Raw genomic sequence first — 114931 nt, 5'->3', positions numbered from 1 at the left:
GGATCGGGTTGGAGGATTTGCCGTTGATGATTCGACAGGCCCGGCCGGCGGTAGCGCAAGCTATCGAGGAGCCAGCGGAGCATCCGCTGGAGGATGCCGAGCGTCTGGCGCTGTTGAATGCACTGGAGCAGACGCGGTGGCACATGACTCATACGGCTGAGCATTTGGGTGTTAGCCGAAATACCCTCTATCGCAAGCTGCGAAAACACGGCATCGCCCGCTCCGCATAGCTGATCGTTCCCACGCTCCGCGTGGGAATGCCTCCCTGGACGCTCTGCGTCCGCTTTTGGGACGCAGAGCGTCCCTTGCTGCATTCCCACGCGGAGCGTGGGAGCGAACATCAGTGCGTCCGAGAAGTGGAAACACAAGGTGCGAATTTTCCCACCCTAAGCTAACCTGCGGCCATGTTTTACGAGGTCGACTATGCACATTCATATTCTTGGTATCTGCGGCACTTTCATGGGTTCGATGGCGGTTCTGGCCAAAGAGCTGGGCCATCACGTGACCGGCTCCGATGCCAACGTCTACCCGCCGATGAGCACGCAACTCGAGGCGCAAGGCATTGAACTGACCCAAGGCTACGACCCGGCGCAGCTCGATCCGGCACCGGATCTGGTGGTGATCGGCAACGCCATGTCCCGTGGCAATCCGGCGGTCGAGTACGTGCTGAACAAAGGCCTGCCTTACGTCTCCGGCCCGCAATGGCTGGCCGATCACGTGCTGCAAGGTCGCTGGGTGCTCGCGGTTGCCGGCACGCACGGTAAAACCACCACCAGCAGCATGCTTGCCTGGGTGTTGGAACACGCGGGCATGAGCCCGGGTTTCCTGATCGGTGGCGTGCCGCAGAACTTCTCGGTCTCGGCGCGTCTGGGCGATACACCGTTTTTTGTCATTGAAGCGGATGAATACGACAGTGCGTTCTTCGACAAGCGCTCCAAGTTCGTTCACTACCGTCCACGCACGGCCATCCTGAACAACCTGGAATTCGACCACGCCGATATTTTCCCGGACCTACCGGCCATCGAACGCCAGTTCCATCATTTGGTGCGGACCATCCCGAGCGAAGGCCTGGTGATCCATCCCACCACTGAGCCTGCCTTGCAGCGGGTCATTGAGATGGGCTGCTGGACCCCGGTGCAAACCACCGGTGCCGGTGGACAGTGGCAGGTCAAGTTGTTGAGCGAAGACGGTTCGGCCTTCGAAGTGATGTTCGAAGGCGTTTCCCAGGGCGTGGTGGAATGGGACATGACCGGCCAGCACAACGTCGCCAACGCGCTGGCCACATTGGCCGCCGCGCGCCACGTCGGTGTGGTGCCGTCCATGGGCATCGCGGCGCTGAGTGTCTTCAAAAGCGTGAAGCGGCGCATGGAAAAAGTCGCAGAAGTCCGTGGCATTACCATTTATGACGACTTTGCTCATCACCCGACCGCCATCGCCACCACCCTCGACGGCTTGCGCAAACGCATTGGCGACGCGCCATTGATCGCGATCATCGAGCCACGCTCCAACTCCATGAAACTCGGCGCACACCGTGACGGTTTGCCGGAAAGCGTGGTCGATGCCGATCAGGTGATCTGGTATGCGCCGGGCAATCTCGGCTGGGATCTGGCAGCCACTGCAGCGCTGTGCACCGTGCCGTCGATTGTCAGCGATTCGCTGGAAGGCATCATCGAGCGCGTGAAGAGCCAGGCGCAGCCGGGCACTCACGTGGTGATCATGAGCAACGGCGGTTTCGGTGGCCTGCACGGCAAACTCGCCGAGGCGCTGCAATGAACAACGGTCCGGACCGCATCACGCTGGCGATGACCGGTGCTTCCGGCGCGCAGTACGGCTTGCGCCTGCTCGATTGCCTGGTGCGCGAAGATCGCGAAGTGCACTTCCTGATTTCCAAGGCCGCGCAATTGGTGATGGCCACCGAAACCGACGTCACCTTGCCGGCCAAGCCACAGATGATGCAGGCCTTCCTCACCGAATACACCGGCGCCGCTGCCGGGCAGATCCGCGTGTATGGCAAGGAGGACTGGATGTCGCCGGTGGCTTCGGGCTCCGGCTCACCGGCGGCGATGGTGGTGGTGCCATGCTCGACCGGCACCTTGTCGGCCATCGCCAACGGTGCCTGCAACAACCTGATCGAGCGTGCCGCCGACGTCACGCTCAAGGAGCGTCGCCAGTTGATTCTGGTGCCGCGCGAGGCGCCGTATTCGAGCATTCATCTGGAGAACATGCTCAAGCTGTCGAACATGGGCGTGACGATATTACCGGCCTCGCCGGGTTTTTATCATCAGCCGCAAACCATCGACGACCTGATCGATTTTGTCGTGGCGCGAATCCTCAATTTGCTGAACATTCCCCAGGACATGCTGCCGCGTTGGGGCGAGCACCATCTGACCAGCGATGAATAAGTTACTGACGATTGTCCTGGCGCTGCAATTGGCTGGCTGTGCCACGGCGCGAACGCTGGATGCCGCCAAGCCTGGAGCGCCGGTGGTATACGCCGGAACGCGGCTGGATCTGTATGCGATGAATGGCGGCTGTTGCGCCATGGACCGTTTCGGCGCCGAAGCCCCGAGCTATCCCGGCGTCGATCTGCCGGCCAGTGCCTTGCTCGACACGCTGCTGTTGCCGTTGTCGTTATTGACGGTGATTGGCGTGAGTTTTCAGGCGACCGGAGGGTTGTAGGAAAGCGTTGCGCGCAGTGGCCTGAAAGATGACCGGCTCCCGGAAGTCGAGGGCCGGTCTTGTTTAACACTGATCAGAGCGGACCTTAAGGAAACGCGATGTCGTTTGAGTATATTTCCCCGTCAGGAAGTTCGATGACAGGTTTGCCCAGGGTTGCGGCCTGATCAATCAAGTCGTCATATTCCCACTCGTTGTCGTCACCGCTCCATGTTCTTTCTTCAATGGGGCCCGCACTGGGTCTGTGCCTGGCGGACTCGGGCTGACTCAGGTACAGGGCGCAGATGTCATTGACCTTCGCTGCACGTGTCCCGTTCGAGTTGATCAGCCAGATCCGGTCAGCACTCAAGCCGCGTGCAGACATTGAAATATGGCCTTCATATGAATCGTCGGGAAACCAGATCTTTTCACCGGGCTTTTTTTCGGTTCGCGCATAGGCATTGAAAGCCAGGTTTTCTTCGCCAGGCACAACTTCAATATTGCGGGTGTCGAGCAAATAGGTAAACCCGATGCGCTGATTTTGCCTTTTTGCGATGTAGTGTTTGTCATGGAAACGCAAGAGCGGGATACCTGAGCTGTCCTCGTCGCTGCTGGATGAACTGTCGTCGCTACTGGATGAACTATCGTCACTGCTGGATGAACTGTCGTCACTGCTACTTTTGCCTCTTTCTTCGTATCTGCCGGCTCCGCTGTAGTCGATTAATTCCCCTGGGTATTTGTGATGCTGAGTGTCATACAGCAACGCTTCCACGTCTGGAGCGCTGCGAGCATGTACATATGCCTCCGACAGACTGAACGTTGCGCTCACGGCTTTTTGTGTGGTTGATCCAATACCGTGTTTCTGGCGTGGGCGCATGTGATCCTCGAAAAACTCGAAGGGGTTGCGGTCGTCCCCCCTGAACATGGCCGGAATATCGGTTCTGTATAAACAGTTGTATTTGTTGCGCTGGTAACCGGCCTTTGTGAGCAGGGCGTTGAGAAATGGACGGGTGAAGTTGTCGGAGAAGGCTATGTTGCCGGTTGACTGGTTTCTGAGGTGCAGTATCTCGGGCAGCAGTTCTTCGTAGACTTCATCGAACCGATGAGGGTTGGTTTCGTCCATGGAAGAATGTCTGAGGTCCTCAGCCCACTGGGGAATGCGCCCTTGGGCCTGCATGTCACTGACCAGTCGTGAGAGCTGTCGTGTCGACAGGTTGTAGGGTTGAATCTGGCGGGTAATCTCCTCCCGCGATTTCGCGGCGGGTCCCGTACTTGTCAGGGATCGAAGTTGTTCGATCAGTTGGTCTCTCAATGCTCCGTACTCAACGGACTTCGTAATGTAGTCGGGCACTGCGGGACTATCCGCTTTGGGGTATTGCTCGTCCGCCAGGCGTGGGCGTTGTGCCTCGGCTCCGGTTTGCGCTTGCGGGTTGTCCAGCTTGCGTTTGTGTACTTCACGTTGGCGCCTGGCGACCGAATCGAGACTGACCCTGTCGAGTTGCGCCGCCCATTGCTCGACCGAATAGTTCAGAGGCTCCATTCGCCGGTTAAATTCATCCCGGCTCATATGTGGCGCCAACCAGCGGCGAAGTTCATCGAGAAGATACGATTTCTGAAGCCGCTCCTGTCGAATGGAGGCCCATCGCGGCTTCATCCCGGTGACCGTGACTTCGTCGCGGAAACGGGTGATATCACTACCGGAAAGATCGTACATATCCCACAGTTCACGGTCGGTCCACGCCGCTAGCTTGGCCGCCGGCTGGTCGATCGGAGTCGAGCCCGGTTCGACTTTGACGAACGAACCGTTGTCATCCTGAAAAGCTATATGGGTTTCGGGTCCTACGTGTGCGTCCAGGCCTCTTTTTCGATGCAGAACGACGTATCCCTGAAGGTTTGTTGCGTCCGGGTTCCAGACATAGTGTGTGCTATCAAGGTAGATGCGTGGGGCGATAGCAGTCGTTGACATGTTTACCGGCGGCGGGGCGGGGGGATCGAGGCTCCATTTTTTTCCATCGTTGTTCAGGTGCAATACCGGTCCGCTGGGAGTTACTTCGAAGCGACGTTGTGCCCGGTATGTGTTCGTGCCGGCGTCATAGCTGACTTGGACAGTACCGTTGCCCGGGATGTCGGCGTACAGGCGTTGGGCATGGATTCGCAAGCCAGCGTCGTTTGGCGGGGGCAACGTGTTTGCCGAGTAGACCGACACTCGAAACCCATTCAACGGATCATTGCCGAGAGGACGTGTCGGCACCGTGGACCCAGCGAGTGCCTGTGTTTGTATCGGCTGCGGGACATCGGGCAACAGGCCGGGTGTCAGCCCAGGCGCATGGGGTGTGCCATCAGCCCATCCCGCAGCAGGTTGCATCGCCTCCAGCCCTGTGTTCACACGGGGAGGCGGCAGCGACGCATCCGTTTGCAGTCGCGGCGGGGTCGTCGTCGGCAGCTCAGGCAGGTTGATTTTGGGTATCGAAGTTATCGGTGGTTTGGGTGCCATGTTGGAATCCTTTCCAGTGTGGAAGCGGCAGCCGCTTCGTTGTTTGAATGAGATCAGGTGTGGCGCAATTCGATCATTGATCCATTGGGGTTTCATTCACGGGGGCGCGCGCGATGTGCATGTCCTCATGTTGCAGCTTGCGCGACCAGTCACCTTCGAGCGTCCAGTCCTCGGCGACGCTGTCGTAGTAAATGGCTTTGCGGTCATCGTCACGCAATTGCAGATGGCGGATGAGCACCAGGTCGGTCATCGGTTCGTTGCCTTGGCGATGCAGGCTGATCTCTGCCTGGATCGCGTCGATGCTGGAATAGGCCTGGGCATTGATTTCTGCCAGAAGCACCACGGCAAATTCCTGTTCGACGTCGTATCGGTGACCGGATGAGGTGAACACACGCACCGTTTCCATCAGCGCTTCACCGGTCTCGTCATTGGGCAGCAGAACAAGGATGTGACCGACCCATAGTTGTGCGCCGCTCAGGTGGATGTGCTCGCGGCCGATCGTCTCACTCAGGTGCTGTGTATGAATATTCCATGTTGAGGTACCGATGGCAGTGGCTATCGAGACCGAAGTCGACAGCCTGAGGATGGTGTCGGCCGCCGGATGAATGTCGTAGGTCGCGGCCTGTCCCTCCAGCACGAGAATGCCGGCCTGCGGCGCGGCTTGGATGTCCACACGCAGGTCCTGCGGTTTAAGCACGGTGGGCGGGTGGGCAGCGGGTTGCTGGATCAGGTAGTGACCGCTGCGCTCAACCAGCGAGCCGGGCGTCAATACAGTCCTGTGACCCTGTTGGAGTTGGTCTTCAAGATAGGAATGGTGCGGCAGTCCTACCCGATAGGAGATTGCGTCGCGCATGATGAGCACAAAGTTGTGTGTGGGCATCAGCCCCGACGCGATCAGGTTGCCCATGACATTGCTACCAACCCCAGGGCGATTACGGGCCATGTCTTTGAGCGTCAGGCGCTTTTGATCCGTGAAACGCAAGGTCAAGTTGACGTCTTGGTAGCGCAGGTAGTCGGAGTTGATGTTGCGGGTTGACCTGATCGTGTAGTCAGCCTCTACGGCTTCTATTTCATGACTGTCGTAGTCCAGGAAAAGTGTGCTGAGCGTTGTTTCGCTCACGTGCCGGACAGCCAGTACGGTCGACGCCAAATGTCGATGGACGAAGTAGCTTGAGTGCGGTGCGCTGGAGGCGACATAGTCTCCTCCCTTCAACAGTTGCGGCGGGGTTGCAGGCTTGCCCCGCGCCAGGATGATTGCGTTGACGTCGACGCTGACGTCGCCATCGAGCTGTTGCGGCAAGTCAGGTTTGAGTGAGTAGAGATCCCTGGTGCGCACTATCAGTTTGTCGTTCTGCAGCAGGCGTTTGTCCGCTTCCTGGCGATACACGCCTTTGACCTTGACGGTGATCTGCGGCAGTTCTCCATCGATGCCGTCAAGGGCGGACAGCACCAGTGAAGTCCCTTCGACCCGCCAGCCTTGAATGCGTTCGAGCGTCCAGTCGAGGTCTATGAGGCTGGGGTCCTGGCCATCTTCGATCAGTGTGGTGGCACCGGTTTTGTCGGCGATGATGTAGTGATCTTCGCCAGGGCCGCCGTTGACCTGGCTGTTTGGCCCTTTGATCACAATCGTGTCGACACCCGCGCCGGTGTCGGCAATGTCCGCGTTTCCGCGCAGGACGATTCGGTCCGCCTGCGAACTGCCGGTGATGCTATTCGGGACGTCCGCCAGTGTTTCCAGAGCCTCTATTGATTCAAAGCGTAGCGGCGGAGTATCGGGGCTGGCGCGCAGGTTCAGTTGCCCTGTCTGCAGGTTGATGTGCACGCCCTGATGCGGCTTGTCCCGCGAGATCCTACCCTCCAGTTGCAACGTGTCATTGCCCTCGCCACCGCGCAGCCGACTGCCTGACAGATCGCTAGGCCGGAGCGTGTCGTCGGCTATCCGAAAACTGAAAAAATCGTCCTTGTCGCCACCGGTTAGAGTCTTTTTCCCCGCGCCGTAGCTGAACTGGTTGGGTTTGTCCCTGACTCCCACAACCGTGTCATTGCCGCCTCCCAGTTGCCAGAGGATCGCCTTGTGTTCGCCCGCGCTGCCGAGGATTGCGCCCGGAATGTGGCTGATACCTTCACTGGCATCGAACGCGTCGTCGGTTTCTTTGATGACCGCTTCCTTTTCCTCGATGTAGGGACTTTCGCCGCCGGCTTCGTCCCACTGGTATTTCCAATGTCTGACGGACTGCAATTCGACTTGATAGCTGCCTAACACGACCGCTTCGACCGTGTCTTTCAATTCGCTATCCAGCCAGCCTCGGGCCGTCTTTCTCAGCAACTCGCCATAGTTGCTGTCGGTTTTGGCGACGAGGTAGCGGTCGAGGATGTCTTGATCCATGGTTTGCCCGGTGAATGCAAACCAACCCGAGCGCAAGCGTTCGTGAGTGCTCAACGTAATGTAATCGTCGATGTCATCAACCTGGCGGGCGGCGCCGTAGATCCTTGCGCCGAGAATAAGCACGGCACCTGCGGCAATGCCTATCGGACCCGCAGCACTGAAACCGGCAAGTGCTGCGATGCCCAGAACAATGCTCAGCCCGGCGCTGGTCAGGCTGAGCGCTGCATTGAAGTAGTGATCCCGAGCCTCTTTGCCGGTGGCGCTGGCGGCGTCATTGAACGCTTTGATGGCGGTGTAGATATCGAACGGAAGCGTCAGGATGCTGGCAAGCAGGCCGGCTCCGCGTGCCAGATACTTGCCGGCACTGGTTGTGCTGAACCCTGTGAATACCTTGCCGCCACTGAGCATCATGTTTCTGCCAATGTTTTCCAGCCCCCGCTCGAGGAACAAAGAACCCATCTCGGCAGTGATCCCGCCGACGTTGATGCCCGCTTCACCCAGGTCACCTTTCTTCAATGCCTCTGCGGTGCCCATGATCCCGCTGTAGATACCGTAGCCCTGTAGCCCGACACCCATGCTGGTCATGCCGCGGCTTTTGACCTTGTCGGCCCAGCTCGGCAGATTCTCCGGCAGTGATGGGGTATTTAATGTGAGTTGCTGGGCGGAGCCCAAGAGTTTGCCAAGGTTCTGCATGGACGCTGACAAGTTGGAGGAGGATGCTGAAAGCAAAGATGGGGCGCTGGCCGAGCGCAGAACGCCAAGTTCAAACAACAGCCCCGCGCAAGTGTCGCTGTGTTGAGGGGATTGCAGCCTGCTTTCGATCTTGACCGGATCAAATTGCACGGCGTTTATGAACGTCTGGTCGGGCTCGAGTTGAATCGGATGACTTGCGTCGATCACCTGTCCATTGAGTCTGGCGCCCATTTCATACAGGTCCTGGCGACTAATGGTGAACTCGCCAATGCGCACAGGGCCATGTTGTTGATCCTGAAGGGTCAGCCTCCGCCGACGCTGCTGATCTACGGTGTTGTATAAGCCGACTTCTGCCGCAGGTAATGGATAAGTTTCGGTGATGCGAATGTTTGTTGGCTGTGTTAGATCATTCTCGATAGGTATGAAGTGTATTGACATGGTTTGAGTGCCGCTTTTTTAGTTTGTGCGTTGGTTTTAGAGTGGGTTGTCATGGTGGTTCTCCATAAGTTTTATTGAGGGAGGAAGAGTGTGTGCGGTATATATTTGTGGCATTCGTTAGATGATGTATCCAGACCCAGTCGCCCACGTGGTGTGTGCGCGACTGCAATATTGAGCCGGAACTAATGCAACGACGAATCAGCAGGCAAACCGCGACAGCGCGCGGAGGCGATGCTAAAGAGAAGACATTGAATTGCCTTGGGGCCGCAAGGCCGCAAAGCCAGTCACCACTGAACTATTTGCCGAGTTTTCGCAGTTCATCCGACTCGACAATCCGCACCCCATCCTGCTCCTCCAGAGCCAGGCGCCACATGGCGCGGGCCAGTTGGCAGGCTTCGATGCCATGGTATTTGCCGGGAATCAGCCGAGACAGTGGACCGGCGACTTTCTCGGCAAAGCGCGGCTCGATGCGCTCGCCCAGCAGCAGCGATGGCCGGCAAATCGTCAATTGCGGCCAGTTTTGCGCGCGTAATGCGTGCTCCATTTCGCCCTTGACCTTGTTGTAGAAAATCGAGGATCTGCGATCGGCTCCCAAGGCGCTGATCACGATCAGGTGTCGCGCTCCCATTTCCCGGGCTCGTTTGGCGAACGCCACGACCATGTCCAGATCCACCGCGCGGAACGCCTCTTCGGAACCGGCTTTTTTGATGGTCGTGCCGAGGCAGCAATAGGCGATGTCGACACGGCCATTGAGTTGCGGCAGAAACTCCGCAGGGTCGCCTACCGGGTTTTCAAGGTGAGGATGTTCGGCCAATGGCCGGCGTGAGGGGGCCAAAACCCGCGTAATCGTTGGCTCATTGAGCAAGCGATCAAGCAAATGTTCACCGGTCAGGCCGGTGGCTCCGGCAAGCAGCACATGCTGAGGCGTCAAGTACATAGTGTTTCTCCCTTGATACTGTCAGCTTAGTTGCTCTTTGCGTCCTTGCTGTCGATCGAGACACTTTGCAGTGCTTTTCTTGCCTGTTGTTTACGAAGCAACTGCCAGTGCGAAAGGACGGTTTTTGGCGCCCAGATCTGCGGTTCGGAGGCTTCGAAGTTGTCGGCCAGCTCCCGCTCGGCGACGGTGGCCCTGGCCAGTTTGAAGGCTTGTTCCAGATCGTCGGTCTGGTTCAGCGCCTGGGCGAACAAGGCATCGCCGAAGTAGGTGAAGTTGGCTTCCTCCGAACAGCCGAACGACACGCGGTCGGCCCGCGAAGCAGTCATGATCAGGGTGCGCTCGTCCTTGAGGGCTGGGATGAAACCGCCGGAGTAGCAGGACGAAATCACGATGACCTTGTCGCGGTTCTTCAGCGGAGCGAGGACGGCCGCCAGTTCATCGGCCGGCAGATCGGCCAGCTCCATGCGCGGCTGGTCGAGTACCAGCTCGTGTTCGCTGGTGCCATGGCTGGTCAGGTAAATGAATATCAGGTCTTCGGGACCGCTGCGTTCGGCCAGGGTCAGCGCAGCGCGGCGCAGGTTCTCCCGGGTGGCCATCGGGCGGTCGCCGAGGTGGTCGCGATGGTTGACCAGGCGGATCTGGCCAAAGGCGCCGAAACGACTGTTGAGCATATTGGCGACATAGTCGGATTCACGCAGGAACACACTCTGTTTGCCATCGCCGCCGAGGGTCAGGGTGTACAGTTCCACCGCTGGCGTCGAGGCCGGCACACCGCCCAGCGCTTCTTCGAGCAGACGCCCCTGGGCCAGCAAACCGAGTTCGAGCGTGTCCGGCAGCAGCTTGCCATCGGCATCGCGCACTCGCTGGCCGTTGACCCAGATACCGCTGAGCACCGAACCATCGGTCAGCACCAGAGTGCCGCGGCCCTGATAGGTGTCGTTGTCGAACTGGCCGATGTAGAAACTGCCGTCGGCCAGGTTCAGTCGCCCCTGACCGCTGAAGCGCCAGTCGTTGAAATGGCCGATGTAGTGACTGCCGTCTGCACCGATCAACTCGCCTTTGCCGTTGAGCGAACCTTCCTTGAACAGACCCAGCCAGACGTCGCCGTCGGCGTTTTCGTAGCGACCTTTCCCGTCCAGTTGATTGTTCTTGAAACCGCCGACGTAGATATCGCCGTCGGCACTGTTGAAGGTTCCCTTGCCTTCCAGCTGACCGTCGACGAAGTGCCCGCTGTACTGGTTGCCGCTGGCGTCGCCGCGCTGGCCCTCGCCATTGGGTTTGCCGTGGGCGAACTGGCCCTGGTAGGCGCTGCCGTCTTCGAGTTCGAGGCGGCCGAGCCCGGAAAACTGATCGGCCTTGAACTCGCCGCGGTAGGTCATGCCGTTTTCTTTGAGGGTGCCTTCACCGTTGCGCCGGCCCAGTTTGAAACCGCCGTTGTAACGGCTGCCGTTGGTGCTCAAGGCGCCTTGGCCGTCGAACAACCCTTGATTGAATTGCCCGCGATAGACCTCGCCATTGCTGCCGTGCCATTCACCCTGGCCGTGCCATTGGCCTTTATCGAACTCACCGGCGTACCAGCTGCCATTCGGGTAGTCGATCCGGCCCTGGCCTTGCAGCAAGCCATTGACCATGTCGCCACGATAGCGTCCGCCGTCCGGCAGCCGCGCATCAGGGGGCAACAGCGATTCGCCGTCTCCGCAAGCGGTGAGCATCAGGGTCAAGGCAATGAGTGCAAGTGAGCGCATAGCGGGTTCCGGGCAATTAGGCGACCGAGTATGCCGCAGCTATGTGTCCATATACAGTCGATAGAATGGCTGGGGGCGCGAAACAGCGGGCGCTGCTTCGCATTCCGGAAGGTTTACACGAAGCAGAGTGACAACGGTTCGGCGATATACGCCGGTTTCTCCGAGCCTTCGATTTCCAGGGTGGCGGTGGCCTTGAGCAACCATTGGCCAGGCTTTTTCTCGGTGACTTCGGTCAGGTCGACCTTGAGGCGCACTTTCGAATCGACCTTGACCGGCTGAATGAAGCGCACGCTGTCCAGGCCGTAGTTGACCACCATTTTCAGGCCTTGCGGCATGACGAGAATGTCTTCCATCAGTTTTGGAATCAGTGACAGCGACAGGAAGCCGTGGGCAATGGTGCTGCCAAATGGCGTTTGTGCGGCTTTGACCGGGTCGACATGGATGAACTGATAATCCCCAGTGGCTTCGGCGAACAGGTTGATTCGCGCCTGATCGATGGTGAGCCATTCGGAACGTCCAAGTTCCTTCCCGACATAATCTTTGAGCTCTGCAACTGGAACATAGGGCATTGAGACTCTCCTTGGGTTCATCGCTTTTATAGTTTTGAGTGGGGGGGATTTGACCTCCCGGATTACCACTTTAGATCAACATGGCAATTTGCTCCGGTCAACCGACCATGCTTTTGGCGAATGCCGTTGTATAGGGCAGGCATGCTTATAATGCCCAGGCCAATGCGGATGACGGATTTTGCGGGAGATGAAAGATGTTGTTACGTGGCCTGACCTGGCTGGTGCTGTTCCAATTGCTCGGCACCGCGATCAACCATTTGCTGCTGCCGTTCCTGCCAGGTCCAATCATCGGCCTGTTGCTGTTGCTGGTGTTTCTGATCAGTCGCGGCCAGGTCGGTGAGCCGCTGAACCTGGCGGCCAGCAGTCTGTTGCGTTATCTGCCCTTGTTGCTGGTGCCCCCGGCGGTGGGTGTGATGGTGTATGCCGCCGACATCGCCGCGGATTTCTGGGCCATTGTCGGTGCACTGTTTTTGTCGCTGTTGCTGTCGATGGCTTTCGCCGGTGTGTTGATGCAGCGACTGGTCAAACGTCATGTTCACCCAGAGGACAACCAATGATCTTCGACTGGCATGGCGCCTGGGCGTCGGTGATCCACCATCCCCTGTTCGGCATTGGCATCACCCTCGGCGCCTATCAACTGGTACTGGCGGCCTACGAGAAAACCCGCTGGATCTTTTTGCAGCCGGTGCTGGTCTCCATGTTGCTGGTGATCGGTGTGCTGGTGGGCTGCGGCCTGACTTATGTCGAGTACCGCAAGAGCACCGAGATCCTCAGCATCCTGCTCGGCCCGGCGACGGTCGCGCTGGCGGTGCCGCTTTACCTTAATCTGCGGCGGATTCGGCAGTTGTTCTGGCCGATTTTTACTACGCTGGTGATAGGCGGAGTGGTTGCCACAGCCCTTGGCGTGCTTCTGGGTTGGTGGTTCGGTGCTGAACACATGATCCTGATGACCATGGCACCGAAGTCGGTCACTTCGCCGATTGCGATGTTGGTGGCCGAACAGATCGGTGGCGTCGCGGCATTGGCTGCGGTGTTCGTGTTGATTACCGGTGTGATCGGCGCGATCTTTGGTCCGAGTCTGTTGACCCGGCTCGGCGTCCACAGCCCCGAGGCTCGGGGTATGGCGCTGGGCATGACCGCCCATGCTGTCGGCACGGCGGTGGCAATGCAGGAAAGTGAAGAATGTGGCGCCTTCGCGGCGCTGGCGATGAGTCTGATGGGCGTGGCCACGGCGGTGTTGCTGCCGTTGGCGGTGTCGATGGTGGTGTAAGGAAATGTCTATGAGTCTGCCGCTTTTCCCACTCAATACAGTGTTGTTTCCCGGCTGCATCCTCGACTTGCAGATTTTCGAGGCGCGCTACCTGGACATGATCGGTCGCTGCATGAAACAGGGCGGCGGCTTCGGCGTGGTCTGCATCCTGGAGGGCGAAGAAGTCGGCATCGCTCCGGCGGGGTACGCGCTGGTGGGGTGTGAGGCGCTGATCACCGATTTCAAGACACAGGACAATGGTCTGTTGGGGATTCGGGTTCAGGGTGGCCGGCGCTTCAACATTCTGCGCACCGAACTGCAACGTGATCAGTTGATCGTGGCAGAGGTCGAGTGGCTCGACGAGGAGCCGGAACAGCCGCTGCAGGACGAGGATGCCGATCTGGTGGCATTGCTCAAGGCCTTGGCTGAACACCCGATGGTCGAAGCGCTGAACATGGGAACCGAAGCGACCGGTCAGCAATCGCTGGCCAATCAGCTGGCTTACCTGTTGCCGTTCGCCGAACTGGACAAGATCGACCTGCTGCAACTCGATGATCCGCAACAGCGGCTGGATGCGATCCAGGCGCTGCTGGACGAGTTGCAGGGCGAGCTGTTTGCCTGAGGCTGGTTAATAGGCGTACCGCAGCATCGTATGCGGCAAATGCCGCAACACAAAGAACCCGAACAGAGCCACCAGCGACGGCAAGATCAGCCACCAGACCTTCGGTGGCATGGAATTGAGCTGAACCTTGCGCTGGCTCAGCCACAGGCTGGCCGCGCAGACGCAGGCCGCCAGCATCGCACCGGCCAATACATCGGTTGGCCAGTGCGCGCCGAGATAAACCCGCGACAGGGCAATTGCCAGTGCTGGCAAACAAGCCACCAGCAACCAGGTCAGACGCATCCGCGGCGGTTGTCCGCGTCCCGCCAGCACGGCCAGAGTCAGGAACAGCGCAAATGCGCCGGATGCATGACCGCTGGGCATGCTGTAGCTGGTCAGGGGATCGCTCAGCACTTCCGGCCGCACGCGGGCGAAAAAGCCTTTGGTCACGGTATTGGCCAGCGCAGTGCACAGCAACGTGCCGCAAGCGAAGATCGCCTGGCGCCATTGTCGGGTGATCAGCAGAAGCGCCACCAGCAAGGCACTGAACAGCAGCATGATGTGGAATTCGCCGATCAGCGTGAGGACGACGGCCACTTCATCGAGTGCGGGTTTGCGATGCTCCTGCACCAGGGCCATCACGCCTTGATCCAGCGCGGTCAGGTGTGGATAACCGACGAACAGCCCGGCGAGAATCAGCAGGCTCATCCCGGTAATGAAAACGGTGGCGTTGCGATGTCGGCGCAAACTGCTGGTTGCACTCAATCCGACCATCACGGCGATGGCGCCGGCGACGATCCCGGCCTCAGGCCAGAAACCTTCAGGCAGCGGCAGGCGGATCGCTGCCCCGGTGGCCCAACCCGGCAGCAGATAGGCCACCGACCAACCCGCGCCAGCCAACAGGCTGACGGCGAAGAAACGCGGGAAGGGCATGTCGAACATGCCGGCCACCATCGGCAGCATCGGGCGCAACGGGCCGATAAAGCGTCCGACCAACAGGCTGGCGATGCCGTAGCGCTGGAAGTATGACTCCGCCCCGGCGATCCACTCGGGGTGATGACGCAAGCCTGGCAGGCGCCGGATGTTCTGGTGGAAGTGGCGCCCCAGGAAATACGACACCACATCGCCCAACACGCCGGCGAGGAAGCCCAGCAATAGCGTTTCACTCAGCGACAACGCCCCACTGCCTGCCAGTACCGCGACGGCAAACAGCAACACCGTGCCGGGCACGATCAGGCCGGCAATCGCCAGGCATTCGACAAAGGCCACGATGAAAACCGCTGCCGCCAGCCATTGCGGGTTGACCGTCAGCCAACCGGTCACGCTATCGAGCCATTGGCCCATAAAGACAACTCCATTGAATGTTCAGTTGATCCTGTTGAGAACACATCACTCTGAATACACCCGCTCCCACAGGAGTCAGTGTTGGTCAGCATTCAGCCCAGCATAAAATAGTCGCGCCCTTCGACCTGACCCCGTCGCAGCGGGTTCCGTGTGCACCAGGCAGCGTAGGCCGAGTCGACAAAGCGGTACATCAGATGTTCATCTCGTCCATGGGGGATGCCCAGGCGCGTGGTCTGGATAACGTGGGCAGGGGACTGGCCGACATCTTCAACCAGCAGCACCTCGTGGTCGAAGCGCTTGGCATCCCAGACCGGTACCTTCAGCCCCAACGACTTGCACAGCAGGGTTTGCCCGGCGCAGAGCTTTTGCGGTGGGCGAGGGCGGCCCCGGGCGTCGGGGTTGTTCAACAGCATCTGCGCCAGGCTCGCCGGGCCGCTCACGTCGTCGACCCACGGGTAAGCCGATTTGATCAGCACTGCGTTGCCCGGACCTTGGGCGCTGAAGTTCAGGGAGTCGCCACCCCGGGCGTAATACATATAAATGTGACCGCCATCCAGAAACAAAGCCTTACGTTTTTCTGTGTAGCCGAGCGACGCATGACTGCCTTTTTCGGCGCAGTAATAGGCTTCGGTTTCAATGATCCTTGCGCTGAGCCACAGTCCGTCGACCCGATGCCGAATGACTTTCCCGAGCAGGTCCCGGGCAAGAATTTGCGCGTCGCGGTCGAAAAATGCGTCCGCAAGGCCCGTGGGCAGGCTCATGGCGGACGTTCGGACAGTCAGATTGGACATGATGAACAGTGTTTATCAGGGCTGATTGAGTGGTGATGATAACAATTTGCAGCTTAATCCCGGCTGAACGTCGGCAATTTGCTCTCCATTTCGACCATCCGCCCGTCACCGCTGTTAGTCAGGAGGCACGACAGCTATAATCTGCCGCTTTACTCTTTACCAAGACCTTAGAAAAGACCACGCCCAGACCATGACTGAGTCCGTTCTTGACTACATGACCCGCTTGGGTCGCGCCGCCCGCGAAGCTTCCCGCGTGATTGGCCGCGCCAGCACTGCGCAGAAAAACCGCGCCTTGCAGGCCGCCGCCAACGCACTGGACGCCGCCCGCGCCGAGTTGACCGCAGCCAATGAGCTGGACTTGGCAGCCGGCCGCGCCAACGGTCTTGAACCGGCTTTGCTTGAACGCCTGGCGCTGACGCCGGCGCGTATTGACAGCATGATCGTCGGTTTGCGCCAGGTGGCCGCGCTGCCGGACCCGGTCGGAGCGATCCGTGACATGAGTTTCCGTCCGTCCGGTATCCAGGTCGGCAAGATGCGCGTGCCCTTGGGCGTCATCGGGATCATTTACGAATCCCGTCCGAACGTCACCATCGATGCCGCCAGCCTGTGCCTGAAATCCGGCAACGCGACCATTCTGCGTGGCGGGTCGGAGGCCATTCATTCCAATCGTGCCATCGCTGCCTGCATCCAGCGCGGACTGGCAGAGGCCGAATTGCCGGCCGCGGTGGTGCAAGTGGTCGAAACCACTGACCGTGCCGCCGTCGGCGCGCTGATCACCATGCCTGAATACGTCGATGTCATCGTGCCTCGCGGCGGTCGCGGCCTGATCGAGCGCGTCAGTCGAGATGCTCGCGTGCCAGTGATCAAACACCTGGACGGCATTTGCCACGTTTACGTCAGCGAACACGCCGACCTGGCGAAGGCCCAGCGCATCGCGTTCAACGCCAAAACCTACCGTTACGGCATCTGCGGTGCCATGGAAACGCTGCTCGTCGACCAAACCGTCGCCAAAGATTTTCTGCCGGTGATGGCGGCCCAGTTCCGCGAGAAAGGCGTCGAGCTGCGTGGCTGTGAACGCACCCGGGCAATCATCGATGCCGTGCCGGCCACCCTCGATGACTGGAGTACCGAGTACCTCGACGCGATTCTGTCGATCCGCGTGGTCGACGGGCTGGAACAGGCTATAGAGCACATCAACCATTACGGCTCGCACCACACCGATTCGATTGTCAGCGAACACCAGGGCGACACCCGGCGTTTCGTGGCTGAAGTCGATTCGTCGTCGGTGATGATCAACACCCCGACCTGCTTTGCCGATGGCTTCGAATACGGATTGGGTGCCGAGATCGGCATTTCTACTGATAAGCTGCACGCCCGCGGCCCGGTCGGCCTCGAAGGACTGACCTGCGAGAAGTACATCGTGGTCGGTGATGGCCAGTTGCGCGGACAGGAGCCGGTCTGACTTGGGCGACTTCGACCCGTCAGCCCCGTCGACCGTCAGCGAGCCAGTGCCTCGCCGTATTGGCGTGCTGGGTGGAACGTTCGACCCGGTGCACATCGGTCATTTGCGCGGTGCGCTGGAAGTTGCCGAGACCCTGGGCCTCGATGAGCTGCGCCTGACACCGAGTGCCAGGCCGCCCCATCGGAATACGCCGCAGGTGTCGGCGAAGGACCGTCTGGCGATGGTCGAGTGCGCGGTGGCCGGTGTGGCACCGTTGGTGGTGGACGCCCGCGAATTGCAGCGGGACAAACCGTCCTACACCATTGATACCCTGGAGTTGATGCGTGCCGAAATGGCCGCCGAGACCCAGGTTTTTCTGCTTTTGGGCTGGGACGCATTTTGCGGCCTGCCCACTTGGCACCGCTGGGAAGAGTTGCTCCAGCATTGCCATATCCTGGTGTTGCAACGCCCGGATGCCGACAGCGAACCGCCGGATGCCTTGCGCAACCTGCTGGCAGCGCGCTCGGTGAGCGACCCGCTGGCCCTCAAAGGGCCGAGCGGACAGATTGCATTCGTCTGGCAGACACCGCTCGCGGTATCCGCCACCCAGATCCGTCAACTGCTGGCCAGCGGTAAGTCGGTACGTTTCCTGGTGCCCGACGCGGTCCTGGCCTACATCGATGCGCACGGACTCTACCGTGCGTCGAACTGAATAGGAGTGCCTCAAGGCACGTGGCAACAACGTGTATTGAAGCGCCCGAACAAACGAGCAAAACGAGTTTTTTATGACGAACAACGAAGTAAACAAAGTTAAGCGCAAAGGCACGTTCAAGAGTGCCCCGCTGCCTGAAAAAGTCCTGGCTGCCGAGCCGCCTAAAGGCGACGAACTGGTCAAGATCGCGGTAGCGGCCCTGGAAGACGTCAAGGCCCAGGACGTTCTGGTCATCGACGTTCGCGACAAGCAGAGCATCACCGACTACATGATCATCGCCACCGGTACTTCCAACCGCCAGATCGGCGCGATGCTGGACAAGGTTCGCGAAGCCGTCAAAGCCCTGGGCATCAAGCCGCTGGGTGAAGAAGGCAAGGGCGACAGCGACTGGGTGCTGCTGGACATGGACGACGTGATCGTCCACATGATGACCTCCAACGCCCGTCAGTTCTACGACCTGGAGCGCCTGTGGAAAGGCGCCGAGCAGAGCCGTGCCGCCGACGGCAAACACCACAGTCCTGAAGTTGGTCACGAGCATTTCAACAAGCTCAACAAAGACCAGGAATAAGGAACGGCTGTGCGACTGCGACTGATCGCCGTCGGTTCCCGCATGCCCAAGTGGGTGGAAGAAGGCTGGCATGAATATGCCAAGCGTCTTCCGTCCGAGCTGGCGCTGGAACTGGTGGAAATACCGCTCAATACCCGGGGCAAGAATGCCGACGTGGCGCGCTTTATCCGTCAGGAAGGCGAAGCCATGCTGGCCAAGGTCGGGCCGAACGAGCGTATTGTCACCCTCGAAGTCCACGGCAAGCCCTGGAGTACCGAGCAACTGGCGGTGGAACTCGATCGCTGGCGGCTGGACTCGCGCACTGTCAATTTCATGGTCGGTGGCCCCGAGGGGCTGGCGCCGGAAGTCTGTGCCCGCGCCGATCAGCGTTGGTCGCTCTCGCCGTTGACGTTGCCGCATCCGTTGGTGCGCATCCTCATCGGCGAACAGCTGTATCGTGCCTGGACAGTTCTGTCCGGCCACCCTTACCACAAGTAGTTCTGCCCTCATGCCTCAGCCGATCCGCATCAAGGACCACGAAAAAGACGCCCGTCTGGTGCGTGGCCGCGTCGTGTTCGGGGCAATTGCCGTGGTGGTGCTGATTGGCGTGCTGATCGCGCGTCTGTATTTCCTTCAGGTGATCCAGTACGACTACCACTCGACCCTGTCGGAAAACAACCGCGTCCACGTACAACCGATTCCGCCGACTCGCGGCTTGATTTTCGACCGCAACGGCGTGGTGATCGCCGACAACCGGCCGAGTTTCAGCCTGAGCATGACCCGCGAGCGGTCCGGCGACTGGCAGCAAGTGCTCGACGTCATCGTCGAAGTATTGGAGATGACGCCCGAGGACCGGGTGATTTTCGAAAAGCGCATGCGTCAGGGACGTCGGCCGTTCGAGCCGGTGCCGATCCTGTTTGAGCTGACCGAAGAACAGATTGCCCGGATCGCCGTCAACCAGTTCCGCCTACCGGGCGTGGAAGTGGTGGCGCAACTGGTTCGCCACTATCCGCAGGGCGCGCACTTTGCGCACTCGGTGGGTTACATGGGGCGGATCAACGAGAAAGAGCTTAAGACCCTCGACCCGGTCAATTACAGCGGCACCCATCACATCGGCAAAACCGGTATCGAACGCTTTTACGAGCCCGAACTGCACGGCCAGGTGGGTTACGAAGAAGTCGAAACCAACGCTCGGGGCCGCGTTTTACGGGTACTCAAGCGTACCGATCCGATTCCCGGCAAGGACATCGTGCTGAGCCTGGACATCAAGTTGCAGGAAGCCGCTGAAGCCGCACTTGGCGGGCGGCGCGGCGCTGTCGTGGCGCTGGACCCGAAAACCGGTGAAGTGCTGGCGATGGTCAGCCAACCGAGTTTCGATCCGAACCTGTTCGTCACCGGCATCAGCTTCAAGGCCTATTCCGAACTGCGCGATTCCATCGACCGGCCGTTGTTCAACCGCGTCCTGCGCGGCCTGTATCCACCGGGATCGACGATCAAGCCAGCGGTGGCGATTGCCGGTCTTGACGCGGGCGTGGTGACAGCGTCGAGCCGGGTATTCGATCCGGGCTACTACATGCTGCCCAACTACGACCACAAGTATCGCAACTGGAACCGCACCGGCGACGGCTTCGTCGACCTCGATACGGCGATCATGCGTTCCAACGACACCTACTTCTATGACCTGGCGCACAAGCTGGGGATCGATCGGCTGTCGGCCTACATGACCAAGTTCGGCATCGGCCAGAAAGTCTCTCTGGACATGTTCGAAGAGTCGCCTGGCTTGATGCCGTCCCGCGAGTGGAAGCGTGCGACCCGCCGTCAGGCATGGTATCCGGGCGAAACGCTGATTCTCGGGATCGGTCAGGGCTATATGCAATCGACTCCGTTGCAGTTGGCCCAGGCCACCGCGCTGGTGGCCAACAAAGGCATCTGGAATCGCCCGCATCTGGCCAAGACCATCGAAGGCGCGAAGCCGGTGGATGAAAATCCCATGCCGGACATTATCCTGCGCGACCCGTCGGACTGGACCAAGGTCAACCACGGCATGCAGCAGGTCATGCATGGCGCCCGGGGCACCGCGCGCAAGGCTTCGATCGGTGCGCAGTACCGGATCGCCGGCAAGAGCGGTACGGCTCAGGTGGTGGCGATCAAGCAGGGCGAGAAGTACGACCGCTCCAAGGTTCAGGAGCGCCACCGTGACCACGCTTTGTTCGTCGGCTTTGCGCCGGCCGACGACCCGAAAATCGTGGTGTCGGTGATGGTGGAGAACGGCGAGTCCGGCTCCGGCGTGGCAGCGCCCGTGGTGCGTCAAGTCATGGACGCCTGGTTGCTCGATGAGAGCGGTCATCTGAAAGCCGAATACGCCAGTCCTATCAGCGCGGAGGCTACGGCCCGTGAAGAATAATTTCGATCGCATGCTTTCCAGCGAGGATGTGATGCGTCGCCGGGCGACGTTGTTGCAACGCATGCACATCGACGGCCCTTTGCTGATCCTGCTGTTGACCCTCGCCGCCGGCAGCCTGTTCGTGTTGTATTCGGCCAGTGGCAAAAGTTGGGATCTGCTGGGCAAACAAGCCACCTCGTTCGGTATTGGCCTGGTGGCGATGATCGTCATCGCCCAATTCGAACCGCGATTCATGGCGCGTTGGGTGCCGCTGGGCTACGTGGTCGGCGTGATGCTGTTGCTGGTGGTGGACATCATGGGCCACAACGCCATGGGCGCGACACGCTGGATCAATATTCCCGGGGTGATCCGCTTCCAGCCCTCGGAGTTCATGAAAATCCTGATGCCGGCGACTATCGCCTGGTATCTGTCCAAACGCAGTCTGCCACCGCAGCTTAAACACGTGGGCGTCAGCCTGATGCTGATCGGCGTGCCGTTCATTTTGATTGTGCGGCAACCGGACCTCGGCACCTCGCTGCTGATCCTGGCCGGTGGTGCATTCGTGCTGTTCATGGGTGGCCTGCGCTGGCGCTGGATTCTCAGCGTACTGGCCGCAACGGTGCCCGTGGCCATCGCCATGTGGTTCTTCGTCATGCACGATTACCAGAAGCAGCGGGTCCTGACGTTCCTCGACCCTGAGAGTGATCCGCTGGGCACTGGCTGGAACATCATTCAGTCGAAGGCCGCCATCGGTTCCGGCGGCGTGTTCGGCAAGGGGTGGCTATTGGGCACCCAGTCGCACCTGGACTTTCTCCCGGAAAGCCATACCGACTTCATCATTGCGGTCATGGGCGAAGAGTTCGGTCTGGTGGGCATTTGCGCGCTGTTGTTGATCTACCTGCTGTTGATCGGGCGCGGGCTGGTGATTACCGCCCAGGCCCAGACATTGTTCGGCAAGTTGCTGGCCGGCGCGCTGACCATGACGTTTTTTGTTTATGTTTTCGTCAATATCGGTATGGTCAGCGGCCTGTTGCCGGTCGTGGGGGTGCCGTTGCCGTTCATTAGCTACGGAGGAACTTCGCTGGTGACGCTGCTGTCAGCGTTTGGGGTTTTGATGTCGATCCATACCCATCGTAAGTGGATCGCACAGGTTTGAATAAGGTGAAGAGTTCAATGCAAGTAATGCGTGGCTGGGCGACTCGATACGCGCCGTGGGTCGGCCTGGTAAGCATCCTTGGCACTGCGCAGGAAGCGTTGGCCGGCGATTACGAAGGCACACCGCAAGTGGCCGAATTCGTCGGTGAAATGACCCGCGACTACGGTTTCGCCGGTGAACAGTTGATGGGCGTGTTTCGCGAAGCCGAGCGCAAACAGTCGATCCTGGACGCTATTTCGAAACCCGCCGAGCGGGTCAAGCAGTGGAACGAATATCGCCCGATGTTCATCACCGACGCGCGTATCGCCCGTGGCGTGGATTTCTGGCGCCAGCACGAAGCGGTGCTGGCCCGGGCTGAACAGGAATACGGCGTGCCGGCTCAGGTGATCGTCTCGATCATCGGCGTCGAAACCTTTTTCGGTCGCAATACCGGCAATTTCCGGGTAATCGATGCGTTGTCGACCCTGGGTTTCGACTATCCTCCCCGTGCCGAATTTTTCCGCAAGGAATTGCGTGAGTTCCTGCTGCTGGCGCGTGAAGAGCAGGTCGACCCGTTGACCCTCAAAGGCTCCTACGCCGGGGCCATGGGGCTGCCGCAGTTCATGCCCAGCAGCTTTCGCGCCTATGCGGTGGACTTCGACGGTGACGGCCACATCAATATCTGGAACAACCCGGACGATGCCATCGGCAGCGTCGCCAGCTACTTCAAGCGCCATGGCTGGGTCGCCGGCGAACCGGTGGTCAGCCGCGCCGATGTGCGGGGCGAACAGGTCGATGCAGGTTTGACCACCGGCATCGAGCCGACTAAAACCGTTGGAGAGTTGCGGGCCTTGGGCTGGTCAAGTCATGATGCGCTGCGCGATGATATGCCGGTTACCGCTTTCCGGCTGGAAGGCGACAAGGGGCCTGAATACTGGATGGGCCTGAAGAATTTTTACGCGATCACGCGATATAACCGCAGCGTGATGTACGCCATGGCCGTACATCAACTGTCTGAACAGCTGGTCCAAGCACGGGGCGTCAAGTAATGCGGGCATTGCCTATGAATAAACCCCTGAAGCTGATGGCACTTGCCGCGTTGGCAGTGCTGGTCGCCAGTTGTTCGACCAGCCGCCCGCCGGCCCAGAAGTCTCCCACGACCGTGCGCTCGACGCCGGGGCTGGACATCAACCGGGCACACAAGGATGGCGCACCGTGGTGGGATGTCGACGTTACGCGCATCCCGGATGCCACGCCGACCCTGCACACCGGTCCATACAAGGCCAACCCTTACACGGTGCTGGGCAAAACCTATTTCCCGATTCAAGAATCCAAGACCTACGTACAGTCCGGTACGGCGTCCTGGTACGGCACCAAGTTCCACGGTCAGAACACCGCCAACGGCGAAGTGTATGACCTGTACGGCATGAGTGCTGCACACAAGACCTTGCCATTGCCAAGTTACGTTCGGGTGACCAACCTGGACAACAACAAGACCGTGATCCTGCGCGTCAACGACCGCGGGCCGTTCTATTCGGACCGCATCATCGATTTGTCCTACGCGGCCGCCAAGAAACTCGGTTATGCCGAAACCGGCACTGCGCGGGTCAAGGTCGAAGGCATCGATCCGCAGCAATGGTGGGCCGCCAAGGGCCGTCCGGCGCCTTTAATGCTCAACGAGCCGCAAGTCGCGCAGAATAGCGCGCCGGTCATCACGGCTTCGGCCGGTACAGTCGAACAATGGACTCCGCCGCCGCAGCAACACGCCGCCGCGGTCGTTCCAGTACAAATCGATGCAAAAAAAAACGCTTCTGCACCAGCGTCTGGCCAGTATCTGCAGGTGGGCGCCTTCGCCAACCCGGACGCTGCCGAGCTGCTGAGGTCGAAGCTCAGCGGGATGGTGAGCGCTCCGGTGTTCATCAGCTCGATCGTGCGCAATCAGCAGACCCTGCATCGGGTGCGCCTGGGGCCAATCGGTTCACCGGGTGAAATCCAGCAAGTGCAGAACAGCGTGCGCCTGGCCAACCTCGGTTCGCCTAGCGTCGTGACCGAGTAAGCCACTGAGTAACACGTAGAACTTGATTGACGGTTCATCTGCGGTTTTGGGGGGTGAACCAGGTTGTTGGCTCGTCGAAGAACAAAAGCCCGGCAAAGGGTGGCTGGAGTGAGCAACTGAACACGCGATAACCCGTTAGAAGGTTATTTGATTAGTTTTGCCTTCGGGCAGTTTCCATTAGCGATTTCGAGAGACGGATGAACATCACCACCTTTGCCAAACGCCTGTGCCTTCTAGTCCCGCTGCTCCTCTCGCCAGCCGCTTTCGCGGTCGAGATGATGCCGTCCCCACCGCAACTGGCCGCCAAGGCCTACGTGCTCATGGACGCCAGCAGCGGCAACGTGCTGGTCGAAAACAATGGTGACCAGCGTCTGCCGCCAGCCAGCCTGACCAAGCTGATGACCGCGTACATCGCGACGCTGGAAATCCGTCGTGGCCAGATCGGTGAAAACGATCCGGTCACCGTCAGCGAAAACGCCTGGCGTACCGGTGGTTCGCGGATGTTCATCAAGGTCGGCTCGCAAGTCACTGTCAGCGACCTGTTGCACGGCATCATCATTCAGTCGGGCAACGACGCCAGTGTTGCGCTCGCCGAGCACATCGCCGGCAGCGAAGACGCGTTCGCCGACATGATGAACAAAACCGTTGGCGACCTGGGCATGACCAACAGCCACTTCATGAACCCGACCGGTCTGCCGAACCCTGAGCACTACTCGTCGGCTCACGACATGGCCGTGCTGGCTCGCGCAATCATCCACGAAGACCCGGCTCACTACGCGATCTACTCGCAGAAAGAGTTCTTCTGGAACGGCATCAAACAGCCGAACCGTAACCTGCTGCTGTGGCGCGACAAGACGGTCGACGGTCTGAAAACCGGTCACACCGACGAAGCAGGCTACTGCATGGTGTCCTCGGCCGTGCGTGATGGCATGCGTCTGATCGCCGTGGTGTTCGGCACCAACAGCGAAGTGGCTCGCGCCGCCGAGACCCAGAAGCTGCTGACCTACGGGTTCCGCTTCTTCGAAACCCAGACCTTCTATCAGAAAGGCGCCGAGCTGGCTCAGGCTCCTGTCTGGAAAGGCGCCACCAATCAAGTCAAGGCCGGCCTGGCCCAAGACCTGACCATGACCCTGCCCAAAGGCCAGCTGAAAAAGCTCGCTGCCAGCATGACCATGAACCCGCAACTGGTTGCACCAATCGCCAAGGGCGACGTGATCGGTAAAGTCGAAGTCAAACTGGACGAAAAAGTCGTGCACAGCGCCGACCTGATCGCTCTGGACGGCGTCGAAGAGGGTGGTATCTTCCGCCGCATGTGGGATAGCATCCGTCTATTCTTCTACGGCTTGTTCAACTGATAGTGTGCACCTGCAAAGCCCTGCGCTGATCCGGCGCGGGGCTTTGCCGTCGCCACGGCTTACGCTTACGAGGCCGTTACGCCATGACCGATACCGAAGTAAAGGCGCCCAAGATCGAATTCCCTGCCACTGATTACCCGGTTAAGGTGATTAGCGACACGGGTGTGGGCAACAAGGACAAGATCATCGACATCGTCCGCAAACACGCCAAGATCAATGATGAGCGTGTTGACGAGCGTCAAAGCAGCAACGGTAAATACACCACCATCCAGTTGCACATCGTCGCGACCGACCAGGACCAGCTGTACAACATCAACAGCGAACTGCGGGCCACCGGTTTCGTGCACATGGTGCTGTGATGTCCGGCACGCTGGGCTTTCGCGAGCTCGGCCAGATGGCTTACGAGCCGGTCTGGCATGCCATGCAACGCTTCACCAACGAACGCGGCAGCAGTGCGCCCGACGAGATCTGGCTGGTCGAGCACCCGCCGGTGTTCACGCAGGGCCAGGCCGGCAAGGCCGAGCATTTGCTGTTGCCGGGAGATATTCCGGTGGTGCAGGTCGACCGGGGTGGGCAAGTCACGTACCACGGCCCCGGGCAACTGGTGGCTTACCTGTTGCTCGACGTGCGCAAGCTGGGTTTTGGTGTACGTGACCTGGTGAGCCGCATGGAGTCATGCCTGATCGAGCTGCTTGCCAGCTACGGCGTGACCGCGGTGGCCAAACCGGACGCGCCGGGTGTTTATGTCGACGGTGCGAAAATCGCTTCCCTGGGTCTGCGGATCCGCCACGGTTGTTCCTTTCATGGCCTGGCCTTGAATGTGGACATGAACCTGGAGCCGTTTCGACGGATTAATCCCTGCGGCTACGCCGGGCTGGCGATGACCCAGCTGAGCGATCACGCAGGATCGATTGAATTTGCCGAGGTAAGTGCCCGGCTGCGCGCGCAGCTCGTCAAACACCTCGACTATGCTGAGCAGACGACCCTAACGGGCGGAATCGACTGATATGACTACTGATGCAGTGCAAACCATGATCCCGACGCAGGATGTTACCGAGCGTCCGGCCCCGCGTGCCAAGGTTGAAGCCGGCGTTAAGCTGCGCGGCGCCGAGAAGGTTGCACGCATTCCGGTGAAGATCATTCCGACCACCGAACTGCCGAAAAAGCCTGACTGGATCCGCGTGCGCATCCCGGTATCCCCGGAAGTCGACCGCATCAAGGCGCTGTTGCGCAAGCACAAGCTGCACAGCGTGTGCGAAGAAGCGTCCTGCCCGAACCTGGGCGAGTGCTTCTCCGGTGGCACCGCAACGTTCATGATCATGGGCGACATCTGCACCCGTCGCTGCCCGTTCTGCGACGTCGGCCACGGCCGTCCGAAGCCACTGGACGTCAACGAGCCGCAAAGCCTGGCCATTGCCATCGCCGACTTGCGCCTGAAATACGTGGTGATCACTTCGGTAGACCGCGACGACCTGCGTGACGGTGGTGCCCAGCACTTCGCCGACTGCATCCGTGAAATCCGCAAGCTGTCGCCAAACGTGCAGCTGGAGACTTTGGTTCCGGACTACCGTGGCCGCATGGACATCGCCCTGCAGATCACCGCCGCCGAGCCGCCGGATGTGTTCAACCACAACCTGGAAACCGTGCCGCGCCTGTACAAGGCTGCGCGTCCGGGTTCGGACTATCAGTGGTCGCTGACCCTGCTGCAACGTTTCAAGCAGATGATGCCGCACATTCCGACCAAGTCCGGTCTGATGCTGGGCCTGGGTGAAACCGACGAAGAAGTCATCGAAGTCATGAAGCGAATGCGCGAGCACGACATCGACATGCTGACCCTGGGCCAGTACCTGCAACCGTCGCGCAGTCACTTGCCGGTCCAACGTTTCGTGCACCCGGACACCTTCGCCTGGTTCGCCGAGGAAGGTTACAAGATGGGCTTCAAGAACGTCGCTTCTGGTCCGCTGGTACGCTCGTCGTACCACGCCGATGAGCAGGCGAAGCTGGTCAAGGCCGAGCTGATGTCGTCCTGATCTGCTGAAAAGAAACAAAATCCGCCCGCAAGGCATCAAGGCTTGCGGGCGTTTTTTTTGGCATGCCCACGGCCACTGGCGTTTTTTCCTGCAACCTGCGGGGCGACGATCCCTCTTCTGTTTGTCCCCGTTCCTGACTACTGTGTGCTCAAGTGTTCACGCAGGGAGATTCACGGATGACCGTTCGACCGACTCACACGCTTTGTCCTCACACCCCGGTTCCGGCCTTGCCGTCGGAAGGGGTGATCGCTGTCATTGCGCCTGCCGGGCCGGCACCGCTGGACACGGACAAAGCCGTGCAATGGATGCGCGCCCGCGGCTATACGCTAAAGGTGTTTCCGGGCGTCTATGAGCGGGACGGCTACCTCGCCGGGAGCGATGATGTGCGCCTCAATGACTTGCACGCGGCGTTCGCCGACAGCGAAGTCGACGCCATCATTTGCTTGCGCGGTGGTTATGGCACGCCGAGGTTGCTCGATCGCATCGATTTCCAGCTGCTGCGCAGTAACGCCAAGCCCTTCATCGGCTACAGCGACATTACCGCTTTGCACCTGGCTATCAGTCGCTACGCGGGATTTGTGACATTTCACGGCCCGTTGCTCAACGCCGATCTGCTGGGTGGCCGGCAAAAGCCGACCGAGCCTTCTTTTTTCAACATGCTGCGAGGGCAGGTCAAGGCGGGTAGCTTATTGGCCCATCCGGCGGCCTATCCCTTGACCACGATTGAACCAGGCATCGCCCATGGGCGTTTACTGGGGGGCAATCTGTCGATGATCGCCGCGACCATGGGCACGCCCTACGAAATGGATGCCGAGGGCGTCATTCTGTTCATTGAAGACATCAACGAGCCGCTGTATCGCGTCGACCGTCTACTGACTCACCTGCGACTGGCCGGCACGCTGGGCAAGTTGCGTGGGGTGTTGGTGGGTGATGTGGCGGGGGTTGAGGTGCCGGCGCTGGAGCAGTTGCTCAAGCAAATGTTCGGGCCTTTGCGGATTCCGGTGTTGTCCGGATGGCGCAGCGGTCATTGCGATCCGAACCTGACGCTGCCGATGGGGGCGCTGGTCAGGCTGGATGCAGGGAACAAGGAGTTGGTGGTGGAGCAGGATGTGGTGATCAAGCCTTAGGTGCTTGTCGCCTGATAGACAGCTTTCGCGGGCAAGCCTCGCTCCTACAGGTTGCGAAAACCCTTTAGGAACGAGGCTTGCCCGCGTTGCTTTCAGCGGTTGCGCAAACCTTCCAGCAACTTGTGCGTCGGGTATCCGTCCGCCGGCCAGCCAAACGACTGCTGGGCACTGCGAATCGCTTTGCGGGTGTTGGCGCCGATTATGCCGTCGGCGGTACCCGCATCGTAATTCTGTGCGCTCAGCAGGTTTTGCAGCTCGATCCGCTCAGTTCGGCTCAGCGGCAAATCATCCTTTGGCCAAGTACCGCTGATCAGGCCCGCGCCATTGAATCGCTCGGACAACAGGCTGACGCCCAAGGCGTAGGACGATGAGTTGTTGTATTTGAGAATGGCGCGGAAGTTGTCCAGCACCAGGAAGGCCGGGCCACGGTAGCCCGCTGGTAGCAGCAGCGCTGCGGACAAGTGTTCGGAACCTGCCGGGACCTGGCGGCCGTTGGGCAGCGAGACGCCCAGTTGCTGCCATTCGGCGACGCTCTTGCGGATTGTGCCGTCGGCCAGCACGTAGTTGAAGCTGCCCGGCAATTGCACTTCAAAGCCCCACGGTTGGCCTCTCTGCCATCCGGAGCTTTGCAGATAGTGCGCGGTCGAGGCCAGGGCGTCGGTGGCGCTGCCCCAGATGTCGCGTCGGCCGTCGCCATCGAAATCCACGGCGTGAGTGTTGTAGGTGGTCGGGATGAACTGGGTCTGGCCCATGGCGCCAGCCCAGGAGCCGAGCATTTTTTCTGGCTCGATATCACCCTGTTGCAGAATTTGCAGCGCAGCAATCAATTGCGCGTGGGCGAATCCTGGGCGACGACCTTCGTAAGCCAGGGTTGCCAACGAATTGATCACTGACTTGCTGCCCTGGAACTGGCCGAAGTTGCTTTCCATGCCCCACACGGCAACGAGGGCCTGACGATCAACGCCATAACGCTGTTCGATGCTCTGCAGGATGTCGGCGTACTGTTCGACCAGTGCCTGGCCTTTGCGAACCCGCAGCGGCGACACGGCGCCATCGAGGTATTCCCACACCGGTTTCGCGAATTCCGGCTGGCTGCGATCGGCACGGATCACGCTGGGGTCGAGGCTGACATTGGCAAAGGCACGGTCGAACAGGTCGGCACGAATGCCGGCGGCCAGGGCATCCTTGCGGAAACCGGCCTGCCATTCGGCGAAGGTCTGGGTCGGCTGGATGTCGAGGTTTTCACCGTTCGGTACCACCGGCGGTACAACCGCGGGGGCGGTGGCGACTGGCAGGGTCTTCAATGGCTGGGCGTCGGCGGCGGTGGGTTTTTCCGCGCAGGCGACTAGCAAAACGAGGCTGGAGGCAGCAATCAATTGGCGCAGGTGCCAACGACGGGAAAGACAAAGGGGCATGCACGGGTCCAGGGAAAACGGATCAGGTGCAGACCTTAACATGTTGAGCGGATGCATGCCTTTCAGGCTGCCAGAAAGTAAGAAGCCTCCCAGTTGTCAGACTGGAAGGCTTCGCGGCGGTAGCTGCCTTTGCCCTTGCCGGCTCGTTCCTGACGGCTGCGGAACAATGGCTGGGCGATGATGGATTTGGCCTTGTTGGGGCCGCGTTTGGACGGCTTTTTGCTCATGATGGACTCTCGCAAGTAAAGGTTTTTTGCGGGGCAAATCATCGGCTCAAGCGAGGCTTCTGTCTAGTCCCTAGGTTGTGCAGGAAATGTGAATCGTGGCGAGGGAGCTTGCTCCCGCTCGGCTGCGCAGCAGTCGCAAATGGGCAAGCGGGGCTTTTCTGAAGAAACGCGATGTGTGGACTGGGGTCGCTTCGCAACCCGGCGGGAGCAAGCTCCCTCGCCACAAAAGCGTTACTCGGCAGGCAACGTCAAACGCTGGCCAGCCATCAACAGCGTCAACCGACTCAAGCTCATCCACGGCGAACCCGCCGCCTGGCCCTTGATCTGCGCGTCGATGCGTTGCGCTTCCAACAGCAACTGCGCCCAACGTGGCGCCGAGTAGCGTTGCAAGGCTTTGCTCATCAGCGGTTTACGTTTGTCCCAAACCGGTGGTTTGGCCTGGCTGAAGGCTTTGTCCAGCGGCGTACCCTGGCTGTATTGCAACGAAATGTTGGCCAGCAGTCGCAGCTCGCGAGCCAAAGCCCAGAGGATCACCGGCGGCTCGACACCTTCACCGCGCAATCCTTCGAGCATGCGCAGGGCGTGGGCGGCCTCGCCGTTGAGGATCGCATCGGTCAACCCGAAGACATCGAATCGCGCACTGTCGGCTACCGCAGCCTGCACGGTTTCGACCGTGATCTGACCGCCCTCGGCCATCAGCTTGAGTTTTTCGATTTCCTGGGCCGCCGCCAGCAAATTGCCTTCGACCCGTGCGGCAATCAGTTCAACGGCGTCCTGGCTGGCAGACAAGCCAGCCTGGGACAAGCGCTGACGGATCCAGCTCGGCAACTGGCTGACATCCACCGGCCAGATTTGCACGAACTGGGTCTGCGCGCCTTCGACCAGTGCCTTGCCCCACTTGGTTTTCTGCGCACTGCCGTCGAGCTTGGGCAGGCTGATCAACAGCAGCGTGTCTTCGGCCGGCCGTGAGCAGTACTCGATGAGTGCGGCAGCGCCTTTATCACCGGGCTTGCCTGAGGGCAGGCGCAGCTCCAGCAGGCGCTTTTCGGCGAACAGCGACATGCTCGCACCGGCTTGCAGCAACGTGCCCCAGTCGAAACTGGCGTCGGCGGCGAACACCTGGCGTTCATCGAAACCCTGTTGACGGGCGGCGGTGCGGATGGCGTCGGCGGCTTCCTGGCACAGCAAGGGGTCATCGCCGCTGATCACATAGACCGGCGCGAGGGCACCTTGCAGGTGTTTGGCGAGTTGGGCGGGTGCGAGTTTCATAAGAGAGGGCGAACGGGGCGCCTGAGCGCCCCGCAAGTCTTACTGCTGCGGCAGTTCGATAGGCGACTGACGCGGGGTTTCCGCTTCAGCCTTCTGCGCCGCTTCCAGCGCGGCGGCTTCGGCCTTGGCCTTGGCTTCGGCAGTCTGTTGCAGTTGGGCCAACTGGGTCGGCGTGATCTGCTGCAAGCGCAGCATCATGCGTTGCACCAGCTCGCGACGCATTTCCTTGCGCGCATCGGCGGCTTCCTGGTCAGACCCCACCAGGTTGTTGCCGTCGTGGATGAAGACCTTCTGTACTTCGAGCTTGTCGTCGATCAGCGACAGGTTGCCCTGGCTGAGGATCCTGTAGCTGAGCACGGTGTTCAACTGATACTCGCCCGTCCGACCGGCGCCGGCATAGCTGAGGATGCGCTGGGATTCCTGTTCGTCGGCCAGGAACAGCTTGTAAGGCGCGCCGCTGTAGACCTTGACGCCGCTGCTTTGCAGAACCTGGCGCAGTTGGGTGACGGTGTCGCCGTAAGCGTTACGGGCGCTCAGGTCGAGTTCCGTGATCGCCAGTTCGGTGGTGCCGGTGCCGCGCAGCTGGAAACCGCAGGCGCTCAACAGGACCGCGAGGCCCATCACCAGCAAGTTGCGTTTGATCATTGTGTTGCTCCCCTTGAAACCATGTGGGCCGATCATGCGGCCCGAAAGGTTTTACTTGGCGCCAGGCAGGGCCTGGCGCCCGATCCAATTAGCTGGCGACGATGTTGACCAGTTTCCCGGGCACCACAATCACTTTACGAATGGTCAGACCATCGACAAAGCGCAGCACGTTTTCGTTGGCGCGTGCGGCGGCTTCGACTTCTTCACGGGTCGCGGTGGCCGGCATTTCGATCTGGCCCCGCAGCTTGCCGTTGACCTGAATGACCAGCGTCAGGCTGTCCTGCACCAGTGCGCTGTCGTCCTGTACCGGCCAACCGGCGTCGATCACAGGATCAGCGTGACCCAGCTGATTCCACAGCTCGTGGCTGATGTGCGGTGTGATCGGTGCCAGCAACAGCGTCACGGTTTCCAGGCCTTCGTGAATCAGTGCCCGATCCTGTTCGGTGGCTTGTGCGGCTTTTTCCAGAACGTTCATCAGCGTCATCACCTGGGCGATGGCGGTGTTGAATTTGTGGTTCTGGCCGACGTCCTGGCTGGCTTGCTTGATGGCCAGGTGGATCGAGCGACGCACGGCTTTCTGTTCGTCATTCAGGCTGGCAACGTCGAGTTTGCCCGGCAGGCCCTGGCTGACATGTGCCTGAGCCAGACGCCAGACGCGCTTGAGGAAACGGTGCGAACCTTCCACGCCGGAGTCGGACCATTCCGCGCTCATGTCGGGTGGCGAAGCGAACATCATGAACAGGCGGCAGGTGTCTGCGCCGAACTGGTCGATCATCGACTGTGGGTCGACGCCGTTGTTCTTTGACTTGGCCATCTTCTCGGTGCCGCCGATTTCCACCGGCAAACCGTCGGATTTCAATTTGGCGCTGATGACCTTGGCTTTGCTGTCGCGTTCGAGTTCAACGTCCGCCGGGTTGAACCAGGTGTAAGCACCGTTGGCTTCGCGGCGATAGTACGTCTCGGCGATCACCATGCCCTGGGTCAGCAGGTTCTTGAACGGCTCGTTGGAGCTCACCAGGCCTTCGTCGCGCATCAGCTTGTGGAAGAAGCGTGCGTAGAGCAGGTGAAGAATCGCGTGCTCGATACCGCCGATGTACTGATCCACCGGCAACCAGTGGTCGGCCGCCGATTTTTCCACCAGGCCACCTTCAAAGTGCGGCGAGGCGTAGCGCGCGTAGTACCACGAGGACTCGACGAAGGTGTCCATGGTGTCGGTTTCACGCTTGGCAGGCTGGCCGCATTTCGGGCAGCTGCATTCGTAGAACTCGGGCATGCGCGCCAGTGGCGAACCGGCGCCGTCCGGTACGACATCTTCCGGCAGCACGACGGGCAGTTGATCTTCCGGTACCGGAACGTCGCCGCAGGCCGCGCAGTGAATGATCGGGATCGGGCAGCCCCAGTAGCGCTGACGGCTGATGCCCCAGTCGCGCAGGCGGAATTGGGTGCGCGAGGCGCCCAGTGATTTCTTGATCAACGCCACTTCAATCGCGTCGAAAGCGCCGGCGAAGTCCAGGCCGTCAAACTCGCCGGAATTGATCAGCGTGCCGTGTTCGCCATAGGCGTCTTGCCATGGCGCCGGGTTGGTGTCGCCAGCGCTGGTGCGCACCACCGATTTGACCGGCAGGTTGTACTTGTGGGCGAATTCGAAATCGCGCTCGTCGTGGGCCGGAACCGCCATGACCGCACCATCGCCGTAGTGCATCAGTACGTAGTTGGCGACCCACACCGGCAGTTTTTCGCCCGTCAGCGGGTGCTCGACGAACAGGCCGGTCGGCAGGCCTTTCTTCTCTTGAGTGGCAACGTCGGCTTCAGCCACGCTGCCGCCCTTGCATTCAGCGATGAACGCTTGCAGCTCAGGGTTGTTCTGTGCGGCCAGGGTAGCCAGGTGGTGCTCGGCAGCCACAGCGACGTAAGTCGCGCCCATCAAGGTGTCCGGACGGGTGGTGAATACCTTGAGTGTGCCGGCTTCGCCGATGGAATCGACGTTGTACGGGAACTGCACTTCCATGCCGCGGGACTTGCCGATCCAGTTGCGCTGCATGGTCTTGACCTGTTCAGGCCAGCCCGGCAGATCATCGAGACTCTCCAGCAGTTCATCCGCGTAGGCGGTGATCTTGAAGTAGTACATCGGGATTTCGCGCTTTTCGATCAGCGCGCCGGAGCGCCAGCCGCGACCGTCGATTACCTGTTCGTTGGCCAGTACCGTCTGGTCGACCGGGTCCCAGTTCACGGTGCCGCTTTTCTTGTAGATCACGCCTTTTTCGAACAGGCGAGTGAACAGCCATTGTTCCCAGCGGTAGTAATCGGGCTTGCAAGTGGTCACTTCACGCGACCAGTCCACCGCCAGGCCCAGGCTGCGCAGCTGGTTTTTCATGTAGGCGATGTTTTCGTAGGTCCACTTGGCGGGCGCTACGTTGTTCTTCATCGCGGCGTTCTCCGCCGGCATGCCGAAGGCGTCCCAACCCATCGGTTGCAGAACGTTCTTGCCTTGCATGCGCTGGTAGCGGGAGATCACGTCGCCGATGGTGTAGTTGCGCACGTGCCCCATGTGTAGCTTGCCGCTGGGGTAAGGGAACATCGACAGGCAGTAGTAAGTCTCCTTGCCTGGCTGTTCACTGACTTCAAAGGACTTTTGCTCGTCCCAGAACGACTGGGCGGCGGCTTCGATTTCACGGGGCTGATATTGTTCGTGCATGGCTACTTTTTGAACTGAATAGGGGTGGCCTAATCCTCTTCAATGCGACGCTGGACGGTAAGGGCGCCAATTCGGCGTTTCCGTGCCCAGACGAGCTGGAAGTGGAGTTACAGGAAGCGCCGTAGCATACATGACCGTGCTCTATCGAGGGAAACCCTGATTGCTGCCACGCGTCTTGCGAAAAACGCCGCGAGGGCCGTTGGTCGCGGCGCTCAGCCGGTTTGTTCATGGAAGCTAAGCTCTAACTGGGGAGTAGGTCTTATCTTCCAATGAGGTGAGGGATGGTTGAGTCACGACGCAAAGCTACAAAACCGGAGTTGTACGAAAGACTGATTGATCGTCTTGGATTGGCCCTGGAAGCGGCGAAAACCGCAGGCCGGTTGCGTGATGAACGTCCGCTGGAGCTGGAATTGCGTGGTTTGAGCCCCGCTGAGTTTGCTTTGGTCAAGGCGTATCTGGATCGCAGTGAGCGTGAGACACACGGATGCTTGTCCGAGGCAGTAAAGCAACTCGACGCACCACGCTCAGCCAAGATTATCTGGCTCAAGGACAAGGTACCTGGCAGAGACGCGGTAAAGGTCCGGTCTATGCAGTTCAAGTAGGTATCGAGCCATGCTCCAGGGTTTTTTGAAGCATAGTCCTTGCGTATTCATTGTCGCACTGCATCAACCCACTTAGGCTTCGGGCATCTTTATGGAGATGCTCGATGCCTTTTCGTTATTTCGTGAAACAACTTCTCTTGCCGCCGGGCCTTCTGTTGCTGCTGCTGGCGCTTGCCTGGTGGTGGCGCCGCTCCAGACCAAAGTTGGCTGCCGTGTGTTTTGCCTTGGGTTTTGGCGGCTTTTGGCTGATGAGCTTGCCGATTTTCGTGCAATGGAGCGCGGCACTGCTGGAGCGAGAGCCGCCGCTGGCGCTCAGCGAATGGGCAACACTGGCGCAACACGCTGATGCGATTGTGGTGCTGGGCTCGGGGCGCGAGCGCGGTGATTCGGCTTGGGGCGCCGATCAGCCGACCGGGGTGGGCCTGGAACGTCAACGCTATGCCGCGCGGCTGGCCAAAGCTTCAGGCCTGCCGATCTTGACCAGCGGCGGTTTGCATTACGGTACGCCACCCACCGAGGCCCAATTGATGGCTGACTCCTTGCGCGATGATTTCGGCGTGTCGGTGCGCTGGCAGGAAGGTCGCAGCCGCACGACCTGGGAAAACGCGCAGTTCAGTGCCCAGGTGCTGTTACCCGTAGGGGTCAAGCGCGTGGTGCTGGTGACTCACGCCTGGCACATGCCGCGAGCAGCCTGGAGTTTCCGCAAGGCCGGGTTTGAGGTGGTGCCGGCACCGACGGGCTTTTTGGGAACGGACAACGCCCGACCGCTGGGTGGCTGGTTGCCGGAGTTCAAGTCGATCTGGCAGAGCGGGCAGATGATGAACGAGGCGGTGGGGCAGGTGGGGTATTCGTTGTTTTATCGATAGGTCTATCGATTGACAACCTGTGGCGAGGGAGCAAGCTCCCCTGCCACAAAAGCCCTTTCGCCACAAAAGGCCCGCTCATCACATAGGCAGGTCAGGTTTAAACGGTCTTGGCCATCCGGTTAGCGACCAATGCCCAGGCAAACAGCAACACGCAGGTGATGATCAGCGGCCAGGAGCGCCATTGCAGGTAAGGCGTCAGGTTGTGCATCGGCACCACTTCGCCATACAAAATGCCGCGCTCGAACTGCGGAATCTGTTCGGTGATCTGCCCAAACGGGTTGATCAGCCCGGTGACGCCGTTGTTGGTAGCGCGGATCATCCAGCGTCCGGCCTCCAGTGCGCGCATCTGCGCCATCTGCAAGTGTTGCAGCGGGCCGATGGAGGTGCCGAACCAGGTGTCGTTGCTGATCGTCAGCAGCAGGTCGCTTTGGGCGGCCAGGCCAGCGGCGAACTCCGGGTAGACCACTTCGTAGCAGATGTATGGCGCAATCTGATACCCCTTGGCTTGCAGCATCGGCTGATCGGCCGGGCCGCGGGCAAAGTCCGACATTGGCAGGTCAAAGAACGCAATCAGCCCGCGCAACACGTCCTGCAACGGCACGTATTCGCCAAACGGCACCAGTTTTTGCTTGAGGTAGGTGCCATCACCTTCACCGACGACGGTAATGCCGTTGAAATAGCGCTTCTGCTGATGGACCACTTCACGAATCGGCACACCGGTAATCAGGGCCGAATCCCGATTTGCCGCGAACTCACCCATCATGTCCAGGTAGCCCTGGGCGGACTCCTTGAGCACAGGGACTGCGGTCTCCGGCCAGATCAACAGGTCGACGCGCTTGGAACTCATGCTCATGTCACGGTACAGCGCGAGCTGCGCATTGAGCTGGGCCGGGTCCCACTTCATGCTCTGTTCGATGTTGCCCTGGATCGCCGCGACACTCAGGGGGGCGCCCGACGGGCTGGTCCAGGCGTGGTGCTTCAAGGCCATGCCGGCGATCCACGGAGCGACCAGCAACAATGCACCGATCACGATGAAGCCTTTACGCCCGGCGCGGATCAGACGCACGCCGTTGTAGATCAGGGCCGCGGTCAGGGCCAGGGAGAAAGAAATCAGCCACATCCCGCCGACGGGGGCGAGCCCGGCCAGCGGGCCATCGAGCTGGCTGTAACCGGAATACAGCCAGGGGAAACCGGTCAGGAACCAGCCGCGAAAGGCTTCCTGGCCGACCCAGAGCGCCGCAAACGCCAGGGCATCCGCCAGCGGAGCTTCGTTGCGTCGCAGCCAGCGCGCCCAAAGCCAGGCCGGCAGGGCGAAGAACCAGGCAATCGCCGCCGTGAAAATCAGCATCAGGAAACCGGCCAGCAGCACCGATGCGCCACCGAAGTGGTGAATGCTGTAGTAGATCCAGCTGGTGCCGGCACCGAACAGGCCGAAGCCGAAGCACCAGCCACGGCCCAGGGCCTGGCGTGGAGTCAGCTCGCGCAGGCCGGCATAGAAAAGCCCGACGGCCAGCAATGCCAGTGGCCAGATATCGAATGGCGCCAGCGCCAGGGTGGTGATTGCACCGGCCGCCACGGCCAGCAGGTTACCGGGCCAGCCGGGGCGGGTTGTCCAGCGCATTTCAATCCTTAGCGAGCAATGGGCGTCAGGCGCAGCAAGTGAATCCGACGGCTGTCGGCATTCAGGATACGGAAACGGTAGGTGCCGATTTCGGTGATTTCGTTGCGTTTGGGCAGGTGCCCGAACGCGCTCATCACCAGGCCACCGACGGTGTCGAATTCATCATTGGAGAATTCGCTGTCGAAGAACTCGTTGAAGTTCTCGATCGGCGTCAGGGCCTTGATCAGGAAGTCACCGCTAGGCAGCGGCTTGATGTAGCTGTCTTCTTCGACGTCGTGCTCGTCCTCGATATCGCCGACGATCTGTTCCAGCACGTCTTCGATCGTCACCAGACCGGCCACGCCGCCGTATTCGTCAATGACGATGGCCATGTGGTTGTGGTTGGCGCGGAACTCGCGCAGCAACACGTTCAGGCGCTTGGACTCCGGCACGAAGGTGGCCGGGCGCAGCAGATCCTTGATGTTGAAGCTGTCGCCGTTCTCCTTGAGGATCAACGGCAGCAAGTCCTTGGCCAACAACACGCCCATTACGTCATCGTGGCTTTCGCCGATGACCGGGTAACGGGAGTGAGCCGAGTCGACGACGGCCGGGAGGAACTCGCGGGGTGTCTGGGTCGCCTTGATGCTGATCATCTGCGAACGCGGGACCATGATGTCCCGTACTTGCAGGTCTGCAACCTGGATGGCGCCTTCGACGATGGCCAGCGCTTCGCTGTCCAACAGTTTGTTCTGGTGTGCATCGCGCAGAAGCTCCAGCAGCTCCTGGCGGTTTTTCGGCTCGTGGGCAAAAGCCTGGGTGAGCTTACCCAGCCATGACTTCTGCCCGTTGCTCGATCGATCTTCGCTCATAGCGATTACTCTGAATCCTTTGTTGTTTCGGTAGGGAATGCGTCGGTTTCGTCGTCCGCGTACGGATCGGGAAAGCCCAGTTCAGCAAGCAACGTTCGTTCCAGTGCTTCCATTTCTTCGGCTTCCTCGTCATCTATATGGTCGTAACCCAACAGATGCAAGCAGCCATGAATCACCAGATGTGCCCAATGGGCCTTGAGTTCCTTGCCTTGTTCAGCAGCTTCGCGTTCAACCACGGCCACGCAGATCACCAGATCGCCCAGTAGCGGGATGTCGAGAAACTCGTCCGGCACGTCCGCCGGGAACGACAGGACGTTGGTCGCGTAATCCTTTTGCCGCCAGGTGTGGTTCAGCTCGCGGCCTTCGGCTTCGTCGACCAGGCGAATGGTCATTTCCGAATCCGCCGTACGCTGGCGCAGGGCCAGTTCGCACCACTGGCGGAACTCGGCTTCGCTAGGGGCGCTGGCTTCGGTGGCGATTTGCAGGTCAAGCTCAAGCATCGCGGCGGCTTTCCCTGGCGGCTGCATCGTCGGCCGCTTTGGTTTCGAAACGCTCGTAGGCTTCGACAATCCGCTGCACCAGCGGATGGCGCACGACGTCCTTGGGCTGGAAGTGGGTGAAGCTGATGCCCGGCACATCCTTGAGCACTTCAATCACGTGGTGCAGACCGGACTTGGTGCCGCGGGGCAGGTCGACCTGAGTGATGTCGCCGGTGATGACCGCGGTGGAGCCGAATCCGATCCGGGTCAGGAACATTTTCATCTGCTCGACCGTGGTGTTCTGGCTCTCGTCGAGAATGATGAAGCTGTTGTTCAGCGTACGACCACGCATGTAAGCCAGCGGCGCGACTTCAATGACCTGGCGCTCGATCAGCTTGGCCACGTATTCGAAGCCGAGCATTTCGTACAGCGCGTCGTAGAGCGGGCGCAGGTACGGGTCGATCTTCTGTGACAGATCGCCTGGCAGGAAACCGAGTTTTTCACCCGCCTCAACCGCCGGACGCACCAGCAGGATGCGGCGAATCTGTTCGCGTTCCAGCGCATCGACTGCGCAGGCAACGGCCAGGTAGGTCTTGCCGGTACCGGCCGGACCAATGCCGAAGTTGATGTCGTTGCCGAGGATTTCCTTCACATAGCGCAGCTGATTCAAGCCGCGGGGGCGAATCATGCCTTTCTTGGTGCGCAGGGCGACGGAGGCTTCGGCGGGCGAGTGGTTGTCCAGCTCTTCGACGGCGGACTCCTGCAGGAACAGGTGAACCATGTCCGGCGACAGCTCGGTACCCTTGGTTTCCCGGTACAGGCGGCGCAGAAGGTTTTCCGCGGAGGTGGTGTGCTTTGGCTCGCCGATCAGCTCGAACTGGTTTCCGCGGTTGCGGATCTCGATGGTCAGGCGCTGTTCGATGAGACGCAAATGCTCGTCGAATTGCCCGCACAGATTGGCGAAGCGGCGAGCCTCAAAAGGCTCGAGGATGAAACGATGTGGTTCGATGGGTGCGTTCAAGGTCGTATTTAGCCGCCCTGGGGCAATAGTGATGAGTTCAAGGATAGCGCCAGAGGCGTGGGTGTGAAAGCTCTTAAATGGATGAGCCCATTCTCAGGATCAACGCAGTCCACTGTGGGAGCTGGCTTGCCAGCGATGAGGCAATCAGCCTCGACTGAGCTGTTGCCTGTTGCACCGCCATCGCTGGCAAGCCAGCTCCCACAGGATCCTCAATGTTTCCAAAAAACCGTTATTGCAGCAGCGAACCCCGCAGTGAGTGCGGCTGCGCCGCATCGATGCGCACATCGGCGAACTGGCCGATCAGGGTCGGATTGTCGCAGCGGAAGTTGACGATACGGTTATTCTCGGTCCGGCCCTGCAGTTCGCCAGGGTCTTTTTTCGAATAATCGGTTACCAGAATGCGCTGGATCGAGCCGACCATTTGTCGGCTGATTTCGAAACCCTGCTGGTTCAGGCGATGTTGCAGGGCGTTCAGGCGTTCTTTCTTCAGCTCTTCCGGCGTGTCGTCGGCCAGATCGGCGGCGGGTGTGCCCGGGCGCTGGCTGTAGACAAACGAGTAGGAAAAGTCGAAACCCACGTCCTGAATCAGCTTCATGGTTTGTTCGAAATCTTTCTCGGTTTCACCGGGGAAGCCAACGATAAAGTCCGAACTGATGCAGATGCCCGGCACGGCGGCGCGCAGCTTGCGCAGTTTGGACTTGTATTCCAGCGCGGTGTGGTTGCGCTTCATCGCAGCAAGGATACGGTCCGAACCCGATTGCACCGGCAAGTGCAGGTGTTTGACCAGTTCCGGCACGTCGGCGTGGGCCTGGATCAGGCTGTCGGAGAATTCCAGCGGATGCGAGGTGGTGTAGCGGATGCGGTCGATGCCATCGACCGCGGCGACCACGCGGATCAGCTCCGCCAGATCGGCCAGGCGACCATCATGGGTCGCACCGCGATAACCATTGACGTTCTGCCCCAGCAACGTCACTTCACGCACGCCGTTTTCGGCCAGGTGAATGATCTCGGCGATCACGTCATCGAACGGCCGGCTGACTTCTTCACCGCGGGTGTAGGGCACCACGCAGAACGTGCAGTACTTGCTGCAACCTTCCATCACCGACACGTAGGCGCTTGGCCCATCGATGCGCGGCTCGGGCAGGTGGTCGAATTTTTCGATTTCCGGAAACGAGACGTCGACTTGCGGCAGTTTGCTGCTGCGCGCGGCGTCGATCATTTCCGGCAGGCGGTGCAGGGTTTGCGGGCCGAACACCACGTCGACGTACGGTGCGCGATCGCGAATCGCCGCGCCTTCCTGGCTGGCCACGCAACCGCCGACGGCGATCACCATGTCCGGGTTGGCCAGTTTCAGTTCGCGCCAACGGCCGAGCTGCGAATAAACGCGGTCCTGGGCACGCTCGCGGATCGAGCAGGTGTTTAGCAGGATCACGTCCGCGTCTTCAGCGCGAGCGGTGACTTCCAGGGCCTGGTGTTCGCCCAGCAGATCCACCATGCGCGAGCTGTCGTACTCGTTCATCTGGCAACCGTGGGTTTCGATGTAAAGCTTCTTGGCCATGGAATAGAGTCATCACGTGATTCAAAGAACCGCGCATTATAGGGAACATGTACCCAGGTTCCTACCGCTACGCGTCCGATGGCTATGCTATAGTTTGCGCCCTCATTTTTATCCCCCGATGTGTTGCTCGCCCACCATGACCAAACGTGAAGCTCCAATCTACAAGGTGATTTTCCTTAACCAGGGCCAGGTGTTCGAAATGTACGCCAAGCAGATCTATCAAAGTGATCTGTGGGGCTTTCTGGAAGTGGAAGAATTCGTCTTTGGCGAGCGCACGCAAGTGGTCGTCGATCCGAGCGAAGAAAAGCTCAAGGCTCAGTTCGAAGGTGTGGTGCGCAGCTTTGTGCCGATGCATTCGATCGTGCGTATCGATGAGGTCGAGCGCCTGGGCACGCCGAAAATCAGCGAAGCCCGCGGCGCGGTCGGCAATGTCATGCCGTTTCCGATGCCGATGCCTGAGAAGTAGGCAGCAGCAGCTAGCGAGGCTTGTTGTGGCGAGGGAGCTTGCTCCCGCTCGGCTGCGCAGCAGTCGCAAGGCCGAAACTCGCGGTGTGCGCGATGTGTCAGACGGTGTGTGATTGCAGGATTAGGGCCGCTTCGCGCCCCAGCGGGAGCAAGCTCCCTCGCCACAACAAGCTCCCTCGCCACAACAAGCTCCCTGGCCACAACAAGCTACCTTGCAGTCAGCAGTGCTCAGGGCAGTGGCGCGAACGGTGTACGCCCGTCGGCGCTCTGCAATTCCATCAAGTATTTACGGAATATTTGCCCAAGCACCTGGGTCGCGACTTCCAGTTCTTCGCGGGGCATTTTTTCGGTGACTTCGTCAGCGGTGTCCAGAGCCTCTTCAGCGCCGTTGACCGCCGCCATTTTCAGCAGGATGTAGGCCTGGACGTTGTTGGCCGGTACGCCTTCGCCATGGAAGAACATGCTGCCAAGTTTGAATTGCGCCTGAGCGTGGCCTTGCAATGAGGCCTTTTCGAAATAGCTCAGGGCTTGGTTGAGGTCGCGCGGCGCGGTTTTGCCTTCGTAATAGAATTCACCCAACTCGTATTGCGCTTGCGCATCCCCTTCATCCGACGCCTTTTGGCAGGCAGCGAGTGCCTGTGCCAGGTCTTGCGGCTGGGTATTGAGGGTGCAGCGACCCATCGCTGGGATTAACAACGAGTTACCGCCTGCTTGTGCGAGCGCGAGCAGGGGCTGAAGGAGCAACAGGCAGCCCAGTGAAAGGGCGCGGCCGGTGCGGTTCATGGGAATCGACTTACCTCTGAAGGGCGCGCGGACCCATCGAGGGGATCCAATAAGCGCGCATTATGAAATAAGCAGGGCCAACCTTACAAAGTCTTTACTCGTTTTTCTGCTGCGCGGGGAATATATCGCCCACTTGCGGGGGATTATTAGCAGATGAGCAGGCAAAAGGGCAGGAGTGCAGGTGAAAGCTGACGCCGGCATTGGCCGGCGTCAGTACGACAATGTTACTTCAACGCAGCAAATGCGCGCTCGGCGGCATCCAGTGTCAGCTTCAATTCGGTTTCGCCGTGGGCGATCGAGGTGAAGCCTGCTTCGAAGGCGCTCGGCGCCAGGTACACGCCACCTTCGAGCATCAGATGGAAGAAGCGGCCGAACAGGGCGGCGTCGCTGGCCATCACGTCATCGAAGGTCACGATGTCGTCGGCGCCGCTGAAGTACAGACCGAACATGCCACCGGCCTGGGTGGTCACGAACGGAATCCCCGCGGCATCGGCGCGCACTTGCAGGCCATCGAGCAGGCGCGTGGTGTAATCGGTCAGCTCGGCGTGGAAGCCCGGGCGGCTGATCAGGCGCAGGGTCGTCAGACCTGCCGCCATCGCCAGCGGGTTACCCGACAGCGTGCCTGCCTGGTAAACCGGGCCGAGCGGAGCAATGCGCGACATGATCTCGCGCTTGCCGCCAAAGCAACCCACGGGCATGCCGCCACCGATGATCTTGCCGAAGGTGGTCAGGTCCGGCGTCACGCCGTAGTAAGCCTGGGCACCCCCGAGGGCGACGCGGAAACCGGTCATCACTTCGTCGAAGATCAGCACTACGCCGTGCTTGTCGCACAGGCTGCGCAGGCCTTCGAGGAAGCCCGGAGCCGGAGGCACGCAATTCATGTTGCCGGCCACAGGCTCGACGATGATGCACGCCACGTCCTGGCCGACTTCGGCGAGCATGGCCTCAACGGCATCGATGTCGTTGAACGGCAGGGTCAGGGTGTGTTTGGCGAACGCTGCCGGCACACCGGCCGAGCTCGGCACGCCTTGAGTCAATGCGCCGGAACCGGCCTTGACCAGCAGGCTGTCGGAGTGGCCGTGGTAGCAGCCTTCGAATTTGATGATGCTGTCACGACCGGTAAAACCACGGGCCAGACGAATCGCACTCATGGTCGCTTCGGTGCCGGAGCTGACCATGCGCACCATTTCCATCGACGGCACAAGGGAGCAGACCAGATCAGCCATCTGGGTTTCCATCTCGGTCGGCGCGCCATAGGACAAGCCGTGCTCCAGTTGCTTGCGCACTGCGTCGAGCACGTCCGGGTGGCTGTGGCCGAGAATCATCGGCCCCCAGGAACCAACGTAATCGACATAACGCTTGTCGTCTTCATCCGTGACGTAGGCACCTTCGGCGTGTTTGAAGAACAGCGGCGTGCCGCCGACGCTCTTGAACGCGCGAACCGGCGAGTTCACGCCACCGGGAATGTGTTTCTGGGCATTGGCAAACAGGGTTTCGGAACGAGACATGTGTGGACTCTCAAATCAGATTTTCAGTAATTCATTGAATGCGCGGGCGCGGCGGGTCACTTCAGCCGTGCTTGCCGCGCCGAACAGGCCATGCACTACGGCCAGCAGATCAGCCCCGTGGGCCACCAGCGGAGCAGCGTTTTCCAGGGTGATCCCGCCGATCGCGCAGATCGGCAGATGCAGTTGCTTGCGGGCCTGGTCGAGCAGGTCGAGGCTGCAGGTCGGTGCGCCGGGTTTGGTGTTGGAGTTGAAGAAGCGGCCGAAGGCGACGTAACTGGCGCCCTCTTTTGTGGCTTGCTCGGCCAATTCGATTTGCGCGTGACAGGTCGAGCCGATGATCGCTTTGGAGCCGAGCAATGCGCGGGTCGGCGACAACGGGCCATCGGTCTGGCCCAGATGCACGCCGACGTTCAGGCGAGCGGCCAGTTCGGCATCGTCATTGATGATCAGCCGGGTCTTGTAGCGTTCGCACAGGCTGCGCAAGGCTTCAGCCTCGCGCAGGCGGCGGGCCTCGTCGTTGCTCTTGTCGCGGTACTGCAGCAAGGTGACGCCGCCTTCCAGCGCCGCCTCCACGTACTCAAGCAATTTACCGCGCAGAAGATCGCTGTCGGTAATGGCGTACAGGCCACGTAGTTTCATCAGGCAAGCCTCAGCGCAGTACTCATTGAAAGTTACGAACAAAAATCCAGGGGCAAGCGACGCGGCACAAACTGTCCTTTGCCCAACTGCTCGGCATCACGCAGGGTGCGCCATGTGTAGTTAAGCGCGGTCTGTACGGCACTCGCGAGGTTTTCGCCCTGCGCCAGACGACCGGCAAGGGCGCTGGCCAGGGTGCAGCCGGAACCGTGATAACTGCCCGGCAGACGCTGGCAGGTGTAGGTTTCGCGCAGACCGTCGCGGGTGTACAGGCGATTGTGGATTTCAGTTTCGTCGCCATGACCGCCGGTGATCAGCAGGTGTTTGACGAACGGCAGCAATTTCTCAGCGCACTGGTCCGCGGTGCCTTCAGGCAGTTCGGCGAGGATGCGGGCTTCGGGAAGGTTAGGGGTGGCGATGATCGACAGCGGCAGCAGGCGTTCGCGCATGGCGTAGCCGACTTCATCCTTGCCCAGTCGTCCGCCGCCGCCGGCGCGCAACACCGGGTCGCAGACCACTGGCAGGTGCGGGTGCGCTGAAAGCAGTTCGACCACGGTGTCGACCATTTCCAGGGAACCGAGCATGCCCAGTTTGACGGCCGCCACTTCGGAGTCGTTGAGCACGGCATTGGCCTGGGCCAATACCCACTCACGGTCGAGGACGCGGAAATCAGTGACATTGACGGTGTCTTGCACGGTCAGGGCGGTGACGGCCGGAGCCGCATGGCAACCCTGAGCGAGCAGGGCTTCGATATCTGCCTGCAAGCCGGCGCCACCACTTGGGTCGTGGCCGGAGAGACAGAGGACAACGGGGCGAGAGCTGTAGATATTCATGGTGCGCGAGCTTACCACCAAACATCTTTTTTCGGGTGTGGCGACATAATCTGCCGAGAGCGCTTGCTCTCGCTCGGCTGCGCAGCCGTCGTAGTGTTGTGCGATAGGGTGTCGCTGGCAGAATATTTCAGGGCTGCTTCGCAGCCCAGCGGGAGCAAGCTCCCTAGTCACAAATAGGTATCTGACCAAGTCAACAGCTCTATCTCAACAATCTTCGCTGGAACGCCCGTTCTAGAGCCTTTGCAGGAAATATTTCTGTAGTGCTCAAAGGCCATCAGCGGCTATGCTAGAGTGGATCCAAACAAATAACAGGCAACACCGGTTTTACGTCTACTCAAAAGGAATGGGGGGCTTCCTGACAGAACCGGACAGGCCACGCTGGGGCATAAATGCGCTATTTGCTGATGTTGCTGTTGTGTTTGCCCATTTTGGCGAACGCCGTCGAATTCGATGAGTTCACTCAAAGCCTTCCCCTGGGCCAATCCCTGCAAGTGTTTGAAGACGCGGACGGTCAGGCGAGCATTGCCCAGGTGCGCGCGCAAGCGGCGGCCGGCCACTTCCAGCCTCATGACAAAACTACGCTCAATGCCGGTTATTCGCGCTCGGTGTTCTGGCTGAAGATCGACCTGCAATACCGTCCGAGCAACCCGTCGGCGCAACGTACCTGGCTGCTGGAACTGGCCTATCCACCCCTCGATCACCTCGATCTGTATTTGCCCGATGCTGCCGGCGACTATCAGTTGGTCAGGCAGACGGGCGATGCCTTGCCGTTCTCCACTCGTGAGGTTCGCCAGAACAACTACCTGTTCAACCTGGACTTCACTCCCGGCCAGACGCAAACCGTTTACCTGCGCCTGCAAAGCCAGGGTTCGATCCAGGCGCCGGTCACGTTGTGGTCGAGCACCGCCTACCTCGAAGAGCAGCCTGTGCGACTTTATGTGCTGGGGCTGATTTACGGCGTGTTGCTGGGCATGCTGGTCTACAACCTGTTCATTTACCTCAGCGTGCGTGACACCAGTTACCTCTACTACATCTTCTATATCGCTTCGTTCGGCCTCTATCAGTTGTCGGTGAATGGCGCGGCTGTGCAGTATTTCTGGCCAGACAATCCCTGGTGGGCGAATGCCGCGACGCCGTTTTTCATTGGCTGCGCGGGGTTGTTCGGCAGTCAATTCGCGCGCAGTTTCCTGCAGACAGCCACCCACAGCCGCTGGCTTGACCGCATGCTGCTGGCGTTGGTGGCGTTCAGTGCGCTGGTGGTCGGGTTGTCGCTGATGACCAGTTACGCCCTGGCCCTGCGTCTGGCCACAGCGCTGGCATTGACCTTCACCGTCGTCATCTTCGCCGCAGGAATATTTGCCTGGCTGCGCGGGTTGCGGGTGGCGCGGTACTTCATCATTGCCTGGTCGGCATTTTTGCTCGGCGGTATCGTCAATACGATGATGGTGCTGGGGTATCTGCCGAACGTGTTCCTGACCATGTATTCCAGCCAGATCGGCTCTGCCATCGAGGTGGCGCTTTTGTCTCTGGCCCTGGCAGACCGCATCAACGCCATGCGCGAACAGCAGGCGCAAACCCTGTTAGACGCGGGGCAAAAGCTTGAAGTGCTCAACCAGCAATTGGCTCACAGCAACAAGCTCAAGGACGAATTCCTCGCGACCTTGACCCACGAGTTGCGCACGCCGATGAATGGCGTGATCGGTTCGCTGGAGTTGATGCAAACCGTCGAGATGGACCCGGAGCTGGAGCAGTATCAGCAAACCGCTTCCGGGTCGGCGCGCGAAATGATGCGCATGGTCAACGGCATCCTGACCCTGACCGAGTTGCAGGCCGGCAAGCTCAAGGCGACGCCGTCGACCTTCAGTTTGCGCGGCGTGGTCGAGGCGTTGCGTGTGCAGTTCGAGGGCAACGCGTCGAGCAAGTCGCTGGACTTCAAGGTCGATGTGGCGCCCGGTGTGCCTGATCGTTTGCACGGTGACAGCGCCAAGCTGGCGCAATGCCTGGAATGCCTGCTGGATAACGCCATCAAGTTCACCCGGGTGGGCGGGCTGGCATTGCGGGTATCCGGGAAGACGGTCAAGCCCGAACGGTTGGCGTTGTCGTTTGCGGTGATCGACACCGGTATCGGTTTCACCGATCTGGGTGAGGCGACGATGTACCAGCGCTTTTTCCAGCTCGACGGATCGATGACCCGTGAATACGGTGGTCTCGGGGTCGGCCTGGCGATCTGTCGGCAACTGGTCGAATTGCTTGGCGGTCGACTGACTCACCGTTCGGAGCCGGGGCGTGGCAGTCGCTTCCAGCTCGATGTCGAGTTCGAAGTGCCGGCGACAGAGCGTCCTTCAACACCTGCCAAGGCCCCGGATCTTGCGCGTCTGCGGCTGCCGCAGGACTGCACGGTGCTGTTGGTCGATCACAACCACGTCAATCAACTGGTGATGCGTGGCATGTTGCTCAAGCTCGGATTTCGGGTGCGCACCGCAGACAGCGGCAGCTCCGCGCTGGATTTTCTGCAACGAGAAACCGTTGATGCCGTGTTGCTCGATCATGAGTTGCAGCCGATGGACGGCGTATCTGTCTGCTGCCAGATCCGCGCTTTGCCGGGTTGCTCGCAGTTGCCGGTTTTCCTGATTGCCCAAGGTGTGGATCGCGAGCGTTGCCCGACCGGTGCGTTGATTGATTACCTGAGCAAACCGGTGAAATTCGAAGACTTGCAGGTGGCGCTCTACCGCCGGGTGCTCTGTTCGCAACAGGGCGAAAGCGCCGACAGTTAGGCAGATATGACACTTTTTTCAGCCGGGGGGCGGTGCTTAACTGAAATCCCTTGGCTGACCAAAAGAGCCCTGTCATGAACCTGCATCAGTTCGCCGAAACCCACGAAGTCACCAACCAGCCGCCGTCATTGGACGGTGCCAATCTGTATCGCATCGACTTGCCGTTACAGGAGTGGTCGCGGCGTTTCGGTGCCGGTTGGGCCGAGTCGCGTATCGATGCGTACGGTGCACTGGCCGGTGGACCATTGATGGAAGCGGGGTTCCTGGCGAATCAGAACAAGCCACTGTTCAACAGTCATGATCGATACGGGCACCGCATCGATCTGGTGGAGTTCCACCCGGCTTACCACCAACTGATGCGCACGGCTGTCGAGCATGGCTTGACCTCATTGCCTTGGGCGCATCCACAGTCCGGCGCCCATGTGGCCCGCGCTTCCATGACGTATCTGCACAGTCAGGCCGAAGCCGGCAGCGGCTGCCCGCTGACCATGACATTCGCCAGTGTTCCGGCGCTGCGCCTACAGCCGGACTTGGCGGAAAAATGGCTGCCCAAGGTTCTGGCCACCGAATACGATCCGCGCAACGTCGGCATGGCCCACAAGGCCGGTGTCACCATCGGCATGGCCATGACCGAGAAACAGGGTGGCACCGATGTGCGCGCCAACACCACCAAAGCCTATCCGGTGGGCGCCAGTGGCCCGGGGCAGGCTTACGAACTGGTGGGGCACAAGTGGTTTTGCTCGGCGCCAATGTGCGATGCCTTCCTGACCCTGGCACAAACGGACAAGGGCCTGACCTGTTTCCTGCTGCCGCGCCATCGCCCGGACGACACGCGCAATCAGTTCTACATCCAGCGTTTGAAAAACAAGCTCGGCAACTGCTCCAACGCGTCCAGCGAGGTGGAATTCCGTGGCGCCCTGGCGTGGATGGTCGGCGAAGAGGGCCGTGGCGTGCCGACGATCATCGAAATGGTTGCCATGACCCGGTTCGATTGCATGGTCGGTTCCAGCGCCTTGATGCGCCAGGCACTGACCCAGGCCAGTCATCACTGCGCTCACCGCTCGGTGGGCGGCAAGCTGCTCAGTGAGCAGCCGTTGATGCAAAACGTGCTGGCCGATTTGGCGCTGGAGAGCGAAGCGGCGCTGGCGTTGAGTTTGCGCATGGGCCGGGCGCTGGATCATCTGAATGATTCCCGGGAAGCCAAATTCGCTCGGCTGGTGACGGCCGTGGGCAAGTACTGGATCTGCAAGCGCGCGCCGGCCATGATCAACGAAGCCGCCGAATGCATGGGCGGTGCCGGTTATGTCGAGGACAGTATCTTGCCGCGCCTCTACCGCGAGGCGCCGGTCAATTCGACGTGGGAAGGCTCCGGTAACGTGCAGTGCCTTGACGTTTTGCGGGCGTTGTCGAAAGAGCCGGGTGTGCTGGATGCGTTGTTCAGCGAATTGGGCGATGGGCATGGTGACAAGCGTCTGGCTGCACACATTGATCAATTGCAGACGGCGTTCAAGGACACCAGCGACATTCAGTATCGTGCCCGGCAGTTGACCGAGGACATCGCGCTGGGATTACAGGCCAAATTGTTGCTGGAGGCGGGGAATTCGGCGGTCAGTGATGCGTTCATCGCCAGTCGCCTGAGTGGCGGTGGTCGGGTGTACGGCGCGCTGCCGCGAGGTCTGGATGTGGAGGCCATTGTCGCCCGCTCGACTCCACAGAATTACTAATCCCAACACCCCTCCTGTGGGAGCGGGCTTGCCCGCGATAGCGGTCTATCAGCCAACATTCCTGTTGAATGATAAATAGCAATCGCGGGCAAGCCCGCTCCCACAGGTTTTTTGTGTCTTTGGAAATTGTTGTGCAGCCAACACGCCACTGTTCCCGTGAAGCGACGATGCAGGCAAGATGAAGGTCTGCAAGTCAGAACACAGGATGCTGATCGTGACCGAAGCTTTTATTGTCGTTCAAACCGCCGAGCAAGCCGTGGATCGGCTTGCGCTTTTGCACAATCGTGCAACCACCGCGCTGAACCAGGCGCTCAAGCGTTATCTCAAGGATCGCGTCGAGCCCGATGCCGAGCAGCGTGCCCTGTTCCGTTATCCCGAATTACGCCTGACCTACCATTGCCAGGGCGAAGTCCCGCAGACCACCCGCGCCTACGCCAAGGTGCAATTGCCAGGCACCTACAGCGTTACCGTCACCCATCCGTCGGCGTTCCGAAAGTACCTGCTGGAACAACTGGTCCCGTTGATGCACGACTTCACCGTGACCGTCGAAGTCGGGGTCAGCGAGCAGAACATTCCTTATCCGTACGTGGTCGAGCAGGGCGATGAGCTGGCCGGTTCCGGCGTGACCGCTGCCGTGCTGGCGCGAGTGTTCCCAAGCACCGATCTGTCGGCCGCCACTGATGGCATTGCCGACGGCCTGTACGACTGGGAAAACACCCATCCGCTGCCGCTGGCCCTGTTCGACGCGGCGCGGGTGGATTTTTCCTTGCGCCGCCTGGTGCATTACACCGGCAGCGACTGGCGTCATGTGCAGCCGTGGATCCTGCTGACCAACTACCACCGTTATGTCGACCAGTTCATCGTCCATGGCCTGGAGCAGTTGCGCAACGATCCGCGTTTTGTGCGCATGGTATTGCCGGGCAACGTGATCATCGAAAAAAGCATGGACCACGGTGAAGCCTCGGCGATTGCTGCCGGCGTGGTCTGGCACCGTTACCAGATGCCGGCCTATCACCTGATCGCCAGCGACGGCCACGGCGTGACGCTGGTGAATATCGGTGTCGGCCCGTCCAACGCCAAGAACATCACCGACCACCTGGCCGTGCTGCGTCCGCATTGCTGGCTGATGATCGGCCATTGCGGCGGCTTGCGTCAGTCGCAGACGATCGGCGATTACGTGCTGGCCCACGCTTACATGCGCCGCGACGGGATTCTCGATCGCGTCGTGCCGCCGAACATTCCGATCCCGGCCCTGGCGGAAGTACAGATGGCCTTGCAACAAGCGGCGGCGAACATCACCGGCGAGAAGGGTGACGAGCTGAAAAAACGCCTGCGCACCGGCACCGTGTTGACCTACGACGACCGCAACTGGGAGTTGCGCTGGGCGCAGGAGCGGCCGCTGATCAACTTGTCCCGCGCCGTGGCGGTGGACATGGAAAGCGGCACCATCGCCGCTCAGGGTTATCGCTTGCGGGTGCCTTATGGCACGTTGCTCTGCGTCTCGGACAAACCCCTGCATAGCGAGATCAAGTTGCCAGGCTCGGCCAACGCCTTCTATGAACGCGCAGTCAGCCAGCACTTGAAGATCGGCATTGAAGCAGTCGATCTATTACGCACCGAACTCAACTCGCTGCACTCGCGCAAACTGCGCAGCTTCGACGAGCCGCCGTTCCGCTAACGGTTGGTCATGGTCATTTGGCGGTCAGGCCACTAGCATAGTGGGCCCTGACCGTTAGATGTTCTCTTCGCCATGTCTCGTCCACCACGCCCCGTTTCCCGCCGCCCTGGCGCGCAGCCTTCGTCTTCAGCCCCGCGCCGTGTCGCCAAGGCGCCACCCGCCGAACCGAAGCTGATCCTGTTCAACAAACCGTTCGATGTGCTGACGCAATTCAGCGACGGCGAAGGGCGCGCGACACTCAAGGATTACATCGATATCCCCGGGATTTACCCGGCAGGGCGACTCGACCGCGACAGCGAAGGGTTGTTGCTGTTGACCAATGACGGCCAGCTTCAGGCACGGATCGCCGACCCGAAACACAAACTGGCCAAGACTTACTGGGTGCAGGTCGAGGGCGAGCCGAGCGCCGAGCAGTTGCAGCGCTTGCGTGACGGCGTTGAATTGAACGACGGCATGACCTTGCCCGCCGAGGCGCGGCAACTGGATGAGCCTGAGCTGTGGCCGCGCAACCCGCCGGTACGCTTTCGCAAAAGCGTGCCGACCCATTGGCTGGAGTTGGTGATTCGCGAAGGTCGCAACCGTCAGGTGAGGCGCATGACGGCAGCGGTCGGCTTGCCGACGTTGCGGCTGGTTCGGGTCAGGATCGGTGACTGGACGATCCAGGGGCTCGATCAGGGCCAGTGGAAGGAAGTGCCGGCGCGTTTATAAGGTGCCGGATTCGATCATGCCGATCACTACACTCTTGATCACGAACGCGGCCACGCCCAGGCCCAGCACGAAGAACAGGATGAACGAGCCGAAACGCCCGGCCTTGGATTTCTTCGCCAGATCCCAGACGATGAAACCCATGAAAATGATCAGGATGCTGACCAGTCCGGTCATCATCCACTCTTCGAATACTGCAGGATCCATCGAACTTCTCCAGCGCGGGCGAGGCTAAAAGGGCGCGGGGAGTATACGCCCGGCAGGCGGCGTGCAGTATGGGCCTGCGGCGGTGTGTCGCAGCTATTCATCGCCCGGCCCGGCCCCATCGCTGGCGAGCCAGCTCCCACAGTGCTTTGTGTTGATCACAATATTTTGTCCAACACAAAACCTGTGGGAGCTGGCTTGCCAGCGATTGCGTAATTAGCTACGCAGATGAGTCAAAGGCAGTTCAGTGCTGTTCAACACCTGATTCAGCACGAAACTCGAGCGCACACTGGTCACGCCTTCAATCCGGGTCAAGTGACCGAGCAGCAGTTTCTGATAGTGATCCATGTCCGGCACTACCACCTTGAGCTGATAGTCGGCATCCATACCGGTCACCAGGCTGCATTCCAGCACCTGGGGCAAGGTGCGAATGGCCTGTTCGAAATTTTCGAAGCGCTCCGGCGTATGGCGGTCCATGCCGATCAGCACGTATGCCGTCAGGCTCAGGCCGAGCATCTTGCGGTCGAGCAGGGCGACCTGGCGGGAGATGTAGCCGTCGTCTTCCAGTTGCTTGACCCGACGCGAGCAGGGTGAAGGTGACAGGCCGATGCGTTCGGCCAGCTCCTGATTGGAGATGCGCGCATCGCGCTGCAATTCAGCCAAAATGCTCAGGTCGTAACGGTCGAGTTTGCTCATCAAACGATCCCTTGTCGTATCTATTGCGGCAGATTATCTATCCAGGGTTAAAAATTGCGCAAGTGATGTTTATTTCAGCAATCTTCGCAATCCTCTGCCGGCGCCACGAGCCTATTCTTATCACCAGAATCACTGCTCGGACAAACAGTCCAGTGCGACTCGCCCAATCAGGCCAGTCGCGGCCGCCACCCCCCACCGGGGATGCGCAGGCCTCCGAGCTACACACTGTCCAGAAGACGGCGTGAGGTGAGCCGACGTCAAAAGCGTCGAGCACGGACAAAGTTCTCAAGGGGAGGCCGACGGGTCTCCCCTTTTTCTTGCCTGAAATTTGCCGCCCGGGCCTCAATAAATAAGTTTCGCGACTGATAACCTGTTGCAGAACCGGCCTGTGCATTTCCAGTCTTACGTGCAGGAGCGAGCAGACTCGCTCCTGCAGAATCCGTCCCCGACAGCCATTATCTGCAGTGAGGAATAGCATGAAGTCGCGCATCTGGCGTTTGGCCGGTGTTGGTTTGCTGTGTGTCAGTGTCACTGCGCAATCGCTGGCCGATGAGCCGCAGAACCGTGGCCCCGACGGCGGGCAACGCGGCGACGGCGGTCGTCAGGGCAACAATAATCCGGGACATGGCGCTAGCAATCAGCCGCGCCCGCAGAATAACGAGATCATTCGTGGCGACAACAGTCGCCAGTTCGAGCCTAACGGCCAGAATCAACCTCAGAACAACGGCCAATGGCAGAACCGTCCACCACCTGACTACAACAGCCGTGTGCGCTCGCCGCCGCCACCGCCGCAACTGCCGGCCAACGACTTGCCGATTCAGCCTCGGCCCGACACCGTGCAGCAAACCCAGGAACCGCGCCGTGGATACTACAAGGATGAACCGCGGCGCAATGACCCGAACCCGCATTGGAATGGCTACATCGGCGCACCGTCCAATGGCAGCAGCCAGTGGCAAGGTCGTCCGAGCGGTCACGGCAATGGCTGGGGACCTGGCCCGCAGTATCGGCCGGGGCATGTGATCGACCGCTTCCCGGATCGTGACTACCGGGTGCCCTATGGCGGTCGTGATTATTTCTATTCCGGCGGCTACTGGTATCGCCCGCAAGGCCCGCGCTATGTGGTGGTCCAGCCGCCACGCGGGATACGCATCCAGTATTTACCCGACTATGCCCGTGAAGTCTGGATCGGCGGTTCGCTGTTGTTCCTGGCGGCTGGCTCTTACTACGCCTATCAGGAAAGCACGCGGGATTACGTGGTGGTCGAGCCGCCCGGACAACCGCTGGCGACCGGCAATGGCTATGACGTGGAGGCTTACCCGGCCAACGGTCAGTCGCCGGAGCAGGTCAATCAGGACGGCTACGACTGCTATCGCTGGGCGGTGGAACAAAGTGGTTTCGACCCGCGCGTCGACACCTATCAACCGGACCCGACCGTGGTGCAAACGTACCGGCAGGCCCAGGGCGGGTGTCTGAGCAGTCGCGGTTATCGAGTGACGTTCTGAGCCCGGGCGGCATTGACCACTTCCTGCGGGTCGGCGTGCACCAGCACTTCGGCTCGAGGATAAGCGGCGTGAATCGCATCAGCGGCCTGATCGCTGATGCCATGGGCAACTGACAGGGTCAGTTCTCCCGGCAATTCCAGATGCAGTTGCACAAACCATTGGTTGCCGGAAATCCGTGTGCGCAGGTCATGGGCGCCCAACACCCCGGGCACGCTGCAGGCCAGTTCGAGCATGTGCTGGCTGACATCCGGCGGCAGTTCTTCATCCATCAATACCGCAAAACTTTCCCGGGCGATCTGCACCGCGCTCCAGAAGATGTACGCGGCAATTCCCAGGCCGAACCAGGGGTCGACCTGATGCCAGCCAAACCCGGCCAGCATCAGTGCGACCAGAATGCTGCCGTTGAGCAACAAATCCGAACGGTAGTGCAAAGAATCGGCGCGCACCGCGTTGGAGCCGGTGGCCTTGACCACCCGATGCTGCAACATCAACAGCGCCAGGGTCATCACAAGCGAAAAGACAATCACACCAATGCTGATCCACGGTGCGCCCACCGGTTCCGGATGCTTGAGCCGCTCGAACGCCTGCAACGCAATCAGCACCGCGCTACCGCCAATGAACAACGCCTGCGCCATACCCGCCAGCGACTCGGCCTTGCCATGCCCGTAGCGATGATCGTCGTCGGCCGGGCGCAAGGCGTAGTGCACGGCCAGCAGGTTGAGCAGCGAAGTCACGCCGTCGAGTGCCGAGTCGGTGAGCCCGGCGAGCATGCTCACCGAGCCGCTCAACCACCAGGCGATGGCTTTGGCGATGATCAGCGAGCAGGCCACCGCCACCGAGGCACGGGTCGCCAGCCGCAGCAGGCGGGCGTGTTCGGAGCTGGAGATCATGAGTGCGGCTATTCCTTCATGGGCACCGCTTACGCGGCGGGTTGCAGACCGAGCAGTGCCAATTGCTGAGTGCTGCCCTTGTGCTGGATCAGGCGTGGATCGTCCAGCGGGAAATGGCGGCCGGTTTCACGTTCCAGAATAGTCTGCAACTTGAGGTTATCGACCTTGCCGTCGGCGCCGATGGCTTCCTTGAGTTTTTCCGGGGCGACTTGCGCGGTTTCTCCCGGTGCGTAGTAAATCGCGCCGGTGGCGAAGTCCACGGCAAACGCGATCAGGCCAGGCACGATGTAGAACAGCAGGCCCACGGCATCAAGCACGGCAATGGCCGGGTCGATCTTGCCGTCGATCTGGCCACGGCGGTCCGGGTAGAAAATCGAACCGCAAGCGGTGACTTGAGTCAGTAGCGTCGCGACCAGAACACCGCCGATCAGGCGAAAGGGAACACGCATATGAAATCTCCTGAGTTATCTCAAAACGAAACGTCGTCGATATGAATTAGGACCCTGACAAACGCCCGGCAGTTCGCCGTTATACTCGTGCCTCTGTTTTGGAGCCAGCATGATTTCTTTGCCGATTGATGAAGTTTTACCCGCCCTGCGTGAAGCCTTGGCCAAGCGCCACGAAGCCGTGCTCGAAGCACCGCCCGGCGCCGGTAAAACCACCCGCGTGCCTTTGGCCTTGCTCAATGAACCGTGGCTGGCGGGGCAGACCATCCTGATGCTTGAGCCACGTCGACTGGCGGCGCGGGCGGCGGCGGAGCGGTTGGCCAGTGAGCTGGGTGAGAAGGTCGGCGAAACCGTGGGTTATCGCATTCGGCTCGACAGCAAGGTGGGCCCGAAGACCCGCATCGAAGTGGTCACCGAAGGCATCCTCACCCGGCGCTTGCAGGATGATCCGGCGTTGGAAGGCGTGGGCTTGCTGATCTTCGATGAATTTCACGTTTTGCCATTTACACAAAAATAACCTGGAATCTTGTCAATCTGAGGTCTGCTTGCCCCCTATCATCCAGATCCGTAGCTCAATGCTCCTGGCACCCTCTTCCCTTTTCTTGTGACGCCCTATCCAGCTACAGCTGCGCCTTCCCATGGGGAGTGAGGAGGCGTGGTTGATACCTCGCCCCACCAAACCCGTCCTCCCAAAACCTCAGATACCCAGATCATCAGTAACGGGAGAAATAGACTTGTCTCCGAGCTGTATAAGCTTGAACTGGACGTTGGAAGTTGCCTCTTTGTAGGTCGCTTCGCTGTCATCAAAAGAGGCTGCCACGATGCTCTGTAGCCCCGTCTCCGATGAAAGCAATTGGAACAACGCCTGTTGGCTTTTGGTGGCCATCGAATGCTGTCCAGGCTCGTCCAGCAGCAGTATTCCTAGGTGATTACCGTTGACTGTTGGGTGAGCAGATGTCTGATAGATGGAGAGCAAATAGCTCCATATGAGCCGCACAAAGTCACTAGCACTGGACTCCCGAGCGATATTGCCTTTCCCTTTGGGCGCGTCATCACTTCTGGCAACTACTGGAGTAGTTGAGGCTACAGATGCAGACGTTACACTCCGCTCGTTGATCTCTCTGAGCTCGATCTTGGCCAAGTACGGCAGTAGGTTTTCCTTATTGAACTCGATGTCTTCGATCGCCGCGCTGTGGTAATCGAAGGCACTAATATTGGCGCGAAACATTTTTTCGAACAGCCGATATTTGGCGAAGTCGGAGTCTGAGTAATGGGTGCGAGGCATCTGCGCGCGGCTTTTCTGGTTCTCGTGGAATCGGTTTGCTAGCTGTTCGAAGGCGTCCAGTACCTGATCCGAGTACGCTTCGAATTTGGACAGCTCTTCGAGCTCCATCTCGATCTGCAGTTGCAGTCTGATGCCTGATTTTGATACGGAGGAGTTGGAGGTCAGATCTGAGCGCAAAGCTCTCAGTGCAGACTTGGTGGCTGCAATGTTTTTAGCCAACTGATCTTTAAGTGCCTCAGCTTCCTTGATCGACTGATCGATACCGCCTCGCTCGCGTTCGAGCATTCTGAGTTGAGCGCTCAGATAGTCAATGTTGGTGCCGATGTCCATGTGAGGTGTGCTCTCATGCAGATCGACAAGAGAGTGTCCTATTGCTTGATGGCATGCAGGGCAAGAGTTTTCTGCGGTGGACAAACTGAGCGAAGCGCCGAACTTGATGAGCTTCTGCGCGGCCTGGTTTTTAGTCAACTCGTCTCGGGCTTGCTTTGTGTTTAACCTATTGCTGGTAGTGTTTACACGCAGCAATGCAAGGTTGCCTAAACAGGTCTCGTAAGCGACCGTGAAGCGTTCGAGTTCGCTAGTGTGTTTGTCTATGGATTGTGTTAATTCTTGGGTTGGCGCTTCACCCTGTTGGGTCAATTTCAGTCCGATGATTTCATGCTCGCCGACCTTGCGTGCTCGATACTCCGATATGCTTTCAGTTATGCCTTCAGTCGTTTTGTGGAAGGCAACAAGTTCGGCCTTAAAGTCGGGATTTGGGTTTTTTGAAATGTCGGAGAACTGTAAACCTTGCTTTAGTGTTTCGGTGACAAGCGTTCGATAAGAAATTTGCCATTCTTCGTGGATCGACTTCGCCTCTTGATCCAGGATGTCACGCTTTGCATCTGTTTCGAAGACGTCAGTGCCTACGAGGAAGTCGACAATTTTAATCCGTGCATCTCGTATCCCAAAGTAGGGCAGGTTGGCAATGTAGTCCGTCCACCCACGTTTTTGCTCTACCATCATTGCAGCAAAGACGTACTGTAAATAAAGCTTTTCGGGTTTGCCATTGGTTTTAGGTACTAATGGCAGCGTCAAACCTAGGAATTTTTCGAAGTAGGTGTAGAAGCCTTCCTCAATTTTCGCGCTGCCACCATCATGAAGAAACTTGTAGAGAGTGGGAGCGGTCTGTCTCTCAGTCAGGCCTGAGCATTCCTGTATTTGTATAAGCTTTGTGCTAAGTCCGTCTTCTTTGACACTTCGAGTGGCAGTAATTGTTTTGCCTTTGTTCTCAATTTCAATTGTTACTTTGGATGAGCGGATAGCATGTTTGATGTTCTCATGCTCAAGGTGATCTTTTAGGGCGTAAGTCAGCGCATTTTCATTCTGGGCACCTAATAATTCTTCCATGCCGATAGCATACATGATCGCATGTACAATTGTACTTTTACCGGCGGAATTACGGCCCCTAATAATATTAAGGTTTCGATTAAAAGTAGTGAAAAATCCAAACGGGCCGCTAGTTGTCTGGATATCAATCTTGATCGCCTTGATGTACATAATTATTCCCATCCCCTGGAAACGGAATCTACCAAGTCTTCCGTAATTTTTTTTCCGATTGATTTTAGGGCGGCTTTTTCCTCACTGAGTACACTTTCGTCAGCAAGTATCAGGTTCACGTAGGCTTTTCCTTTGGGGCTGAGCTCAAAGCCGTTCGTTGTGGGTGTAAGCAGGGAATCCTTGAATGCAAGGTTCAATGCAATTGCCATGGCCGGATCAAACCCCCAAATGGGGAGGTGCAGTTGACCGTGTTCTGCTCCAATTGCAAGACCCTTTATACGCTCGGGAGTCTTGAGCGCCCAGTTTAAAAGGTGGATTTTTGGAAGGCTGCCTTTTGCACCACGGCACGACAGATGAAGTATAAGAAGTGCTTGCGATATTTTGTATAGTGGGCGAAGTTCTGAAAGAACTGGGATGGGCCGCCTTGTGAATTTAAGCTGAGCCATAGTTTACTCGTTGAAGTCCAGTTCACAGATCGCAAGCCAACGAGCAATGGTTCTTCGCACCACCTCGCTTGCCGTAGACTTGTCAATGTTCAGATTGCGGTCGGTGACCAAAAAATCCATCAGCCTGGTCTTTACCAGTTCTGTTAGTTGCTCAGGTGTTGCATCTGACGTGAGCCCCCATTCTTGAACTTCTAACTCGAAGGCGTTTACGATGCGAGCAATATTTACATAAGTCTGAGGCGAACGGTCGTACAGCGACTGAAAGTAAGTATCGTGATCTAGAAAAGATTTTGTGGTGAGAGCTACTAAGCTTTCCACCTGTCTGGCAGGTTTTCCGGGCATCCGTAAACTACATTTTCTGGCCAGGTTTTCGTCAAATGGCTCAAGAGTCATGCTCACTTTCGGCAACGATTCTGTTGGCGAGCCCAGGCATGGAGGTAAGCCTGCTGATATTCTCAGTGTGTTGAACTCCTGCACGTAGAATTCATGATCGTGCAGTAGGATGGTGAAATTTTTGTTTAAATGCGGTAAATCCCAGGCCCTTACTTCTGCTTGCTTGGTCTGAGCATAAGAGAGCAATTTGTTTCTGTTGATTTCGGGCGTGACGAAACACCAAGTTGAAATTTTGGTGTCACCGAGAATTTTCTGCAATTCTGCGGTGTTTTTCTTTAGTTTGCCGAGATCTTTATTGATTTTGTCTCTCTGGTTTTCATATAGCTCATCTTGATGGTACTGCTTTTCAGGGCAGTAACATTGAAAGGCATAACCAGTGCGCTTAGTAAAGCCTTCGATGCCATAATCACCCGGAGACGCGGGAACTTGCTGATATCCATCTGCTCCGTGCTTGAATTTGAACACGAGCTGACATTCTGCTTCCCAGGTTATCCCTGTATATTTACCGAGTGGTGTCGTAATCAATGCATGCCTGCCTTTTTGAAACTCGTCAGGAGGCGATGCTGATCGTTACCCTCCGAAAGTACCCTGATGCGGGGCATCAGTCGCCTGTTTTCATCCAGTAGCCTTGGATTAACTTGGAAATTAGCAAAGGGCCATTAGCAGGTCTAGCTGGATCTGACATATTTAGCGAGCAGTAATTTAAGAGCTGTGTTTATGTACAGTTCTTCACGGGCGTGCCTCATTAAAGGTGCCATTTCGCGAATTGTATTTCTCCAGAGGTGAGCTTAGAGGGCGGCAGCGTGCGTCGGAAAGGGAACGACTAATTCGGCATTGATTGAGCGTGAAATTTAAAGCCAAAAAACCACAGTTTTCACTAGGCTCAGTCTCTCCAATTTGCAAATTGGGCCTTGATTGAAGCTGGCTTCTAGATCGCCGAAGCTCTTAAAATTGCGACGGCTTTTGTCCGAGGGCGTAACTAGGCTGAACGGTACCGTGCACCGACTCATTCTGCTATTTGCAGTGTCACGGAATCGCTGCTTATCACCAGATCGAATGCCGGACGGCTGTAAGCTGATCGCACGCGCTCGGCATTGTCTTTAGCGAACAGCGCGTAGTTGATCCCGCCGGGATGCTGCACAGAGCGAAAACTGATGCCATCAAACTGATGCGGCGCGTAGCAACGAATGTATTCGGCAAACGCTTGAGTCATCACGTAGTCGGTTTCAGGGCGTTCGATAGGCTGAGCAATCTCGTCGTGCAGATACCTCAACAGCTGTCGGTGGTTGCTGCGCTGTTCATAGTCAGGGCTAAACAAGCTTAATGGCGCATGCTTCAGTCGAAGACTCAGCGCATTGAGATCAAAGACCCTCAGCGGTGTAGTGGACACAAACTCTCCCACCACGACCATGTCTCCCTGATTGGGTAACACCTCACGAACGCAAGTAGTGGTGTCCTGTGACACGTACATCCATGAAAAGCCTGCGGCGCTCATCCGATTGTTTTTTGCGCGATCCATTGGCGGTGCACCCAACTCTGCCAGAGGGTTGCTTTTGAAATGCTGAACCTCAGTTGGATTGGCTGCGATTCGAGCACGATAAAGCTCGGTACCTGAAAGTAGCGTTGTGATAACCGCTGGTGTTCCAGGGCTGCAAGGTTTTTCTGCACTCAAAGCCTCGTGAAGGAGTGACTCAAAGAACTTGCGTGCTTTGTCGCTGAAGAACCGGCGTTCATGGCTCAGTTCATAAGCAATGTCGTGCCAGTCACCGACAATCCACCAGCGCTCATGTTCTGCATCGTCAAAGGGATTGCGTTTCACGCAATACACCTGACCTTGCCAGTAGAAGTCGTCTTCATGCGCGCGGGGGCTGACCATTTTATGCGCGATGGCTTTGCAGGCGAGTAAGTTGTCGCATCGAATGGCCCTACTCACCACCTCTGCCAGCGACATCTCACAACCATCGTAGAGCCCATCGTCGACAGAAAAGTGTGTCGGTAGGTGCTTGCGTATGAAACGCGCAATGCGTGCGGGAGTAACAGCTTGCCGAGTTAAGCAATTGCACGCGGTACAGGTGACCTCGAACTCGGGCAGTGATTTGAATCCCTTGAGCATAGGATCCCCTATGCATTCGAGGCAAATGAACATCGTGTTGCCATCGTCAGTATCGAAAGGGATTTGTTCCATAGGATCGTTCACTAGAAAACGCTGTCGTCACTATCAAGGCTGAAATTTACTGGCTTGGGAGATAGAACTCAGTTCATGAAAGGGAGGGGCAAGGAGAATGTTATCCGCCCCGAAATGTTAGTTCATATACCTGCTGCACTCTTCGGCGCAAGTCATGATCGCTGGCTCACCCATGCATCGTATTCCCTGACCACCTTATACTGACTCCCTACAGTTTGGAGTCCACATGAGTACTTTGCCAATCGATGCTGCCCTACCGGCCCTTTTGAACGCTTTGAATGATCGTAATGAGGTCGTTCTGCAAGCGCCTCCTGGAGCAGGTAAAACCACGCGAGTGCCCCTTGCTCTCCTTGGTGAGGAATGGCTGAAAGAGCAGACAATCGTCATGCTAGAACCACGACGTCTCGCTGCCCGTGCAGCAGCGGAACGTATGGCGAGTGAGCTTGGTGAAAGAGTCGGTGAGACCGTAGGCTACCGCATCCGCCTGGACAGCAAAGTAGGGCCGAAAACGCGTATCGAGGTCGTGACCGAAGGGATTCTTGCTCGCAGGTTACAAGAGGATCCGTCACTTGAAAGCGTGGGTCTGGTCATCTTCGACGAGTTCCATATTCGCAATCTTGATGCGGATTTGGCCTTGGCACTGACGCTCAATGGCCGCGAGATGCTGCGAGACGATGTCCCCCTTAAGGTGTTGCTAATGTCCGCAACGCTGGAGGGAGAGCGACTCTCTCGATTACTCGACGATGCCCCTATCGTCACCAGTGAAGGCCGTATGTACCCGGTTACGACGATCTGGGGAGCTCCGTATCAATCAGGCGATTATCTTGATCAGCGTGTAGTCTCGACATGCTTGGATGCTTTGGAGGAACAAGGTGGAAGTCTCTTGGTGTTTCTACCTGGGCAGGCCGAAATACGACGAGTACACCAGTCTCTGAAAGATCGCCTGGGAGATCGAGAAGACGTTTTGCTGTGTCCTTTGCATGGAGAGCTCGAGCTGACTGCACAACGAGCTGCGATTGATCCACCTCCTGCAGGGAAGCGAAAGGTTGTGCTGGCTACCAATATCGCTGAGACCAGCGTGACTATCGAGGGTGTTCGAGTAGTTATCGACTCGGGACTCGAACGCGTGCCTCGATTCGACCCGCGTAGCGGAATGACCAGATTGGACACGCAGCGGATATCGAAAGCGAGCGCGACTCAACGAGCGGGACGTGCGGGTCGTCTTGAACCTGGTGTTTGTTATCGGCTTTGGTCGGAGGTTCAGCACGATCAACTGCCAGCCTACGGTACTCCTGAATTACAGCAGGCTGACCTCGCTGGACTAGCTCTGCAACTATCCAGATGGGGTGTCCTTCCTACTGATCTGAAATGGTTGGATGTTCCGCCTGCAGCTGCCTATTCCCAAGCCTGTGACCTACTCGTTCGCTTGGGGGCTCTGGGTGAGGATCGGAAGCTTACAAAGCATGGACAAGCTATGGCGGAGTTGCCGGCGCATCCGCGCATAGCCCACCTGCTTCTCCGAGGTCATGCTTTGGGCCTTGGACAGCTTGCGTGTGATATTGCCGCGCTACTGGGGGAACGTGATATTCAGCGTGGTGCCGGTGCAGATATCCACAATCGCCTTGCAATTGTCTCTGGAGAGCAGCGTGCCGAGCGTTCCGAGCAAGGCGGTGCGCAACGTGCTAGGCAGCTTGCCAAGCAATACCGATCTTATTTGCGCCACCCCATTGCCAACCCGGTCATAGATCCTGAGCATCCACGGTGGGTGGGAGCTCTATTGGCCCTCGCATACCCCGACCGTGTCGCTCAACAACGTCGCGCTGGTGGTGCTGAGTACCGTCTCGCCAACGGCCGTGCAGCCATGTTTACCGAAAGCGATGTGCTGATGAAGCATTCTTGGTTGGTGATCGCTGATCTGGGTAGTCGCCAAGGCCAACGTGAAGAGCGCATTTATTTGGCGGCGGACTTCGATGAACAGCTGTTCAACTCCGTTCTAAAGGAGCAAGTCCGTCAGGTGGATGAGCTGGACTGGGATGAGCGAGAAGGCGTGCTTCGAGCGGAGCGGCAGCTGAAGGTCGGGGAGTTGGTACTTTCCTCTGCCCCTATGGCAAACCTTGATGACGAAGCTCGCGCCCAGGCGTTGATCAATTACATCCGGCGCAAGGGAATTGAACTCTTGCCTTGGACTCCAGAGTTGCGCCAGTGGCAAGCGCGTGTAGCGCTTCTACGGGATCTGGATTTGGAGAAGGGGAGCACAAGTGATTGGCCAGATATTCGTGACCAAGTACTTCTGGAGTCTCTAGGGGAGTGGCTTACCCCCTACATTACGAAGGTAACCAGGCTCAGCCACTTTGGGCAGATCGATCTTCCATCAATTCTGCGCACCCTCTTGCCGTGGCCGTTGCCGCAGCAACTTGAGGCACAAGCACCTCAGATGATCGGGGTGCCTTCTGGATCGAACATTCGAATCGACTACAGCGAGCGGCCTCCCGTATTGGCTGTGAGACTCCAAGAGTTGTTTGGCCTTGCAGACACACCGCGCATTGCCAACGGACGTCAGGTACTCAAGCTCCATTTGTTATCGCCAGCGCGGCGCCCTGTGCAAGTTACCCAGGATTTAGCAAATTTCTGGAAGTCGACGTACGACGAGGTGAAGAAAGACCTGAAGGGGAGGTACCCCAAGCATTTTTGGCCTGACGACCCCTTGATCGCGGAAGCCACTGCTAGGGCTAAGCCGCGAGGAACCTAGCCTCACCGGCTGTAGTCGCTTGAAACCCTGAATGTTGGATTTAATGAGCGATTGAATCAGCCGGCACCTACGAAGCCATGGATGAACAACAGAGTATGGTGGCGAATGAGGTCAACAACGATATGACGAGGGTGCGCGAGGTAGCAGAGGAAAGCTCGCGGCAGAGTCTGTCGCTGCAGGCGTCGACATTGGAACTGAAGCATTTCAGCGGTGCGCTCAATGTAGCGGTCGGGAATTTTCAGACTTGAGTTAGGGGCGTTGCCGTTTGTGTTCGAACTGACCACTCATTTGCATCGAATTTGACCAGCATACTTGATGACCCTGACTGGCAGAAAACGACCCAGGCTGTGTGAAAACGCCAGTGATTGTCTAACCTTCTGATCGTCTAGATCGTATCGGGGGCGATCATGAAGCGATTTATTGAAGGTGAGGCTCGGACGCAAGTGACGCTGCTGCCAGAGTGTCTGGACGATTACGTAGTCGAAGAAAATCCAGTGCGCGTGGTCGATGTTTTCGTCGATGAACTCGACTTGGGCGCACTTGGTTTTGAGGGCGTCGATCCTGCCGCAACGGGTCGTCCGGCCTATCACCCAGCGGTGTTGCTGAAGATCTATATCTACGGCTATCTCAATCGGATTCAGTCCAGTCGCCGGCTTGAGCGTGAAGCTGAGCGCAACGTCGAGCTGATGTGGCTCACGGGGCGTTTGGCCCCGGACTTTAAAACCATTGCCGACTTTCGCAAGGACAACGGCAAAGCCATTCGCAGCGTATGCCGCCAGTACGTAGTTCTTTGTCGCAACCTCAATCTCTTCTCCCAATCGATCATCGCCATCGACGGCAGCAAATTCAAAGCCGTCAATAATCGCGACCGCAACTTCACTCAGGGCAAGGTGAAGGCACGCATGCAGCAGATCGAGCAGAGCATTGATCGCTATCTGGCGGCGATGGATTCGGCGGATCGGGCAACACCCGAAGTGGCCGAGGCCAAAGCAGAGCGGCTTAAAGAAAAGATAGAAACACTGAAAAAGCAGATGCAGAAACTCAAGGAAATCGAGGCGCAGCTCCACGAAAGTCCAGACCAGCAGATTTCCCTCACAGACCCAGATGCACGCTCAATGGCCACGAGCGGTCGAGGCACCGGGACGGTTGGCTACAACGTGCAAACCGCTGTCGACGACAAACACCATTTGATCATTGCCCATGAGGTGACCAACGTTGGCAATGATCGCGGGCAGCTGAGCAATATGGCGAACCAAGCGCGTGAAGAAATTGGAGCTGAATCGCTAACGGTGGTGGCTGATCGAGGCTATTACAAAGGTCTGGAAATCCTTGCTTGCGAGCAAGCCGGCATCACTACCTTAGTACCGAAACCCCTCACATCTGGCAGCAAAGCGGAAGGCAGATTCGGCAAGCAGGATTTCATCTATCTTGCGGCGTCGGACGAGTATCGATGCCCTGCGGGGCAGTTACTAACCAGGCGACATTCGTCGACGGAAGACGGCATGTTATTGCATTGTTATTACTTCTCAGGCTGCCAGTCCTGCTCAATGCAAAAGCAATGTACGACGGGTAAGGAGCGTCGGGTGAAGCGCTGGGAACATGAAGCGGTAGTCGACGCGATGCAGGTTCGGCTGGAGCATGACCCGGGGAAGATGAAGGTTCGCCGCCAGACTGTTGAGCATTCTTTTGGAACGCTCAAATATTGGATGGGAGCCACCCACTTCCTGACCAAGACACTTCCGAGAGTAAGTACCGAAATGAGCCTTCATGTGCTCGCCTACAACCTCAAGCGAATGATGAACATCTTTGGCATCGCAGGACTGCTTGAGGCGATCAGGGCGTGAGTCCAGCCGCTTGCTCGCCCGTTAGTAGCCATTTGGGCCGCTGACGCGGCCCAAACGGCATTACGAACGTTTATGTAGCTGACTTAGATGATTCGCACTTCCGTCCGCTGATTCCACAGGCAATCCTCGCGACTCTCAGTTTTCGACGTATTTAGCGCGTTTTCACACAGCCTGGACCCAAAGCTGTCGGTGAGCATTTGGTGAAAGAGTTCAATAAAACGTCAGCACTCAGAACCTGGGGCTGGATTTTCATCATTGATGGCACGCCTCAGGTTTTGCCGCCCACATCGCTTTATAGCTCTCCATTACTGCGTGCCTTGAGAGGTCAAGTACGATGCAAACGCTTGGTCAAGTCAGGTGCAATTTCCCAGGGAACGGGACTTCAGTTATCCATCCCTAAGTGGCCCATCGAGTGTCACACCGATGATGGGCGCCCTTGGTTCAAAAATCGACCCTCCAAAAACCTCGTCGAATGCGGTTTCCACGTCTTTGAGGTACTTGAGGATAACGTCCAAAAGACCGCGAAACGTATCGCAATGCCACCTAACGTGAGGAGTAATCAGCTTCAGCACCCTGCTCTTAAAGTCATCCAGATCTTTAGGCAAACCTAGTAAGACGTCCGCCCCCAAAACTGGCGACATGGCTCGATAATTATACATAGACAATGACATCACTGGGACAGCGTGCAGCGCGCACAGGAGATCAAACTTTTCCTTCTGTTCCGGGCCCAAGGCATCGTAAGCGCGATCTCGAACGCCATTGCACGGCTCTACGTACTGGAGGGGGGTATCAGCCGTATCGCCGATGAGTGGGCAGAAATACCGGGTCCACCACGCCTCAAAATAACGCTGCTGGAACTCTAGGTACGTCATACCGACGATGTTGGTATTTTGCGTGTAGCGCTGGGCGCCCTTTTGGAGACCATTCTTCGAGATGATGAACCCGATGTTTGCCCCCGTTTCATGCATTACAGTAGTGAACGAGTGCACCACGGCCTGTGGAATGGCGCTTCCCCAATTCTTGCATTCCACGATGTACTTGATCTTGTCGACACTTCGAACGTCCACAGCCAGCACGTCCACATTTACGGATCCCCGCGGCGTATCGAGATCAACCTCAACCTCTGCGGTTAAGCCAACATTGCGGAAAATTCGTTGCACACCACTTTGAAGGTCCCGCCAGTCTTGTGGTAGCGGATCGTCGATCACAGCTGCGTCTCCCGTTGCAGTTCGCGGCGTGAGAGACTACTTCTTCACAAAGGCGACGTCCACAGGCTAGCTACAGCTAAGACCTCAAGTAACGCAATTGGTCAGCTGCCACCGGGGATTGATCCTGGCGGTGTGCTTAGAAGCGACTGCTGCACTGGCCACATTCAATCCAAGGGTGGTCTCATGGAGTACGAGCTGGAGGACGGCTCGACGCTTGAAGGTCGGTTTGCGGGACTTATCCGGCGATATCCAACCTGATATCCTCCCGGCCCTATCGCAAAGGTAAGGCTGGGAGCCTGAGATGAGTTTTATCCCGAGCTGTGACAACAGACACGACGCCATTAGCTCTCTTGCTGAGATCTACGCAGTTTCTACCGATGAGATCGAACGAGTGCTTCTAGCCCCGGCAGTGCTGGAAATCGCACAGGTGTACTCTGAAATTAAGCGACCGGAGTTCCATGGAGTTGTTTGGCACCTGCTAAAAGCCTACCCGCGCGATGACATCACCCACGCGTATTACTACCACTCGACGAGTTATGCGGGGTGCGACTCGTGGTTTGCCGAGGGGTTGTTGGGTTCTTCCCAAGGCGTGGGGCGCTTCTTGGATAAGATCATGGAGTGGGTACCCCCCGAAAAACGACCAACTGCAAAACAGCGGGCTGAGGGTATTGTGAAGCTTCGCAGCGAGTATGAAGGGTCTACAGCTGCGGGCACGGGCCCTTACGCGTGGAACACCTTCACTGCTGCAAGCGACAGTGAAAGCGGCATCCGATACCGCGTACCAGAGGCAGTCCAAGATCTATGGTCTAGCAGCTTTTGCGGAAGTGGCGGATTTGTCGACCTGCGCAGTGTTATAGAAGAGCGACTGAAGCCTGTCGTAGTCAAGTTCAAAGGGAAAACGACTGACATCGAGGACTACTGTGCGTCACTTTGGGCCTACCTGCTTTCGGATGACGGAGAATGTCACCTCACCCACACCTTCAAGGGCACCGGACAAACCATTCCCCGCGAGGACATCGCCGCGGTAATTGACGTGTAACGACTTGAAGGCTGAGCCGTATGAATGGCGAAATGATTGATTCGCCGTTCGAATAAATTGCAGGAAACACGAGCCCCCTGACCCCCAAGATCAGCGCGAGTGTCTGGCTAAAGAAGGAGCTGGGCGGAGGCTTCAATGTCGCAGGTGGAGGACGGTATGAGGGTGAGCGCTTTACCTCACCGAACAACAAGGTGTCGCTTGATTCGTACACGACGGCTGAATTGGCTGGCGTATATCGAAACGAGCACTACGACGTGACGCTGAATGTCGATAACCTATTTAACCGTGAGTATTTAGTTTCTGCCAAGGCGGGTAGTGATAACTCCAACTACCCCGGGGCGCCTCGCAGCGCCAGCCTACGTGTAGATTATCGCTTCTAACGAATTAGCATCCCGGCCAATGGGGTTCGGGTGCCGCTGCTTGATTCAGCAAAAAATGCGCGAATGCCCAGATAGATCAGATAACAGGCGCCTACCGTCTTTACGACGTCAAACGCGAGCGCTGAAGTCATCAGAATTGCCGATAAACCTAACGCTGCGCTCAACGTGTGGATCAGGTCACCGGTTGCAATGCCTAGTCCTGTGGTAATACCGACTTTACGACCACCTTGAAAGGTTCTCGTGATGACCAGCAACACGGCGGGGCCCGGGATTAAAAAAAGACCGATAACTACCGCTACGTACGTCAAGATAGTTGCGAGATCAGCCATCGCCAGTTACCTCCAGACAGGACAAGGCTCCAGTTATCCTTATCTGTACGTCGAAAGCAATCTGAGTTGCCTCGGATTGAACGTCCGATTCTGGCCGTTGCCTGACGGTCACGACCGGCTGCTCCTGGCCGATTTATGCCTGTTGTGAAGGGCTGCAGTCGACCCATAGCTGACGGTGGCGAAAGGCAAAAATCGGCCAAAATCAGTCATCTAAATGTCTACAATTTATGATCCCTCCCTCATGAGTCTTCCTCGGAGATAACATGCTCACGGCAGAAATAATCATCGGCAAAGTCGTCGAATTCATCGTTGGAAAATCATTAATGGCTATTGGGAAATTGTCACCCAAAGACAGGCGAAAAGCGTGTCGTTCATTAACCAAGCTCTACTACTCGCTCCAGGCGCTTGAAGACGTGACTGAAACGATCCTCGAAACTGCAAGTGACTTCCGCAGCACAGAAACTGGCGAAGCTGTCGCGGTTATGCATGCCTTGAACAATCACATGCATGAAGTTGCACTGGCCAGCAACATGTTCATTGACCTTGGACATGAGCTTCATGCGGGCCTACAGATCGTTGACCCGGCTCTGGCGGCGTGTTGCGACGCTTTATATGTTAGTAAGTTCGATTTCCTTCGCGAGATGTCAGACACAGTTGCCTGGGATCGAACTAACACTGCTAGTCAGATCATCATCAAGATGCCAAAAAGAACTACAAGCGAGGAGCTGTTGAATTCTAAGTATGCCGAGGCCGCAGTAGCATTAACGGCTGGTGAAAAATACTACTGGGCTGATACTTGGCTTGAAACGAACGAGCCACACCAGATAGTTCTCACCTGGGAGGATCACGACTCAGCGAAGGCATTCTTGTGCAGGCTTTGTGAGCATCGAGACGCGCTTACAGCTGCTAAACAAAAGCTTCGGGAGCTCCTGAAATCTAGCTTCAACATAGAAGAACTCCTCTTTCAAACAGAGGCGCATCCGTATCGCTAGTAAATGACCTCTAGTGGCCAAAAGCGACCTGTTCTGAACGTCCGAAATTGGCCGATTTCTGCCTGTCGCGACCGACTGAAACGCTCGTCCTACGGTCAAGCTCGTCCTACGGTCAAGAAAGCCTCGATTTATAGAAGTGTAGCCGGTGACCGAAAACTGACCCAGGTGTTCAACTGCTTCTGCTCACTTTCCGAGCAGGAGAACACAGGGTGATCATGAGCTTTGGGGGGAAATCCGGCGGATGTACTTCCGCGACAAGCTCTCACTGCATCAGATAGCCAAACGTACCGGGCTGTCGAGAAACACCATTCGAAATGGGGCAGAGCGCCCGAAACAACTCCACCCGCGCGAAGCTAGTCCTGCACGAAATCCTTCGCACGCCAATAGAGCGTTTGGGGTGCTTTTTTAATCATAGGTGGTTACCTAATTGCGGTGCGGCACGAGAGCAGCCGAGGCCTGAAGAAAAGATCGGTAAGGTCACCCCGAGGATGCCTGCAAGGGGTGCACGGTTAGCTATCGGTGCGATAAGCGCAACGAGATTCACAAAAGCTGTCGTTGAAGCTCAGCACAACCAGTCTTTATGGTCAGCCGTTAAACGAAACCCCGTCCCGAATTCGGCCTTCTATTTCGTCAGGAGCTTGAGCCATGGAATCCTTCATCTATGTTGATGGCGTCGGCCTCGACCCGGCGGCGTCGCATAAACTGATCGTCGGATGCGTGGTGCCGAGGCCCGTTGCCTGGGTCACCACAATCAATGCCGAAGGCATCGTGAATGCCGCTCCGTTCAGTTCCTATAACTATGTCGCAACCAGCCCCACGCTGTTGGCAATCAACATAGAGAACCGCAACGGCGAGCCCAAGGACACCGCGAAAAATATCCTCGAGTCGCGCGAATTTGTGATCAACGTCGCGACTGAGGCAACCATGGACCTTATGCATCGCTGCGCCGAAGACTACGGGCCCGAGGTCAGTGAAGTGCGAGAGCTGGGCATCGAACTGCTGCCCAGTCGCTGCATCCGGCCACCGCGCATCGCTTGTACACCAGTGCAAATGGAGTGCCGGCTGGATCAGGCCCTGGTCTTGGGCGAGGGCATGAGCACACTGTTCATTGGTCAGGTGGTGGCCTATCACCTGGCGGCGGATATCTACGACGGCAGCCGGGTGGACAGCGTGAAAATGCGCCCATTGGCCCGTATGGGAGGGCCGTACTACGCCGCGCTTGGCGAGATTTTTCACCGGCCTGTGGGTGGCCCGCCGCCTGTTGCCGATTGAGACGGACACCGCTCGCCAAGCTTGACGACGCTGTTGCATCCAGGGCAACGACTGTCTCCATCTCTGTCATTGATGGCCGGTGCACCGTGTCGCTACCGTCACAAGCTAACGACACAGAGCGCAGGAGGTTTTGATGAGCGGATGGGTGATCAAAGAAACGCTGGGCGGCCTTGGGCCGACGGTGGCCATCAAGGACACCATCGATGTTGCCGGCTGGCCCACTCGCGCGGGGAGCCGTGCGTTCGAGCATTGCGTACCGGCAACGGATCATGCCGAAGTGGTGCAGGCGCTGTTGACCGGCGGCTGGCAGGTTGTCGGAAAAACGGTGCTGCACGAGCTCGCATTCGGCGTCACAGGTATCAATGAATGGGCAGGGACAGCGCTCAATCCAATGGCTCCTGACCGGATTGTCGGCGGTTCGTCCAGCGGCTCGGCGGCCGTGGTCGCGCAAGGCGCGGCGGACCTGGCCCTGGGCACAGACACGGGAGGCTCGGTAAGAATGCCGGCCGCCTGCTGTGGAATTTTCGGTCTCAAGCCGACATTTGCCCGGTTGAGCCGCCAAGGCGTGCAGCCCGTGTCAACGAGCCTGGACTGTGTCGGTCCAATGGCCAGAGACATCGGCGTTATTGTCGCGGCCATGGCTGCAATGGATGGCACCTTCAAACCGCAGTCAGCCCGAGCCGATTATCGCGTCGGTGTGGTGCAGGTGGATTGTGAACCACAGGTACAGGCAGCGCTCGACAAGGCGTTGGCGCGCAGCGGATGGCGATCGCAACTGGTTTCTCTGGATGGACTGGCGACTGCCTTCGAAGCAGCCCTGACCGTTATCAACATCGAAACCTGGGCGGCTTTTGGTCAGTACACCGGAAAAGGCTTGCTGGGCGCCGATGTTGAGGCTCGGCTGGCTCGAGCGGCGGATACCACGAAAGAACAACAGGTCCGGGCCGAGCAAGTGCGTAACGCTTTCACTTCGCAGGTCGACGCGCTGCTCGAGTCATTCGACGCCCTTGTTCTGCCGAGCCTGCCGCGCCTGCCACCATTGCTGGAGGACGTGATCGGCGGCGCCCCTGTCCTGGATCTCACCCGGTTTTTGCGCCCCTTCAATCTCACCGGCCATCCGGCCTTGACCATGCCGGTGCTCTGCGGCGAGGGGCCCCTCATGGCCGGCCTGCAACTGATCGGCCGCAAACACGACGATGAACTACTCTGCGCCATGGCTTCGGGATTGAGCGCTCGCCTTTGAGCAGCTGTTGTCTTGGTCCATCACTGCTTTGCTCAGTATTTGCCCGGCTGACCCCCGGGCTTTTTTTCGCCCGCTCAATTGTCGGCGCAGCCACCGCACCTGTTGCGTTTTGCGCAACAAGTTCGCCTGTGGCTGCGATTGTTGCAGATGCCCACAACCCTTAATTTTCAATCACACGCAATAGCCAATAACAACAGGAATATTCCCGTGAGCAACCTGATCGACGTTGTGAATCTGGACGCAAGTCCTGCGGATCTGGTCCTGCCTGACCGAGTACACACCTCGCTGTATACCGATCCCAAGCTCTTCGATGCCGAGCTCGAAAAAATCTTCTACAGCACCTGGGTATGGGTGGCGCACGCAAGCGAAATCCCGGAAGCCGGCAGCTACAAAAGCACCTTCATCGGTAAACAACCGGTGATCGTCGCCCGTGACCGCAAAAAACAGGTGCACGTTCTGCTCAACCGTTGCCGTCATCGTGGCGCCACGGTTTGCGAGCACAAGAAAGGCAAAACCAACAGCTTCGTTTGCCCGTATCACGGGTGGAGCTATGCACTGGATGGTTCCCTTCGCGGCGTGCCCCATCCCGAGAGCTATGGCGACTGCTTGGACAAGAGCGAGTTGCCATTGGTCAGCCTGCGGGTCGAAGAGTATGCCGGCATGCTGTTCGCCACGTTCAAGGATGACATCGAACCGTTGACGGACTTTCTCGGCCCGGCGAAAAAATGGATAGATCTGTTCATGAAGCAGGGTGCTGGCTACCCGATCAAGGTGCCGGGCGAGCATCGCTTCCGGTTTCCCGGCAACTGGAAAATTCAGTTGGAAAACACCACCGACGCGTACCACTTCCCGCTGGTGCACAAGTCGTTTCTGTCCTCGGTCGATGAAGAGACGCTCAAGCTGTTCGATTTCGTAGAAGGCCCGGGCTATGTCGAAGATCTCGGTAACGGCCACAGCGTGATGGTGATGATTCCGGATCTGGTGGATCTGGAAGCCGATCTGGACCGCCCCGTACCCGAGCGCTTCGAAGGTCTGGCAGCCGAGCTGCGCGACGAAGGCATCGACGAACAGCAAGTGCGCCGTATCGTGCGGGCTGTCGGTGGATCCGGCTTCAACCTCAACCTGTTCCCGAATGTCGCCTGCTCGATGGCGTTCTTCCGGGTACTGCAACCGATTTCCGTGACCGAAACCGAAATTCATCACTCAGTGATCACCATGGACGGTGGGCCTGCGACAGCCAATCGCTACCGCCTGCGCTTGCACGAACATTTCCAGGGGCCCATGGGGTTCGGCACGCCTGACGATTCCGAAGCGTGGGAGCGGGTGCAGAAGGGCGCCAGTGCCGGAGAGGATCTGTGGATCATGCTCAACCGTGGTCTGCCTGGGGAAAAGCCGAGCGAGGACGGTCTGGTCAGTGACGTGAGCGCCGAGACCGGGATGCGAGCGGCCTACCAGCAATGGAAAAAAATGATGTCGGCTTAACCGGCGGAGAATCCTGATGAACCTGCACACACTACAAGAAGTCACCGCTTTCATCTGGCAGGAAGGCGACATGCTCGACCACGGCGAGTTCGCCGCCTGGCTCAATCTCTGGGTCGAAAAAGGCACCTACATCATCCCGATCGACCCGCGTGAGGAGGACTTCGAGAACAGCCTCAATTACGCCTACGACGATCATCACATGCGCACGTTAAGGGTTCAGCGGCTGACCAGCGGCGAGTCGATTTCCACCAGCCCGCAGCCGCGTACCGTACGTTCGCTATCGACGTTCCGCATCCTGGCGCAGGACGCGGAGCGAGTGACGGTGCGTTGCGCACAAAACCTGCGCGAATTTCGCAAGGACTCGCTCAAACACTACAGCGCCGACATCGTCTACACCTTGGTGCGAGACGGCGACAGCTTCAGGATCGAGCGCAAGCTGATCCGCCTGATCAACAGCGACGATACCCTTGCCGGTATCGGCTACATCCTCTGATCGAATGGAGGTTTCCATGAACGAGCAATCTTTGAAAGTGCGGGTGCTCAAGCGCGAGATGCAAGGTCGGGACGTTTTGGTGCTTGACCTGCAGGCCAGCGATAGCGCGCCACTGCCGGCGTTCGAGGCCGGGTCTCACGTCGACCTACACCTTGACGGTGGTTTGATCCGCCAATACTCGCTATGCGGCAACCCCGGCCAGACGTCGATCTACCGGATTGGTGTGCTCAAGGATCCAGCTTCCCGGGGCGGCTCGATTGCTGTTCACGAGCAGCTGGAGGAGGGGCGCGAACTGTGCATTAGCCGCCCGCGCAATCTGTTTGCACTCTGCGCCGATGCCGAATATTCGATTCTGATCGGTGGGGGTATCGGCATCACACCGATGATTGCCATGGCCTACGATCTGCAAGCGCGAGGCGCCCCGTTCGAGCTGCATTATTGCGGTCGCCTGGAGGCCCACAGTGCGTTTGTCGAAGAGTTGTCCAAAGCGCCGTTCGCCGATCGAGTGCACAAGCATTTCGGTGAGGGTCGTCTTCGCGATCGCTGGGATGCGGGCGCAACGCTGGGTCAAGGTAAACCCGGTACGCATGTCTACACCTGTGGCCCGACCGGATTCATGGAGTGGATCATCGATAGCGCCCTTGACCAGGGATTCGCCCAGGAAAACATCCATCGCGAATATTTCCAGACCGAAGTCGATACCAGCGGTGCCGGGTTTGAAGTGGTCGCCGCACGCACCGGCAAGACGCTGAACGTAGCTGCGGACCAGAGCATCGTAGCGGCGTTGGCGGAGGTCGGAATCGAGATCGAAATGTCCTGCGAACAAGGCATTTGTGGAACCTGCGTTTGCGATGTGCTGGAAGGTGAACCTGATCACCGTGACGTTTATCTGACCGAGGAGGAGAAATCCGCGAACGACCAAATGCTGCTGTGCTGCTCCCGTGCCCGCTCGAAACGACTGGTACTGGACGTCTGAACCAAACGCTTTATCCGTTGCTTGCTCCTGAAAAAAAACAATAAACGATCACATGACAACGTCGGCGTCAGGCCAACCCCTGCCTGTTTGGCTGCCGCCGACCTTTGCACGCTCTGCTGATCACTGTGCCACGCACTTATTCTGGATGCATTTATGTTTCAGTCACGATCTTCCCTGCACGTCATGAAATATGCCAGCCTGTTGGGCCTGGCCTTTCCTTGGGCCGTGTACGCCGATGTGATCGACGACAGTCACTTGTCGCTGACAGCGCGCAATCTTTACCTCAATCGCAACTTCACCAACAAGGACCCCGCGTTTCCGAAGATCGGCAACTGGTCCCAGGGCTTCGATCTGCAATTCAAGTCCGGCTATACCGACACCCCACTTGCCGTGGGACTGGACGTGGACGGCCAATACGCGGTGCGCCTGGATGCCCACGGCAATGATGGATCCTTGCCCTACAACCCGGTCACGGAAAAGACGGCCAACGACTACAGCCGTGCTGGTGCTACCTTGAAAATGCGCTACTCGAAGACTGAGCTGAAGGTGGGCGATTACAAACCGTTCCTGCCGGTGGCCTCCAACGATCCGAGCCGCCAACTGGACACGATCTATCAGGGCGCCGTCTTGGAGTCCAGGGAAGTGGAGAACCTGACGCTCACCGGCGGCCGCTTCTGGTCGGCGGTGACCCGCCAGTCCTCCGATCATGAGCAGTTCTATCGCAATGGAACGCTCGACTCGGATGACAGCATGGGACTGGATTTCGGCGGGGCGACCTATGCGCTACGCCCCAACCTTGAGGCCACGTATTTCTACGGCGTGATGCACGACATTTACCGCCAGCATTACGCGGGCGTCAAACACACGGGAGACCTGGGTGCCGGCTACAAGCTCAAGACTGAACTGGGCTACTTCAATAACAGCGAAGATGGCGACGCGCGAGGAGGAGAGGTCGACAATCGCTCCTACAGCGCGTCGATGATCGTGTCCCACAGCGGGCATCAGTTTGGTGTGGCCTATGAGCGCATGTTGGGCGAAACCGGCTACCCCAATATCAATGGCTATATTCCGCAACCGTTCCTGCCCAACTTTGCGGGGCTGGGTTTCTGGAACGCGGGTGAGCGCTCTTGGTCGGTCCGCTATGGCTACGACTTTGCGGCGGCAGGGTTACCCGGCCTTACGTTGCTCACGCGCTACATCAAGGGCACGGATATCGATCGAGGTCAGGGGTTGGCGGATGGGCGCGAATCCGAGCGTGATATCTGGGCGACCTATGTGGTGCAGTCCGGGCCGCTGCAAGGGTTGTCCTTCGACTTCAAGAACATTCATGTCCAGCAGCAGTACGGTAATGACTACGATGAGTTCCGCCTGGCTACGTCGTATACGTGGCGATTCTGGTGAGTGAACCTGCGCAGTGGAAGGCTCTCGGGACTTTCACTGCGCGGGCAGCGCTCGCCTCATCAGGTGCGCAACAATTGATTGAGCGCATGGGACAGGTGACGCATCAGGTCAAAGTCGATGGCCGAGAGTTTGCGACCGCGACGGCGCACGATTTGCAGTTCGGTGGACGCCATCTCCGGGCAATCCACCGCTACCGCGACCAACTGCCCGGCTTTGAGCTGGGCGGTGACCAGTACTTCGGCCAGCAACGTGATCGCTCTGTTGGCCTGGACCAGGTCCAACATCACCTGCAGAGAGTTGGCAGTGATGGCCGATGTGATGGTGAACGACTTGCCTCGACAGGCCTGATCAATCAATTCCCTGACGCGATAACCCTGTCCCGGCAGGACCAGATCGGCCGTGGACAATTGCTCCAGGCTGATACTGGCCTGGCGCGCGAAAGGGTGGTCAGGGTGGACAATCGCCTTGAGCGGTTGCGCGATACCGAACTGGCGGCACAACGGTGCATTGGCGTGGGGTGAAAACAACACGCCGATGTGGGCGCGGTCATCGGTCACGATCCGCTGCACTTCCAAAGTATGGGCAGTGATGATTTCAGTGTGCTGGCCAGGATGTTGTTTGAAGAACTCATCGAGCATACCAATCAGCGGTGCGCTGAAGATGCCTTCGCCAATGGCGATGATCGTCTTGCCCATTTGCTCGTTGCGCAGTTCGTTAAGATGGTTTAGGAACGCTTCATGCTCGCTGGCGCGAATGCGGTAATAGTTGACCGCTGCCTGTCCCGCCGTAGTCAGACGGATCCGGTGGGTGCCACATTCAACCAATTCGATGCCCAGGGTCGACTCCAGCTGGTTGATCTGGCGACTGACCGAGGAGGGAGCGATGCCAAGATGGTCGGCCGCGGCACGCATCGAACCGAGTTGGTGGCTGAGAAAAAGGTATCTGATCTGGTTGTCGTTGAGTGCCTGGACGGCATTGATAGAGGCTTCCATAGTGACACCTCGGACGATTGACATGGTGGAGAAATGCCTGGTGAGTGCTTTGCCTGGGTTTGTGCCCGACCCGGTATGCCTCGGTTTGGAGCCCGCCACGGGAGCGCTTCCCATGGCGGTTGGAGTGTCAAGGGTAGGGCGTCGTCGGAGCGATACCGGCAAACAACGCGCCGGCGCTGTCGTAGGTCGCTTCGCCGAGGAACGCATGCTGTGTCACTACCATGGCGTCACGCAGAATCCATTGCAGGCGATTTTCGTCGAATATGGCTGCGGTACCCGCAAGACGATACGCCATCAGCACGACCTCGGCGCAGGTATGGGCAGCATGGGTGGCACTCAGACGCAGCAGATTGGCCTGTTCGGGCGTCACGGTATTGCCGGCCAAGATCGATTCCCAAACGCTGTCCGGCGCTTCATAGAAAAATGCGCGGGCGCTGCGCAGCATGGCTTCGGCCTTGCCAAGCTCGCTGCGGTAATAGGCCCGGTCCCCAAGCCGGGGAGCTCCGGTCATGGTCTTGGTGCTGCCCGACATTGCAGTGACCAGATCTAGGGCCGCGCGAGCCAGACCCAGGTTCACGGCAGCATGGACCTGGGCTTGGTAAGACACCGACGGATAACGGTAAAGCGGCTCGTCGATGGTGGCGGCGGCGCCGCGCACGAAGGTCCAGGCATGGTCGACGGTCTTCTCGTGCAGTTTGAGATCATGGCTTCCGGTACCCTGCATCCCGACAACATTCCAGTTATCGACGATCTGTACCTCGGCTGCCGGAAAAACCGCAGTCAACGGTTTTCCGGCGGTCGCGCCGCCGCCGTTCGCCGGCGTGCCACCAATTCCGACGCCAATCCAGTCGGCACCTTTGCAACCACTGGCGAAGCGCCAGTGACCGCTGACTTCCCAACCGCCCTCTATTTCGCGAGCCGGTTGCAGCGGGTAGAGGCCACCGGCGTATACCTGGTCAGGTCCGTTGGCATAAATCAGCGCTTGGGTTTGCGGGGGCAGGGACGCCAGGTAGATATTGGCCGAGCCAAACGCGGTCACCCAGCCGGCCGAACCGTCAGCCTCGGATACTCGCTCGACGATGCGCAGGAATTCGCTTGGTGGCAGCGCATCGCCACCGAAACATTTTGGGGTGCTCGCGCGGAAGATTCCCACTGCTTTCATTTTTTCGATCATGTCCCGAGGGACGTGGGACCGCTGATTGAACTCATTACGGCGCTCGGCAATCTCCACGATCACGCCGTCCAGGTTTGGCGCTATTACCATCTGCTGGGAATAATCGTGTGATGTTCGTAGATCGAAACTGACTTCACTATTCATCTTGTTCTCCGGTCGGTTTATTACAATCGCCACCAGAATGGGCGACTGCGATACCGTGAATCAAATTCGAAAGCCGAATAGCCGCAATAAACTGGAGGAATAATCCTTTCATCGAACATTTACGGCAGACTTTGAATCTTCGATATCTGGTTATTCTCATAACTAATTTTCCGAATAATTAAAGCGAATTTGACCCTTCTGAACGTACGCCGCAGGATTGAACCACCACTTCAAATACGTCGAGTGAGCGATTATGAACAACAAGCAATCCACACAAGAATTTCGCCAGGCTCTTTCGTTGTTGTCAGCGGCGGTCAATGTTGTCAGTACCGACGGTCCGTTCGGTCGCCTAGGATTGACCGCCAGTGCAGTCTGTTCGGTGACGGACTCGCCACCCACCGTGTTGGTATGCATCAACCGCAACAGCTCTATTCACGAAGCCGTACTCGGCAACGGAGCGCTGTGCGTGAATATTCTGCCTGGGCATCAGGAAGGGGTCGCGCGGCAGTTCGCCGGCATGACCGACGTACCCCCCGCCGAGCGCTTCGCTAGCGAGGACTGGCGTAACGGTGCGACAGGCCTGCCTGTCCTGGAGGATGCCTTGGCCAGTCTTGAAGGAACCATAGTGGACGTCAAGGATGTGGGGTCGCATTCGGTGTTATTCGTCGAGATCCAGCATATTCACCTGCGTGAGGAAGGTGACAGCCTCACCTACTTTGGACGTAATTTTCATCGCTTGGGCCGGGCTGTCCCCGTAGACCAATTTTCCTCCGCATCTTGAACAGGTGGGAATGCCAATGTCCTTGTGCCTTTTTCTGAGCGTCACTACCAACCACGGTGTCGCAGGCGTTGATCCGGTGCAGCTTGAAAGGCTGCTGAGTGAAGTGAGCGGTGTGGTCAGACGGGCCATTCATGTGCCCACGCCTCTGATAGGGGGTGACCCTTTCCTGTCGGCCGACGAGGCCCCGCAATGCGTGATCCAACTTTATTTTACAAAACTCGATGCCCTTGAGTCCGCCATGTGTGCAGACGGGCCTCTGGCATCGGTAATCAATGCTGCCGCTTCGGCTGGCTGCCGCTGGACGCAGCAGGCAATGCTGGTTCGTAAATTTGTCGTACCACATGCTTCGCCGGTCGATCCCGGCTGTCTGGCACGTGCGACTTACCTGGTGGCGTATGAAGGCAAAGCGGAGGATGACGAGGTATGGCTGGCGCATTACCTTCGCCAACATCCTCCGCTGATGGTGAAACTACCTGGTATTCGCGAGGTGGAGGTCTACACCCGGATCGACTATTGCAGCGACTTACTCGCCGAGCGCGTCAGGACACTGCAACGTAACAAAGTCGTGTTCGACTCTATCGCTGCCCTGAGTGATGCTCTGGCTTCACCGTTAAGGGAGGAACTGCGCAAGGATTTTCTAAGCTTGCCTCCATTCACCGGAGCCAGTCCTCACTATCCAATGCAGACCCTTGAGCAATATTTGCCAGGGTAGAAGTGTCTGGCTTTATCCAATATGCCGGGCTATCGCGGCGTAGTGGCCGAGGTGAACAAGGCGATCAGCAGTTCCCTCAGCCATGCAATGCCGGCATCCGAAGAAAAGCGACTGTGGCAATACAACCCGACCGAAATCGTTGGCAACTCTATGGGCAAACGCAACAGGCGATAACCCAGGTTGCGGTTGATATGCGTAGCAATGGCCCGTGGCAGGATCAGTGCCAGATCTGTGGTGGCGACGACTTCCGGTGCAATGGTGAAGTTGGGTACCTTCAACGCTATGTCGCGCTGGATATCAGCACGTCCGAACGCTGTATCAGCGGTCAGTCCGTGGCCTGTGATATTGCTCGAAACGTGTACGTAGCGTAGTGCGCGCAGATCTTCGACGCTCAATGTGTCCTTCGGCAGGGGGTGATCCTTGCGTAACAGGCAAATGAACTCATCCTCAAGCAAGCTCTCGTAAATACAATCTTCGCTCGGTTCAACCAGATAGCCCAAGGCAATGTCGATATCGCCCTTGCGCAACGCCATGCCCAACTGCTCGATGGGCATTTGGTATACATCGAGTCGTATGCCTGGCGCCGTGCGAGCCAGCACTTCCATCAGTGTGGGTAAAACGTAGAGCTGTGACATGTCCGACATGGAAATGCGGAAGGTACGGGCGACCGTTTCAGGCTCGAAATGCGAGTACATCATGAATGCACCGTGAATGATCACGAGCGCATGCTCAATCGGCGCATGTAACCGAATGGCAGCATCCGTTGGCTCCATGGACGTCGCGGTACGTACGAACAACGGATCGTCGAAAACGTCGCGCAGCCTGCGAAGTGCGTGACTTACCGCAGGCTGGCTCAGATGAAGGCGGTCGGCGGCGATCGTCAGACTTCGATGCTCCCAGATGGCCATGAACGTCTTGAGCAGGTTTAGATCGATTGTGGCCATGTTGATGTGCTTCATGGGAAAGCTCCTCGGGTACAGTGCCGGGGCAGAAGAGTGCGACGAATAACCAAACATTCCATTATGCATGTCACGAATATAGGCCTATGTCCCTATTTCGGTCCAGCGTTGAAAAGTGGTTTAAGGCACCAATCCCTGGCGCGAAATATCCGACGAGATGCGATGATTATTTACTGATAATCCGTCGGGCACTTCATTCCAACCACTATTCGCTTTGTGCATTACGTGAATAACTCATCGTCATTTGACCATGCTCTGCAAGAATTTTACCTTTCAAAGGAAGCTCGAAAACAGCCTTGCGTTGCGTTACTCAAGTTTAATTTCAAGAGTGATAAAAATAATGAGAAGAACTATGACTGAGCACGAAAGTACCAAGTCCGGGCAAGGAGCTAATAGTATTGCTCGCTCTGTATTCACGTCAGTAGTTGGGCAAATATTAGAATGGTATGACTTCTTTTTATATGGGACGGCCGCCGCCCTAGTTTTCGGCGAATTGTTTTTTCCGATCAACGAAGATCCTCTGACAGGCACCATCGCCGCTTATGGCGGGCTGGCGTTGGGATTCATCGCGCGGCCCGTTGGCGGAGTATTGTGCGGACACCTTGGCGATCGTTACGGGCGCAAGATGGTGATGACTCTGACCCTTGGGGCCATGGGGGTCGCGACCTTTCTGATGGGATTATTGCCTACCTATCAAAGCGTCGGAATCGCTGCGCCGATCATGCTGGTCCTATTGCGACTGATTCAAGGCCTTGCCGCAGGCGGCGAATGGAGCGCCAGTATTCTAATAATCAGCGAAAACACTCCCCAGAGTCGACGTGGCCGATTTTCGGCCTGGGCCCCTTGTGGAGCGGTGATCGGTTTTGTCCTGTCCACCGGTGCTTTCATGCTGGCTCAGGAAGTATCGGACGAAGCCTTCATGACTTGGGGTTGGCGTATGCCATTTCTTTTCAGCATCGTGCTGATCGGCGTCGGTCTGTACCTTCGCAGTCACATGCAGGAGAGCCATGATTTCGCTCAGGTATCCATGGAGGGCAAGGCGGCACAGGCACCGATCATGGAAGTGTTGCGTTTTCATCCCCGCCAAGTGCTGATGGTGTTCGGGCTGCGCCTGGGAGAGGGATGTGCATCCTGGATGTTCTTCGCGTTCTCCATCGCCTACGGAAAATTCCTGGGCCTATCGAATACTTTCGTACTGGGCGCACTGACCTTCTCCATGGTGCTGATGATTCCCTGCGCCTTGCTGGCCGGTTACGCGTGCGACAAGATAGGTCGCAAGCCGGTGTACCTCACAGGTGCGTTGGCCATGCTGTTTTTCTCCTATCCGTTTTTCCTCATGTTCGATTCAGGCGTACCGTGGATCACCGTGACCGCACTGGTACTGGCCAATGGCGTGGTGCTGGGTATTCTCGAAGGCGCTCAGCCATCCTACATCAGCGAGCTGTTGCCGGCACGTCTGCGCTTCTCCGGTCTTGGCATCGGTCGCGAAGTTGCATCAGTACTGGGCGGCGGTCTGGCGCCGATCATTGCCACGACACTGTTGGCGCACTACCGTTCGCCGGAGCCGATTGCGCTTTACCTTGCCAGCATGGCTCTAGTCACTGTAATCACCGCGCTCATCACGCCGGAAACCTACCCACGGTCCCAGCGCTTGCGTGATCGTGAACTGGAGGCGCAAGGCGAAAAGGAGTCAGCGATGACCAAGCCAAACGCTGAAACTCGCCCGGTCATCGGGTGACAATCATCTGTACCGCGGCCTGCGAGGCCGCGATCAGACTATTGAACAAAGAGGGCAGGCAGTGATGGAAGTTGAGGATCGGCTTGAACGACTGGAATACAGACTCTGGCAACTTGAAAGCGAGCACGCGATCCGCGTCTGCATGAACCGCTATATGCAGCTGTGCGACGATCTGGGTGTTAACTCGCCGCTGGACGAGCTGGCCGGACTATTCACCGAAAATGCAGTGTGGGAAGGTAAGGGCCCCAGGTATGAAAAAGCATTTGGCGGCTACCGTGGCCGCGAAGCGATCAAGGCGATGTTCGCCACTTACATGGTTGACCCCGCGCATTTTGTGCTCAACGTGCACTTCCTCACTTCTGAGCTGATTCAGGTCCGTGAAGACCAGGCTGACGCCAACTGGATCATGCTACAAACCTCAACTTTTGCCAGTGGAGCCTCTCACCTCAACAGCGCTCGGTTATTAGTGAGATTTGCCAGCGAAGGCGGCATGTGGCGTATTGCACACTTTCAAACCGAAAATCTGTTCAGCCGCCCCGTGACTGCCTGGGCAAGCAGCGCCGAGCTGCCGGTCCCGATGAAAGGGTAATCAAGAAGCCCGGCTTTATTTGTCGTCCGAGGGTCGGAGTTCCCGAAACGGGAACAAGCAAATGCCGGCCATCATTGCGTACATTTCTCGCGACCTTCAACACCTCGTACCAATCGAAACCCTTCACTGGTCGGCGGTGCTACTGGGCACCCCGGGCGCGCCGTGGCGAGGTGTTCAGGCCGCCACTCCCGTGCCTGCTCATGCGACAGGACCAATGGCCGACGATTATGGATTTCCAGCATCCTGCAGTCGCTGGCGGTTGTGACGACCACAAAGCCATCGCCCTCCATCGAACTGGCTGGTAGGTCGTACTGAGCAAGGCCGCCATAGAACTTCGGCGTATGTTCCTTGAGGATTAAGTAGTACGGCTGTTTTTGCTTCGGATCCGTGGGATCTTCTACCCACTCGAACCAGCCGTTGACAGGGACAAGTGCTCGGCCCGGCGGCCAAAAATCCTTAAAGAACCGGTTGGTCGCCTTCGTCTCGAATCAGCCCAGGCCGGCGGGCACTACAGGTGTTGATGCAATTCGAGTCACCACGCTTAGTGATCAAAGCCAGTTACATGTCCGCTTCTGGCCGATTACTGTCCTTCGGACAGACTGCGGTTGGCCGTATGCGGGCGACGACGAACGTCCGCTTTTTCCGCCCAAAGCAGTCATTCGCGGCCGCCTAGTAAAAGCTTTATCTGGTGAGCAGTTCCTTGTGCAAGGTCACGAACGCTTGAACAGTCATCGGTGGCTGTCCCGTAACCTCGCCAATAATGGAATCCTCACCCTCGAACACGCCGTGCTGGTAGTCCTTTGCAACTTCCAGCAGATGCTGAATGAGGAAAGGCTGTAGGCCATCGCTCTGCAGCTCCTGGCGGTACTGATCCAGTGTTATCGCCACGTACTTGATCTCACGACCCAATACTCTGCCGACTTCGTCAGCTATGGCCTGCTGGTTCAGTTCAACCGGACCGTGCAGCGGGTACGTCCTGCCCTTGTGGGATTGTGGGTTTTCCAAGATTGCAGCGATCAGTCGAGCCTGATCCTCTGCTGCGATCGGGGCGTGACGACCTGAACCAAACGGCAGGCGAATCTCGCCATGTTCAACAATATGTTTGCGCCAGTGCGGGTAGATCAGCCACTGTGCAAAGTAAGTCGGTCGCAGGTGCGTCATATCCAGGCCCGACCAGTCAAACACTCGCTCGGCAGTGTAGTGATTAAGGGCCGCGTGACTCTGGGCCACGCGACGTGCGGAAATTTGAGACATGTTTACAACTGACTCTACCCCGGCTTCTTTAGCAGCCAGAGCGAAGTGGGCAGTCGCTTCAATCAAGCCAGGTGCGATTGGGTAAACGAAATAAGCTCGCTTGATGCCTTCAAGCGCTGCTCGAACAGCGTTCAAGTCCAGCAGGTCCGCGACCACAACTTCGGCGCCCAATTGGCGCAGTTTGGCCGCTCGATCATCGTCCGTGCGGACTAGCGCACGGACCGCGTGTTTTTTCTGGCGCAGTATTTCAACGGTGCTCCGGCCGGTAAAACCACTGGCACCGGTAACGAGTATGGTGGGGCTTGTCATCGATCTTCTCTCTCTTTTGGTTTTCGACTGCATAATGGCCATGGTTCGTATGATGGCTGTAATATGGTTATATGATAGCTATCATCTTTGTCAACGTGTTCTTTAGCTCTAGGGAATTCAGAACGTAAGTTTTAGGGGGGTAGGCAGTGTAGGCGGGGACTGGAGGGACGTCAGCAATCTGACGAGAGGACTGGCAACCACCGGAATGAGTGTACCGCACGCCTAACGAGGGTCCGAAGACAAAGTCGGCGGGTTGATGGATCATTTTCACGATGACGGCTTGGATTCAAATGCTTGCATGCCCAGCTTCACTCCAGGTCGGGCCTCTATCAACGCCAGCCAGCGTGCCATGCGGGGCAACTTTTCCCAATGAATTTGGTCACGCACCGATCTTGCAAAAGTGAACGCAGAAATATCGGCCATTGAAAAGGTATCGCCCGCTATGTACCCGCCCTCGAGAAATGCCTCTGCCGTCATCAGATGTTCCAACGCTCGTCGGCTTAATGGTGCAGATGCATCTTGCTGCCCTATCTGGCGCAGAAAAAAAGCAGCGTGGCTTGGGGCGATGACATCCGTGACGAAGAAATAAAACCGGTCATAGACCCGGTACCGTTGAGGACTCGGCTCTCTGGGCGACAGCCGACCAGGGGCGTGTTCGTCAGCATACTGAATAATGCCATTTGACTGATTGATTACAAGGGGAGGTGAGAGGCTGTGATTTACAAATGTCGGAGCCTTACCTAACGGGTTAAGCGCCAGATATTCTGGGGCACGCTGATCGCCAGAGAGAAGGTCAAGGCACCTCGGGGTAAATTCTATGCCCGCTTCAGCCAAGGCGATTGCAGCTCGTACACTATTCCCCGTTGATGCGCCATAAAGCTCCCGTACCTCAGACATAAAGTTCTAACCTCGTAAAATTGGTTACGCGAATGCGTCCACGAAGGGACGATGTATGACGGTTTCAGCAATTTTGCTGACCTCTTAGGACTCGTCGGCGCTGAGCACAGCCTCAGTGCCTCAATTTGTACTTGACTGGTGTGTATTTACACATATGATGGACGTCATGAAAAGCCCCCATGGCGCCGACCTTTGTCATTGCCTCGCCGCGAGACGCCATGCGCGTCTGCTGACCCGCCTCTACGATCGGCATCTGTTTGCTGCGAAACTCACTGTCTCGCAGTTTTCGACTCTTGCGTTGATCAATGAGCATCCCGGGATCCTGATCGCCGAATTGGCTGAGGTAATGGTCATGGAACGAACTACGTTGGTTCGGGCACTGAAGCCACTGCAGAACGAAGGTTATGTCGCTAGCCATGCCGAAGGGCCGCGTTCTGCCATCAGGCTCTCGCTGTCTGCGCAAGGACGAGCGAAGTTGGAGGAGGCCGAGCCCTATTGGAAAGCCGCGCAGCGTGAGCGTGAGGATCAAATCGGCGGGGTCGCAGCAGTTCTGATTCGTAACTCACTTCTTCAGCAGGCCGGTGGCGAATAAATTTTTTTGCGTGTTTGGTGTGTAATTGCACATATGATTCTTACCCAGAAATGAGGAAGTACTCATGAAAGCTTTTCCAAGAGTTCCGTCCCAGAGCGCTGTCGATCCAGCGGAGCGAATCAGTGCGATCGACTTCGTGAGCAGGCTCAATTGGTGGTTCGAGACTTGGGATGTGGAGGCAATGGTCGATGCTTTTCTACCGGACGCCGTCGCGTACCACTTCCATGGCACCATTCGTGGCCACGATGAGATTCGCCAGTTCTTCAAGAAGGACTATCCGTATCTGATTCCTGGGGTCAGCCGACACGCTACCAATCACATTGTCGATGTCGATGAAGACGGTGTGGTGGTGCGCTATCAGAATTTGCTTGTGCGCTACGCCACCCCAGAGTCGGCAGCGATACTGGGAGATGGCCAAGCCATCGATAGCCCCGATGATTTGCCTGCCATCTGGCTCTACTCGCCAATGATGGATCGCTTGCGTCGAACTGAACACGGCTGGAAAGTCTTCGAGCGGTTCATAGGTGGTTCAGCCATCAACACGAGGCTTAACCCACCGATAACTGATCCTGCTCAACTTGCCAAGTACATGCCCCAATTAAAGCAAGCGTAAGACCTGCCATCGTCGAGTAGAAATGAAAGGGGGGGCGTTCCACACATATTCGGATTAGCGAAGCCCTTGCTAACAGTAAGTCAGTCTTCATCCTTTCAGCGGCGCTTAGCAGCACGCTCTTTTTTTGTGGGAGTGACAGGCCAGGCATTAATGACCGATTGTAGAAACTGCTCAGACAGTTCGGGGCTATCTAGCGCTCTGGCAATTAGCATCGCCCCCGCGATCGATGACAGGACGCGTAGTGACTCTTGGTACTTCTCTTCATGATTTTCGCCTTCGACCAACGCCATCAGGGTGTCAATCAAATGCTCGACGCCTCTGGTGAAGGAGCTGCTGACGGTGCCACCGGTACGCGCGACATCCGCACCCAATGCAGGAATGGGACAACCCTCGGTCCAGTTATCCAGATGCGCTTGTGTCAGATACGTCTTGACGAGCTCGGGAATAGATTTGGCATTTTGCCAATCCTGAATATTGGACTCGAATGTCCGGCTGACCGCTTCTGACGCGAGCTGTTCCTTGCCACCCGGAAACTGTCCGTAGAACCCGCCATGGGTCAGGCCAACCGAGCGCGAGAGCTCACCGATACCAATTCCGTCGATGCCTTTTTCCCGATACAGCCGTGACGCTGCAGTAAGGATGGCTTCTTTGTTGGCAGCGGCCTGGTCTTTCGTCACTTTCATGAAATTGCTCCTGTGGCCAGGTTGGCATCGCCTGGACATAACGATGTAGATGGGCTGGCTTTCATGATATTCGTCATATAAAGTTGCTGCAATGGCTGTATAGGCATCTGCAGAAGTCTCGCGGATCCCATGGCTTTAGCTCAAGTCAATAACTCCCCGGTGGACCGGCCCCATGAAACGGAATGATCTGCGCTGTATCGATCTGAATCTGCTGGTGGTGTTCGAAGCGCTTATTCAGGAGCGCAACCTTACCCGCGCCGCTGAAAAATTATCTCTTGGTCAGCCAGCGGTCAGCGCTGCGCTGGTGCGTTTGCGCAGGTTGTTCAACGACCCTCTGTTCGAGCGCATCGGTCGTCGAATGGTGCCCACCTCACGAGCATTGCGTGCTGCACAGACGCTCGGGCCGGCGTTGGATTGCGTGTGTACTGCAATCACCGACACCAGGGTTTAACCGGGCTGATCCCTTTTTTTGTCATTAAACATGACGACCATCATTATTGATGATAGCCAACTTCACTCCCTTCGATTCGTCGTGACCTCGCGCGAGGCCGAGAATCCGCAAATTCCCAAACCGTCTGGCGGACACAACCCATGGAACAGTCACTCAAACCTTTGCGTTATCCCCTTGCTGCGTTGGCGCTGGTAGCGCTTGCCGCGTGTGAACGCACACCCGATGCCGCGCAGGCTCCCGGGGCGCCGCACGTCACCGTCGCGAAAGTGCTTGAGCAACCCATTACCGAGTGGGATGAAGTCACTGCTCGCCTGGAAGCACCAGAAACCGTAGAGGTTCGCCCACGGGTGTCGGGCCAGATCGAACGCGTTGCTTTTACCGATGGTGTGCTGGTGAAGAAGGGCGATTTGCTGTTCCAGATCGATCCGCGTCCGTTCGAACATGAAGTGCATCGCATCGAGGCGCAGCTGCAACAGGCACGCGCCACTCTGGTCCGCACTGGCAACGAAGCGCAGCGCGGCCAGCGTCTGTTAGGCAGCAACGCGATCTCCGCCGAGCTCGCCGACACTCGCACGACCACCGCGCAGGAAGCCCGGTCCGGTGTCGATGCGATTCAGGCGCAGCTGGATCTGGCGCGTTTGAATCTCAGCTTCACCCGCGTCACGGCGCCCATCACCGGTCGCGTCAGCCGCGCGGAAATCACCGCCGGCAACATCGTCACCGCCGACACCACCGCGCTGACCAGCGTGGTCTCCACCGACAAGGTCTACGCCTACTTTGATGCGGACGAACGCATGTTCCTCAAGTACAGCCTGCTTTCCCGCCAGGGCCAGCGCGGCCAGACCACACCGGTGTATATGGGCCTGTCGAACGAGGATGGCAACACGCACCTTGGGCACATGAACTTTGTCGACAACCAGGTAAACCCGAAAACCGGCACCATCCGAGGCCGCGCGGTTTTTGATAACGCCGACGATCAGTACACCCCTGGTCTGTATGCGCGCTTAAAACTGGTGGGCAGCGCTGCCTATCCCGGTCTGTTGATCAAAGACGAGGCGGTGGGCACCGACCTCGGCAAGAAATTCGTACTGGTGGTCGACCAGGACAACAAAGCGGTTTATCGCAGCGTCGATCTGGGGCCGAAACTGGAAGGCTTGCGCATCGTGCGCAACGGCTTGCAGAAAGAGGATCGCATCGTCATCAACGGCTTACAGCGCGTTCGTCCCGGTGCGTTGATCGATCCACAGGACGCGCCGATGGCCAGCCCGGAAACGGTCACCACACTGGCCCGCCAGCGTCAGGCGATCGAAGCCGCCAATCAACCTGCTTCAGCTAAATCGCCTGCGCTGGTGAAAGCTGAATCTGCCGCTGCACCTCGCGGATAAGGAGCACTGACATGAAGTTCTCCCAGTTCTTCATCACGCGGCCAATTTTCGCCGCCGTGCTGTCGCTGCTGATCCTGATCGCCGGCGCCATCTCGCTGTTCCAGTTGCCGATCAGCGAATACCCGGAAGTGGTGCCACCAACCGTGGTGGTCCACGCCAACTACCCAGGCGCCAACCCCAAGGTCATTGGCGAAACGGTTGCCGCGCCACTTGAGCAAGCCATCACCGGCGTCGAGAACATGCTGTATATGTCCTCGCAATCCACAGCTGACGGCCGGCTCACCCTCACCGTGACATTCGCCTTGGGCACCGACCTGGACAACGCCCAGGTGCAGGTGCAGAACCGTGTGACCCGCACCGAACCGAAGCTGCCCGAGGAAGTGACACGCATCGGTATCACCGTCGACAAAGCTTCACCCGAGCTGACATTACTCGTGCATCTAGTGTCGCCGGACAAGCGTTACGACATGCTTTACCTGTCCAACTACGCGATCCTTAACGTCAAGGATGAGCTGGCGCGTTTGAACGGTATCGGTGATGTTCAGCTGTTCGGCATGGGCGATTACTCGCTGCGTATCTGGCTTGATCCGGATAAAACCGCGTCACGCAATCTGACCGCCATCGATGTGGTCAATGCGGTGCGCGAACAGAACCGTCAGGTCGCTGCCGGGCAACTGGGTTCGCCTCCTGCGCCGAATGCCACGAGCTTTCAGATGTCGATCAACTCGCAGGGGCGATTGGTCAGCGAAGAAGAGTTTGAAAACGTGATCATCCGAAGCGGCCCGAAAGGCGAAATCACGCGCCTGAAGGACATTGCCCGGATCGAACTGGGTTCCAATCAATACGCCTTGCGCGCCTTGCTCAATAACCAGGAAGCGGTGGCGATGCCGATCTTCCAGCGTCCGGGTTCCAACGCCATCGACATCTCCGACCAGGTGCGAGCGAAGATGGCCGAGCTGAAGAAAAACTTCCCGGAAGGCATGGATTTCGAGATCGTCTACGACCCGACCATCTTCGTCCGCAGTTCGATTGAAGCGGTGGTGCACACGCTGTTCGAAGCACTGATCCTCGTGGTGCTGGTGGTGATTCTGTTCCTGCAAACCTGGCGCGCCTCGATCATTCCGCTGGTGGCCGTGCCGGTGTCGCTGATCGGTACGTTTGCCGTGATGCACTTGCTCGGCTTCTCGCTCAATGCGCTGTCGTTGTTCGGTTTGGTGTTGGCCATCGGCATCGTGGTCGACGATGCAATTGTGGTGGTGGAGAACGTCGAACGAAACATCGAGTCCGGGCTGGAACCGGTCGAGGCGACCAAGAAAGCCATGGGCGAAGTGACCGGACCGATCATCGCCACGGCGCTGGTGCTGTGCGCGGTGTTCGTGCCAGCGGCTTTCATCTCGGGCCTGACGGGGCAGTTTTATAAACAGTTCGCGTTGACCATTGCCATTTCCACGGTGATCTCGGCGTTCAACTCGCTGACCTTGTCACCGGCGTTGGCCGCGGTATTGCTCAAGGCCCATGGCGCGCCGAAAGACCGCTTTTCCAAAGTGCTCGACCGCTTGCTCGGTAGCTGGGTGTTCAAGCCATTCAACCGCTTCTTCGAAAAGGCCAGCCATGGTTATGTGGTTGCGGTGGCGAAAATCGTGCGCGGCAGTAGTGTCGCTTTGTTGATCTACGCTGGCCTGATCGCCATGACCTACATGGGTTTCAGCACCACGCCGACCGGCTTTGTGCCGACCCAGGACAAAAAGTACCTGGTGACCTTCGCGCAACTGCCGGATGCCGCGAGTCTCGATCGCACGGAATCGGTGATCCGACGCATGAGCACCATCGCCATGAACGAGCCGGGTTTCGACAGCGCCGTGGCTTTTCCGGGCCTGTCGATCAACGGATTTACCAACAGCCCGAACGCCGGCATCGCCTTTATCGGCTTGCGTCCCTTCGATGAGCGCAAGGACTCGGGGCTGTCCGCCGGGGCGATTTCCGCCTCGCTCAACGCCAAGTTCGGTGGAATTCAGGACGCCTATATCGCCGTCTTCCCGCCACCACCGGTGCAGGGCCTCGGTACCATCGGCGGCTTCCGTTTGCAGATCGAAGACCGTGGCAACCTCGGGTATGACGAGCTATACAAAGAGACCATGAACATCATCGGCAAGAGCCGCATTGTTCCAGAGCTGGCCAACCTGTTCACCAGCTACACCGTCAACGTGCCGCAGGTCGAAGCGGCGATCGATCGGGAGAAAGCCAAGACCCACGGCGTGAAGATCAACGACATCTTCGACACCTTGCAGGTCTACCTGGGCTCGCTGTACGCCAATGACTTCAACCGTTTCGGCCGGACTTATCAGGTCAACGTACAAGCCGAGCAACAGTTCCGCCAGGAACCGCAACAGATCGGCCAGTTGAAGGTGCGCAATGATCGCGGCGAGATGATCCCGCTAGCCACGTTCGTCAAGGTCAGCCCGACATCAGGCCCTGACCGGGTCTCGCACTACAACGGTTTTCTCACCGCAGAAATCAACGGCAGTGCAGCACCCGGCTACAGCTCCGGCCAGGCACAGGCCGCCATTGAAAAACTGCTGAAGGCAGAATTGCCCAACGGCATGACGTACGAGTGGACTGACCTGACCTACCAGCAGATCTTGTCGGGCAACACGGCTTTGCTTGTGTTCCCGCTTTGCGTGCTGTTGGCGTTCCTGGTTTTGGCTGCGCTGTATGAAAGCTGGAGCCTGCCATTGGCAGTGATTCTGATCGTGCCGATGACCCTGCTGTCGGCGATTGCCGGAGTGATCATTTCCAAGGGCGACAACAACATCTTCACCCAGATCGGCTTGATCGTGCTGGTCGGCCTGGCCTGCAAGAACGCGATTCTGATCGTCGAGTTCGCCAAGGACAAACAAGACCAGGGCATGTCGCCGTTGGAGGCGGTGCTGGAAGCCTGCCGCATGCGTCTGCGGCCGATTCTGATGACGTCCTTCGCCTTCATCATGGGTGTGATTCCATTGGTGACATCCACTGGTGCCGGCTCGGAGATGCGTCGTGCGATGGGTGTCGCGGTGTTCTCCGGAATGCTCGGTGTGACCTTCTTCGGGTTGCTGCTGACGCCCGTGTTCTTCGTTCTGATCCGTCGCTACATCGAGCGCAAAAATGCGCGCAGCGTCACCAAGGCCGATCAGGCAAACGCACTCAATCAGGAGGCACATTCATGAACACCCTGAAGCTTTTTTTACCCAGCCTTCTGGTCGTCGCGCTCGCCGCCTGCACGGTGGGCCCCGACTACAAAACGCCCGACACCGCGCCTGCCAACATAGAGTCGGCGCAAGCCGGCCACTATGATCAATCGCGTTTTGAAACGGTGTGGTGGCAGCAGTTTGATGACCCCACGCTGAACCAGTTGGTGAGTAAATCTCTGGAAGGCAACCGCGACTTGCGCGTCGCGTTTGCCCGCTGGAAAGCGGCCCGTGCGATTCGTGACGACATCAGCAACGACAATTTGCCGGTCGTCACTAGCCGCGTCAGCAGTCAGCAGGGCAAGTCGCAAGTGCCGGGCCAGACCGACAGACGAGTTAATATCGAGCGTTACGATCTGGGCCTAGACATGGCGTGGGAAGTAGATCTCTTCGGCCGGATCCAGCGCCAACTTGAATCCAGTAACGCTCAGGAAGATGCTGCGGCGGCAGACTTGTATCAGCTTCGCGTCACGATGATTGCCGAGCTGGTGGATGCCTACGGCCAATTACGCGGCGCGCAGCTGCGGGAAGAAATTGCCTTAGCGAATTTGAAGAATCAGCAAGACTCGCGCAACGTGACGGTCAGCCTGCGCGACGCGGGCGTGGGCAACGAGCTCGACGTGGTGCGTGCCGACGCACGTTTGGCGGCTGTCGAAGCGACTGTTCCGCAACTGCAAGCGGAGCAGGTACGGCAGAAAAACCGCATCGCAACACTCTTGGGTGAGCGCCCGGATACATTGAGCGTGTCGTTGAACCCCGCCGAGTTGCCCGCTATCGCCAAAGCACTGCCGATCGGTGATCCCTCCGAGTTGTTGCGCCGGCGTCCCGATGTGCTAGCCGCCGAGCGCAGGCTGGCTTCCGCTACGGCAGATATTGGCGTGGCCACCGCAGACCTGTTTCCAAGGGTGAGCTTGAGCGGATTCCTCGGTTTCACCGCCGGCCGTGGTTCGCAGATTGGCTCCAGCGCGGCCAGAGCCTGGGGCTTGGGACCGAGCATTACCTGGGCGGCCTTTGACCTGGGCAGCGTACGGGCGCGCCTTCGGGGTGTCGACGCCAATGCCGAAGGCGCCTTGGCCACTTATGAACAACAAGTACTGCTGGCGCTGGAAGAGTCGGAAAACGCCTTCAGCGATTACGGAAAACGCCAGCAGCGGTTGCTGTCGTTGATCAAGCAGAGTGAGTCGAGCCGTGCGGCGGCAGACCTGGCGGCTATCCAGTACAAGGAAGGCACGGTGGATTATCTGGTGCTGCTGGATGCACAGCGTGAACGGCTGAACGCCGAGAACGCTCAAGCACTGGGTGAAATTGATGAGTACCGGGGAATAGTCGCGATTTACAAAGCGTTGGGGGGAGGTTGGGACAGCGGTGATGGCAGGGTCGCGAGCATTTATTGATAGACCGATCGAAACCCCTTGGCGAAATCTCTGGCGCTAGATCAGAAGCGGTTCAGAGAGGGTGCAGCGTTTGCCTCATCTGATCGTTCGTCATTGTGGTTCCAGCAGCGATTGCTCGCCCATCGCTGCTGGTCTGGACTCCACAGTTAAGGTGTGTCGAGAACTGCGGCACCTTAAGGTAATAGGCCTGCCGAGCGATACGTCTCGATTGTCTTGTCATAAACGCTGATGTCATCACGCCCCCGAGCGATCAACTGAGCGCCCTCCACCGCCGCATAGATCGCCAGCGCCTGCTGCTGTCGTTCCTCGAGGCTCAACTGTGGCCGGCAAACAGACAACACTTCCGTCAGCCAGCGCACATTCAGTTCGGTGAAGCCGTCAACCTCTGTCCTCACCTCTGGAGGTAAGTCATCGTATTCGGCGGACATGATCCCGCACAGGCACATGCGATTGTCGTTGACCAGTGCCATGCGAAATACGTCGGTGTAACCCTTCATCCAAACATTCAAATCTTCGGAATGGCCTCGTAAACCTTCAAGGTACTGAAGACCATCCTCGGTGTAACGTTTGGCCAAAGCCGCACCCAAGTCACCCTTGGTAGGGAAGTGGTAGTGAATGCTCGCGCTCTTGATGCCGACCTCTTTGGCCAGTTCACGAAAGCTCAAGCCGTTGTAGCCTCGGGTCTGCACCATTTTTCGGGCAACCGCCATGATCGTTTCTCGCGTATCCGTCGTCACAACTTTACCTTTCTATCGATAGATAGACGTTGACAGTGGAAATGTTCTTGCCGTAGCTTATACCTATCGATAGGTAGATAGATAGTTATGGAGCTCGTATGAAGATTTTTGATATTCCTGGTTTTCCTAACCCGCTGCGCATTCGTATTGTTCTGGCCGAAAAAGGCCTGGGCTCGCAAATAGAGTTTATCAAGATCGACCTGCCCGCAGCGGAACACAAGCAACCCGCATTCCTAGCGATCAACCCGCTGGGTACCGTCCCAGTTCTGCAACTGGATGACGGGACCAACATTTCTGAATGTACCGCAATCACCGAGTATCTGGACAATCTGGACGGCAACCCGATTCTCACCGGCAAGACGCCGAAGGAAAAGGCCATCATCCACATGATGCAAAAGCGCGCGGAGTCCGAACTAGCGGATCCGGTCGGGTTTTACTTCCACCACGCCACGCCGGGGCTCGGTGCCGCTCTGCAGCCATACAAGAGTCCTGAATGGGAAGGCCGTTTCGATTGGGGCAACCGTCAACGCGACAAAGCGGTCGCTGGAATGCACTACTTCGATCAGGTCCTACGCAGCCAGCCCTATATCGCCGGGGAGCAATTTTCCATGGCCGACATCACCGTACTTGCGGGGCTTGTGTTCGCCGGGTTCGCTTCTATCGCCATTCCCGAAGAGTGCACCGCGCTCCTTGCCTGGCAAACCAAGGTGCAGCAACGCCCGAGCGTGAAAAGTCCCGCTTGATCCTGCTCCGCCCCGTCGCCAACCCGTCCGGGGCGGACCTTACACCCACCGTCTTTATCAGGTACATCTCTATGACCGTATTCAACACCCGGTGGGCGTTGCGCCGTACCTTCGCCCTCGTCGCGCTGGCGACTACCTGCTCGACACTGGCGGTTCATGCCAGCGCCACCCCGGCAGAGCCCAAAGTGACTTCCAGCTACACCCATCAAACCGCGCCGACCCGATTCGTCGAAGTGGATGGTGCCCGCCTGGCTTACCGCCGATTTGGCAAAGCCGGTGGCGTACCGCTGGTGTTTCTCCAGCATTTCGTCGGCAACCTCGACAGTTGGGACCCGAAAGTCATCGACGGTTTTGCCCGTGATCGCGAAGTCATACTTTTCGACAATGCCGGCGTCGCCAGCTCAAGCGGTGAAGTGCCGAATAATATCCAGGGCATGGCCAAATACGCCACCGGGCTGCTCCAGCGGCTGGGTGTAAACAAGGCTGATTTACTTGGCTTTTCCATGGGTAGTCTGATCGCCCAGCAAGTGACGCTTGATCATCCGGAACTGGTACGTCGTCTGATTCTGGTCGGCTCCTCACCTCGTGGTGGCGTAGGCATGGCTTCGCTGACGCCGGAGTTCCAAGGCTACCTGGCGAAAAAGCGCGACATACCGGATGAGCTGCTGTTGGACGTGTTTTTCACCCAAACCGCAGAAAGCCAGGCCGCCGGACGTGAGTTTCTTACCCGTCTGCGTGCACGCAAGGTCAATCGCGATGTCGACGTCGATAGCAAGACCGCACCAGCGCAAGCAGCCGCCATCGCTGGCTGGGGAGCGCCGGCCGACAACGCCAACGACTACCTGAAAGGCATCAAGCAACCGACGATGGTAGTCGCCGGCAGCCAGGACATTGTCTTCTACACGGCCAATGACGTGACCCTGCAGCAGACTTTGCCCAACGCCCAGCTGGTGATCTACCCGGATTCAAACCATGGCGCGATCTATCAATACCCGGATCTGTTTTTGAAACACGCCACGCTGTTTCTCAATGGGGTGAAGTAATCGAAACAATGCACTGACGATTTGCTCGACAGCACATGCCGCACCACCGATTAGGCTCCAAGTCAGGCCTGCGTCTACAGATCTGACGAGCGAAGAATCCAGGATCTCAGATTATGAAAGCGATTCAGTTCCGTAGCTTCGGCGGCCCCGAAGTACTCGAGTACGTCGACTTGCCAACGCCCATACCGGGGCCCGGAGAGGTATTGATAGACACCTCTGCGATCGGGGTGAATTTTCCAGATATTCGTGAACGGTTGGGCATGTATAACCGGCCCGAAACACGCGTTGGTGGTGTCACGCTGCCGCATGTAGCCGGACTTCAGGTGGTCGGACGCGTTTCGGAAACAGGGGCGGGCGTTGACCCTGCCGTTGTCGGGCGCAAGGTCATGGCCTTGATGTCTAAAGGCGCATACGCACAACAGGCTATTGCCCGTGCTGACATGCTGGTAATGCTGGATGAGTCGGCGAACGACGTCGCCATGGCGGGTTTACCTTGTCAGGGAGTGACTGCGTTCCTCGCTCTACGCACATGCGCGCATTTACAGTCAGGTGAAAGCGTTTTGATTCAAGGTGCCGCCGGGGGGGTTGGCAGTCTGGCTGTGCAGATCGCTAAAGCCATGGGCGCACAGACAGTTTTCGGTACGGCCAGCACTGAAAGTCGACGCGCATTTGTACGCAGCCTCGGGGCCGACTATGCCATTAGCTACGACACTCCCCAGTGGCCGGAGCGGGTGCTTGAACTGACCGAGGGGCGTGGAGTTGATGTGATTCTCGAAACCATCGGCGGCGAAGTGTTCGATCAGAACTTTGAGTGTCTCGCAATGCTGGGGCGTTGTGTGGTGGTGGGCTCCACAAGGGGGCCGGGCGAGGCATTGGCGCCTCGTCGGTTGATGGCCAAAGCGCAAACCTTGACCGGCGTGTACCTGCCGACGTTCTTCCAGCGCCCAACGTTAATTCGCGAGGCTTTGCAATTCCTCGCTGATGGCGTTTCAGGCGGAGTGATCAAACCAGTCATCGGCGCGACGTTACCCCTGAGCGAAACGGGGCTGGCGCACGCCTTATTGGAGCGAAGGGAAGTGCAAGGCGTCATTGTGCTGGATCCGAACCTCTAAGAGTGGATCACCGATTCCCCTGAATTTTCTTGCGAACTAGGGACGCTGGAGCTTCTGTGGTGGTCATCAGGCGGCCACATGCTCATCAGTAAATATGTCCATCACGAGAGGAGCGCGCTATGCGCCGTCACGGCTTCACTGCAAGTGCAAGATGTTTGACGCTCGGACTGATGCTCGCGTGGGGCGGCCATGCGACGGCAGCCGATATTCACTACCGGTTCATCACGGTCGCTGGCAACAATCTGTTTTATCGGGAGGCCGGCGATCCTCATAAACCAACCATTCTGCTGCTTCATGGTTTTCCGTCGTCTTCGCACATGTTTCGCGACCTGATCCCTGAGCTAGCACCGTATTTTCACGTGCTGGCCCCTGATTACCTCGGTATGGGAAACAGCGCCGTCCCCAACGCAGCACCCTTGAAGCCGCTTACCTTCGACGCGTTAGGTCAATCGATGGAAGAGTTGGTTCGGGAGTTAGGAATTAAAAGCGCGGTGATCTTCATGCAGGACTTTGGCGGCCCTGTCGGAATGCGTCTGGCGACACGTAATCCACGGTGGGTGCGGGGACTGGTCATCCAGAACACGCCGATTACGCTGGATGGATGGGAGCCCGCGAGGTTGAAAGCGATTCAGGCAAACGTTGGTCCGCAAACGCCTGAGAAACGTTCAGCCGCCCAGGCGCGGGTTGTTCTGGCGACTGACCTGTTTCTTTATCAGCACGGTGCTCGCAATCCCGATGACCTTAATCCTGACGCGTGGGCAAACGATGCCTTTGCGCTCAGCGATCCTGAGAAACGGCGAGCCATGACGGATCTGCAGCTCGATATCGGATCAAACCTCGCGTTGTACCCGCAATGGCAAGCTTACTTGCGAAAGGCTCAACCCACCACGTTGGTGGTCTGGGGAGATGGCGACCCGATTTTTACGCCGCGAGGTGCCGATGCCATCAAGGAGTTCGTACCCGGGGCTCAGATCCACCATTACAACACCGGGCATTTTGCGCTGGAGGAAGAGCATCGCGACATCGCCCAACGCATTATTCAGGTCTTTGCCGGGCAATGAGGCATCAGGAGATTGGCATGTCGGATAGAGGTAATTCCCCAACAGGAGAGACAGCTCGCCGGGCAGATGCTTTCGCCTTCCCGTTATTGGCCATGGTGCTGTTCGCATTCTTCTTTGCTGCGAGCACACCTTCGCCTCTGTTCGTGGTGTTTCAGCGTGATTGGGGATTCTCCTCCGGGATGCTGACCGTTGCGTTCTCGGTGTACGCCATCGCGCTGTTGGTCGCTCTACTCAGCGCCGGGTCGTTGTCGGACCATATCGGTCGACGTTCGGTGGTTATCGGCGCGCTTGGTTTGCAGACCCTGGCGATGATTCTTTTCGTGTATGCCGGTGATATAAATCAACTTATTGTGGCGCGTTGTTTCCAAGGGTTGGCGACGGGAATTGCCAGTGGTGCATTGTCTGCGGCTGTGGTCGAGGCAGCACCTGTCGGCCACAAGAAGGCAGGGGTACTGTTCAGCAGCATCGCTCCGTTAGCAGGATTGGCCACAGGATCGTTAATCACAGGATTGTCTATGTACTGGATCGGGCGACCGGAGGTGATGGTATTCGCGGTGCTGGCGTTCATTTTCTCGATTGCGGCGGTGGGTGTTGCGACGGTCCCGGAAACGGCGACTCGGCGTGCCGGTGCTTTGGGATCGTTGAAGCCTCGTATTTCGGTGAATGCCAGGGCCCAGACTGCTTACGTTCGAAGCATACCGCTGTTGCTAGCCATCTGGGCGCTGTGCGGCCTGTACATGTCACTGGCGCCCTCGATTCTTTATGGAATATTCAACGTGAACAGCGCCGGACTCAACGGTCTGACAGTGGCTGCGTTGTGCGGTCCCGCAGCCATTGCAGCAGCAGTTTTGGGCCGTTTCCTCACGCTCTCTCTTTGCGCTGCAGTGGGCGCTATAGCCATGGTCGTTGGGCTGAGTGTCCTGATCATGTCTCTGTTGGGAGGAGGGGTCGTAGTATTTTTCATCGGCACGCTAATTGCGGGAGTGGGATCTGGAGCGGGATTCTCGGCGGTTCTGCAAACGCTGGCGCCACTCGCCGAAGAACATGAGCGAGCAGAGCTCTTCGCGGCGATTTTTGTGGCCTGTTATTTGTCGTTGAGCCTCCCTCCTGTCATGGCCGGATTCGGAGTCGGAGTTTTCGGCCTGCTAGACACCAGCTGGGTTTATCTCGCCGCGCTGTTACTGGTAGCACTGACCACCAGCCTGACGCATTGGCGAGTGTATCGTGGTAACAATTAGCAAGTCAGCTGACCAGTCAAAGGCTAATGGACTGCAGGGAAAGGAAACCTCCAAGCCATGCTTTGCAGGTAAAGGTCGAAAGCGGACGAAGTCGAACGTCTGCTATTGGCCGATTCTGTTGGAAAAGTCGGATTTTCAGATCACCTGAACTCAGGCACGGCCACCACCAGAGAACCTACTCACCACATTGAGTGGTTTCTCGGCCCTTCGTTGACCATTGTTGCTTTGTTATTGGGTTAATTTGAGGTTTTTGGCTTAGTGCAGGCGCACCTATCCCGGGGCAGGCGGCCCTTGAGATGTAAGTTTGGCCAGTCGACGCAGGTTCTGTACCGCAGCCGCCAGCGTGAACTCATCGGTCGCGCCACTCATGCCCCGTAGTCGCAAGCGATCCATTTTCAGGATGCGCTTGAGGTGGGCAAACAACATTTCGACCTTCTTACGTTCGTGGCGAGAGCGCACGTACTCCGGCGTCGCCGCGATGCGTCGAGCGACATCACGAGCGGCTTCATGAACGCTGCGAGCGATCTTGCGAAACGACGTGTTCGGGCAGCACTTGGCTTTCATCGGACACGTCGCGCAGTCAGTCTGTCTAGATCGGAAGATGATGGTGTTGGCTTTGGTGACGTGCGAACGCTCGTTCTTGAAGGCTCGCCATTCGCTACGTAATGCATTGCCAGCCGGGCAGCAGTATTCCTCAGTCTCTTCATTCCAGCGGAAATCGTTGCTCGAAAAACTGTCGTTCTTGCGTTCGGTTTTGTCCCACACCGGCACATGCGGCTCGATGTCTTTTTCCTCCACCATCCAGGCCAGCATCGGCGCGGTGCCGTAAGCAGTGTCGCCAATGAGGCGTTCCGGCTTGATGTCGAACTGCGCTTCGACCCGATCGATCATCGTCTTGGTGCTCTCGACTTCTGCGGTTCGATGAGCCGGTGTGGGTTCCACATCCATGATCACGCCGTGCTCGGTATCGATCAGATAATTCGTGGAGTAAGCGTAGAACGCTGGGCCACCTGGAGCTGCGGTCCAGCGAGCTTGAGGATCAGTCAGCGATAGACGCTTCGGTAGCGTTTCGGCCAGAGCCTCTTCATCGAGTGCCTCAAGATACTCACGCACGGCGCGGGTGCTCAGGGCCGGATCGCTCCAGTTGACCGGTTCATCACCCGGTACACCGCGCTGCCGGCTGGCATCCGCTTTGATGATGCTGGCGTCCACGGCAAAGCCTTCGCCCTTGACCAGGCCGGCGTCCATGCAACGACGCAGCACTTCATTGAACAGCCAGCGAAACAGATCGCTGTCCCGAAAGCGGCCGTGTCGGTTTTTGGAAAAGGTCGAGTGATTGGGGACTTCATCTTCAAGGCTCAATCGGCAGAACCAGCGATACGCCAAGTTCAAATGGGCCTCTTCGCACAACCGCCGCTCTGAGCGAATGCCGTAGCAATAGCCCACGATCAACATGCGGATCATCAATTCAGGATCAATCGACGGGCGCCCAATCGGGCTGTAGAAGTCGGCGAGGTGATGGCGCAAATCGCTCAGATCGAGACACCGATCAATGCTGCGCAGAAGGTGATTGGCGGGGATGTGATCTTCAAGGTTGAACGAGTAAAACAGTCGCTCCTGCCCACTCGATAACTGTCCCATCATGCAGTGTGATCCCCCGCCGGCCAATGAAGCAATTTTGCCGCAGGCGAGACAGGGGAGCTACTTTTTCAACAGAATCGGCCGATTTCTGCCTGTCGGGAAGGACTGCAAACCTATAGCGGACGTTCAGTCAGCTAGCTCCCTACGGCGCCAAGTTTGCTGATGCCAAGCCGGTGATCTTTTCCTAAGAATTGTGCGGCGTCTGCAGAGGGCCTGTGAGGCAGCTAGGCTGTGCGACCGCACGGTCAATGCCGCGTGTTGCATCGGTCGCGACCTGGAACACGTCAACACAGTTTTTACAGCCTCTGGGATGTTCCAAAGTAAGCCTTTTTAAGCCGAAAGCTTCATCATCAAGCCGTTAGCACCGATGATTTTCATTACCCGTTCAAGTTGTAGGCGGGCCTCCCTGATTACGTCGAATCCCCTGTAAAGGAAAAGTCGACTCGCTAGAGTCTAGGCGAGCTAACGGCTTACCCACGATCAACAAAAAACTCAAAAGATGAACAGCAGGCTTTGTCATCACCAATCGCAGTTTCTGTGCTTACTAGAATGAATAACTACCGCCTTGGCTTTGTCGGAGGTAATACGAGAACCGGAGGCGCGTCGTCGCTTTTTGCCTTCCATGCGAATGACTTGTAACGGACTGGGCCGCACCTCCTCCAATAGCGAGCTCAGGCGCTCTAGTTCGCCGAGGGCGCGCAAAACGGCGATCAAATTGATTAAGGTACCTTTACCCTGATTCAGCAAAAGGTGGAGTGTCTGGCGGCTGATCGCCGCGTTCTCCGCCACCGCCTCGAGGCTGATGTTCCTCTTCAATCGCAGTGTTTGAAGGTGTGCTCCTACTGTGGCGGCGAGCACTTGATCTGATTGCGTGCGGAGTCGCATAGTGTCTGCTTTCCTAGACATTAACTGGCATATGCGTACTTTACGTCATGAATTCTAGACGATACAAGATAGGTATTCCGCCTGCTCATCGCCGCAGCTGAATCCCCAAACTACGGCGACATGGCTGACCTCCGTTGTGAGGCTTATCGGGTAGTCGTAGTGAAAACAATTACTGCATTCGGCTCTAGCAATTTCGATGGAAGTTAGCCACAAAAAAGGGAATCAATAGATGCGCAACGATGCTGAGGTTCAGCGAGCTGTAAAGGCTCAGTTTTTAGGAATAGCGCCGGAGCGCGCTGGCGACTTGGAGCGCCTCTGGTCTGAATGTGACCTTCAGTTCAACCTCTTGGAGGATGAAGGTGAGGTCGTGATGGAGGGCGGAGCTTACCGGTTCGTCCGATTCAATCACCGGGCACTGCGTGTTATTTGGGTCAGTAGTTTTGCAGCATGGGAGGCATTCAAATGTTCTGCTGATGCAGCTAACCAAGGAACGACCAGAAACCACGACAAACTAAAAATACTGTTGGAGTTGGCGCTGACGATCCGAAATGCGCCCAACCCCGAAGAGGTGCCACTCCTCGGATTACCTGAGCCTGGTGTGTTCCCTGATGCCGAGTCGGAGCCCGAGTTGCGTGCTGCGAGCGAACTGGCAGTATTTGCCTCCGGCTGGGCGATGCTCCATGAAGTGCACCATGTAATGCATCAACGGGAGGGTACGGCCTATACATACGACTCCCCTCCTGAAGATAAATGGGCGGAAGAGCTTTCCTGTGACAGTTTTGCCACTTTATTTGTACTGGAAAATGCTGCCGATTATGCGCAGATGACGGAGCAGGACTCGGCGTTGGTACTGCGCAAACGGAGCATGGGAATCTACTTTGCAATGTTTGCTCTTACTGTCTTGGCGCACGATCAATGGTCTGATAGCCCAACACACCCGGCAGTCCAAAAAAGAATGAACGCCACTCGAAATCATGTGAGTGGAGACGCGATTGACGATGCTCTATCGATTGCGGCGCTAGCTTTCTCTAGCTTGGAGGATGTGTGGCCTAGCGTGCCGAAATATTGAGCGTTGAATTTCCACCGTATACACCTTCGATCGAGGCGGGTTGAATTTCTAGAGCCAAATTCATCACATTGGAGTTCTTGTCGGCTGGAAGGCCGAATGGGTACTGTATCCAAATATTTACGGCAAAAGTTGAACCGGCTCGCATCCCAAACTCTCTGCGATCTGGTAGAGCTTCTGGACGGTCAGGTTGACTTCGCCACGTTCAATCCTACCCATGTAGCTCCGGTCTACCTGGCAAATCAGAGCGAAGGCGTCCTGCGATAGACCTTTGGCTTTCCTCGCTTGTCTGATCTTTTTCCCCAATTCTTTCGCGAGATTCCCCATAGCCGCCTCGACATACATGAGGGAGGACTATCGTGGGTTTGCGGACGAATCGGCCACGGACTATAATCCGCATTTTTGTTTGCGAGATACTGAGGTGCCTGCATGAAACAAGATTTATTCGAATTCGACAGGCAGCTCCATCATCTGCTTTGCCAGCATGCTTTCGGGGAATTCACGACTCGTCAGATTCGAGATGCGTACGCGGCGTTCCTTCCTCCCTCGAGCTTCCGGCTCGCCGATGTGCGTATTTATGTTTATGAGCAGATTCGTAGGCTTGTCCGTGTTGGCTGGGCGGAAATGACTGATCAGCGTCAGAAGCGGGGGCAGGTGTATCGTTTGTTGAAGATGCCGCAACGACTAAAGCTCGTACTGGTAGATGGGGGCTTCTCCAAGTGCGTTAATCCGCTGGATGTTCTTGCAGATGAAGGAAGAGAAAAGCCATGCTCCGTGTCTAGCTCCGTGGAAGGGCAAGACGATCAGGCGCTCCTTCAATTGATGTTGAAGGAGACCCGCCTAGATCTGCTCTCATCCTTAGGCGAGACCGAGCGGTACAAGCAGTTGTTTGAGGAAATTCCTCATCTGAAGGGGCGTCTTGAAGGGGCATATATAGAAGTCCGCGACAGGAGCTCTAAGCTCCTTGGTCACGTTCGTGCAATCGAGAATACGCTTAAGGCGATCTCTGCCGCATGAACTCCTCTCTCAGGCTATGGCAACACAACTGCATTGCGTTGGCTATGCAGCACTACACCCAGCAACCTCATTTTTTTTGCCAAGCCACTCCCGGTGCCGGCAAGACGAAAATGGCAGCGGAGCTAGCCAGGCAATTGCTGCAGCAAGACAAGATAGATCTGATCCTCTGCTTTGCTCCATCACGGCAGACAATGGATGGATTCCAAAGAACGTTCTCCGCCGTTCTAGGGAAGCGCCTGGATGGATTGATAGGTGCCGTCGGTGCTGCCTGCACGTATCAAGGCATGGAATATCGAGACGCAGCATTTTGGAGGCTATTCGACGACTATAGGGTGTTCGCAGTTTTCGATGAAATCCACCACTGCGCTGGCCATGACTTGCTGCTAAGCAATGCATGGGGTCAGCAGATTGTTCAAAGGATTCAAGATCGCGCGACCTTCACCCTTGCCCTCTCGGGGACTCCCTGGCGCTCTGACCACAAAGCAATCGCGCTTGCTCGATACTCTCAGCCAGACGGGGTGTTGATCTGTGATTACCGATATGGCTTGCAGGAGGCAATCGCCGACGGCGTATGTCGGTCGCCGCGTATCGTCGTATTGGATAACAACATGGTGAGGTTAACTGAAACGCTTTCCACAGAGGGCACCGTCACGACGTTTCCGAGTATCGCTAGGCTACTTTCCGAGTCACCCGTGTCCTACGAAGATTTGCTGTTTCACGACGATATCCTGCGGCAGATTCTGTCGTTGGGGTGTACGAAGCTGCGCGAAATCCGCGAGCGACAACCCGAAGCCGGGGGGCTAGTGGTTGCGACAAACATTGAGCACGCTCACTGCATAGCTGATCTTATGCGTGCCCGGGGCGAGGTTTGTCAGGTCGTTACCAATAAGACGCCAAACGCACAGCAGGTGATCAATGATTTTCGAAATGGTGGCTGCACTTGGATTATTGCTGTTGGCATGATCAGCGAGGGGACGGATATACCCAGGCTGCAGGTTTGTTGTCATCTGAGCCGTATACGTACTGAGCTGCACTATCGCCAGGTGTTGGGCAGAATCCTCAGGCGCTCGAGCGATGCAGATGATAAAGCTTGGCTGTATGTTCTCGCGGAACCAGCACTCCAGCAGTATTCGCAGCGATTGGCCGATGATCTGCCCGATGATCACACTGTACTCAGCGTCGTGCGAGCTTCGGAAATTGAATCCGACGATCAGATTGAAGACCAGTCTGAAAGTCCCAGTGGTATCGAGATCGCCATCTTAGGAGACTCAACGAGTGGAGTGCTTTTAAGAGTGGGTAGCGACCACGCAATTTCGATTCTCAGCTCATCTGAGCCCGCATTGTATGAACTCAACTTTTCACAGCACTACCGGACTCAGCTTCTAAGCGTGTATTGAACTCACGTTTGCACAAACGTAGCTGTGCTTGGAAAAGCTCAGCTTCGGCTTCACTTTTCAGTGATATAGCGTACGCAAATGCCGGTTTCCAAAAGCTCGTTTGGGTAGAAGCAAAATTCTGCCTTGCGACCAATGCGAGAAACCTATCGTGCGAAAACAGAAAAGCAACCGTAAGAAAAAGAAATTCATCAAGCCGTTGATGGCCATAAGAATCACACGGGAAGCACGCCAATTTCTTGAAAGGCGTTCAGCGCGCGCGAATCGATTTCTGGATGTGATAGCGATTGTCGATGAGAGCTCTCTTTAAGCCCTGATGAACCTCTGATGCATCGTCGAGGGCCGGCGTGGTTATTTCCCACTGCCAAAGAGCCATGTGTTAATGAAAGTCATCCCAACAAACGCGAAGTAGGAGTGATAGCCATGTCTGCAGAAACCATGCGCGCGAAGGTGTGCGACTATTACCGAGCCCGGCTGGAGGTAATAACCGGTATACCTAAAACCGCCTCGGGCACTCGATGAAGGAGATGAAGCGTCTCGCTGCTTCAATGACGCTATGCTTGGCTTAATTGCCGAACAGCGTATCGCGAGACACCGCCTCTAAGCGAACGTTCATCCGAAAATCTGCCTCGTTTCATCGAGAGAGTTGGCGCAATTAAATCGGCGGATGCGAGTATTCTCGGCGTTCCTCAGGGTGTTGCGTCAGCGCGAAGCGAGCGACGTGATCGAACAACTCTTGGCGCGAATCGGATAGGGGGGCGGCGTGGCGATCAAAGCTATTTTTGTGGGCATCAACAAACACCTCGACGCGACAATCCCCGAGCTGGGCGGGGCCCGCCGCGATGCGACGGCGTTGTGGGCGCTGTTCACCGACACCGTCGAAGGCCTGGCTGGCCGACTGCTTGTCGATGAGGTCGCCACGCATGCAGAGGTGTCGCAGGCCATCCTCGGAACGCTGTCGGCTGCGGGCCAGGACGACGTGGTCGTCATCACATTCGCTGGCCACGGTTCTCCCGATGGAAACCTGGTCCTGTTCGATACCAATGCATCCGATCTTTCCAGCACAGGCCTGTCGATGGCGGGTTTGGCCGATGCCTTCAAGGCGACGAAGGCGCGTGCGGTGCTGTGCGTGCTTGACTGCTGCTTCAGCGGGCAGGCGCCTGCGCGCGTGCTGGAGGCTGCAGCGCGGCCGCGAAGCGCATTTGCGTTGACTGGGATTTACGGCGAGGGGCGCATTCTGCTTGCCGCCTGTGCAACCAACGAATCCGCCTGGGAGCAGCCGGGCACCGGACACGGATTGCTCACGCATGCAGTGATCGAAGCGTTGACTGGTGCGGTCGGCGACTCGGTCAGCTTTCCGGAAATCGCCGGAGAGATCATCCGGCTGGCGCGTGTTGAGGCCGAGCGCATCAGCGTGACACAGACGCCTGTATTTCTGGGCAACGTCCAGGGTGGCCTCGTGTTTCCGGCTCTCAAGCGCGGTGACAACTACGCCGCTGCGTTCCCGGCCAGAGCGGTCCAGCAAATGTCGGGGTCGTTTGCGGAATTTTCCGCGCACGGCTTTCCGCCGGAAATCGTCGATCAGTGGACAACTGACTTCCCGCGAGGCCTCAACGCACTGCAACTTAAGGCAGTCAACGAACACGGCGTACTGGCCGGCAGATCGCTGCTGGTGGTCGCGCCGACCAGTTCGGGTAAGACCATGATCGGCGAACTCTCTGCGATTCAGGCAGTCATAGCCGGCAAGAAAGCGGCGTTTCTGCTGCCGTATCGGGCGCTGGTCAACGAGAAGTTTGAGGAGTTCAGTGAGCGATACGGACCCGCGGGGCTGCGCGTCGTTCGGTGCAGCGGTGATGCAACGGACGGCATCGGTCCCGTGTTGGGCGGCCGCTATGACCTGGGGTTCTTCACCTATGAAACCTTTCTCAATCTGGCGCTCGGATCGCCGCGCCTGCTCAACCAGCTCGGCCTCGTCGTACTTGACGAGGGGCAGTTCATCACGGACCCGAATCGAGGTGTTACGGTCGAGCTGATCTTCGCGCTCCTGCTACGAGCACGCCAGCGTGGCATCGAACCGCAACTTTTGATCTTGTCGGCGGTGATTGGCAACCTCAACAGCTTCGATCGCTGGCTCGACCTGCCCTTGCTGATGTCCCGCGAGCGGCCTGTGCCCCTGGTCGAGGGCGTGCTTGATCGACGCGGGACGTTCCAGTTCGTCGATGCGGACGGCACCACCAAGACCGAAGCCCTGTTGCCAGCGCATCGCATCGTGCAGCGTCGCGAAAAGCCCAGCTCGCAGGACGTGATCGTGCCGCTGGTCCAGCAACTGGTCGCACAGGGCGAAAAGTTGCTGGTCTTCCGCAACATGCGTGGTCCGGCACAGGGCTGCGCCAAATACTTGTCCAAGGAATTGGCACTCGGTCCCGCGACTACCGTTCTGGCCGTGCTGCCGACTCAGGATTTGACTGGCGCCTCGCAGGATCTGCGGGAGTGCCTCGCTGGCGGTACTGCATTCCACAACACCAATCTCTTGCGTGCGGAGCGCGAAGCCGTCGAGAAGGGGTTTCGCGATGCAGGCGGCGGCATCCATGCGCTGGTGGCCACGACGACGCTGGCTGCCGGCATCAACACTCCGGCATCAACGGTGATCCTCGCGGAGAACGAATTCGTCGGTGAGGACGGCCGGCCATTCACCGTCGCGGAGTACAAGAACATGGCGGGGCGGGCGGGACGGCTCGGATACAACGAGACCGGTAAGGCCATCATCCTCGCCGACACGCCGATGGCGCGCGCGCAGCTATTCCAGAAATACGTACTCGGCGTGCCGGAAGATGTGAAGTCATCCTTCCAGCAGCGCGACCTACCAACCTGGACGCTGCGCTTGCTTAGCCAAGTTCGGGGCGTGCGTGCCACCGAAATTCCTGGCCTGTTGGTCAATACGTTCGGTGGCTACTCTGCTTCACGTGCGAATCCTCAATGGATCGCGATGGTGGAGCAGGAAGTCACCGCTTTGGTCGAGCGCCTGTTGCAGGCCGGGCTGGCCGAGCGCGAGGGCGAGTTGATCCACCTTACCTTGCTCGGACGCGCCTGCGGCGCTTCGTCCTTGTCGTTTGAGTCGAGCCTGCGGCTGGTCGAGTTGATGAAACAACTCGACGCCGCACAGACGTCGCCCACCCAGGTGCTGGCGATGGTGCAGGTCCTCGACGAGATGGATGCGATCTACACACCGGTCATGAAGCGGGGTAGGTCGGAGAGCGTGCGCTCCAATGATGTGGCGCAGCGTTATGGGCATGCGATGACGCAGGCACTGCAGCGATATTGCCGGGACGAGATTGAGTTCTGGTGCCGATGCAAGCGCGCGGCGCTCTTGTACGACTGGATCGAGGGCACCCCCGTCGATGTGTTGGAGAGGCGGTTCTCGACCACGCCCTTCGGAGGCGCCGTCGGATACGGGAACATCATCGGTATCGCCGACGCAACCCGCTTTCACCTGCGCTCGACGCACCAAATCCTGTCGGCACTCTTCCCGGACCAACCCACGTTCTTGGCGGGACTCGACGAAGTCCTGCAGCGGCTCGAATTCGGCCTTCCGGCCGGTGCGTTGCCGCTCACAAACTTGCCGATTGCTCTGACTAGGGGGCAGTACCTCGGGCTCTTCAACGCCGGATGCTTGACGCCGGAAGCCGTTAACGACTTGAGCGGAGAGCGGCTAGAGGCATGCATTGGTCCAATTAGCGCGCCGATATTGAGGCCACAAGCATGAACACCATGGTACTGCGCAGGGGAATGAATATTTTGGATAGACACGTCGCCACCATCGCGTCGTGGCCGCGAACGGAGTCAACGTGATGAGCGACTACTTCAGCGATCGTCAGAATGGTCCGCGCGCACGCACCGAGCAGGTGATTTCGCCCACGGTCTGGGCGGGCCTGGTGGCAACGGTGCAGGGGTTGATTAATAGCGGCGCATTCGGCCTGCGTTTCCCCGAACGCTGCCCGGACGGACAGGCAACTTGCGGCGGCGATGCGGACGCCTTGGCGGCTTCGGTAAGCGTAGAAATGCTGGGCCTGGCTTGGCCGTTGGAAACCGTCTCCATTGATGGGGAGGGCTACTTTGCCAAGCGCCAGCCGTTCGCGCCGGACACCTTGCTCGTCTTGGACTTCATCGAGTTCGTTCACGCGTCAGTGGCAAAACCGATCTCAGGGAAGTATCACGACTACTTCAGTCATCACCACCTGACCTTCGACCAGGAGGCGGGGCAGGAAGACTTCCGCGTGACCGTCAATCGCATATTCGCGCGCAACGGGGTTGCGTTCGAGATGCTGCCCAATGGCCGAATTGAACGAGTGCTCCCGCCGGTGCTTGGCGAAGAACTGAAGCGAACACTCTTCAATACCGGGGATCGCACGCTCGACAATATGCTCGACGAGTGCCGGGCCAAGTTTTCGGACCGCAATCCATTGGTGCGTCGTGAAGCGCTGGAGCGGTTGTGGGACGCATGGGAGCGACTCAAATCAATGGCTGACCCGACCGACAAGAAGCGCTCCGTCAAGATCATCCTCGACGCGGTGACTTCCGTGCCGTCGCTGCGGGAGAGAATGGAGACAGAAGCGACAGAACTGAACTTTCCATTGGAAACAGTCACCTGATTCGGCATTCGGAAATCAGCCAGGTGGCGGTGATCGATATGGATCAGGTCGACTACCTGTTCCACCGCCTGTTCGCCATGATTCAGCTGATGCTGAGAAAAAAGTAGAAGTTCGGTCGCTCAAGCTCATGCGGCGTTAGTTTTGCTTCGAGCGGTGGAGGAGGGCTTTCATCAGGTATGAACGATGAGCCAAAAAAGCTAAGCGCGTTCCACCATTTATAGACGTAATCTTTGTCGCTGCTACCAAGGCTCCAGTTGAGTCAGGCTGCGACAATGGCTTCACGATTCCGCGCGATCTCGAAATCTTTATTTCTTAGTTCTATCAGTGTTGCTACGTGTTTCTTATAATCTGAAATTGGCAGGCCAGCTTCAAGTTGATACATGAGTTCTTCATGCTTGTTATCAAATGTTTGTATTGCTCTAATCATATGAACTGAGCTGATTGTTTCTGCGTAATTTGCAACTGAAGCGAAGGCCAGATTTATATAAGTCTCTAGCGATCGCTCATCCAAATGCCCAGTCCACTGCATAACTTCTGCCATGAATGTGTGACTATCGAGTAAGGCGCGGCGAAAGTCATCTTCGTTTGCCATGTGGTGGCGCCTGATGAGTAATACAAATAGGTTAGTAATAAATGCGTGACGAAACATGTGTGCGCACACTTGCTCATTGATATTTGCATGGATTCGGAGTTTCGATATCTCATTGGTAATGGTCTCGCTACTTAGTTTTTTCCCCGTGCGCTCTGATGTAAACAAGAACCGGTGATCTGGTCCCGATCTAAAGCCGGAGGTTGATTTCATGTTTTTACGGCGTGAAGTCTCAACAAAAGTTTTGATATCGTGCAAAAGCATTTTAGTAACAGGGATATAGCGTACGGCGTCATGGCCTTGTTTAAATGTTTCCATTCGGAGTGAGGGGTGCTCCATGTCATAGGCGGCAAGTATGTCGTCTACAGTTATATTGGCAACTTCCCCTCTGCGTGCCCCCGTGTATTCCAGCAAGTCAAGCATGCAGCGTCTGCGATGCTTGATAAAGCTGGATGACTCAATCGTATACGCGGCCTCTTTAAGTTTTTGAATTTGACTTGATGTGATAGGGTCTCGTCGGTGGATTCGGACTTCTTGCCCTAGAGAATGATGATGTAGATAGCTTCTGTTTATTTTTCTTCCAGATCTTGTTGTTATTGTGTATGTCAGTTCCACCGCACGAATCACACCTTCTGAGGATACGAAGTTGTTGTCCCCATGAATCCTGCCTACAAAACTTAAAAAATCAAGGCAGATTTTTCCTATAGCCAATAAGGATGTTTCTGTCTTCTTTGGTTGAGATGGATTAAATTTACTATTTTCTTTCCGAAGATTTTCTATGAAGGAACAAAAAAGAGAATCATTGAGGGTGAATGGAGAAATGTCATTATCATAACAAAATCTAATTAATTGCGAAATTTGTGATGCGTAAACACCAAAAGTTCCACCCTTTGAGCCCCTTCGTGACAGACCGTTTCGCCCGCTGCGGCCTTTACGATCAAGAAGTGAAAGCATATAAAGGTTGGCTATTAGACAGGGCTCCCCATTAGGCCAGATCATAAAAGGTATTTTGCTTGCGTCGCGGGTAGTAAGCTTGTCGACGGAGAAGTAATTGAAGACTTCGAAGTTCCCCAATGTGCTAAACAGTGCTCTCTGGTAGCTGTCACTCACGATTAGGTTCCTCCTTTCTATACAAGTTGATGTTGGTCACAGTAGAAAAGCCAATTGGCTCGTTTTTTTCAAAGTTTTCCATGTCTCGAATAAAGGATGGTTTCATGCTTATAATGGCTCGGAGGGTCTTCAGAGAGTCATCAGTTCTTTTCTCGCGAATAGCTGAATCCGGTGCATCTCTTATGGTTTTAAATCCATTCATTGCTGTCGAGATAGCTTGTAATAGTATGTAATTGATTTGTCGTTGAGCTTCTAATTCAGCTTCGAGTTCCTTAAAGCGTATGTTTAGTCCTGATTTTGTGCGTTTGGTTGCACGCAGGTTTTTGCTTTGAAATGTGGTAATTGAATCAAGAGCTTTCTTTCTTAAGTGGTCAAGCTCTTTGAATCCCCCGCTTATGGTTATATCTGCATATGATTTTAGTGTGTTAAGGCTCATTGATGGCTTATGTATGATGCCGCCGTCTTTTTTATCAATAGATAGTTCTGATGCGGCTAAGGCGCCCTGGCTTTTGATCGCTGTTCTTAGTATTTCACGAGTGCTGGCTAACTGAGGTTGCTTTATGAGGTCTAGCAATAGAGTTCGCAACTCAACTATGCTTGATCGGATATTCTCGTGTCGTGACGTAGGCATGTTTAAGTTCTCAATACTTTGAGTTTGGCAACTACATGAAAGTGTTTTCCGGTCTCGTCTGTAAAAAATTCAGGTTCAATCTCTACA

Annotated in this window: 103 protein-coding genes and 2 pseudogenes (2 of these 105 running past the window's edge); 60 read left to right on the top strand and 45 right to left on the bottom strand. The window is 57.7% G+C overall.

Translation table 11 applies throughout. The features are described 5' to 3' along the window. The 4 genes from ASD60_RS20855 to ASD60_RS20840 form a co-directional block, all read left to right on the top strand. Nucleotides 1-230, top strand: the 3' portion of a protein-coding gene (locus ASD60_RS20855) for a sigma-54-dependent Fis family transcriptional regulator (RefSeq protein WP_056855824.1). It extends 1690 nt beyond the left edge of the window; 230 of the gene's 1920 nt are visible here — the last part of the coding sequence; the start codon falls outside the window, past its left edge; its stop codon occupies nt 228-230. Nucleotides 231-423: 193 nt separating this feature from the next. Next, nucleotides 424-1773 (top strand): UDP-N-acetylmuramate:L-alanyl-gamma-D-glutamyl-meso-diaminopimelate ligase, encoded by a 1350-nt coding sequence (mpl, locus tag ASD60_RS20850; protein ID WP_056855823.1) that lies wholly within the window; start codon nt 424-426, stop codon nt 1771-1773. After that, nucleotides 1770-2402, top strand: a complete 633-nt coding sequence (gene ubiX, locus ASD60_RS20845) for a flavin prenyltransferase UbiX (RefSeq protein ID WP_056855822.1) — start codon at nt 1770-1772, stop codon at nt 2400-2402. Before mpl ends, ubiX begins: the two co-directional genes overlap by 4 nt. Next, complete coding sequence (locus ASD60_RS20840) at nt 2395-2679, top strand: YceK/YidQ family lipoprotein (protein ID WP_056855821.1); 285 nt, start codon at nt 2395-2397, stop codon at nt 2677-2679. The genes ubiX and ASD60_RS20840 overlap by 8 nt, the downstream gene beginning before the upstream one ends. Before the next feature lie 85 nt (nt 2680-2764). Here the strand turns inward: ASD60_RS20840 and ASD60_RS29200 are convergent, their stop codons facing one another. From ASD60_RS29200 to ASD60_RS20815, 5 genes are all read right to left on the bottom strand, one after another. Beyond that, nucleotides 2765-5149, bottom strand: a complete 2385-nt coding sequence (locus ASD60_RS29200) for a hypothetical protein (protein WP_056855820.1) — start codon at nt 5147-5149, stop codon at nt 2765-2767. Between the two features lie 73 nt (nt 5150-5222). Then, a complete protein-coding gene (locus ASD60_RS20830; protein WP_156386287.1) occupies nt 5223-8459 on the bottom strand; it encodes a calcium-binding protein in 3237 nt (1078 codons plus the stop codon). 502 nt (nt 8460-8961) lie between these two features. Beyond that, nucleotides 8962-9603: an oxidoreductase gene (locus tag ASD60_RS20825; protein ID WP_056855818.1), complete on the bottom strand. Its 642-nt coding sequence runs from the start codon at nt 9601-9603 to the stop codon at nt 8962-8964. Between the two features lie 26 nt (nt 9604-9629). Then, nucleotides 9630-11348, bottom strand: a complete 1719-nt coding sequence (locus tag ASD60_RS20820; RefSeq protein WP_056855817.1) for a C13 family peptidase — start codon at nt 11346-11348, stop codon at nt 9630-9632. Between the two features lie 113 nt (nt 11349-11461). Continuing rightward, the gene (locus ASD60_RS20815) at nt 11462-11917 is read right to left on the bottom strand and encodes a MaoC family dehydratase (protein WP_056855816.1); all 456 of its coding nucleotides are present in this window, start codon (nt 11915-11917) and stop codon (nt 11462-11464) included. A gap of 194 nt (nt 11918-12111) precedes the next feature. On the opposite strand from ASD60_RS20815, the gene ASD60_RS20810 reads away from it, so the two are divergent. The 3 genes from ASD60_RS20810 to ASD60_RS20800 are packed head-to-tail and all read left to right on the top strand — an operon-like array spanning nt 12112 to nt 13788. Then, a complete protein-coding gene (locus tag ASD60_RS20810) occupies nt 12112-12474 on the top strand; it encodes a CidA/LrgA family protein (RefSeq protein WP_056855815.1) in 363 nt (120 codons plus the stop codon). Beyond that, nucleotides 12471-13187, top strand: a complete 717-nt coding sequence (locus tag ASD60_RS20805) for an LrgB family protein (RefSeq protein WP_056855814.1) — start codon at nt 12471-12473, stop codon at nt 13185-13187. Before ASD60_RS20810 ends, ASD60_RS20805 begins: the two co-directional genes overlap by 4 nt. A gap of 10 nt (nt 13188-13197) precedes the next feature. Further along, nucleotides 13198-13788 carry an LON peptidase substrate-binding domain-containing protein gene (locus tag ASD60_RS20800; protein ID WP_056855813.1) on the top strand — a complete coding sequence of 197 codons (591 nt, stop codon included), beginning with the start codon at nt 13198-13200 and terminating at the stop codon, nt 13786-13788. Nucleotides 13789-13794: 6 nt separating this feature from the next. Here ASD60_RS20800 and ASD60_RS20795 read toward each other — a convergent pair whose 3' ends face one another. Continuing rightward, nucleotides 13795-15111 carry a bifunctional DedA family/phosphatase PAP2 family protein gene (locus ASD60_RS20795; protein ID WP_056855812.1) on the bottom strand — a complete coding sequence of 439 codons (1317 nt, stop codon included), beginning with the start codon at nt 15109-15111 and terminating at the stop codon, nt 13795-13797. A gap of 92 nt (nt 15112-15203) precedes the next feature. Then, nucleotides 15204-15902 (bottom strand): DNA-3-methyladenine glycosylase, encoded by a 699-nt coding sequence (locus ASD60_RS20790; RefSeq protein ID WP_056855811.1) that lies wholly within the window; start codon nt 15900-15902, stop codon nt 15204-15206. Nucleotides 15903-16092: 190 nt separating this feature from the next. Here ASD60_RS20790 and ASD60_RS20785 point away from each other — a divergent pair, with 190 nt between their 5' ends. From ASD60_RS20785 to ASD60_RS20725, 13 genes are all read left to right on the top strand, one after another. Continuing rightward, nucleotides 16093-17364, top strand: coding sequence for a glutamate-5-semialdehyde dehydrogenase (locus ASD60_RS20785; protein WP_056855810.1), 1272 nt, complete (start codon nt 16093-16095; stop codon nt 17362-17364). A gap of 46 nt (nt 17365-17410) precedes the next feature. Continuing rightward, a complete protein-coding gene (gene nadD / locus ASD60_RS20780) occupies nt 17411-18055 on the top strand; it encodes a nicotinate-nucleotide adenylyltransferase (RefSeq protein ID WP_162250584.1) in 645 nt (214 codons plus the stop codon). A 73-nt stretch (nt 18056-18128) separates the two neighbouring features. Then, nucleotides 18129-18623, top strand: a complete 495-nt coding sequence (gene rsfS, locus ASD60_RS20775) for a ribosome silencing factor (protein WP_056855808.1) — start codon at nt 18129-18131, stop codon at nt 18621-18623. 9 nt (nt 18624-18632) lie between these two features. Further along, nucleotides 18633-19100 carry a 23S rRNA (pseudouridine(1915)-N(3))-methyltransferase RlmH gene (rlmH, locus tag ASD60_RS20770; protein WP_003185785.1) on the top strand — a complete coding sequence of 156 codons (468 nt, stop codon included), beginning with the start codon at nt 18633-18635 and terminating at the stop codon, nt 19098-19100. Nucleotides 19101-19110: 10 nt separating this feature from the next. Further along, nucleotides 19111-21006: a penicillin-binding protein 2 gene (gene mrdA, locus ASD60_RS20765; protein WP_056855807.1), complete on the top strand. Its 1896-nt coding sequence runs from the start codon at nt 19111-19113 to the stop codon at nt 21004-21006. A 31-nt stretch (nt 21007-21037) separates the two neighbouring features. Beyond that, nucleotides 21038-22141 (top strand): rod shape-determining protein RodA, encoded by a 1104-nt coding sequence (gene rodA, locus ASD60_RS20760; RefSeq protein WP_056855903.1) that lies wholly within the window; start codon nt 21038-21040, stop codon nt 22139-22141. 17 nt (nt 22142-22158) lie between these two features. Continuing rightward, the gene (mltB, locus tag ASD60_RS20755; protein WP_056855806.1) at nt 22159-23169 is read left to right on the top strand and encodes a lytic murein transglycosylase B; all 1011 of its coding nucleotides are present in this window, start codon (nt 22159-22161) and stop codon (nt 23167-23169) included. Further along, the gene (locus ASD60_RS20750; RefSeq protein WP_056855805.1) at nt 23169-24176 is read left to right on the top strand and encodes a septal ring lytic transglycosylase RlpA family protein; all 1008 of its coding nucleotides are present in this window, start codon (nt 23169-23171) and stop codon (nt 24174-24176) included. The genes mltB and ASD60_RS20750 overlap by 1 nt, the downstream gene beginning before the upstream one ends. A gap of 197 nt (nt 24177-24373) precedes the next feature. After that, nucleotides 24374-25531 (top strand): D-alanyl-D-alanine carboxypeptidase family protein, encoded by a 1158-nt coding sequence (locus ASD60_RS20745; protein ID WP_056855804.1) that lies wholly within the window; start codon nt 24374-24376, stop codon nt 25529-25531. A gap of 83 nt (nt 25532-25614) precedes the next feature. Further along, a complete protein-coding gene (locus ASD60_RS20740; RefSeq protein ID WP_056855803.1) occupies nt 25615-25890 on the top strand; it encodes a DUF493 domain-containing protein in 276 nt (91 codons plus the stop codon). Continuing rightward, nucleotides 25890-26537, top strand: a complete 648-nt coding sequence (gene lipB / locus ASD60_RS20735) for a lipoyl(octanoyl) transferase LipB (RefSeq protein WP_056855802.1) — start codon at nt 25890-25892, stop codon at nt 26535-26537. The genes ASD60_RS20740 and lipB overlap by 1 nt, the downstream gene beginning before the upstream one ends. 1 nt (nt 26538) lies before the next feature. Beyond that, nucleotides 26539-27561 carry a lipoyl synthase gene (gene lipA, locus ASD60_RS20730; RefSeq protein WP_056855801.1) on the top strand — a complete coding sequence of 341 codons (1023 nt, stop codon included), beginning with the start codon at nt 26539-26541 and terminating at the stop codon, nt 27559-27561. A gap of 176 nt (nt 27562-27737) precedes the next feature. Then, entirely contained in the window at nt 27738-28688 is a 951-nt protein-coding gene (locus ASD60_RS20725; protein ID WP_056855800.1) for a S66 peptidase family protein, read from the top strand. Between the two features lie 92 nt (nt 28689-28780). Here the strand turns inward: ASD60_RS20725 and ASD60_RS20720 are convergent, their stop codons facing one another. The 5 genes from ASD60_RS20720 to leuS form a co-directional block, all read right to left on the bottom strand. Further along, on the bottom strand, nt 28781-30103 hold the full coding sequence (locus ASD60_RS20720; protein WP_056855799.1) for a lytic murein transglycosylase: 1323 nt from the start codon (nt 30101-30103) through the stop codon (nt 28781-28783). 62 nt (nt 30104-30165) lie between these two features. After that, the gene (gene arfA / locus ASD60_RS20715) at nt 30166-30330 is read right to left on the bottom strand and encodes an alternative ribosome rescue factor ArfA (RefSeq protein ID WP_056855798.1); all 165 of its coding nucleotides are present in this window, start codon (nt 30328-30330) and stop codon (nt 30166-30168) included. 231 nt (nt 30331-30561) lie between these two features. Then, on the bottom strand, nt 30562-31599 hold the full coding sequence (gene holA / locus ASD60_RS20710) for a DNA polymerase III subunit delta (protein ID WP_056855797.1): 1038 nt from the start codon (nt 31597-31599) through the stop codon (nt 30562-30564). A gap of 39 nt (nt 31600-31638) precedes the next feature. Continuing rightward, complete coding sequence (locus ASD60_RS20705) at nt 31639-32244, bottom strand: LPS-assembly lipoprotein LptE (RefSeq protein WP_056855902.1); 606 nt, start codon at nt 32242-32244, stop codon at nt 31639-31641. Between the two features lie 88 nt (nt 32245-32332). Then, nucleotides 32333-34939: a leucine--tRNA ligase gene (gene leuS / locus ASD60_RS20700; protein ID WP_056855796.1), complete on the bottom strand. Its 2607-nt coding sequence runs from the start codon at nt 34937-34939 to the stop codon at nt 32333-32335. A gap of 281 nt (nt 34940-35220) precedes the next feature. On the opposite strand from leuS, the gene ASD60_RS20695 reads away from it, so the two are divergent. Continuing rightward, nucleotides 35221-35541, top strand: a complete 321-nt coding sequence (locus ASD60_RS20695) for a hypothetical protein (protein ID WP_056855795.1) — start codon at nt 35221-35223, stop codon at nt 35539-35541. Between the two features lie 104 nt (nt 35542-35645). Beyond that, a complete protein-coding gene (locus ASD60_RS20690; RefSeq protein WP_056855794.1) occupies nt 35646-36407 on the top strand; it encodes a YdcF family protein in 762 nt (253 codons plus the stop codon). Between the two features lie 97 nt (nt 36408-36504). On the opposite strand, the gene lnt is transcribed toward ASD60_RS20690, so the two are convergent. The 5 genes from lnt to miaB all read right to left on the bottom strand — a co-directional run bounded on the left by lnt (nt 36505) and on the right by miaB (nt 41934). Next, nucleotides 36505-38028, bottom strand: coding sequence for an apolipoprotein N-acyltransferase (gene lnt, locus ASD60_RS20685; protein WP_056855793.1), 1524 nt, complete (start codon nt 38026-38028; stop codon nt 36505-36507). 8 nt (nt 38029-38036) lie between these two features. Then, nucleotides 38037-38876 (bottom strand): HlyC/CorC family transporter, encoded by an 840-nt coding sequence (locus tag ASD60_RS20680; RefSeq protein ID WP_056855792.1) that lies wholly within the window; start codon nt 38874-38876, stop codon nt 38037-38039. A gap of 5 nt (nt 38877-38881) precedes the next feature. Next, nucleotides 38882-39376 (bottom strand): rRNA maturation RNase YbeY, encoded by a 495-nt coding sequence (gene ybeY / locus ASD60_RS20675; protein WP_056855901.1) that lies wholly within the window; start codon nt 39374-39376, stop codon nt 38882-38884. After that, nucleotides 39369-40376, bottom strand: a complete 1008-nt coding sequence (locus ASD60_RS20670) for a PhoH family protein (RefSeq protein WP_056855791.1) — start codon at nt 40374-40376, stop codon at nt 39369-39371. The genes ybeY and ASD60_RS20670 overlap by 8 nt, the downstream gene beginning before the upstream one ends. 229 nt (nt 40377-40605) lie before the next feature. Further along, nucleotides 40606-41934 (bottom strand): tRNA (N6-isopentenyl adenosine(37)-C2)-methylthiotransferase MiaB, encoded by a 1329-nt coding sequence (gene miaB / locus ASD60_RS20665; protein WP_056855790.1) that lies wholly within the window; start codon nt 41932-41934, stop codon nt 40606-40608. A gap of 136 nt (nt 41935-42070) precedes the next feature. On the opposite strand from miaB, the gene ASD60_RS20660 reads away from it, so the two are divergent. Continuing rightward, nucleotides 42071-42400 carry a DUF1820 family protein gene (locus tag ASD60_RS20660; protein ID WP_003185742.1) on the top strand — a complete coding sequence of 110 codons (330 nt, stop codon included), beginning with the start codon at nt 42071-42073 and terminating at the stop codon, nt 42398-42400. A 227-nt stretch (nt 42401-42627) separates the two neighbouring features. Here ASD60_RS20660 and ASD60_RS20655 read toward each other — a convergent pair whose 3' ends face one another. The 4 genes from ASD60_RS20655 to ASD60_RS20640 all read right to left on the bottom strand — a co-directional run bounded on the left by ASD60_RS20655 (nt 42628) and on the right by ASD60_RS20640 (nt 46159). Beyond that, on the bottom strand, nt 42628-43182 hold the full coding sequence (locus tag ASD60_RS20655) for a tetratricopeptide repeat protein (RefSeq protein ID WP_056855789.1): 555 nt from the start codon (nt 43180-43182) through the stop codon (nt 42628-42630). Nucleotides 43183-43406: 224 nt separating this feature from the next. Then, a complete protein-coding gene (gene hemL, locus ASD60_RS20650; protein WP_056855788.1) occupies nt 43407-44690 on the bottom strand; it encodes a glutamate-1-semialdehyde 2,1-aminomutase in 1284 nt (427 codons plus the stop codon). A gap of 15 nt (nt 44691-44705) precedes the next feature. Beyond that, entirely contained in the window at nt 44706-45329 is a 624-nt protein-coding gene (gene thiE / locus ASD60_RS20645) for a thiamine phosphate synthase (protein WP_056855787.1), read from the bottom strand. 32 nt (nt 45330-45361) lie between these two features. Then, a complete protein-coding gene (locus ASD60_RS20640; RefSeq protein ID WP_056855786.1) occupies nt 45362-46159 on the bottom strand; it encodes a hydroxymethylpyrimidine/phosphomethylpyrimidine kinase in 798 nt (265 codons plus the stop codon). 389 nt (nt 46160-46548) lie between these two features. Here ASD60_RS20640 and ASD60_RS20635 point away from each other — a divergent pair, with 389 nt between their 5' ends. The 4 genes from ASD60_RS20635 to ASD60_RS20620 all read left to right on the top strand — a co-directional run bounded on the left by ASD60_RS20635 (nt 46549) and on the right by ASD60_RS20620 (nt 53043). Continuing rightward, nucleotides 46549-48933 carry a hybrid sensor histidine kinase/response regulator gene (locus ASD60_RS20635; RefSeq protein WP_056855785.1) on the top strand — a complete coding sequence of 795 codons (2385 nt, stop codon included), beginning with the start codon at nt 46549-46551 and terminating at the stop codon, nt 48931-48933. A 74-nt stretch (nt 48934-49007) separates the two neighbouring features. Next, nucleotides 49008-50657, top strand: a complete 1650-nt coding sequence (locus tag ASD60_RS20630) for an acyl-CoA dehydrogenase family protein (protein ID WP_056855784.1) — start codon at nt 49008-49010, stop codon at nt 50655-50657. Nucleotides 50658-50835: 178 nt separating this feature from the next. After that, entirely contained in the window at nt 50836-52335 is a 1500-nt protein-coding gene (amn, locus tag ASD60_RS20625) for an AMP nucleosidase (RefSeq protein WP_177336594.1), read from the top strand. A gap of 72 nt (nt 52336-52407) precedes the next feature. After that, nucleotides 52408-53043: a pseudouridine synthase gene (locus ASD60_RS20620; RefSeq protein ID WP_056855783.1), complete on the top strand. Its 636-nt coding sequence runs from the start codon at nt 52408-52410 to the stop codon at nt 53041-53043. Here ASD60_RS20620 and ASD60_RS20615 read toward each other — a convergent pair. Beyond that, complete coding sequence (locus ASD60_RS20615; RefSeq protein ID WP_056855782.1) at nt 53038-53247, bottom strand: DUF2788 domain-containing protein; 210 nt, start codon at nt 53245-53247, stop codon at nt 53038-53040. The two genes, ASD60_RS20620 and ASD60_RS20615, sit on opposite strands and share 6 nt — an antisense overlap. Before the next feature lie 213 nt (nt 53248-53460). After that, complete coding sequence (locus ASD60_RS20610) at nt 53461-53940, bottom strand: Lrp/AsnC family transcriptional regulator (RefSeq protein ID WP_056855781.1); 480 nt, start codon at nt 53938-53940, stop codon at nt 53461-53463. 476 nt (nt 53941-54416) lie between these two features. Here ASD60_RS20610 and ASD60_RS20605 point away from each other — a divergent pair, with 476 nt between their 5' ends. Continuing rightward, complete coding sequence (locus tag ASD60_RS20605) at nt 54417-55442, top strand: DUF6515 family protein (RefSeq protein WP_056855780.1); 1026 nt, start codon at nt 54417-54419, stop codon at nt 55440-55442. On the opposite strand, the gene ASD60_RS20600 is transcribed toward ASD60_RS20605, so the two are convergent. Both ASD60_RS20600 and ASD60_RS20595 read right to left on the bottom strand, forming a co-directional pair. Further along, nucleotides 55424-56332, bottom strand: a complete 909-nt coding sequence (locus tag ASD60_RS20600; RefSeq protein WP_056855779.1) for a cation diffusion facilitator family transporter — start codon at nt 56330-56332, stop codon at nt 55424-55426. The genes ASD60_RS20605 and ASD60_RS20600 overlap by 19 nt on opposite strands. 29 nt (nt 56333-56361) lie before the next feature. After that, a complete protein-coding gene (locus ASD60_RS20595) occupies nt 56362-56781 on the bottom strand; it encodes a hypothetical protein (protein WP_056855778.1) in 420 nt (139 codons plus the stop codon). 109 nt (nt 56782-56890) lie between these two features. Between ASD60_RS20595 and ASD60_RS20590 the strand changes: the two are divergent. Beyond that, a pseudogene (locus ASD60_RS20590) lies at nt 56891-57271 on the top strand (DEAD/DEAH box helicase); the annotation flags it as partial. Nucleotides 57272-57475: 204 nt separating this feature from the next. Here the strand turns inward: ASD60_RS20590 and ASD60_RS20585 are convergent. From ASD60_RS20585 to ASD60_RS20570, 4 genes are all read right to left on the bottom strand, one after another. Next, nucleotides 57476-59602, bottom strand: a complete 2127-nt coding sequence (locus tag ASD60_RS20585; RefSeq protein WP_056855776.1) for an ATP-binding protein — start codon at nt 59600-59602, stop codon at nt 57476-57478. Nucleotides 59603-59604: 2 nt separating this feature from the next. After that, on the bottom strand, nt 59605-60048 hold the full coding sequence (locus ASD60_RS20580; RefSeq protein WP_056855775.1) for a hypothetical protein: 444 nt from the start codon (nt 60046-60048) through the stop codon (nt 59605-59607). 3 nt (nt 60049-60051) lie between these two features. Then, entirely contained in the window at nt 60052-60906 is an 855-nt protein-coding gene (locus ASD60_RS20575) for a hypothetical protein (protein ID WP_236708495.1), read from the bottom strand. A 541-nt stretch (nt 60907-61447) separates the two neighbouring features. Next, nucleotides 61448-62626: an RES family NAD+ phosphorylase gene (locus tag ASD60_RS20570; protein ID WP_056855773.1), complete on the bottom strand. Its 1179-nt coding sequence runs from the start codon at nt 62624-62626 to the stop codon at nt 61448-61450. A 226-nt stretch (nt 62627-62852) separates the two neighbouring features. Between ASD60_RS20570 and hrpB the strand changes: the two genes are divergently transcribed. From hrpB to ASD60_RS20560, 3 genes are all read left to right on the top strand, one after another. Then, entirely contained in the window at nt 62853-65375 is a 2523-nt protein-coding gene (gene hrpB, locus ASD60_RS20565) for an ATP-dependent helicase HrpB (protein ID WP_056855772.1), read from the top strand. A 77-nt stretch (nt 65376-65452) separates the two neighbouring features. Further along, nucleotides 65453-65623 (top strand): hypothetical protein, encoded by a 171-nt coding sequence (locus ASD60_RS28945; protein ID WP_156386286.1) that lies wholly within the window; start codon nt 65453-65455, stop codon nt 65621-65623. Nucleotides 65624-65782: 159 nt separating this feature from the next. Next, nucleotides 65783-67219 carry an IS1182 family transposase gene (locus tag ASD60_RS20560; protein WP_056855771.1) on the top strand — a complete coding sequence of 479 codons (1437 nt, stop codon included), beginning with the start codon at nt 65783-65785 and terminating at the stop codon, nt 67217-67219. A 386-nt stretch (nt 67220-67605) separates the two neighbouring features. On the opposite strand, the gene ASD60_RS20555 is transcribed toward ASD60_RS20560, so the two are convergent. After that, nucleotides 67606-68427, bottom strand: a complete 822-nt coding sequence (locus ASD60_RS20555; protein ID WP_056855770.1) for a restriction endonuclease — start codon at nt 68425-68427, stop codon at nt 67606-67608. A gap of 301 nt (nt 68428-68728) precedes the next feature. Here ASD60_RS20555 and ASD60_RS20550 point away from each other — a divergent pair, with 301 nt between their 5' ends. Then, nucleotides 68729-69466 (top strand): hypothetical protein, encoded by a 738-nt coding sequence (locus ASD60_RS20550; protein WP_056855769.1) that lies wholly within the window; start codon nt 68729-68731, stop codon nt 69464-69466. 376 nt (nt 69467-69842) lie between these two features. On the opposite strand, the gene ASD60_RS20545 is transcribed toward ASD60_RS20550, so the two are convergent. Continuing rightward, complete coding sequence (locus ASD60_RS20545; RefSeq protein ID WP_236708494.1) at nt 69843-70175, bottom strand: LysE family translocator; 333 nt, start codon at nt 70173-70175, stop codon at nt 69843-69845. 263 nt (nt 70176-70438) lie between these two features. Between ASD60_RS20545 and ASD60_RS20540 the strand changes: the two genes are divergently transcribed. From ASD60_RS20540 to ASD60_RS20510, 7 genes are all read left to right on the top strand, one after another. Beyond that, nucleotides 70439-71167, top strand: a complete 729-nt coding sequence (locus ASD60_RS20540; protein ID WP_056855768.1) for a hypothetical protein — start codon at nt 70439-70441, stop codon at nt 71165-71167. 645 nt (nt 71168-71812) lie between these two features. After that, nucleotides 71813-72439 (top strand): flavin reductase family protein, encoded by a 627-nt coding sequence (locus tag ASD60_RS20535; protein ID WP_056855767.1) that lies wholly within the window; start codon nt 71813-71815, stop codon nt 72437-72439. Between the two features lie 133 nt (nt 72440-72572). Continuing rightward, nucleotides 72573-73682 carry an amidase gene (locus ASD60_RS20530; protein ID WP_056855766.1) on the top strand — a complete coding sequence of 370 codons (1110 nt, stop codon included), beginning with the start codon at nt 72573-72575 and terminating at the stop codon, nt 73680-73682. Nucleotides 73683-73889: 207 nt separating this feature from the next. Next, entirely contained in the window at nt 73890-75164 is a 1275-nt protein-coding gene (locus ASD60_RS20525; RefSeq protein WP_056855765.1) for an aromatic ring-hydroxylating oxygenase subunit alpha, read from the top strand. Nucleotides 75165-75180: 16 nt separating this feature from the next. After that, nucleotides 75181-75657, top strand: a complete 477-nt coding sequence (locus tag ASD60_RS20520; RefSeq protein WP_056855764.1) for an aromatic-ring-hydroxylating dioxygenase subunit beta — start codon at nt 75181-75183, stop codon at nt 75655-75657. Between the two features lie 16 nt (nt 75658-75673). Continuing rightward, complete coding sequence (locus ASD60_RS20515; RefSeq protein WP_056855763.1) at nt 75674-76633, top strand: PDR/VanB family oxidoreductase; 960 nt, start codon at nt 75674-75676, stop codon at nt 76631-76633. Nucleotides 76634-76786: 153 nt separating this feature from the next. Next, nucleotides 76787-78034, top strand: coding sequence for an OprD family outer membrane porin (locus ASD60_RS20510; protein ID WP_056855762.1), 1248 nt, complete (start codon nt 76787-76789; stop codon nt 78032-78034). A gap of 59 nt (nt 78035-78093) precedes the next feature. Here ASD60_RS20510 and ASD60_RS20505 read toward each other — a convergent pair whose 3' ends face one another. Next, nucleotides 78094-79026 (bottom strand): LysR family transcriptional regulator, encoded by a 933-nt coding sequence (locus ASD60_RS20505; protein ID WP_082557633.1) that lies wholly within the window; start codon nt 79024-79026, stop codon nt 78094-78096. 127 nt (nt 79027-79153) lie between these two features. After that, nucleotides 79154-80344: an acyl-CoA dehydrogenase family protein gene (locus tag ASD60_RS20500; protein WP_056855761.1), complete on the bottom strand. Its 1191-nt coding sequence runs from the start codon at nt 80342-80344 to the stop codon at nt 79154-79156. 253 nt (nt 80345-80597) lie between these two features. On the opposite strand from ASD60_RS20500, the gene ASD60_RS20495 reads away from it, so the two are divergent. Further along, nucleotides 80598-81125, top strand: a complete 528-nt coding sequence (locus tag ASD60_RS20495; RefSeq protein WP_056855760.1) for a flavin reductase — start codon at nt 80598-80600, stop codon at nt 81123-81125. Nucleotides 81126-81141: 16 nt separating this feature from the next. Next, nucleotides 81142-81837: an EthD family reductase gene (locus ASD60_RS20490; protein ID WP_056855759.1), complete on the top strand. Its 696-nt coding sequence runs from the start codon at nt 81142-81144 to the stop codon at nt 81835-81837. Between the two features lie 29 nt (nt 81838-81866). On the opposite strand, the gene ASD60_RS20485 is transcribed toward ASD60_RS20490, so the two are convergent. After that, nucleotides 81867-82796 carry a LysR family transcriptional regulator gene (locus tag ASD60_RS20485; RefSeq protein WP_056855758.1) on the bottom strand — a complete coding sequence of 310 codons (930 nt, stop codon included), beginning with the start codon at nt 82794-82796 and terminating at the stop codon, nt 81867-81869. A gap of 352 nt (nt 82797-83148) precedes the next feature. On the opposite strand from ASD60_RS20485, the gene ASD60_RS20480 reads away from it, so the two are divergent. After that, a complete protein-coding gene (locus ASD60_RS20480) occupies nt 83149-84534 on the top strand; it encodes an MFS transporter (protein ID WP_056855757.1) in 1386 nt (461 codons plus the stop codon). A 64-nt stretch (nt 84535-84598) separates the two neighbouring features. After that, nucleotides 84599-85123: a nuclear transport factor 2 family protein gene (locus ASD60_RS20475; RefSeq protein WP_056855756.1), complete on the top strand. Its 525-nt coding sequence runs from the start codon at nt 84599-84601 to the stop codon at nt 85121-85123. Between the two features lie 71 nt (nt 85124-85194). Here the strand turns inward: ASD60_RS20475 and ASD60_RS29945 are convergent. The 3 genes and pseudogenes from ASD60_RS29945 to ASD60_RS20465 form a co-directional block, all read right to left on the bottom strand. Next, nucleotides 85195-85596, bottom strand: a pseudogene (locus ASD60_RS29945) (SOS response-associated peptidase family protein); the annotation flags it as partial. 208 nt (nt 85597-85804) lie between these two features. After that, nucleotides 85805-86686, bottom strand: a complete 882-nt coding sequence (locus ASD60_RS20470) for an NmrA family NAD(P)-binding protein (RefSeq protein WP_056855755.1) — start codon at nt 86684-86686, stop codon at nt 85805-85807. Between the two features lie 267 nt (nt 86687-86953). After that, nucleotides 86954-87583 (bottom strand): glutathione S-transferase family protein, encoded by a 630-nt coding sequence (locus ASD60_RS20465; protein WP_056855754.1) that lies wholly within the window; start codon nt 87581-87583, stop codon nt 86954-86956. A gap of 166 nt (nt 87584-87749) precedes the next feature. On the opposite strand from ASD60_RS20465, the gene ASD60_RS20460 reads away from it, so the two are divergent. Further along, nucleotides 87750-88175: a MarR family winged helix-turn-helix transcriptional regulator gene (locus ASD60_RS20460; RefSeq protein WP_026139907.1), complete on the top strand. Its 426-nt coding sequence runs from the start codon at nt 87750-87752 to the stop codon at nt 88173-88175. Between the two features lie 64 nt (nt 88176-88239). Beyond that, a complete protein-coding gene (locus tag ASD60_RS20455; RefSeq protein ID WP_056855753.1) occupies nt 88240-88788 on the top strand; it encodes a nuclear transport factor 2 family protein in 549 nt (182 codons plus the stop codon). Nucleotides 88789-88883: 95 nt separating this feature from the next. On the opposite strand, the gene ASD60_RS20450 is transcribed toward ASD60_RS20455, so the two are convergent. After that, nucleotides 88884-89471, bottom strand: coding sequence for a TetR/AcrR family transcriptional regulator (locus tag ASD60_RS20450; RefSeq protein WP_056855752.1), 588 nt, complete (start codon nt 89469-89471; stop codon nt 88884-88886). A gap of 172 nt (nt 89472-89643) precedes the next feature. On the opposite strand from ASD60_RS20450, the gene ASD60_RS20445 reads away from it, so the two are divergent. The 4 genes from ASD60_RS20445 to ASD60_RS20430 all read left to right on the top strand — a co-directional run bounded on the left by ASD60_RS20445 (nt 89644) and on the right by ASD60_RS20430 (nt 95928). Beyond that, nucleotides 89644-89922, top strand: coding sequence for a LysR family transcriptional regulator (locus ASD60_RS20445; RefSeq protein ID WP_017846009.1), 279 nt, complete (start codon nt 89644-89646; stop codon nt 89920-89922). A gap of 140 nt (nt 89923-90062) precedes the next feature. Then, nucleotides 90063-91307, top strand: coding sequence for a multidrug efflux RND transporter periplasmic adaptor subunit MexE (gene mexE, locus ASD60_RS20440; protein WP_056855751.1), 1245 nt, complete (start codon nt 90063-90065; stop codon nt 91305-91307). 11 nt (nt 91308-91318) lie between these two features. Beyond that, nucleotides 91319-94513, top strand: a complete 3195-nt coding sequence (locus ASD60_RS20435) for an efflux RND transporter permease subunit (protein ID WP_056855750.1) — start codon at nt 91319-91321, stop codon at nt 94511-94513. Continuing rightward, entirely contained in the window at nt 94510-95928 is a 1419-nt protein-coding gene (locus tag ASD60_RS20430; RefSeq protein WP_056855749.1) for an efflux transporter outer membrane subunit, read from the top strand. Before ASD60_RS20435 ends, ASD60_RS20430 begins: the two co-directional genes overlap by 4 nt. 173 nt (nt 95929-96101) lie before the next feature. Here the strand turns inward: ASD60_RS20430 and ASD60_RS20425 are convergent, their stop codons facing one another. Then, nucleotides 96102-96638: a TetR/AcrR family transcriptional regulator gene (locus tag ASD60_RS20425; RefSeq protein WP_050558743.1), complete on the bottom strand. Its 537-nt coding sequence runs from the start codon at nt 96636-96638 to the stop codon at nt 96102-96104. A gap of 125 nt (nt 96639-96763) precedes the next feature. Here ASD60_RS20425 and ASD60_RS20420 point away from each other — a divergent pair, with 125 nt between their 5' ends. The 5 genes from ASD60_RS20420 to ASD60_RS20400 all read left to right on the top strand — a co-directional run bounded on the left by ASD60_RS20420 (nt 96764) and on the right by ASD60_RS20400 (nt 101862). Continuing rightward, nucleotides 96764-97408: a glutathione S-transferase gene (locus ASD60_RS20420; RefSeq protein ID WP_017846004.1), complete on the top strand. Its 645-nt coding sequence runs from the start codon at nt 96764-96766 to the stop codon at nt 97406-97408. Between the two features lie 71 nt (nt 97409-97479). Beyond that, entirely contained in the window at nt 97480-98451 is a 972-nt protein-coding gene (locus ASD60_RS20415) for an alpha/beta fold hydrolase (protein ID WP_082557629.1), read from the top strand. 113 nt (nt 98452-98564) lie between these two features. Next, on the top strand, nt 98565-99563 hold the full coding sequence (locus ASD60_RS20410) for a quinone oxidoreductase family protein (RefSeq protein WP_056855748.1): 999 nt from the start codon (nt 98565-98567) through the stop codon (nt 99561-99563). A gap of 119 nt (nt 99564-99682) precedes the next feature. Beyond that, nucleotides 99683-100624, top strand: a complete 942-nt coding sequence (locus ASD60_RS20405) for an alpha/beta fold hydrolase (protein ID WP_056855747.1) — start codon at nt 99683-99685, stop codon at nt 100622-100624. Nucleotides 100625-100641: 17 nt separating this feature from the next. Then, on the top strand, nt 100642-101862 hold the full coding sequence (locus tag ASD60_RS20400; RefSeq protein WP_056855746.1) for an MFS transporter: 1221 nt from the start codon (nt 100642-100644) through the stop codon (nt 101860-101862). 270 nt (nt 101863-102132) lie between these two features. Here ASD60_RS20400 and ASD60_RS20395 read toward each other — a convergent pair whose 3' ends face one another. Together ASD60_RS20395 and ASD60_RS20390 are read right to left on the bottom strand one after the other, a co-directional pair. Continuing rightward, a complete protein-coding gene (locus tag ASD60_RS20395; protein WP_056855745.1) occupies nt 102133-103506 on the bottom strand; it encodes an IS1182 family transposase in 1374 nt (457 codons plus the stop codon). Between the two features lie 516 nt (nt 103507-104022). Then, nucleotides 104023-104388, bottom strand: a complete 366-nt coding sequence (locus tag ASD60_RS20390; RefSeq protein WP_056855744.1) for a helix-turn-helix domain-containing protein — start codon at nt 104386-104388, stop codon at nt 104023-104025. 229 nt (nt 104389-104617) lie between these two features. Between ASD60_RS20390 and ASD60_RS20385 the strand changes: the two genes are divergently transcribed. Then, a complete protein-coding gene (locus tag ASD60_RS20385) occupies nt 104618-105457 on the top strand; it encodes a phage exclusion protein Lit family protein (RefSeq protein WP_056855743.1) in 840 nt (279 codons plus the stop codon). A gap of 117 nt (nt 105458-105574) precedes the next feature. Here ASD60_RS20385 and ASD60_RS20380 read toward each other — a convergent pair whose 3' ends face one another. Further along, nucleotides 105575-105781 (bottom strand): helix-turn-helix domain-containing protein, encoded by a 207-nt coding sequence (locus ASD60_RS20380; protein WP_056855897.1) that lies wholly within the window; start codon nt 105779-105781, stop codon nt 105575-105577. Nucleotides 105782-105883: 102 nt separating this feature from the next. Between ASD60_RS20380 and ASD60_RS20375 the strand changes: the two genes are divergently transcribed. The 4 genes from ASD60_RS20375 to ASD60_RS20360 all read left to right on the top strand — a co-directional run bounded on the left by ASD60_RS20375 (nt 105884) and on the right by ASD60_RS20360 (nt 112514). Then, complete coding sequence (locus tag ASD60_RS20375; RefSeq protein WP_056855742.1) at nt 105884-106471, top strand: hypothetical protein; 588 nt, start codon at nt 105884-105886, stop codon at nt 106469-106471. Further along, nucleotides 106468-107868, top strand: a complete 1401-nt coding sequence (locus ASD60_RS20370; RefSeq protein ID WP_056855741.1) for a DEAD/DEAH box helicase — start codon at nt 106468-106470, stop codon at nt 107866-107868. The genes ASD60_RS20375 and ASD60_RS20370 overlap by 4 nt, the downstream gene beginning before the upstream one ends. Nucleotides 107869-108628: 760 nt before the next feature. After that, on the top strand, nt 108629-111628 hold the full coding sequence (locus ASD60_RS20365) for a DEAD/DEAH box helicase (RefSeq protein WP_056855740.1): 3000 nt from the start codon (nt 108629-108631) through the stop codon (nt 111626-111628). Between the two features lie 85 nt (nt 111629-111713). Then, the gene (locus tag ASD60_RS20360) at nt 111714-112514 is read left to right on the top strand and encodes an AbiJ-NTD4 domain-containing protein (protein ID WP_201783980.1); all 801 of its coding nucleotides are present in this window, start codon (nt 111714-111716) and stop codon (nt 112512-112514) included. A 259-nt stretch (nt 112515-112773) separates the two neighbouring features. Here ASD60_RS20360 and ASD60_RS29530 read toward each other — a convergent pair whose 3' ends face one another. The 3 genes in view from ASD60_RS29530 to ASD60_RS20345 are tightly spaced (at most 2 nt apart) and all read right to left on the bottom strand, a layout consistent with a single transcriptional unit that may run on beyond the window. Next, the gene (locus tag ASD60_RS29530) at nt 112774-114213 is read right to left on the bottom strand and encodes a tyrosine-type recombinase/integrase (protein WP_236708493.1); all 1440 of its coding nucleotides are present in this window, start codon (nt 114211-114213) and stop codon (nt 112774-112776) included. After that, complete coding sequence (locus ASD60_RS20350; RefSeq protein ID WP_056855738.1) at nt 114206-114844, bottom strand: hypothetical protein; 639 nt, start codon at nt 114842-114844, stop codon at nt 114206-114208. The genes ASD60_RS29530 and ASD60_RS20350 overlap by 8 nt, the downstream gene beginning before the upstream one ends. A gap of 2 nt (nt 114845-114846) precedes the next feature. Then, nucleotides 114847-114931, bottom strand: the 3' portion of a protein-coding gene (locus tag ASD60_RS20345) for a hypothetical protein (RefSeq protein WP_056855737.1). It continues 2018 nt past the right edge of the window; the window shows 85 of its 2103 coding nt (coding positions 2019-2103); the start codon falls outside the window, past its right edge; the stop codon is at nt 114847-114849.

The sequence above is a fragment of the Pseudomonas sp. Root562 genome (assembly GCF_001427125.1).
Lineage (GTDB): Bacteria > Pseudomonadota > Gammaproteobacteria > Pseudomonadales > Pseudomonadaceae > Aquipseudomonas.
The sequence above is the reverse complement of the archived record's forward strand: the minus strand, read 5'-3'. Positions and strand labels throughout refer to the sequence as shown.

Excerpts from the sequence above, each read along its gene's own strand:
- mpl (WP_056855823.1), top strand. The coding sequence starts at position 424 with ATGCACATTCATATTCTTGGTATCTGCGGCACTTTCATGGGTTCGATG.
- ubiX (WP_056855822.1), top strand. The coding sequence starts at position 1,770 with ATGAACAACGGTCCGGACCGCATCACGCTGGCGATGACCGGTGCTTCC.
- ASD60_RS20840 (WP_056855821.1), top strand. The coding sequence starts at position 2,395 with ATGAATAAGTTACTGACGATTGTCCTGGCGCTGCAATTGGCTGGCTGT.
- ASD60_RS29200 (WP_056855820.1), bottom strand. The coding sequence starts at position 5,149 with ATGGCACCCAAACCACCGATAACTTCGATACCCAAAATCAACCTGCCT.
- ASD60_RS20830 (WP_156386287.1), bottom strand. The coding sequence starts at position 8,459 with ATGGGCGCCAGACTCAATGGACAGGTGATCGACGCAAGTCATCCGATT.
- ASD60_RS20825 (WP_056855818.1), bottom strand. The coding sequence starts at position 9,603 with ATGTACTTGACGCCTCAGCATGTGCTGCTTGCCGGAGCCACCGGCCTG.
- ASD60_RS20820 (WP_056855817.1), bottom strand. The coding sequence starts at position 11,348 with ATGCGCTCACTTGCACTCATTGCCTTGACCCTGATGCTCACCGCTTGC.
- ASD60_RS20815 (WP_056855816.1), bottom strand. The coding sequence starts at position 11,917 with ATGCCCTATGTTCCAGTTGCAGAGCTCAAAGATTATGTCGGGAAGGAA.
- ASD60_RS20810 (WP_056855815.1), top strand. The coding sequence starts at position 12,112 with ATGTTGTTACGTGGCCTGACCTGGCTGGTGCTGTTCCAATTGCTCGGC.
- ASD60_RS20805 (WP_056855814.1), top strand. The coding sequence starts at position 12,471 with ATGATCTTCGACTGGCATGGCGCCTGGGCGTCGGTGATCCACCATCCC.
- ASD60_RS20800 (WP_056855813.1), top strand. The coding sequence starts at position 13,198 with ATGAGTCTGCCGCTTTTCCCACTCAATACAGTGTTGTTTCCCGGCTGC.
- ASD60_RS20795 (WP_056855812.1), bottom strand. The coding sequence starts at position 15,111 with ATGGGCCAATGGCTCGATAGCGTGACCGGTTGGCTGACGGTCAACCCG.
- ASD60_RS20790 (WP_056855811.1), bottom strand. The coding sequence starts at position 15,902 with ATGTCCAATCTGACTGTCCGAACGTCCGCCATGAGCCTGCCCACGGGC.
- ASD60_RS20785 (WP_056855810.1), top strand. The coding sequence starts at position 16,093 with ATGACTGAGTCCGTTCTTGACTACATGACCCGCTTGGGTCGCGCCGCC.
- rsfS (WP_056855808.1), top strand. The coding sequence starts at position 18,129 with ATGACGAACAACGAAGTAAACAAAGTTAAGCGCAAAGGCACGTTCAAG.
- mrdA (WP_056855807.1), top strand. The coding sequence starts at position 19,111 with ATGCCTCAGCCGATCCGCATCAAGGACCACGAAAAAGACGCCCGTCTG.
- rodA (WP_056855903.1), top strand. The coding sequence starts at position 21,038 with ATGCGTCGCCGGGCGACGTTGTTGCAACGCATGCACATCGACGGCCCT.
- mltB (WP_056855806.1), top strand. The coding sequence starts at position 22,159 with ATGCAAGTAATGCGTGGCTGGGCGACTCGATACGCGCCGTGGGTCGGC.
- ASD60_RS20750 (WP_056855805.1), top strand. The coding sequence starts at position 23,169 with ATGCGGGCATTGCCTATGAATAAACCCCTGAAGCTGATGGCACTTGCC.
- ASD60_RS20745 (WP_056855804.1), top strand. The coding sequence starts at position 24,374 with ATGAACATCACCACCTTTGCCAAACGCCTGTGCCTTCTAGTCCCGCTG.
- ASD60_RS20740 (WP_056855803.1), top strand. The coding sequence starts at position 25,615 with ATGACCGATACCGAAGTAAAGGCGCCCAAGATCGAATTCCCTGCCACT.
- lipB (WP_056855802.1), top strand. The coding sequence starts at position 25,890 with ATGTCCGGCACGCTGGGCTTTCGCGAGCTCGGCCAGATGGCTTACGAG.
- lipA (WP_056855801.1), top strand. The coding sequence starts at position 26,539 with ATGACTACTGATGCAGTGCAAACCATGATCCCGACGCAGGATGTTACC.
- ASD60_RS20725 (WP_056855800.1), top strand. The coding sequence starts at position 27,738 with ATGACCGTTCGACCGACTCACACGCTTTGTCCTCACACCCCGGTTCCG.
- ASD60_RS20720 (WP_056855799.1), bottom strand. The coding sequence starts at position 30,103 with ATGCCCCTTTGTCTTTCCCGTCGTTGGCACCTGCGCCAATTGATTGCT.
- arfA (WP_056855798.1), bottom strand. The coding sequence starts at position 30,330 with ATGAGCAAAAAGCCGTCCAAACGCGGCCCCAACAAGGCCAAATCCATC.
- holA (WP_056855797.1), bottom strand. The coding sequence starts at position 31,599 with ATGAAACTCGCACCCGCCCAACTCGCCAAACACCTGCAAGGTGCCCTC.
- ASD60_RS20705 (WP_056855902.1), bottom strand. The coding sequence starts at position 32,244 with ATGATCAAACGCAACTTGCTGGTGATGGGCCTCGCGGTCCTGTTGAGC.
- leuS (WP_056855796.1), bottom strand. The coding sequence starts at position 34,939 with ATGCACGAACAATATCAGCCCCGTGAAATCGAAGCCGCCGCCCAGTCG.
- ASD60_RS20695 (WP_056855795.1), top strand. The coding sequence starts at position 35,221 with ATGGTTGAGTCACGACGCAAAGCTACAAAACCGGAGTTGTACGAAAGA.
- ASD60_RS20690 (WP_056855794.1), top strand. The coding sequence starts at position 35,646 with ATGCCTTTTCGTTATTTCGTGAAACAACTTCTCTTGCCGCCGGGCCTT.
- lnt (WP_056855793.1), bottom strand. The coding sequence starts at position 38,028 with ATGCGCTGGACAACCCGCCCCGGCTGGCCCGGTAACCTGCTGGCCGTG.
- ASD60_RS20680 (WP_056855792.1), bottom strand. The coding sequence starts at position 38,876 with ATGAGCGAAGATCGATCGAGCAACGGGCAGAAGTCATGGCTGGGTAAG.
- ybeY (WP_056855901.1), bottom strand. The coding sequence starts at position 39,376 with ATGCTTGAGCTTGACCTGCAAATCGCCACCGAAGCCAGCGCCCCTAGC.
- miaB (WP_056855790.1), bottom strand. The coding sequence starts at position 41,934 with ATGGCCAAGAAGCTTTACATCGAAACCCACGGTTGCCAGATGAACGAG.
- ASD60_RS20660 (WP_003185742.1), top strand. The coding sequence starts at position 42,071 with ATGACCAAACGTGAAGCTCCAATCTACAAGGTGATTTTCCTTAACCAG.
- ASD60_RS20655 (WP_056855789.1), bottom strand. The coding sequence starts at position 43,182 with ATGAACCGCACCGGCCGCGCCCTTTCACTGGGCTGCCTGTTGCTCCTT.
- hemL (WP_056855788.1), bottom strand. The coding sequence starts at position 44,690 with ATGTCTCGTTCCGAAACCCTGTTTGCCAATGCCCAGAAACACATTCCC.
- thiE (WP_056855787.1), bottom strand. The coding sequence starts at position 45,329 with ATGAAACTACGTGGCCTGTACGCCATTACCGACAGCGATCTTCTGCGC.
- ASD60_RS20640 (WP_056855786.1), bottom strand. The coding sequence starts at position 46,159 with ATGAATATCTACAGCTCTCGCCCCGTTGTCCTCTGTCTCTCCGGCCAC.
- ASD60_RS20635 (WP_056855785.1), top strand. The coding sequence starts at position 46,549 with ATGCGCTATTTGCTGATGTTGCTGTTGTGTTTGCCCATTTTGGCGAAC.
- ASD60_RS20630 (WP_056855784.1), top strand. The coding sequence starts at position 49,008 with ATGAACCTGCATCAGTTCGCCGAAACCCACGAAGTCACCAACCAGCCG.
- amn (WP_177336594.1), top strand. The coding sequence starts at position 50,836 with ATGAAGGTCTGCAAGTCAGAACACAGGATGCTGATCGTGACCGAAGCT.
- ASD60_RS20620 (WP_056855783.1), top strand. The coding sequence starts at position 52,408 with ATGTCTCGTCCACCACGCCCCGTTTCCCGCCGCCCTGGCGCGCAGCCT.
- ASD60_RS20615 (WP_056855782.1), bottom strand. The coding sequence starts at position 53,247 with ATGGATCCTGCAGTATTCGAAGAGTGGATGATGACCGGACTGGTCAGC.
- ASD60_RS20610 (WP_056855781.1), bottom strand. The coding sequence starts at position 53,940 with ATGAGCAAACTCGACCGTTACGACCTGAGCATTTTGGCTGAATTGCAG.
- ASD60_RS20605 (WP_056855780.1), top strand. The coding sequence starts at position 54,417 with ATGAAGTCGCGCATCTGGCGTTTGGCCGGTGTTGGTTTGCTGTGTGTC.
- ASD60_RS20600 (WP_056855779.1), bottom strand. The coding sequence starts at position 56,332 with ATGATCTCCAGCTCCGAACACGCCCGCCTGCTGCGGCTGGCGACCCGT.
- ASD60_RS20595 (WP_056855778.1), bottom strand. The coding sequence starts at position 56,781 with ATGCGTGTTCCCTTTCGCCTGATCGGCGGTGTTCTGGTCGCGACGCTA.
- ASD60_RS20585 (WP_056855776.1), bottom strand. The coding sequence starts at position 59,602 with ATGTACATCAAGGCGATCAAGATTGATATCCAGACAACTAGCGGCCCG.
- ASD60_RS20580 (WP_056855775.1), bottom strand. The coding sequence starts at position 60,048 with ATGGCTCAGCTTAAATTCACAAGGCGGCCCATCCCAGTTCTTTCAGAA.
- ASD60_RS20570 (WP_056855773.1), bottom strand. The coding sequence starts at position 62,626 with ATGGAACAAATCCCTTTCGATACTGACGATGGCAACACGATGTTCATT.
- hrpB (WP_056855772.1), top strand. The coding sequence starts at position 62,853 with ATGAGTACTTTGCCAATCGATGCTGCCCTACCGGCCCTTTTGAACGCT.
- ASD60_RS28945 (WP_156386286.1), top strand. The coding sequence starts at position 65,453 with ATGGATGAACAACAGAGTATGGTGGCGAATGAGGTCAACAACGATATG.
- ASD60_RS20560 (WP_056855771.1), top strand. The coding sequence starts at position 65,783 with ATGAAGCGATTTATTGAAGGTGAGGCTCGGACGCAAGTGACGCTGCTG.
- ASD60_RS20550 (WP_056855769.1), top strand. The coding sequence starts at position 68,729 with ATGAGTTTTATCCCGAGCTGTGACAACAGACACGACGCCATTAGCTCT.
- ASD60_RS20545 (WP_236708494.1), bottom strand. The coding sequence starts at position 70,175 with ATGGCTGATCTCGCAACTATCTTGACGTACGTAGCGGTAGTTATCGGT.
- ASD60_RS20540 (WP_056855768.1), top strand. The coding sequence starts at position 70,439 with ATGCTCACGGCAGAAATAATCATCGGCAAAGTCGTCGAATTCATCGTT.
- ASD60_RS20535 (WP_056855767.1), top strand. The coding sequence starts at position 71,813 with ATGGAATCCTTCATCTATGTTGATGGCGTCGGCCTCGACCCGGCGGCG.
- ASD60_RS20530 (WP_056855766.1), top strand. The coding sequence starts at position 72,573 with ATGAGCGGATGGGTGATCAAAGAAACGCTGGGCGGCCTTGGGCCGACG.
- ASD60_RS20520 (WP_056855764.1), top strand. The coding sequence starts at position 75,181 with ATGAACCTGCACACACTACAAGAAGTCACCGCTTTCATCTGGCAGGAA.
- ASD60_RS20515 (WP_056855763.1), top strand. The coding sequence starts at position 75,674 with ATGAACGAGCAATCTTTGAAAGTGCGGGTGCTCAAGCGCGAGATGCAA.
- ASD60_RS20510 (WP_056855762.1), top strand. The coding sequence starts at position 76,787 with ATGTTTCAGTCACGATCTTCCCTGCACGTCATGAAATATGCCAGCCTG.
- ASD60_RS20505 (WP_082557633.1), bottom strand. The coding sequence starts at position 79,026 with ATGGAAGCCTCTATCAATGCCGTCCAGGCACTCAACGACAACCAGATC.
- ASD60_RS20500 (WP_056855761.1), bottom strand. The coding sequence starts at position 80,344 with ATGAATAGTGAAGTCAGTTTCGATCTACGAACATCACACGATTATTCC.
- ASD60_RS20495 (WP_056855760.1), top strand. The coding sequence starts at position 80,598 with ATGAACAACAAGCAATCCACACAAGAATTTCGCCAGGCTCTTTCGTTG.
- ASD60_RS20490 (WP_056855759.1), top strand. The coding sequence starts at position 81,142 with ATGTCCTTGTGCCTTTTTCTGAGCGTCACTACCAACCACGGTGTCGCA.
- ASD60_RS20485 (WP_056855758.1), bottom strand. The coding sequence starts at position 82,796 with ATGAAGCACATCAACATGGCCACAATCGATCTAAACCTGCTCAAGACG.
- ASD60_RS20480 (WP_056855757.1), top strand. The coding sequence starts at position 83,149 with ATGACTGAGCACGAAAGTACCAAGTCCGGGCAAGGAGCTAATAGTATT.
- ASD60_RS20475 (WP_056855756.1), top strand. The coding sequence starts at position 84,599 with ATGGAAGTTGAGGATCGGCTTGAACGACTGGAATACAGACTCTGGCAA.
- ASD60_RS20470 (WP_056855755.1), bottom strand. The coding sequence starts at position 86,686 with ATGACAAGCCCCACCATACTCGTTACCGGTGCCAGTGGTTTTACCGGC.
- ASD60_RS20465 (WP_056855754.1), bottom strand. The coding sequence starts at position 87,583 with ATGTCTGAGGTACGGGAGCTTTATGGCGCATCAACGGGGAATAGTGTA.
- ASD60_RS20460 (WP_026139907.1), top strand. The coding sequence starts at position 87,750 with ATGAAAAGCCCCCATGGCGCCGACCTTTGTCATTGCCTCGCCGCGAGA.
- ASD60_RS20455 (WP_056855753.1), top strand. The coding sequence starts at position 88,240 with ATGAAAGCTTTTCCAAGAGTTCCGTCCCAGAGCGCTGTCGATCCAGCG.
- ASD60_RS20450 (WP_056855752.1), bottom strand. The coding sequence starts at position 89,471 with ATGAAAGTGACGAAAGACCAGGCCGCTGCCAACAAAGAAGCCATCCTT.
- ASD60_RS20445 (WP_017846009.1), top strand. The coding sequence starts at position 89,644 with ATGAAACGGAATGATCTGCGCTGTATCGATCTGAATCTGCTGGTGGTG.
- mexE (WP_056855751.1), top strand. The coding sequence starts at position 90,063 with ATGGAACAGTCACTCAAACCTTTGCGTTATCCCCTTGCTGCGTTGGCG.
- ASD60_RS20435 (WP_056855750.1), top strand. The coding sequence starts at position 91,319 with ATGAAGTTCTCCCAGTTCTTCATCACGCGGCCAATTTTCGCCGCCGTG.
- ASD60_RS20430 (WP_056855749.1), top strand. The coding sequence starts at position 94,510 with ATGAACACCCTGAAGCTTTTTTTACCCAGCCTTCTGGTCGTCGCGCTC.
- ASD60_RS20425 (WP_050558743.1), bottom strand. The coding sequence starts at position 96,638 with ATGGCGGTTGCCCGAAAAATGGTGCAGACCCGAGGCTACAACGGCTTG.
- ASD60_RS20420 (WP_017846004.1), top strand. The coding sequence starts at position 96,764 with ATGAAGATTTTTGATATTCCTGGTTTTCCTAACCCGCTGCGCATTCGT.
- ASD60_RS20415 (WP_082557629.1), top strand. The coding sequence starts at position 97,480 with ATGACCGTATTCAACACCCGGTGGGCGTTGCGCCGTACCTTCGCCCTC.
- ASD60_RS20410 (WP_056855748.1), top strand. The coding sequence starts at position 98,565 with ATGAAAGCGATTCAGTTCCGTAGCTTCGGCGGCCCCGAAGTACTCGAG.
- ASD60_RS20405 (WP_056855747.1), top strand. The coding sequence starts at position 99,683 with ATGCGCCGTCACGGCTTCACTGCAAGTGCAAGATGTTTGACGCTCGGA.
- ASD60_RS20400 (WP_056855746.1), top strand. The coding sequence starts at position 100,642 with ATGTCGGATAGAGGTAATTCCCCAACAGGAGAGACAGCTCGCCGGGCA.
- ASD60_RS20395 (WP_056855745.1), bottom strand. The coding sequence starts at position 103,506 with ATGATGGGACAGTTATCGAGTGGGCAGGAGCGACTGTTTTACTCGTTC.
- ASD60_RS20390 (WP_056855744.1), bottom strand. The coding sequence starts at position 104,388 with ATGCGACTCCGCACGCAATCAGATCAAGTGCTCGCCGCCACAGTAGGA.
- ASD60_RS20385 (WP_056855743.1), top strand. The coding sequence starts at position 104,618 with ATGCGCAACGATGCTGAGGTTCAGCGAGCTGTAAAGGCTCAGTTTTTA.
- ASD60_RS20380 (WP_056855897.1), bottom strand. The coding sequence starts at position 105,781 with ATGGGGAATCTCGCGAAAGAATTGGGGAAAAAGATCAGACAAGCGAGG.
- ASD60_RS20375 (WP_056855742.1), top strand. The coding sequence starts at position 105,884 with ATGAAACAAGATTTATTCGAATTCGACAGGCAGCTCCATCATCTGCTT.
- ASD60_RS20370 (WP_056855741.1), top strand. The coding sequence starts at position 106,468 with ATGAACTCCTCTCTCAGGCTATGGCAACACAACTGCATTGCGTTGGCT.
- ASD60_RS20360 (WP_201783980.1), top strand. The coding sequence starts at position 111,714 with ATGAGCGACTACTTCAGCGATCGTCAGAATGGTCCGCGCGCACGCACC.
- ASD60_RS20350 (WP_056855738.1), bottom strand. The coding sequence starts at position 114,844 with ATGCCTACGTCACGACACGAGAATATCCGATCAAGCATAGTTGAGTTG.